The following is a 115,343-nucleotide window of genomic DNA, read 5'->3' as shown; positions in this document are numbered from 1 at the left end:
GACACCAGACACAGAGACACTCATCGACGATTTGGCCGAGGACGACGACCTCAGTGACCTTCTCGACGACGTGACCGAAGACTGAGTCAGGCGGGGCGGGTGGCGGGCGGTCTCGACCCGGACGAGCGACGTAATCGCTGACGTGCATTGACGTAATCGCCCCGGCGACTCCCGTCAGTCCCGACGAAGACACGCCACTGAAACGTGCATTGACGTTATTTCCGCGTCGATTGACGTGTCCTCGGGACGGCGTCGGCGTGGACGGGTCAGTGTCGAGGAGGGCGGGCGACGCCGAGAACGCCTCGACGCCCGTCGCCCACAGAATCGCCGTTTGGACGAGACCCCGCCGGTCGAGACCGCCGCGCTCGGCCCCCTTCGCCACCTCATGCAGGGCCTCGGCGTTGAGTTCCGTCACCCGACGACGGTCGTTGAGGGCCGCCGCGAGATAGCCGCGTATCGGCGTCCCCGATTCGACCCCCGCGTCGTCGTCGAGAGCGAGCCAACGCCGACCCTCACGAGTGGGTCGGCGGACGAGTCGAGTGTAGTTGACGAAACCGTGACCCTTTGTCCCCGCCCAGTAGTCCCCGAGACCCTCGTTTCGCAGGTGTTGAGGGGCCACGCCGAATACGACGACGTGAATGTGTAGGCGGCCCCGTCTCGTCGTCTCACGAATCACGAGCGTGAGGGGGCGACCCGGCCCCGGCGTGTGCCGGCCGAGCCACGATAGCAAGTCGTCTACGTCGTCGTTCACCGCGGCCGCCACGTCGACGAGGTCGCCATACGACCCCGGACTGTCGGGCGTCAGCGTGACGTGTGTGGCTACGTCCTCCGGCACGACACGCCGGTCGAGGGCGGCGTCCCACGCCCCGAAGTACGTCGCCTGTCGACGAGTGGCGCGGGCCGTCGAGGACACCGTGTCCGGCCGCATACCCTCAGTGTCGACGCCCTGCCGGTGAGCGGCCAGTGCATGGCCGAGTTTTGCCCTGACGCCATCCGACTGTTCGCCCGGCATGATTTGCGCTCGACCCCGAAGGACCGAGCGAGCCTCGGCGGCCGCCGTCCCACCGCCCGCGTGTCCCGAAAGCCACCCCGACGCAGTCGGGCGATTCGGGGTCTCGGGGTCTGGCCGCGAGGAGGTTTGCCTACTTACCTTCAAGTGCGACGGCCGGAGTGTAGGAGGGACCCACTCGGGATGGATGTAGAGGTCACCGTTCTCGCGGTCGCCCTTCTCGACGACGCCGTCGACGACCGAGTAATCGGGGATTCTCTCTCGCCGAACGATACCACGCTCGACGAGGTCCTCGACCGACCGCAATACCCGGTGATAGGCCGCCGTGGCCGCTATCCCGCCGTCTCGGCGCTCGAACGCCGGTTCGCCCGTGACGTTCTCGACGAGGACCGGGAACCGGACGCCGTAGGATACGCCACGGTCGTCGAGGGTATCGGCGACGCGGCGGACGATTCGGGTCGCCCGCTCGGCGTCGGGGACCGTGTCGGGCCACAAGTCGACTGAGGTGGACCCCACGCCGGGGGTTTTGTGCGAGTTGACGCCCTCGCCTCGCGCGCGTTGCCAGTCCGTATAGAAGGCGACGCTCGGCGTCCCGACACTCACGCCGACCACCTCCAGGCGAATCCTGGCCCGCCACAGGCCACGAGAGACGCCCGAGGACGGACCCGATGGGATGGGGCCGGGTCTCGGGAGAAACGCCTTGGTGGGCGTCCTGGGGCCGCCTGTGGAGTCGGGCGGTGCTGTCGGTCGGTTTGGTCGTTACGGGACCTACGGGACCGCCCGCGTCCCCGTCGACGGGACCCCGAACCCGATTGGTGCAGACCACGCCGATTCAAACTGGGCCATCGGCCAGATGAACCGCTGGGTCAACAGGATGAAGGTGACGAACGCACCGGTCTGGAGGGTGCCGGTAAACGGCCCCGGTGCGGTCCCGGAGAACACCCAGACGCCCCCGACGGCGAAGGTGATGACGAAGCCGATCCCCGCCAGCACCCGGAGCGCCGGGAAGAAGGTGATCCGCGTCCTGATGGCGTCCCAGTTCGTGTCGTAGTACTCCATCGAGGCGTCGTCGACGCGCCCCGATTCGTATGATTCGGTGTTCGACGCCTTGATGACCGCGATGCCGCCGAGGTTGTTCTCGAGTCTGGAGTTGAGACTGCCGACGGCCGCGCGCACGGCGGCGTACTTCGGCTGGATGCGCTCGACGAAGAGGTACGTGAACGCCCAGATGAGCGGGACCGGGACGAGCGCGACCAGCGCCAGTTGCCAGTTGATCGCGAAGAGCAGGACCGCGATGGCGACGACCATCACCGAGAGGCGAAACGCCCCGTTCATCCCCTCGTTGAGGAACCGCTCGAGGCGGTTGACGTCGTTCGAGAGGATAGACATCATCTCTCCCGTCTGCTTGTCCGCGAAAAAGCCCATGTTGAGTCGCTGCATCTCGTCGTAAGTGTCGGTGCGTACCCCGTGCTGGACGTTCTGGGCGAAGGCGTTCCACCCCCAGTTGCGCGCGTAGTGGAAGACCGCACCGCCGAAGAAGGAGGCCGCGATGGCGGCGATGGTGAACCAGAGCTGTGCCTCCTGGGTGGCCGGATACCAGCTCGCCGGGAACAACGAGAGTGGAAATCGACTGCCGAAGGCGACGTCGTCCCGGAAGACCGCGTCGATGGCGACGCCGAGTAGCACCGGTGGCATGAGATCGAGCACCCTGGCCACGACGCTCGCGAGGAGCCCGACGACGAAGTACCCCCAGTGGTCCCGGCCGTACTCGACGAAGAGTCGACCCATCGGATTGTCGGTTCGCTCCCGCTGGGTCTCGAACGGGTCGTCCTCGTCACCCGGGAGGGCCATAGTGAATGTGGGGTCGTGGTGGGGAAAAGGATTGGCGAGGAGGCGAGGTGTTCAGCTGGTAGGAGTGGGTTAGGTTGTGGAAATCCTGGCTCGGTTAGCGGGTTTGTAGAGGTGTACGGGAGGAAGACACCACTTCCGAAAGCCCCCGATTCTCAGCTCATCGCGCCACTGGCTCCGGGAACCGCCACGGAGCTACCCGGAGAACAACTACCCCCGAAAGCCCCCTCCCGCTCGGGTCGGTGCGGTCGCTGCGCTCCTCACTCGCTTCGCTCGTCGTGGTGCTTGCGTCCCGCGCCTTCCCCGACCGGTCGGCCCCTTTCGTATTCCCACCCTGGTGGGTGACCGTTCAACTGTTTTCGGGTGGTTACGTGGCTGTCGACCCGGTCGGTTGGTCGGTTTCGTTCGCGTGGTCGATGCGGATCTGGTCGCCGACCTCGACGTCGTGTTCGGTCGTCCAGTTGTATGGGACCTCGAGGACCCACTTCCCCTGGCCGCGGTAGCGGGTTAGTTGACCGTCGTCGTTTTCGACTGGGGCGTGGTGGACCGCGGTGATGGTGCGGTCGGCGTCGACGAAGACGATATCGATCGGGAAGGACATATTGCGCATCACGAAGGCGCGCTCTGCTTCTGAGTCGAAGACGAAGAGCATACCCTCGTTCGGGTCGAGGGACTCGGTGTCGCTGAGTCCGGTGTAGCGCTCGTCTGGGGTATCGGCGACCATGACGGTCACCGTTCCGAGTGGGTCGCCGGACTCGTCGAGGACCGTCACGGTGTCGGCCTCGGTGTTCTCGGTGCCGGGTTCCGGGCCGGCCGCAGGGATGGCGAGGAGGAGTGCCAGGGCCAGGAGAGCGGCGACGAGGATGGCGGTCCGTGACGGCATCGAGTGGGGGTTCGAGCCGGAAGGGCAAACGTTTTTGCCGGCCGCCGGTTGGTTTCGCGTGTGGGTTCGTGGTCTAGTTGGTTATGACGCGTCCCTTACAAGGACGAGGCCGCCAGTTCGAATCTGGCCGAACCCACTACTTCTGCCGCGAGCTATTCCGCAAGCGGCAGACGTACGTGTGAGGGCAGTTCGAGCCCTGCCAGTCGCGCGCAGCGAAGCGAGCACGTCTGGCTTCGGTTCGAATCTGGCCGAACCCACTTCTCACGTACTGAGCGACGAGCGCTGCCTGCGCTCGGCGCGGCACCGTGTGAGAATGGGTGAGCGGATTCGAACCCTGGAAGACGAGCGAAGCGAGTCTTCCTCTGGTTCGAATCTGGCCGAACCCATGCACCTTTTGCTTCGCTTCGCTCGCTAACACTCGCTCCGCCTGCAAAATCTGTCGCGCAGGAGCGAAGCTACTGCTGAATCCCACGAAGCTTCGCTTCGTGAGCACACGAAAAGGCTTCCTCACCCCCTTCGGGGGTTCGTCGCCCGCGAGACGCTCCGAAGGAGGGTCTCATTAGGGTGAACGGCGACGCCGTGACGCCCGAGCGCTTCGCGCTCGGTGGTCTCGCGAACACTGTGAGCGAGACGTCATCAGAGCTTGCTCTGATGGAAAACCGGCGACCCACCGGGTCCTTCGGACCACTCGGTCGCCGGATGCCCCACACTCAACCATATGGTTTCGAACATATGCTTCAGTGGGTCGCTTCTGGGTCTTTTCCTGATGTATCGGGAGCGTAAGTTTCAGCAAGTTCTCGCAGATGTCACCGTTTACTCGCCTCAATATTCCCTCAATCTTTCTCAACTCAGACCTCAAGAGAGCTCGAAAAGCTAGACGTCTCAGTATCACTCTAGACACCAACGCAATTCATACTGTGTCCTTCGAATTCCAAGTTAGAGTCAAGTAACGTATTAAGTGACACTTATAACCGCGGGACGATCCCTTCTGCATTGTCCGTCGCCATGTGGAGCCTGACCACCTCATCGAAATTCAGGAAATCGACACGGTCTCGAATGACCTCGAATCCACTCTGGCCCAGTCGCTTTTCGAACTGGTCCTTCCGCGTCTCGTCGGCGACGATGACGAAGTTCGCGTAGTAGTCCTGCAGGTCGAGAAACTTGTGAAGCGAGTTCTGGAAGTCCGTGGAGAATTCGACCTCCAGCAGGCTGTCCGGCATCCGACGGTGGTTGAAACAGACCACGTCGACCGTCCGGGCTCGACGAACCATCCCCTCGTACCCGAACTCTGGAATGCTATCTAGCGAGCGGACGTCAGCCAGGGTCTGATCAAGAAACGCCTGGTTCTTGTCCTGTGACGGGATCCAGGTCTCCGCAACCCGCATATTCCCGACCTCGGCTAGCAATCCCTGGTAATAGGTGTGATCGTACTGCTGTTCCTTCTCGGGAGAGACCGATTCGGTATTGAGGTGCTCGGGCAACTCCTCGCGGAATTCCTCCAGGCCCCACAGTCCGGGGCGAATCTTGAAGAACGGGTCACGTCGCTGGACAATCCGACGAATGCTGGCGTTCGGTGTCTTCGTCCCCCATTCGCTCCCTTCGACGTGTGGCGCGTGCTCGTACAGATGCTTTAGCGTCGCGTATCCACCGTTATCCTTCATCACCTGCTTCACGGCTTCGTATTGATACATATCCGGTCACACCGGTCCTACGCCCACGACTGGTGCAAGGGATGAAACTCTTTGCCTGGAACGACATTGAAAATAGAACACGGGTTGGGAATTCGAAAGGGGCCGACCGGTCGCCGAACCCCGGCGACGTAAGCACTGGAGCGACCGGAGGGAGCGAAGCGCGCAACGAGCCGCGGGAGGCGAGCGGGCGGGGGCTTTCGGAAGTGATCGAATAGTACCAACCCCTCCCGCTCTTCAGAACACCACAAATACCCGCCCCACATCTTTAACCAACCCACCCACCCAGTCCACCACGTGCCCATCCAACGCCTGCGCCCCCTCCAATCCATCTACGACGACGTCGCCGACCACGACCTCGTCATCGTCCCCAACAATCCACTCGCAGACGCCCTCAACCGCCGCCTCGACGCACCACACTTCGGCACCTTCGCCACCACACCTCGCCGCCTCGCGACGGGCCGACGCGAAGCAAGCGAGGATCGCACCGCGTTCCTCGAACTCGTCGACCGAACGGACCACCCCTGGAAAGCCATCGCCTACGCGGTGGGGAACGTCCTCCAGTGCTGGGAACACCAGGGGAGCGCCACCGCGATCGAAGCGTACCCGGCCTTCGTCGACGAGACGACCGAAGCGGTCATCGACGTCCTCCGCGACCTCCAGACCACCTCCGGGCAACTGCAGGAGTACGAGACCCCAGCAGACCAGTCGGTCGCCGTCGTGGGCTACGACCAGCTAACCCAACTCGAGCGGTCCATCCTCCCGCCGGACGCCGACCGCGTCGCCCTCTTTACCGAGGAGGCATTCTCACTGCCACCATTCCACGTCTTCGACGGCTCCAGCGACATCGTCGACGCCCTCCTGGACACCGTGACCCCGGAGAACGCCGACGACGTGGGGGTGGTCCTCGACCGATCGAGTCGCTACTCCTCGCTCGTGGAATCGGCCCTCGAAGCGGCCGACATCCCCTTCTACGGCGGCCCAGGGTTCGCCGACGACCCATACCACCGGACCTTCCTCCGGCTGCTCCGCGTAGCTCACCGGGGCTCCGACACCACGGTCGGCGACGTCACCCCGATCTGCACCCAACTGGGGATCGACGTCCCGGTCGAACACGACCAAAAGCGGATCAGCGAAGTCGACCATCCGGAACTGGACTGGTGTACCACCTTCACCGGCGGAGCGGCATCGGAAAGCTTCGAGGAGGCACTCGCTTCCTTCGAACGACAGGCCGGCAAGGAGCTCGATGCACTGCGAGCCGAACTCGACGAGCTCGGTCTCCTGGACGAGGAACCCACCGAGCAGCGCGTCCAGGATCTGGCGTACTATCTCCAGACCTACGACGTTCCGATCGATCGGGAGAACGAGGGAGTTCTGCTCGCCGACGCGACGTCGGCCGGATACGTCGATCGGCCCGTCGTGTTCTTCCTCGGCATGGACGACGGCTGGACGCATTCGGCACCGAATCGACCCTGGGTCGACGCCGAGGCCCAGTACGAGCGGTACATCCGACAGTTCCAGCTCCTCGTGCAGAGCGGCAGCGAGCAGTACTATCTCGTGCAGGATACCGCGGGCGGCCAGCCGGTAACGCCACCGCTGTACCTCGGCGAACTCCTCGAAGAGGAGTTCGAGCGCTTCAGCGACCTCGATTCGCTGGCTCACTCGCGGATCGAGAGGACGGAGGGAGCGGGGTTCAACCGGTCGCCGGTCGACGCCGACACGACGACCATCGAGACGATCAGCCAGTCGAGTCTGAACAGCTACGTCAACAGCCCCCGCGACTACTGCTTCAGTCGCTTACTCGAAACCCCCGACGAGGACCATTTCCAGGAGGGGAATCTGTTCCACGACTTCGCCGAGTTCTACGCGAACCATCCCGAGTGCGTCGGAACGGACGAGCTCGACGAAATCGTCGACGTGATGGTCGACACCGTCCAGCCCTTTTTCAGCGACACAGAGGAGCCGCTGCGGCGGAGCAAGTACCAGATTGGTCTCGAAACGATCGTCGAATACCTCGACGAATACGGCCCCGAGGATCACGATTTCCTCACCCCGAGTTCCGGGTGGGGGTCGAACTTCTTCGCGGAGTACTTCGACAAGCCGATCGACTCGCCACTGACCGAGCGCTGGTTCGAGGCGCTCGATATCGGCGTGAACGGGAAGATCGACCTGGTCCGCTCGCCCACGCATAACGTCGATTACAAGAGCGGGTCGAAGAAGTCGGCCTACCAGGTCGTCAAGCGGGCAGCAACGGATCCGCCGGCCGATACCCCAAACTTCCAGGCCGCGCTGTATCTCGCGTACTTCCGAACACAGCAACCGGACGAGCGCATCCAGTTCACCTTCTTCCACTTCCTCGAGACCCTGGACGACGCCGTCACAGGAGAGACAACCCTGGACGACGCGATGACGACCGTCACCTACTACCCCCAGACCTTCGACGAATTCGTCGGGTCTCGAGCGGCGTACGACGCCCTGCTCGATGGCTACAACGATTGCGTCGAGACGTTCTCGGACCTGGGGTTCGAGCAGTATCGCGAGATACTGTCCGACCGCCAATTCCCTGATACGACGGAGAAAGACGAGCTGCGGTCCTCGGATTTCGCCGAGACGTTCACCGCTGCGGTCGATGTGGCGACGAATGACGAGGTCGACACGGAGAAGGGGGCAGACCAGGCCATCCGAGCGCTGAACGGGATCAGGAGGCGGGCGTTTTTCGAAGAGGATCTGGATGCAGTCGAGGAGTTCGTTCAGGACAGAATCGAGGAGATCAACGCGTATCGATCCGGGGAAGGGCGATTCCCGATCGAGGGGCCGGGCGGAGAGCCCAACTACCGGCGGATCGATTATCGGGACCTGCTACTGGAGGGTGAACGATGAGCGACCTCGAACCGAACGAGCAGCAACGGCGGCTCATCGACGAGACCGAAGGGACCTACCTCGTCGATGCAGGGGCAGGCACGGGGAAGACGCTCGCGGTGACGCGGCGGTACGCCACTATCATCGACCAAGAGGATGTCGAACCGGACGACGTCCTCCTCGCCACGTTCACCAACAGTGCGGCCACCGAAATGCGAGAGCGGATCGTCGAGCACTCCGGGTACGGACTTCAGGAGCTCGCCGACGCCCCGATCCGGACCTTCCACTCACACGCACACCACGTACTCGACGAACACGGGTACGCCGCCCCGGTGCATCTCGGCATCGACGACCGCATCACCGGGTCGACCCGACTCATCGAAGACGAACTCGTCGAGAACGAACTGTTCCGGGAGTTCGTCGGGCGATTCCAGGACGACCACCCGGAGTACGCGGATCAGTTTCGTGCAATCGACGACCACCTCGATCTCCTCGATCTCGTCAAACAACTCGCTTCGAAGGGCGTCATCCCCACTCGGGAGGGGTGGTATCGTGACTCCGAAGCCCACCTGGAGGGCGCGTTCGAGGCGTTCGAGCGCCAGTTCGAAGCCGCCAACCAGCCCCGGAACGGGGGCCGGAAGCAATCGGAACTCCGCGAAAAGCTGGGACGCTTCGGGACGAACAAGACGTACCTCCCGGACGCCCCCGACACGGGAGAACTACGCGGAGGGCGCGGGACGAAGCAGATCGATTCGGCAGTCGCAAGGCGCGTGTTCGACGGGGATCGAGAGACGCTGAAAGCGTTCGTCCACGACGTCTATCTCGAATATCTGGAATTCACGCTCGGCCGAAATTACCTGAATTTCGGATTCCTGCAGGTGCTGGCGTACGTGTTGCTCCTGGAAGACCACGACCTCCGAGAGCGACTCGAGTTCGAATACGTCATGGTCGACGAGTTCCAGGACACCAGCGAAATCCAGTTCAAACTCGGGTTGTTGCTCGCCGGCACCGAGAACCTCGCCGTCGTCGGCGACTGGAAACAGAGCATCTACAGCTTTCAGTACGCGGACGTCGACAACATCAGACAGTTCGAGAAGCGATTGCAACGGTTCAGCGCTGCGTTGAACGACGACGCAAAGAGAGTGGGATTCGAGACCCCCGAGGTCACCCCACTCAGGTTGTCCGAGAATTACCGCTCCACCCAATCCATCCTCGACTTCTCGAAATACGCGCTCACGGTCCCCGCAACCGACACCGAAGACGTCGAAGATGTGGAGCTCGGTGATGCGGACGCCCTCTCGAGTACCGCCCCCTTCGACGAGACCCACATCGAAGCGATTCACCACGAGGACGAACACGAGTCAGTCCTCTCGAAGATCCAGACCATCGTCGGAAACGACGACTATCCGGTCGCCGACGACGATGGAAATCCACGGGCCCCGGAATACGGAGACATCGCTGTACTGACCCGGACCAGGGATTTCGGGAGAGAATTGCTCCAGGTGGCCGACCAGTACGACGTCCCGATTGCCTACGATGGCGGTGTCGAGCTATTCCGCACCGACCCGGCGAAAGTGCTGCTCGCCTGGCTCCGGATTCTCGAATCGGACGCCGATCGGGGCTGGGCGGTCGTCCTCGAAGCGGCCGGGTACACGCTCGACGAAATCGACCACATCCTCTCGACGGGGGACTACCCGACCGACATGGCGGCATTCCGATCGACGGTGGCGGAGATGGACACGGTGGCGTCGGTCGCCCGCCGTGTCTTCGATCGGTATGGGTACCACGGGGATTACGCGGACGTGATCCTGGACACCATCGAGTCCGTCCACCAGGCGACGACGTTGACCCGCGGGGATCTGATCCGCTTCATCACCCGAGCAATCGACACCGGGGCGACCCACGAGGTCCACACCAGTGCCGGCGACGACTCCGTCACCGTCCAGACGATCCACGCGGCGAAAGGACTCGAATATCCCATCGTCGTCATGGCCAACATGAACGAGGGTCGATTCCCGCCCTCGACCCGCGACTCGAAGGTCATCCGGTACGAGGAATCCGTGGGACTCAGGCAGCGCAAAGAGTACGCGGAGGTCGGCCAGTATCCCCACGTCTACGACAACTGGCGATACGACGTGCTCCGCCACTGTTTGCCGGACGAGTACGACGAAGAGCGGAGACTCCTCTACGTCGCCATCACCCGGGCGAAACAGCATCTCGTCTTCGCCGGTGGCGAGGACCCGAATAGCTTCCTCGAGTCACTCCCCGTCGCGCTGGAGGCGGGGAATCCCGACGTCGCCAACGTCACCAGGGAGCGGACGACCCAGGCGCAACTTCCCTTCACCGTCTCGCCCCCGGACGGCCCCGTCGGGCTGACGCCCCACGACCTGATGGACGATTCGGTGTTCGACGAATCGGGTGATGGCGAGACGTCCAATGGAGACGGTGGGGTCAATTTTGGTTCCCGAGTCCACGAGTTCGCCGAGCAATACGCCCTCGACGAAGCCGGCGAAGCTGAAAACGAGCACGAGCGACGAGTCCGGGATCTCATCGACTCGTTGGACGGGGAACTGTTCGTCGAAGAGCGAGCGACGGTACCCCTAACGGTTGACGACCAGCGAGTGACGATTTCGGGGATCGTCGACCTCGTCCACGTAACTTTGGATCGCGTGGAAATCATCGATTACAAGACCGATCGGACCCGCCGGGCCGTCGACGAATACAGGATCCAGTTGAGCGTCTACTATCACGTTCTCACGTCTACATATCCGGACCGGTCAGTCGACGCGAGCCTGTATTTCACTGCGGATGGGGAACGGGTATCAGTTGACCCGGTTTCCATATCACAGCTTCAAATGCGGGCCAGAGATCACATGCAACGCCCCGATTGATTGTCAAATTCGAGCGCCCACTATCCAGTTAACAGAGCCGTCGAGCCCTGGGTAAACGGCGTTCAAATGCATCCCCGGAGTGTGTCCGTCTTCGGAAATCGATTTTCTGGCATCGCGACGGATCTCTCGATTCGTTGGGCGTTCCGCGTTGGGGCGACTATGGTCGTTTGTTCTCTCAGCCAGCACACCCATCTGGTCTGAAGTAGCGTCCTCAGCCACTGCACTCATCGTTTGCTGGTACCCCTCGGGGGACAAGGGTGCCCCTGTCTCGATCCGACGACATCGTCATTTTACGTTCTCGATCTGGAAGAGTTCGCCCGATATTCGGAGTTTCAACCCGCGATCCCCGGATATCCCCATGTCGTGATGGGAAATGCCCTCGGACGGACAGCGTCCGGCCCTGGATGAAAATGGAGCTCGCAAAAATCGGATATTGGCTAGCCATCCAAGACATTGCCGACAACGAGAATGCGAGGGACTGCCATCGCCATGCAAATGTCAACTTCGGGCGGGAAAACCGAGTGACGGTTCACCTAGTTGGCGTCAAATTTTTCTCTGATTTATTTGTATACTCGTAATTTGATATATAGTCGTGGACCTGCGCGCTCCGCGTTCTATCGAGGGAGGGAGACCAACGGTTCGCACTCGGCATACCAGGCGAAAGCGAACAGACGTTCGAGCCCTATTAATTAGATTATGGTCATTAATTCGTGGATTTTTGCCTTTGTTTCGACTTTTGTAAATATATTGAGCTTGTTGAACAACCTCCGGTGTTGCTATAGGCCACTTTCAGCACGATCGGTTCTGACATTTGATCACTATTTGTAGCAATTGACCCACATAGGTAGCTAATAAATCGAAGTTTCCTAATATATCCACGATATTCGAGTGGATTGAACATTATCGAGTCAAAAGCCGCCACAAATTTGAGAAGTTCAACCCAGATCGATCTCGGTGGACCCCCCCCCCCCTGGGAAATGGAACCGCCCACTGTGTAGCCTTCGAATGAATCTAGAGACATCTTTTGATTACTTTATCTGATAGTTTTATATTTTTACCAGATTCAATACTATTTCGGGAACTTCGATTCGATATCGAAACGGATGAGGAGTGTAGATAATTCATCGGCTACTACTTGGCAGTCGGCAAGTCCACCCTGGGCCGTTCAGGGAAATGGGCCATACAGCTACTAGCGGATCGTCGAGAGGGACCCTGGCCAGCTACGAGTACACCGTATCAGACCCAAATGACGGCCTCGTCACGATGGGTCACGCAGGGAGTACATCGAAAATGAGTGCTGGTGCGGGACACGTGTACCGGGGGATCGGACGGTGCTGGTGATAGTACATTTTACAATTTAAGCATGGAAAGGGTTCCAGAAGAATCACACCGTTCAAACCCCCAATCTTGAACGAAGGCGTACGGTAGACTCGAAGCGCTCACCCCCAGTATCGAAATGCAGCATGTGGGTGATATCGAAGGGGCAACTGCGTGACTTCCACTCGATTCTCTAACGAAAACGGAGGAGACAGCCATCGGGATACTCTCGTGCGGGGAAAAGACACTGCGGGGATTGGCAAATCCATACGACCGCTGGAAGCGAAGCGAGAAGCCCTGCACACTCAGCACTGGTGAATGGAGACTGTCCGGACCCAACTCCCGGATCTGAACAAACGGGCGAACTCGTGGTAGGACGATCTCGCTGCCGTCCAGGAAAATCTCGCGGTGATACATCTGGAGGGTTACCTGAACCATTTCGGCAGCCAATCAGACGTAGCTTCGATTGTGACAGCCGTCGGAATACGATGATGTGTCGAATGATTTGCAGGTACTGTGATGTATGCTGCGGCGTCGAGCGGCTCTCGTCGCCACACCACAGATCGTCGTATCGCGCACGGACCACCCAGCCGCTACCGCTGGATGAAGTGCGGTCCCCGAAGGCGGAAACCTTTACATGCTAAGATTGGAAAGGTATTTCCTCGGACACGTAGCGGAGCTGAGTCAATAGTGAGAAAACGACCTGCTCAAAGTGAGTCCGCAACGGACGAATCATCCCGGTTGAGATTGATCTCGGTAACGTTTACAGCCTCAAGGACTAATTCGGGGAGTTCGTCTCGGAGATACGCACCGTGTAATCGTGACTTCGGACCGGAGACACTGATAGCCCCAGCGACGGAACCGTCTATGCGCATGATCGGTGCACCCACTGCTCGAATCCCGAGCATCTGCTCTTCATCAGCGATGGCAAATCCGCGCTCTTCGACTCTCTCGAGTTCCTCGAACAACGCTTCACGATCGTCAATGGTATTTGGGGTTTTCGTGACCAATCCCTGGGTCTCGAGTACTTCTTCGACGTATTCTGGGGGGAGCTTGGAGAGTAATGCCTTCCCCGAAGCTGTGCAGTGAAGGTGTCTGACGAGTCTCTCGCGTTTCTCCACGTGGTAATCGACCCCGATGGCACGCTCCCCGAAAACCTCGTAGACGGGAAGCACTCGCCCATCGATTTCGCGAATAAGGTGGGCGGCCTCGCCGGTTTCGCTGGCGAGGTCCTGGATGGCTTTCTTTCCCGCTTCATAGATTGGCTCCTGGCTCCGAGCGCGTTCCCCTAACGTGATGAGTTGGGGACTGAGAAAGAACTCACCGTCCCGTTTGACCACAAAATTGTGCGCCCGTAACGTTTCGAGATGCGTATGGGTCGTGCCGGGTGCAAGACCGACCGCTTCCGCGATCTCCGAAAGTGTAACGCCCCCTGGTTGTTGTAATTCTTCGAGAATTTTCACGCTGTGCACGACCGATTGAACGTGCCGGCGGTCCTTTGCTGGCGTCATTATCGATGTCTACTCAGTGAACCAGCATATAGTTTTGGCCCTTGCAAAACGCAGTAGTGGATTGAGCGTAGATCCATCGTGATACAGGCCGACAGGGAGGCACTCGAGCAAATCGACCGGAAACAGAGCACACTATAATAAATGAACAATGTGGCAGGGGGCTCTCACCGCATGTGAACTGGTGACGTGGAAAATTGGCCAATGCGATCCATCATTTATGTTGGGTTGGAGGAGTATTAATGGTCATGCAATTAGTAAAATTTGGTTTCAGTATTGTACGATGTTTGCGATACGAGTGTAACCTATTGGCGTATCCCTATTTTTGTTATGCCAAATGTTATATACAATACATGTTTGGGGCTGTGGCCGCCGCAGACGGCGGTAGATGTCTGTTACTACTATTTCAGCCGTCCGTCAGCGATATCGGGCGTATTGTTACTAGTAATACGTGAAAATCAATTTTGCGAGAGCAGAATCCGGCCCTACGAAAGAAGCGACGGTGGATTCTCCAGTCGTGTTTTCACGGTCTGGAGGAATTCGACCGCCGTAGCCCCTTCCACGACGCGATGATCGTATGTGAGACACAGATGCATCCGTTTTCTGGGTTCGACCTGGCCATCGACCACACCAGCATCGTCGAATATTTTACACACTCCGAGAATGGCCGTTTGTGGCGGGTTGATCTGCGGCGTGTTTATATAGGCACCCAGGCTCCCCGCATTCGAGATCGAAAACGTACCATTTTCGAGGTCGTGTGGATCGAGTTTCCGCTCCTGAACTTTCGTGGCAACGGATTCGATCGACCGGGATAGCTCTCGAACAGACTGCTGACCGGCGTCATATATGGTCGGTACGATCAACCCGTCGTCACTATTGACCGCGAGTCCGAGGTGAACGTCCTCGTAGATGCGTAGAGCGTTGGCATCTTCTACATACTCGGCATTCAGACGCGGGTATTTCGGGAGGGTCTGTGCGACTGCTCGTGCAACAAAGGCGGTCAAAGAAAGGGAGTCACCCTGCTGTGCTACCCAGCTCTCCTTCAATTCGCCATACAGGTCGAGTAAGTCGGTCACATCAACCCGGGCGGCAGTGGTCGTGCTCGCATAATTGTTCGCCACACGGCTCATCTGATCGAACATCACCTTCTCGCCGCCGGTGATTTCGATCTCCTCCTGGACGGTCGGCTCCAGGTCTTCATCGGGTCCTAGTGTAGATTCACCCGATTCAGGGGCTTGCTGGAGATATTGATGGATGTCGCGTTCACGTATACGGTCCTTGCCGAGAGCCCGACCAACCTGGGGGATCGTTACCCCCTTCTCGTCGGCGACGACTCTGGCCCAAGGGGTTCCAAGGATCTCTTCCCCCTCGCTGTCGGGTGGGAATTCTAGCTGCGCCGCACCAGATGTTCGGTCATCCTCGAGATATCGGTCGATGTCCGCAGGAGTGACGTGATTGACGTTCAGCGTTGTCCCAACTGTATCCACATCGACCCCCGCTTCACGGGCCTTCCGGCGTGCCGAAGGAGTCGCTCGCGTTATGCCCTCAGACCCGTCGACCGGTTGTTCAGCCGGTTTCGATGGTTGGATATCTTCAGATTCGGTGGGTTCGTCAGTAGCCCCTGCAGGTTCGCCTGGTACTGCCGCATCTGCGTCGTCACTTGGAGGAGTCTCACCTTCCTGGCCGATGTACCCCAACACTGTACCCACAGGAACGGTCTCTCCAGCCTCGACTCGCTTATCGAGGACGATTCCATCCTGATTAGCAGTGACTTCGCTAATCATCTTCTCCGTCTCGAAATCCAGAACGGGAGATCCCTCTGTGATGGCCTCCCCCGCCTCGACATGCCACTCGACAAGCGTCCCTTCCGTCATCGATTGACCGCTCTTAGGGAGTGTGAGTTTCTGCATGGAACTACCCCTCAAGAGCATCGATAACGGCTGCTTCAACGTCGTCGGCGTTGGGCAGATAACTCTGTTCGAGATTCTCGGCAAATGGCACCGGCGTGAATGGGGCCGCCACGCGTTTCACGGGAGCATCGAGATAGTACAACGCTTCATCAGCAGCCTCCGCGGCAATTTCGCCACCCATGCCGCCGAATTGAGCGGACTCGTGAACGATCGTCAATCCGTGGGTCTTTTTCACAGATTCCAGTATGGTCTCTTTGTCGAGGGGCATAACCGTTCGTGGATCGATTACTTCGCAGTCGTAGCCCTGCGCGTCGAGTTCGTCGGCTGCCTCCATGGCGACATCGACCATTCCGCCGATAGCCACGATCGTCATGTCCTCGCCACGTCGCTTGATGTCCGCTTCACCGATGGGGACCGTGTAGTCCTCGTCGGGCACGTCTCCCGACACCTCGTATCGCTGTTTGTTCTCGAAGAAGACGACGGGGTCATCGTCCCGAACAGCTGCCTTGAGAAGCCCCTTATAATCGTACGGAGTCGCGGGGGCGACCATCTTCAGCCCAGGAACATTCTGGAACCACGGCATGGGATCCTGGCTGTGATGGAGGCCGAACTGATCGCCGCCACCATACGTCGTTCGGACGACGAGGGGGACACTCGTACCATCACCGTAGTTGAAGTGCATCTTCGCGGCGTAATTGATGAGATGGTCCGCGATCACCGATAGAAAGTCACCGAACATTATCTCGACGATCGGTCGTGACCCGGTGAGAGCTGCGCCGACCACAGTGCCGCCGAGAGTGGTTTCCGAGAGAGGCGTGTCGAAGACGCGATCGTCGCCTAATTGCTCCTGGAGACCTTCGGTTACCTGATAGAGACCGCCGTAATCCCCGACGTCTTCACCGTATAGGAAGACGCGTTCGTCTCGTTCGATCTCCTCTGCAAGTGCCTGGTTGATACTTTCTCGAACGGTCAGTTCGGTCATCGAACGACACCTCCGTTTTCGTCGATCTCGGTGTCCTTATATACCTGATACATTACGTCCTCCGCTGGCATGGGGTCGTTCTTTGCAAATTCGAAGGCCGAATTTACTTCCTCCGTGATCTCTGCGCGTTTGGCTTCGATCCACTCCTCGTCCACGAGACCGTCGTCGAGGATCCGTTCCTCGTGTAGGTGGACCGGGTCCCGCTCTTTCCACTCCTCGATCTCTTTTTCATCTCGTCGTTCCGGGATGACCTCCGCGTGCGGACGATATCGGTATGTTTTGGCTTCAATGAGCGTCGGTCCTTCACCACTTCGTGCCCGTTCAACTGCCCCAGAAACGGACTCGAGCACCACATCGACGTCCTGGCCATCGATGACCTCCTTTGGGATGTCGTGGCCAGCCATCTCACTGATGTTTTCCTCGACAGCGATGACATCCATTGCGGGCGTCTCCTCGATCCATTGGTTGTTCTCCAGGATGAATACGACCGGGAGATCTTCGACAGCGGCGTAATTGATCGCGGTGTGGAATTCACCCCGCGTTGCCGCCCCGTCACCGAAGAAAACACCAGTCACACGATCTTCGTCGAGTTGTCGAGCCGAAAGTCCGGCGCCGACAGCGACGTTTAGATGGCTTCCGATGAGACCGGTGGTTCCCAAGATATGGTTCTCGGAAGACCCCAGATGATGCTGTGTCGTCCGTCCTTCCGTTGGACTGGATTTCGTTCCGTACATTCCAGTAACGACGTCACGCAATGACAACCGCATCAGCATGACCGCCCGGGTCCGGAGCGAGGGGGCGAGCCAATCGTCCGCCTCGAAGGCGAATGTTCCACCAACACCAACTGCTTCTTGCCCGATGCTCAAATGGGGTAGTTCCGGGATCCCGCTATCCTCGTATTCTTCCAGTACTTTCTCCTCGAATATTCGGTTCAACAACAAATACTCGTGAACCTCTTCACGTTCGCTATCACGTGCCATATTCTACCCATAGCAGGACAAACCTAATAACTTTCCACTCAAAAAAGAGCGAGGTCGTTCAATACCGCGCGATGCGCTCGTCTGCCGTTCTCAGGGCCGCGGCTGCGTCGGCGGGATCGACATCCACTGGTTCATTAGACATCGTCGTATTGTCCTTACAGGCGTACTCCGCAACCAACTCGACCAGCTCGTCGTCGACGTCGAAATCGGCAAGACGGCGATCGAGTCCAAGCGTGTGGTACAGATCGAGAGCCTCGGTAATCACGCCTGGTTCGCGATTTTCCAGCACGAGTTGTGCGATGGTGCTAAACGCGATAAGGAGACCATGAGGGGCATCCGTACCAGCCGTGGAGAACCCTTTTCCAAAGGCATGAGCGGCTGCAAGCCCCCCGGACTCGAAACCCATCCCGGAGAGAAGCGTGTTCGTTTCGACGATGGACTCGAAAGCAGGTGTGACTGCATTCCGTTCGCTCGACGCAAGCGCCAGTTCTCCGTTATTCGCCAGGTTCTCGAACGTTGTTTGGGCCAAAGTTACAGCTGCCCCGGTCGGTCGTCCACCGGCGTGTGTGCGTGCCCTCGACCGCTCAACCGCTTCCGCCTCGAAGCGCGTGGCGAAGGCATCCCCCATGCCATACTGCAAGAATCTGGTCGGTGCGTCGGCGATGATCGCAGTATCCACTACGACGAGATCCGGGTCGGTATCCCGATGAACGTACCCCGCGAAATCACCGCTCTCTTCGTACACTACAGCAACCGAACTACACGGTGCATCGGTGCTGGCAATGGTCGGAACAGTCGCCAGTGTGGCACCGATCTTCTCGGCGACTGCCTTGCTCGTATCCAGTGCGACGCCACCGCCAACTCCCACAATGAGGTCCGCGCCGACGGACTCGGCCTGTTCGGCAAGTTCGTCGATTACTGCGTGCGTACAACGATCCACCCCGGATTCTATCGCGGCGACCGTAATTCCGACGGCTTCCAGTGACGACACTAACGCCTCGCTCGCCGATTCGAGCGCCGTCGTGCCGCCGAGAATGACGGCCGTCTCAGCGGACAGCGTCCGGAACGATTGGGGGGCCGACAACACATCACGCCCCTGGACGTACGACGCCGGGGCGAGCAAGCGATTGCTCATACGCCGGATGGGTGAATAGTCGCCCGGTAAGCCTCACCACTCTTCTGTTTCTCGTATGCGGATTCGGCGTCGTCGAAGCCGACTTTGTAGTTGAAGAGTGTATCGAAGGGGATCTCGTCTTTGAGTTGATCGAGAAGAGAGATCGAGGTCTCGAACTGATTCGGTGGATACGCGAGACTCCCCCGAATATCCAGGTCCTTCTGTACGACCCGGGTCGGGTTGACCTCGGTCTCACCACTGTATGCGTAATGGCCGACTTCGACCAGAGTACCACCGTCACGTGGCAACTCGATGCCCTGCCTGAAGGCATCGGGGATCCCGGCGGCCTCGATCACTGCGTCAGGACCAACGTTACCGGGAGTGAGTTCTTTTACCCCACGAATGAGGTCGTCGTCGCCATCGAAGTCGGTGATATCGACGAGGTGGGTAGCACCGAAATCTTCGGCAAGCGATAACCGCTCTTCGATAGCGTCAACAGCAATCACCTGTCCGGCACCCGCGGCCTGTGCAGCGCTCATTGCGAGGAGTCCGACCGGTCCGGCACCCTGGATCGCGACGGACTTTCCAACCCCAATGCCTTCTCTCGCATCCGGGATACCTGGGCTGTAGGCCCGTTCGAACGCTCGAGTCGCGACCGAAAGAGGCTCGACCAGCGCACCGAGCTCGACGTCCATATCATCCGGCAGTTTGTAGAAACTCGAGCGACCATCCGCAATCATGTACTCACTGAACCCGCCGTGGATCCCTTGGCGATACTCGGTACTCATGAACCCGTAGACGTCCCGGTTTTTGCAGGTCGTCGGGCGGGTCGGAACGTTGTTGCAGTACCAGCATTCATTGCAAACGACCCCAGGCACCACAGTGACCTTATCACCCGGCTCGACGGGGCTTCCTCTCGAATCTGTTTCGACGTCCGACCCCACGTCTTCGATAACACCGGCGAATTCGTGCCCGGGAACGACGGGGAACTCGAGGTCCATTCCGCCCTCGTACATGTGGACGTCGGATCCACAAATCCCGCTGAGTTCGACCTTCACGAGGATGTCCTTTGGTTCGAGGTCGGGAACGTCGAGTTGACGGACCGCCAATTCCCCGGGTTCTTCCATCACTAACGCGTCCGATTTCTGTGGCATACAGTCGTTTGTTACAGTTTATCTTACTTGGTCTTTTCCTATTTTCTCGGTCTCCGAGTCAGTTGGGTGGATCGGTAGCTGACGAGAATCAGATCCCCCATAGGATTAATAATGATTACGTTGGAACTAGAGTGTATGCTGCACACACGAGGACCGCTACTGTCCATCGACGTGGGAGAACAAACGTCACACACCGAAGATATCGGCGACATACTCGAGGAATTCATCGGCGGTCGGGGGTTGAATACGAAATTGGCCCACGATCGAATTCCCTTCGATGCCGATCCACTCGGTCGGGATAATCGCCTGTTTTTCTCTACTGGCCCGCTACAGACCTCCACGATGAGTTTTACCGGGCGGATGAGTGCGACGGGGCTCTCACCACTGACGACCGGACTGTTGTCCTCGAATGCAGGCGGTTTTCTGTCGCGAAATTTTGCAGCGACGGGATATGCCGCCGTCGAGGTGACTGGAAAAAGCGACGAACTGGTCGCCATCCACATTACAGACGACGAAATTCGGTTCGAACCGGTCCCGCAACTCAGAGAGGCGAAAATCTCAGATGTAACGGACTACATGGAAAAGACCCATGGCGTGGGTCCGGACCAGATACTGGCGATCGGACCGGCAGGAGAGAATCAAGTCCGATTTGCGTCCATCATGACCTCGGAGAGTAGAGCGTTCGGTCGTGGTGGACTTGGTGCATTGATGGGGTCGAAAAACGTGAAGGCAGTTACATTCGACGGAGACTCGACCCCAACAGTCGAGCACCCTGCCCCGGATACACTGAAGAGCGTAACCCAGGATGCTGCGACCAGTGATAGCCTGATGAAGACCCAGGGCACGACCAGTCTTACCGATATGGCGAACGAGATGGGCTTTTTCCCCTCTCGATACTTCGAAAATACGTCCTTCGACGGATACGAGAAGATAAACGGAGACGTCGTCGAGTCGAAGAAATACAAAAAGGCGACCTGCTCACAATGTGCCTTCGCCTGCAAATTGCCGACTCGAGACGAGGAATCCGGGGTCGAGACGGAAGGGCCCGAGTTCGAAACGGTCATGTCGTTCGGTGGGAACCCCGAGGTAGACGATATCGTTTCCATCATGAAATCCAACGAGCTCTGTGACGAGCTCGGAATGGACACTATCAGTGCGGGCAATACCGTCTCAGCGTATATCGCCGCGGAAGACGAATGGGGCAATGGTGATCTCGTGAACGAGCTGACCGAGAAGATCGCGTACCGTGAAGAGGAAGGCGACCTGCTCGCAGAGGGAGTCCACCGTGTCCACGAAGAGCTCGGTGTCGACGATTGGACTGTCAAGGGCATGTCGTTCTCGGCACACGATGGCCGATTCGCGAATGGCCAGGGACTGTCCTTCGCGACCGCGAATCGTGGGGCCGATCACATGTATTCGACGTTCTATGCCTTCGAGTACCCATTAGTCGACAAGGAACTCGCAGTCGACAACGAGGGACTGGAAGGGAAACCCCCGCTCATCGTAGAACAGGAAGCACTTCGGGCGGTCGAGGACAGCGGTGTCGTCTGTCGGTTCTCCAGGGGAATCGTCACGATGCAAAAAGATCGCCTGGAGGCGATTTTCGACCGGGATTACGACCAACTCGTCGACATCGGCGAACAGATCGTGACCCTTGAGCGACACTTCAATAACGAACGTGGATTCGATCGAGAAGACGATCGCGTTCCCTACGACCTCCCGAAATTCGAGGCGGCCCTGGACGAGTACTACGAGGCCCACGGGTGGAACGACGACGGAACAGTGCCTGAAGAGTTAGTCGCCTGAGGACTCCCTGCGATCGTCTTGCGGATCGCTTTCTCACAGCAATCCATGGGCTCAAATCGACCGACCATAAGCAGTTAAGAAGGAGTCCCAGTCGAGTGGGTGCCCGTAAACGAGCGGCTCCGTAATGATCGTCGCTACGCTCGCTGAGGCCGCAGTGAACCGAAAAAATCGTTCCCTCGAGATCGCTGGACGTCGTTATTGGTTGTGGTACTCGGGCCGTGGGATATTCTTGATCTCGGCGAAGGGAAGACGTCCCTCGTCCGGCCAGAGCGTATACAGGTCGGCCGTCCCATCATCGCGGTCCGGGTGCCAGATGTCGTCAGTGTACACGTCTTCTTGCCACTGATGGCCAGTCACGGTCGTGCGAGTGTTCTGCATCGTCTCCTCGTCGAATTTCACACCCCACGAGGTTGCACTGGTACCGACTTCTTTCTCGTAGTTCAGCGCCGCCTCTTTCATCTCCTCGAGGGTGAAGTCACTCGGGCTGTCCAGACTGGAAATCACGTCAAGGAGAACGTTCGTTCCGAAGTAGTTCGACAGCGAATGACCCGACAGTGGCGGTTCTCCATACTTGTCGTTGTAGGTCTGGACGAACTCCTCGATCCCAGGCGCGTACTCGGGGTTCGTGTTGTACTGGGTGAAGTCCTGATTGATTACACCAAGTGCCGCAGGGTTTCCGACGTTCTCGACGAAGGACTGCAACGAATATCCGCCACCATTACCGATCGCGGCCGGGATGTAGTTGTTCAGGTCCGAACTCTGGTTCCATAGCAGGTGGATGTCCGCGTTGTAGCCAGTGTGATTGATGACGTCGATATCGGCACCTTTCAAATTCTGGATCGACGAGGACAGGTCACTCGTGCCGGCATCGTATTCGATGTCGGAAACGACGTTCATGCCCTCCTCTTCGGACAGCTCGATCACCGTCTCCGCGACGGAATTGCCGTACTCACCGCTCTCGTACATCACCGCGACGTTGAGGTCCTGGGGATCTTTGTCGAGCGCGGGGGCAACGATATCCTTTGCCGATTGGACCCCTGATACCCCAAAGGACGAGGCTGTCGCGTTCGTCCGGAACGTGTTCCCTGGATTGTCTGCAGTAATGCTATCAGCAACTGCACCCAGTTCCCAGTACGGCATATCGAAGCTGGCCGCACGTTGCGTGGACGCTCTCGAAATGGTACTCGAGTAGGAGCCGACGATCGCGTTCACCTCTTCGACGTTCGTCAGATTCTCGACGGTACTGACACCCGCGTCGGCATCGGGAGCGTCCTTTTCGACGAGCTCGATATCCTGGCCGTTTACACCTCCATTGTCGTTCCATTCCTCGACCGCGATCTCGACACCCCGGAAACTCTCCTCACCGAGTTGGGCGAGGCCGCCGCTGAGGGGATACAGCGCGCCGATTTTGACAGGCTGGTCCCCGTTGTTCGTATCGCCGTTACCCTGATTTGTCGAACATCCGGCAAGCCCCGTCGCCAGTGCCACACTCGAAGCGGACACCGCTTTGATGAATTGACGACGATTATGGCTCCCGAACCGGCCGGACTGTGTATCATCTACCATGGCGAACGATGCCACATTATTAGGGCACCAACATAAAAGTTCCTGTAGTTTCCCACACCGTCAGTTGTGGTTCTCGACATGAGTGAACCCAATCTGCCCCAACACGGTGGGGAACGACGAAACGAAGCGTATCGAGAGCGACAGTCGTGACACAGAGACGGCGGCCCCAGGGACGGATTCAGAGCACAAGCCGAATAGCGAATCCATCAGCCCACCATATACGGTCGCTGGGCCGACCACGACGTTACGCTCAGTTCACGTCAATGATCGGTTTAATCACGTCACCCTCGAGGAAATTCCGGAATGCGTCATCCACGGCTTCGACGTCGTACCGTCGAAGCAGTTCGGACATCTCCGATTCGACAGTACCCAGAATATCGATGGCCCGTTCGAAGTCGGCGATCGTTGCACCGTACGAGCCGCTAACCCGTCGCTCACCTCGTACGAACGATGGTGTGGGGATCCCCAGCCTTCCCGTGGGAATCCCAATGACCACTGCATCGCCGCCACGTCGAAGAACCTCGATATTTTCCTCGAGTGCGGCAGTTGATCCAGTTGCGTCGATTAGTATATCGAATGTCCCACCAGTTGCCTCCTCGGACACTGCTTCCAGTGAGGTAACTTCGAGATTTACCGTCTCGATACCGATGGCCGAGATGGTCTCGAACCGGGGTTCGTCGTTGGAGAGACCCCCAATGACGGCGTTACCGCCACTTGACTCGGCAATCAACGCACTGAACGTCCCCATCGGACCCGCTCCGAGCACGAATACGTCATCTCCCGGTGTGAACGAACTCCGTTCGAGGGTCGCCCGTGCCGCAACAGCCATCGGTTCAGTTACTGCAGCATGGTGATGCGGGAGGGATTCGGGAACGGGATGAAGCGATCCAGCCGGGGCAACCGTATAGTCGGCGAACGCCCCATCGAAATGGAATCCGGTAATCTCGACGTCCTCACAGACGTGTTCGTCGCCGTGCCGACACGCAGTACACGTTCCACAGGCGTGCAGTGGTCGCTCCACGACTCGATCACCCTGTGCAAACGAGACAACGTCGTCGCCGACGGCATCGACGACACCGACGTATTCGTGGCCCAAAACCCGTGGTGTCTCGAGAAAGTCATATGCCGGTTTTCGCTGCCATGCTCCGACATCACTCCCACAAACCCCTGCAGAGACCACCCGCAGTCGAACGTCCCCGGGCCCAGGTTCCGGACGCGGCGTTTCCTGCACCTCGAGCGTTCTCTCACTCCCGTTATCACGTAAGGCGATTGATTTCATTTGACGTCGGTGTCCGTCGTTATGAGACGGTCTCGAAACCGTGCTCGTTCCGTACTGAATTGATGTAGGAGACGATTCCACTCCGCAGATCGTATTCCGGGTCGTACCCGAGATCTGCTTTCGCCGCGCTCATGTCCATATGATGATTCCAGGGTGCAGGATCCCCGGCCTGTAACGATATGTCGGCATCGGGAAGATATTCCAAAACGATGTCGGCAATCTCCGCCACTGTAGCACGTTCACCGCACACGTTGTACACCGTTCGGGAGAGGTCCGATTCCGGTCTCATCGCCCCCAGATAAAACGCTTGGGCGGCATCGGCGACGTGTTGCCAGTCGAAGACGTGATCTTTTGGACCGACAGAGACGGGTTCGTTGAGTGCAGGGCCCTCGATCACTCTCGTGTAGGCCGACGCACTCCCCGACTGCCGATATGGTCCATAAACGAGAGTCGGTCGGAGTCCTATCAACGATACCGAATAGTTTTCGCGATAGATGGTTGCCTGATGTTCGTTGTACTCCTTGGCAGCACCGTACAGGGTCTCGGGGTACACGAGGTCTTCTTCGTCGACTTCGGGATCGGCATACCGGTCTGGAGGAGCATACACGGCAGAACTCGATGCCCACGCTACCCGATCGATCTGGTCGTCAAAGGTTTTCGCAGCCTCGAAGACCGTATTGGTTCCCTTGATATTGACGTCGATAGCGTGGCGAGGGTGTTCGTTCGAAAGGTCGGTCAAAAGCGATGCGAGATGGATGATTCGTGTCGCGCCCGACTGGTGAACCGCGTCGAAGACATCGGTCGGATCAGTGATATCACCGGTGATGACCTCCACGGATTCATCGATACCTACCTTTTCCAGAATGGTCGTGTCGTCGTTGATGTCGAATGCGACTGCTGTATTACCACGGTCAATCGCGTGAGCAGCGGTATATGCACCGATAAACCCGGTCCCACCGGTTATCAGGATCGTCTCATCACTCATGTAGAATGCTCAGAACCGGGCCAACTTAAAACCGACCCAAATACGCTACCGTTACTTCCCGGGCATCGCTTCGCTCGCCGGATAAAACTCCAGCGTCGTCCCGAGGTCTGCTCCGATCGCCTTTTCGTACAGCATACTTGCAGCCCCGATCGTTTCGATTCCGGTTCCGCCACTATCGAAGAGCGTGATTTCATCGGGGTCAGTACGACCTGAAGCGGTTCCCTGGACCACCTCGCCGAGTTCCGCGTGGATGTGATCCTCGTCGACGAGCCCGATGTCTTCGGCGTGGAGGAACGAGCCAGCGTCCTGATGGACCCGTTCTCGTAGATCCGGGACGTACTTCGACCGGGCGATCGTCTCCGGTTCGATCTCCTGTTTCGACGGGTCGTACTGTCCCATGGCCGTGATATGGGTGCCAGCTTCGATATTTTCGTCGGCAATCACTGGATCCGAAGCCGTTGTTGCCGTGATGACGATATCTGCACCGGTGATCGCGGCGTCGCTGCTCTCGACGGCACTGACCCTTGCGTCGAGGACTTCGTCGAGATCGGAAGCGAACGACTCCCGATTCTCGACCGTCGGGGAGTAGACACGGACGGTCTCGATATCACGGACGGTAGCGCTGGTGACGAGCTGGCCACGGGCTTGTGCACCAGTACCGATCACAGCAAGGTCAGTTGCATCACGCCGAGCCAATTCGTCCACGGCCACTGCGCCAGCAGCACCGGTTTTGAACGGATTCATGCTGGCCCCATCGATGAGAGCTTTCAATTCTCCGTGGGCGGCATCGAATACCGGCGTAACGAACCAGGCGTCTTCGCTCTCGAATCCTGCAGCGTACATGTACCCGCCCATGTACCCTTTTTCCGGGAGCATTGCGAGATATCCGGTCATCATACCCGGGATGTCATCACGACCCAGTTTCGTCCGGGGCCTGGCATCCGCCCCGGAACCTCGCTCAGCATACGCTTCGCGGACAGCATCGACATATTCTTCGGGAGTCGCGAGCCCAGCGACTTCGTTGCCATCGATGTATTTGACTGCGGTCATACTCCTCATACAGGCATCGACGGTAAAATCGTTATGCTAAATAATTTGCCAGAATCCGACCGCCTGAACTATCAGTGACCGAGATACGCAGACTCGACGACGTCGGTTTCGCGAAGCTCCTCCGTCGGGCCGGATGCAACGACTTCGCCTGTCTGAATGACGTACCCTCTGTCCGAGATATCCAGGGCCAGTTCGGCGTTCTGTTCGACGAGAAGGATCGTCTGTCCCGCGTCCCGGAGGTCCTCGACGATGCCACCGATCGTCGTGACCAACTGCGGAGCGAGGCCGAGGGACGGCTCATCGAGCAGTAGCAGGTCGGGATCCGACATCAGTGCCCGTCCGATGGTGAGCATCTGCTGTTGTCCACCGCTGAGATCGTTTGCCTTGTGGTCGAGGAGATCCGGCAGTTGTGGGAAGTACTCGTAGACTTCCTCGAGGTCCTCCTGAATCTCGTCTTCGTCGCTTCGGTGGTATGCACCTGCGCGGAGGTTCTCTTTGACGGTCAGTTCCGGAAACAGCATCCGACCTTCCGGAGATTGCGCGATTCCCAGCTTCACGATCTCGTCCGGCGCCTTATCAGAGATCACCGTATCCTCGAAGGTGATCGTCCCAGTCCGTGGGTTGATTAGCCCAGAAATCGTCCGCAATGTGGTGGTTTTTCCCGCGCCATTCCCACCAATCATCGTAACGAGTTCGCCCTCATATACGTCCAACGAGACGCCAAACAGGGCCTGCGTCTCCCCATAGAACACCTCGATCTCATCGACTTCCAGGATTGGATTGTTCTCGTTCATGGTTTCACGTCCCCAGGTAGACCTCGACGACTTCTTCGTTGTTCTGTACTTCCTCCGGTGTACCCTCCGTCAATACCCTTCCTTCGTTCAGGACGATGACCTTATCTGAGAGCCTCATCACCACGTCCATCACGTGTTCGACGAGGAAGATCGTGATCCCTTCGTCGTTGAGTTTGTCGATAACGTTCACCAATTTATTTCGTTCCTCGGGGTTGAGACCCGCCACGGCTTCGTCGAGCATCAGGAGGTCGGGGTCGGTCGCAACCGCTTTGGCGATTTCAAGCCGCTTGAGTTGGGCCACGTTCAGATTATCGGCCGTCATGGAGTAATCCCCCTGGAAGTTCACTCTGTCGAGGGTTTCGTGGGCCTGTGCCAACGCCGCTTCACGTCCCTTCCCCTCTCCGAAGGCACCCACAACCACGTTTTCGGTCACCGTCAGGTCATTCAGGGGTTTCGGTACCTGGAATGTCCTGACGATCCCCTTCTGTGTGATCTGATGGGGTTTCAGATTCGTAATGTCTTCATCGCGATAGGTGACGGTCCCATTACTCGGACGATGAAATCCAGTGATTACGTTGAACAGGGTCGTTTTGCCGGCCCCGTTCGGGCCGATCAACCCCACGATATCCCCGTCGGAGATTTCGATACTGACGTCATCTACCGCCACGACGCTGCCAAATCGCTTCGTGATATTGTTAGTCTTCAGCATCGAATGTCACCTCCGGGAAAATCTGGTTAATCTTCCGGCCAACGAACGAGAATCGATTGGCGATCCCTTCCGGGGCGTAGATAATCATCACGATGAGCAACGCCCCGTATCCCATATAGGAGAGCGCACCGATGCTCCCTCCCAGCGATGTCGTCACGTACTGCTGAATCGGCACCATGAGAAACGTCCCAACGATGGGACCCGCAATCGTCCCCATCCCGCCGATCAGCGCGATAAGCGCATAGAGGATCGACAAGTCGAGGGAAAACGCCCCACCCGGCGACAGGAAGGTCACGTAGACTGCGTGCATGCTCCCCGCGAACGCAGTCATCCCTGCGCTGAGTGCAAAGCCATACACCTTGTAGCGGCGAGTGTTGACACCCAACGCCGAGGCCGCATCTTGATCCTCACGGATGGCGAGGAGATAGTACCCCAGTTTGGAGTAGCGTACCCACACCGAGATCAGGATGGCGAGGACGAAGAACGTCAGGAAGAGGTAGAACGTCAGCGTCTTATCGATCATCAACTTCGACAGCCACGGAGGGGTTGTGACCGTGAATCCTTGTGATCCGCCGGTTATTCCGCCGAAATAGTCGGCGAGGAAGAACATTCCCTCGACGACCGCGATCGTTGCCAGGGCGAAATAGTGACCCGATAACGTGAACGTGGGCAGACCGACCAAAACTGCGGCGAGCATAGACAGGACGATTCCGACCCCAATCGCGAGGATTATGCTCATCCCGTGGTCGGTCACCAAAATTGCCGTCGTGTACGCACCGATACCGTAGAAGACGGCGTTTCCGAGTGAGAATTGGCCGCCATAGCCACCGATGATGTTCCAGGCAATCGCACCGATGCCCGTGATGAACACGAGCACGAAGATGTGGACGATATACGAGCTGAAGAGGAGGGGAACGGCCAATGCCAGTACCAGTGCCAGAAGCGACAGGTACACTGTCGGCGTTCCCAGCGTCTGTAGGAGCCGTGTTACGCGTCCCGATGTCGTGGATGCTGAAGTACTCATGTTATGCCTCCCTACTCGCTGAGCGCACGTTTAGCAGACGTTCCAGCAACGTACCATCGCTTCCACCGAGATATCCAGTCGCCCTGAGGACGAGGACGAGGATGAATATGGTGTAATAGACCGGGGCACTCAACGTTGGGTCCCAGTAGAACGAGACCAGGGCCTCGATAATTCCGATCAACACCCCGGCCCAGAGCACACCGAAAACGTTGCCGAGGCCTCCAAGGACGACCACAACGAAGGCGATGAGGACGAAGTTCGCGCCGACCGTCGGCGTCGTCGAGAACATCGACGCCACCACCGGACCGGCAACGCCGACGAGGGCGATGCCGAGTCCGAAGGTGATCATGTATACGAATTCACTACTCATCCCCATCAATTTCGCTGCTTCCTTATCCTGGGCCGTTGCCCGGATAGCGAGTCCAATTTTCGTCTTCTCGAGCAAGAGGTAGAGCCCGACCGCCGCAAGCATCGCGATGAGGAACCCGTAGACCCGAACTTCCGGGACGGGGATGCCGAAGAGGTCGATGCCGCCGTAGCCCGCTCTAATTCCCCTCGGACTCGTCCCCCAGAGGAAGTGAGCGGCGTTTTCGAACACCCAGATCAATCCGACCGTTGCAAAAATTTGTGCGAAGGCTGGCTTGTCGATGATCGGGTGGATGATCAACCGTTCACTGACCACGCCGAACACGAAGAACAGCGGGGCGATGATCAGAATTGAAATGAACGGGTCGAGGCCGAAGATTTCCCACGAGAAGAACGAACTGTACATCGCGAGCATGACGTACTCCCCGTGGGCGAAATTCACCACGTCCATCACGCCGAATATGAGCGACAACCCCATGGCAATCAGGGCGTACACTCCTCCTGTCAATATCCCGTACACGAGTATTTGTACGAGAATGTCTATCTGTACCATATAGTACGCTATCTAAGCTTATCATTAAATATTATTCTATTCAGGATCCGACACCCGCTGCCGTATCGGTGATATCCGACACCCGACAGCGTGGTACCACTGGTGTCAGATCGAGAACTCTACTGCAGAGGCGGTGAAAATCGGCGGCTAGTAATCGGGGAAAAATCTATCCCATCCGGTCGAGGAGGTGAACTATGGAGACTGGACTGGAATCCGCGCATGCGACGTACGATATTCGATCACCTGACCGGATCACGTACGGACTCGGCTCTGTGGGCTCGCTGGGCGAATTCGCCGAGAAGCAGGCGATCGAGACAGCACTGATCGTCACCGACGCCACACTCGTCGAAGTGGGGACCGTGGAGAAACCGATTGCCGCTCTCGAGTCGGCCGGCGTGACGACAGAGGTATTCGACGAAGTCCAGGCCGAACCAACGCTGAAGATGGCGAACGATGCTGCCGAGGCGGTAGTGATGGGGGATCACGATCTTGTCGTCGGGATCGGCGGTGGCTCGAGTATGGATACCGCAAAAGTAGCTGCCGGGATTGCCGACACGTCGAAGGGTGCAAGAGACGTACTCGGCATGGACAAGGTGTCGGACCGAACCCGAAAACTGGCGTTACTTCCAACGACAGCAGGAACAGGGAGCGAGACAACCCATATCGGGGTGTTCGCCGATGAAGATGACGGCGGGACGAAAAAGGTCATCTACGCCGACCCGCTGTTCGCTGACCTGGCCGTGGTCGATCCGGAACTGACAGCGACGCTTCCGGGACCGATTGCAGCACAAACAGGAGTTGATGCATTGACACACGCGATCGAGGCATACGTGTCGACGAAACGAACACCGTATACAGACACACTCGCCCGGAGCGCGATCGAACGCATCGGAGAAAACCTCCGACCGGCAGTCTTCCAGGGCGAAGAAAACGATGGCGCACGGTATCAGATGAGTCTTGCCGCGATGCAGGCAGGACAGGCATTCGTCAATAGCGGCCTGGGTGCGGTTCACGCGTTAACGTATCCGCTGAGTCGAGAGTATCATCTTGGTCACGGCTTGACGAATGGGTTGTTACTCCCGTATGTGATGGCGTACAACGTTCCCGCTGAGCGGAATCGTTTCAGTGATATCGCTCGCTGGTTGGAGCCAGACGACTCGATGGGACCCGAACCAATGGAAAGTGTCGAAGCCGTCTTCAGACTGCTCGATGATGTCGGTATTCCAACAGACATCGCGGGGTATGGCGACCTGGATTCAGACGATTTCGATCGATTCGCCGATATCGCCTTCGAACAGTCGAAACACAACATCGAGAGAAATCCCCGCACCCTCGATCGGTCGGACGTGATCGCCATTTTCGAGAACGCGTATACCGGGGAATACTAGCGACTGAGCCGCCAGTCGAGAACTATTTGCTGCGGTGGGTGATTGCGATCCGCTCGCGGTCCCCGTGCTACGGGGGAGAGACCAGTTCGATCAGATTGCCTTCCGGATCGCGCAAAAACAGGATAGTGGTCCCGCTCTCGGTCGTTACCGGTTCACTGATCGTTTCGACGGCGGCGTCCAGTGTCGAATAGAACGCAGCGACGTCGTCATACTCGAACGCGAGATGCACCGCGCCACGGTCAGTCACAGCGGGAGCAGCTCTGTTCTCACCGTGCGGATCGTATTCGACGAGTTCCAGAAGGACGTCGCCCATAGAGAGACGGGCGAACTGCCCAGTTGCGTCATCTGCTCCGATCCCTTTCTCGAAGGCCTCACCCGTTACCGTGAATTCCTCGACGAGTTCGAAGTCGAAGGTTTGTTCGTAGAACGCACGAACAGCATCGAGATTGGCGACGGCGATACCGACGTGGTGTGGAGTCCGGTCGACCATCACTGGTAACTCGTCGTCAATTGCCATTGTAGCTTTCGGCACCGTCGATCGATCGGTACCCAAACATCCATTACAGATACGGGTGAATATCTCACCCATGCGTGCAGCACGATTACACGAATACACGGACGACATGCACGACGCCTTCGAGATCGAGGAGATTCCTCGACCGGAGATCCAGAGTCCAAATGACGTGCTAGTCGAAATCGACGGGGCGGGTTGGTGTCAAACAGACAACCATATTGTCGAAGGGATGTGGACGAAATACGTCGACATCGACTTCCCACAGACCCTGGGACACGAAAATGCCGGGACCATCGCTGAGGTCGGGGAGGACGTAACCACTGTCGAACCCGGAGACACGGTTATTGTCCATCCGCTCGACACGTGTGGTGAATGTAGAGCGTGTCGGCAAGGCAAGGACACCTACTGCGAGAATTCGGCATTCCCTGGAATGAACAGAGATGGCGGATTCGCGGAGTACCTACGGACTTCGGCCCGTTCCGTCGTCCCACTTCCGGACGATGTCGATCCCACAACGGTCGCTCCGCACGCAGACGCAGGTATCACTGCCTATCACACGGTGAAAAAAGCGGTCGGTGGACTGAATCCCGGTGACTATGCGATCGTCCTTGGAATCGGGGGGTTGGGCCATATCGGCCTACAGGCACTGGACGCGATGAGTGCCGCGAAAATCATCGCCATCGATGTAAAAGAGGCTGCACTCGGCCTGGCCGAAACGTTGGGGGCCGATCACACGATCGATTCGTCCTCCACCGATGTCGGCACAGCTATCGAAGAGATCACGGACGGCGAAGGGGCCCAGCAGGCGATCGATTTCGTCGGTCGAGACGATACACTGGCACTCACGGAGGACATGCTCGCGCTCGGCGGCGACCACCACGTGGCAGGGTACGGCGGGCATCTGCATGAGACATCGCAGACGTTGGTACACGGAGAATGGGCCTACAGGGGTTCGCTCATCGGTCAGTATACCGAATTACAGGAACTCATGGCGTTAGTGGCCCAGGGTGACGTCGAGTTGCAGACCGAAACATACGATCTGGCGGAAATAAACGACGTCGCCGCGATGCTGGAGGCCGGAGAGATCGAAGGGAGAGCGGTACTCGTTCCGTAACGGTGAGTTCCGTTCAAAGACTCAGCGGTGGGACGGATAGAATGGCAATAGCGTCGGTCCCACTCGACAGTTAGTTGACTACCGTCACTGCCTGGTCCGCTTCGAGAATGACTGACTGAGTGACGCTACCCAGGATTGCCTTCTCCGTCGGACTCCGTTTGCGCCCGGAAATGACGATTTCGTCGAAGTTCCCCTCTGTTGCAAGAGAGACGATACCTTCAGCAGGCGGCGACGACACGTCTTGTGTCGCGACCGCGATATCAGCATCCTCTAGAATTTCCTTTGCCCGTCGGACTGACTCGACTCGATCCGGTTGTTGCATCTCCGCCGTGACCTGCTTTTCCCTTCCAGTACGTGCGTGGGTGATCGTTACTTCGATTGCTTCGCTTGCACAGGGAAGGTTCCTGACGTGTCTCGCCTGGCGCTTCGCCCGGTCGTTGTCATCGCCGACGGGGATGAGAATCTTGTACATTTGCGTGCTGATACCTATATGGGTCATCCACTTAAATTAGGTTGTTCGATGAGATGTCGTGTCGGGAGATACGCCTCGAAGCGACCCCTCCAGCGTGGTGCGACGGTTACAGTTCCTCGGCCGTGTCGGCGACCCGACGGCTTCCAGACGATTCGGGGCGTTCCCACGAGCACGATAGCTGTCCCTGTCCACTGATGAACTCGGACCGAGCCGGTAGCTCTCGCACCCACTGTGTCACAGTCCCATCTGCGTATCGAGGCTCTCGGTGTGCCTTCCGCTGCAACCCCCCCCCCCCTGCAGCTAATGTGCGATCATCAGTGCGCTTCATGGGTTGAATGTGCAATCGACGCCGACATCCGACCGCTTGAAGACTCCAGTGTACAGGCAACAGCTATATTGATCCCAGTTGTGGGTGTACCCGGGCGGCCAGTATCGTGAAGGAGAACACGATAGTGAGCCGCCCTGCGATACGACAGTCACGTGAGCCGCCCTGCGATACGACAGTCACTGGTCTCGCCGAGACGGCCCGCACCCCAACTCGAAGTGATGGTTGCCGATAGCGACGCTCACCGACACAACATATCAAATATCCCTAGAAAGAATTAATTCGACTGCGGTAGCATTGGTAACTGGTGTCAGTGCCACCTGCACCGATGGAAGACAAACGTCCCAGCGGGATAGTCCATTGTCAGCCGGTTCACGCCACCACATCCATCCCCCACTGGCACCACGGTTGAACTCCATCTCCCCCCATATCTCCCCGAATTTCCCACGGTCTCTCCCCTTTCCCTCATACCACAGACGCGGAGAGCGTCGGTTGGCGGACGAGTGGATACCTATCAGTACCGATTCGTTCGTTTCAAAGACCCTCGAACGCAGTAATTGGCCGTCGCCACGTTTCGGGGATGGGAACAGATCGACCAGTCTCCCGGTCAATAGCCACGAGAACGACTTCTGCCGTGGCAACCCGTCCATCGTCGGTCCGTATCTCGTAGGCGATGTCAAAACTGGTCGTGCCAATATCGGTTATTCGCTGGGCGACAGTCACGGAGTCCTCTAGTGTGACTGGCGCGATATACTCGATTTCTTGTCGTTTGACCGCGAGCGGCGCAAGATCATGTCGCTCGCCGACCACCTCGGCCCAATAATTCGTTCGTGCCTGTTCAAGCCAGCTAAAATACACCGCTTGATTGACGTGCCCTTGCGGGTCGAGATCTCGATATTGAGGATGTACCGTTGTGGCGTACGCGTCTTCGGCCATGCAGCGAATCCACTCGTCGATCGGCAAAATACCACCGGATAAATCAACAGTGGCACTGCCGTCCTGGACCGCCGTGTAAATCGGGCCCGGGAAAATTCGCCATCTATTTTTCATCCGGGGTCGAAGCACTCGCTATGTCCCGCGAACGCTCCCGTGCACTCTACGACCGGGCTCTCGACGTCCTCGCCGGCGGCGTCAACTCGTCCGTCCGCGCCACCAAGCCGTATCCCTTCTTCGTCAAACGCGGCGACGGCGCCCACGTCATCGACGCCGACGGCAACAAGTACCTCGACTACGTCATGGGTTACGGCCCGCTCCTCCTCGGCCACACCCTCCCCGACCGCGTCGTCGCCGCCATCCAGTCCCAGGTCAGCGACGGCACTATGTACGGCGCACCCACCGAAGTCGAAGTCGAACTCGCCGAGTTCATCGTGCGCCACGTTCCCTCGGTGGAGATGCTCCGGTTCGTCAACTCCGGTACCGAGGCCACCGTCTCCGCCATGCGACTGGCCCGCGGAATCACCGGCCGCGACAAAGTCGTCATCATGCAGGGCAGCTATCACGGCGCCCAGGAGGGGACCCTCGTCGACGGCGATCCCGACGGTGCCGAGCCATCCTCACCCGGCATTCCCGATTCGTTCGCCGAGCACACCATCCCCGTCCCCTTCAACGACGAGGAAGCCATCACTGCCGTCTTCGAGGATCAAGGCGAGGACATCGCCGCCGTCCTCACCGAACCCATCCTCGGCAACCACGGTATCGTCCACCCCATCGACGGCTACCACCAGACGCTCCGCTCGCTCACCGACGAGTACGGCGCCCTCCTCGTCTTCGACGAGGTCATCACTGGCTTTCGCGTCGGCGGTCTCCAGGGCGCCCAGGGCGTCTTCGACGTCGAACCCGATCTCACCACCTTCGGCAAGGTCATCGGCGGTGGCTTCCCCATCGGCGCTATCGGCGGCAAGACCGAATACGTAGAGCAGTTCACGCCCTCGGGCGACGTCTTCCAATCCGGCACATTCTCCGGCCATCCCGTCACCATGACCGCCGGCCTGGAGACGCTGCGCTACGCTGCCGAGGAGAACGTCTACGAGCACGTCGAGGAACTCGGGACCATGCTTCGCGAGGGCCTGGCCGACCTCGTCGCCGACCGCGCGCCCAGTTACACCGTCGCGGGCCGCGACAGCATGTTCAAGATCATCTTCACCCGACGGGGCGGTCCCCAGAGCGAAGGGTGTGCCGGTGGCTGTCGCCAGGACGAGGCCTGCGACCGCTACGAGTACTGCCCGAAGAACGGGGCGGACGTCGATGCCGCCGCCACCGATCGCTGGGAACGGCTCTTCTGGCAGGAGATGCTCGACGAAGGCGTCTTCCTCACCGCCAACCAGTTCGAATCCCAGTTCGTCAGTGCTGCCCACACCCAGGCGGACATCGAGGAAACCCTCGAAGCGTACAAGGCCGTCCTGTAGGGTGGAATAGATCGCGTGGCGGTCGGCGACGACTGCCAACACCGGCGACACGACGACCTTTTCGCCACCAGCCAGAAAAATTACTTCTTCGATAGGTTACCGGTAAGTCGTAGTTGAATTGACAGCATTCTTTTGATTGTCAGGAGACGTAAGATTGTTCGTTTGTATAATTATCTTGCCTAGTAGGTCAAAGATGGGTGTTTTTCTAAATTGCGGTATTATCTGAAAAAGCCCCATAGTATCTGTATTTTCTACAATATAATATAGTATCGACTGCAATCACACTTATTATTGCAGCTTTCGTAGAGGTTTTTGCCAGTAATCCATGTGTCATTAAATTGTATATTGTAAATTTGTAGTAGTGAAATTAAGTAACACGGAGACCGTTATACTGCTATCTGATACGCATTTATGCGGCGATAGTGACTGCCAACGATAGGACATATTCGCTCCAGATGGGGTTCCGGGATCGACCAGTTCCCGATGCCAGTAGTGGTCACTCGAAAAGGGCCAGACCACGCGAGTCCCAAATGACCGATACAAATCCGATGCCCGTGTCGACGGAAAACGAAGAGGATCCAAATCGTGAAAAGAACGGACGGGGTAGCACGGCGAACTCGCCAATTGACCGTACGGACAATGAGTCTGTGTCACCCACCTCCCACCCCACCAATCGTCAGACGCGACAAGTCGGGTTGGTCTGCACGGGTTGGATGGAAGGCCACCGAGGCACCCCACGACCTATTCAGCGTGCTACCCCGACGCATCAGATCACAGGCCAGTATCGACGGAACGCGTGTCGAACGGCTCGGGCGTCACCCCGTAGCCACGACCATTGCCGCCTCCCGATAGTTCGCCAGCGCCAGCACCGTGACACCGGCGACGAGTACGGCTATCTCGCCCCTGGAGATGCTCCAGTCGCCCGGTCCCCGCACCCGTTCGAACTCCTCGCGCCACCGTGGACCGGATTCCTGGTGCCAGAGCATCACTCCACGGGTCGCCACCGCGATGGCGACCAGTGCACTGAGTTCGTATACCCCACTCCGGCCCAAGATCACCGACAGCGAGGGTGCCAGTCGGCCGGTCTGGACGGTCAGCGAGTTCGTGCCCCAGATCACCGCTCCCTGCATCCACATCACGAGAACGACCAGATACCCGAGGGGCGTCCGAATCGACCGGAACGCGTTCGCGGCGACGACGAGCAGGCTGAATCCGAGATTCCAGGCGAATAAGGAGACGAACTCCCGGCCGACCGTCTCGGCGGTTCGCGACGTGGGTCCCGGGCCCCCCGTGCGGCGGAGCAACGCCTCCGGCAGGAACAAATACGAAACGGTCCAGGCCAGGAGGAACAGCACGAAACACAGCGTCCACAGCGAGAGAAAGCGGACGACGACGTGGTCGTGGTTGACGAGGCCGCCGATGCGGCGAGCGATCCGATTCGCCAGAGACGGTCGCGTTTCGCTCGAAGTGATCACGAGGGCCGACACCCCCTGTTCGGTGCAACGATCATGGGTCGTGGTTCGTTCCGTCGTTCGCGGTCCGAGCCGGCCTGGCCGAGGACGGTCGGTGGTCGACGACGTCCTCGTGGATCGATCCGCCGGCGGGTATCTCCCCGATCGATCCGACCACGGGCCACTCCACGATCGGTCCGACCACGGGTTGAGCCGCGAATCCTGCTCCAAGGACGACCACGTGCAGCATCGATGCCGACATTCCCGAGGGGAGGCCCTGGCACTATACGTATTGTTCGTGACACGTCAAGTTAAAGACGGCCCCACTGATCGACGTGGTCCCGACAGTGGATGACCGCGCCATCAGGGCGACCCCGACTCAGAGTACACCAACGAGGACCATGTTGAACAGGACGCCGACGGCGATGCCGATGGCGACGACGGTGGCCGCGTAGATGCCGAGCAGTCGACGGTCGAAGAGTTTGTTCAACAGGATCAGGTTCGGGATACTGATTCCGGCACCACCGATCACGAACGCCATAACGGTGCCGATGGGAATACCCTGTTCGGCCAACGAGTGAGCGATGGGGAGCATCCCGCTGATACTGACGTACAGCGGCGCACCCGCGAGCGCGGCGAGTGGCGTCGCGAGCGGATTCTCGGGTCCGGCGATCCGCAGGAGAACCGATTCGGGGACGGCGCCGTGGATGAGGGCACCGATCGCGATGCCGACGACGATGTAGGGAAGCGTGTCCCAGAAAAAGGAGAGCGCGCCACGGCCGGCAGCGGTGACCCGTTCCGCGTGAGTGCTGGCCGGTGAGCCAGAACAGGCACACTCCGTGGTGCCACCATCGGTCGTGATCTCCCGGCTGCCAGTCGTGATCCGGACGTCCTTGACGTACCGTTCGAGGTCGAGCGTGCCGATAACCAGCCCACCGACGACCGCCGCGAGCAGTGCGGTGAGGACGTAGACGAGGGTCACGGTCGGCCCGAACAGGCCGAACAGCAGGAACACCGCGATCCAGTTGACGATGGGCGAGGCGAGCAGGAACGAGAACGCCAGTCCGAGCGGAGCGCCAGCGCCCAGCAACCCGGCCAGGACGGGCACCGTCGAGCAGGAGCAGAACGGCGTCACGGCGCCGAGGCCCGCCGCGAGAACGTTCCCACTCCCGTGGTCCCGGGAGCGGAGCATCGCCTCGACGCGCTCCGGCGGGAGATACTCCTGGGCGAGGCCTACGAGGAACGAGGCGCCGATGAACAGCGGCGTGAGGATCACCGCCAGGTGGACGAAGTACGCCCAGGAATCCAGCAGCGCAGTCTCGTACCCCGACGGGATCATTCGCCGTCACCGAGTGCGGCGGCGAGATCGAGCATCTGGAGGGTCAACGTATCCGTGATGCGGTAGTGAGTCCACTTCCCGTCCTTTCGGGTACCGACGATACCCGCCTCCCTGAGCCGAGCGAGGTGGGAGGCCACCGTCGACTGGGGAACGTCCAGCACCGCCTCGAGGTCGCAGACACAGAGTTCGCCATCACGAAGCGCCTCGATGATGCGAAGTCGTTTCTCGTTCGCCAGCGCCTTGAACACCGTCTGTTCGGCCTCGATGATCTCGTCCGAGGCCACCCTGTTGGCCGGTAACTGACCCTCACAACAGGCCCCACCGGTCGCCCTGTCGAGTGTGCCACTGGCCGATTCGCTCTCGCTCCGATCGAGCGCGTCTGGAGTGTCGCCCATCGGAGGTCAATCCTCGGATTCGATTTCTTCGATCGTCATCTCACCACAGCAACTCGATTCCTCATTCTCCTCGGTATCCGTCCCGAGCAAGCGGTCGAGTAGTGACATATATATCGAATTATCCCGATATGACTTATGTGCATCGGTGACTCTCCAAACCGTGGAAACGGGGAGAAATCCCGGGGGAAACTCCACCCGAAATCGCTCTCGTGATAGGGCCCGTCCCTCGGGGATACCCGCGGCTCACCAGGGTTACCCGAAGACAGTCGCCCGTCGAGAGGCCTACGTACGGGGCATTTTGAGCGTGAAAACGATAATGAGGACCATCAGCGCGGCGAGAACGAGGTAGCCCTCGTCGAAGAAGCCGCGGTCGGCCAGGATGCCGAACAGGACCGGCCCAGCGGACCCGAGCGTCGCCGCCGTCGTCCTGACGACACCCAGGCCAGTACCCCGGATATCTGCCGGTATCGTATCGGCGAGATACGATTGGGTGATGGCCCCCGACCCGAGCATCGTGCTGACGAGTGCGGTGACGCCGACGATGATCCAGAACCCCTCGATGAACGGCAGCGCCCCCAGACCAAAGACCGGCCCGACGAGCACCGCGAGAAGCGAGCCACGCATCCCGATGCGGTCGTAGGCCGCCCCCGAGACGGGTTTCACCACGACGCCGACGCCGAAGAACAGCGCGAACACGGTCCCGGCGACGGAGGGCGAGAGCCCCTTCACCTCGACGAGGTAGGTCGGGTAGAACCCGGTGAACGACTGCCAGACGAGGATGTAGACGAAGAGGACGACAGTGACCAGTGCCATCGACGTCGTCCGGAGTTCGGCGAGGACCTGGCGGGCCGTCTCCACCGAGAACCCCGAGTCATCGGTCGACTCGCGGTCGGGAACGACGACCCAGATGACCGCGGCGAGGAACACGAACAGCGGGACGAACATCCCCAGACCGAGTTGCCAGGCGACGGCCGCTGCGAGCAGACCGACGAGGGGCGGGAAGACCGTCTGTCCGATGTCACCCGTCGCCATCGTTACCCCGAGTGCGCTCCCGATGTTCTCCGGGTAGATTTCCGTGAGGACCGTGATGCGTGCGATGGGATACAGCGAGAGACCGAGCCCGACCAGTCCGGTCGCCAGGAAGACGACGATGGGGCTTCCCGTCAGGACGACGATGGACAACGCGAGGGCGACGACCAGCAGCGCGACGGTCATGATGTACCGCTCGTTGTACCGATCCGCGAGGATGCCACCCGGCAACTGCCCCAGCGCGGACCCCAGCCAGATCGTGGTCACGAGCAAGCCCGCGATGGAGAGCGAGAGCCCGTAGGCCTCCCGAATGTACGGCAACAAGACGGGATAACTCATCCGCGTCCCGACGAGCAGTCCCCATCCCGACGCCACCGCGAGCAACACCCGGCCGCGTCCGTCACCACGGAGCGCGGACACCGACCGGCCGACGGAGTCGAGTGCGTTCATCGATTGAGTGCAGTTTGGTTCGAAGCGTGAAATACCGTGCCATTGCCGATTCCGATGCCACCCGGCACGGTCAGAAGCCGTCGACGATGGGAACCTCGTCGGGACCGAGATTCTCGGAGAGGACAATGTCGTCCACGATGGAGACGTCTTCGATCGTGAGCATCCGCATCCCGTCGCTAAGTTCCCGTGCATCGATTCGGTCGTCCCCGAGTACGGAATCGGCGAGGAGATAGAAAGTGCCGCTCGTGTCGACCGCATAGAAATTTCCGTCGTCGTCGGTGTAGTCGGGGTGCAACTGGAAGTGGCGTGGTTCGCTCATCGTCGACCCCTTCGGGCGAGGATACAAAAAGTACCAGCATTGCAACCAGCGGACACGGCTCGCCCACTCAGGCAGGATACGTTCTCTCGAGGTATGTGAGGATGTCATCGACGAGCGACGGGTCTTCGGTCCAGAAGCCCGAGAACACGTCGTCACCGACTGCCTGGGCGAGCAGGGCGGCCTTCATGAGGTCCTCGTCATCCCCATCGAAGACCACGAACCACGACGAACCGATCTCGTCCGTGGGACTCGCGTGGACGGTTCCGACCTGTACATCGGATACCGATCGGTCGGGCTGTCCGTAGACGTGGACGTCGATCCCGCTACTCGCGAGGCGACGATACGTCTCCGTCTGTGTCAGCACCGTGGAAAGCTGCTGGAAGCCCGCGTGCAGGCTCCCGGACTGCGTTCGCCACGCGCGATCCTCTATCTCCCGCGAGGCGATCATCATCCGCCGTTTCCCGTACCCGGTGAACGTGGTGTCGTCGACGTGTGTGAGGATGTCAGGGTACTCGATCTGGTCGAGGCGTTTCGTCTGCAACCCGGTCTCCGGCGAGAGGTATCCAGCGAGCGTCTCGATCCCTGCCGCCCCGAGGAACTCGGCGTCGTCGTGGAGGACGGCGAAGTTGCGGGGGAATCCGTCGTCGGTACTCGCCCGTCGGAGATCCACCAGTTGTGGCTCGAAGAAGGCGGCGATATCGCGGAGTATGCGGTCGTCCACGTCCACGTTGTACAGCTTGAGCGTCCGCTTGTTTCCGTCGACGCGGTCGATGATGTCCCCGAGCATTCGTCCCGTGCGAATTGCGTCGGCCCACATATGACGTTTGCCGTTGGAACTTCGACCAGTCGACCGCCGGACGACGGCTGCCTATCGGGGTCGTGGGAACCGCAAGCTACGTATTACCGGTCGTCCTTGAGTGGACTGAATGGACGATCCGGTTCTCCTGACCGGTGCTTCGGGCCGAGTTGGGCAGGCGATCCTCGCCGGCATCGGTGACGACTACGAGTGGCGGCTCCTCGATCGCGAGCCCCCGGTCGCGGAGCACGACCACGAGTTCGTCGTCGCGGACGTCACCGACGATGCGGCGATCCGCGAGGCCATGGAGGGTATCGGTGCGGTCATCCACCTCGCCGGCGACCCCCGCCCCGACGCGCCCTGGGACAGTGTGCTGACGAACAACATCGACGGAACGCAGACGATCTACGAGGCCGCGATCGAGGCCGGCGTCGAGAAACTCGCGTTCGCCTCCTCGAATCACGCCGTCCGTCACTACGAGACGGGCCGCCGGCCCGACCTCTACCGGCCCCACGACGATTTCCTGCTCGACGGCGAGGAGCTCCCACGGCCCGGGAACCTCTATGGCGTCAGCAAAGCCACCGGCGAGGTACTGGGGCGCTACTACCACGACGAGTACGGTATCTCCGTCGTAAACGTCCGCATCGGGAACCTGACAAAGGGACACCCCCCGAAAGACTACGAACGCGGCCAGGCGATGTGGCTGTCCCACCGAGACTGCGCACATCTCTTCGACCGAACGCTCGAGGCGGAGTACGACTACGAAATCGTCTACGGAATCTCCGACAACGACCGGAAGTACTACTCCATCGAGCGCGCCCGCGAGGTACTGGGCTACGACCCACAGGATAACTCCGCGGAGTTCGAGGGGTAGCGGTCCCGAATTCTCAGAACAATTTTGTAAGGGTGTCACATATCCGTAAGAGATGAGTGGCGAGCGTGCCCCGATCCGCGTCCTCCACGTGGACGACGATCAGGACGTCGCCGACCTGGTAGCATCCTATCTCGAACGCGAAGACGACCGAATCGAGGTGAAGACTGCCGGGAACGCGAGCGCGGGGTTGGATATCGTAGCTGAGGTCGACTGCGTCGTCTCCGACGTCGAGATGCCCGGTATGGGTGGGATCGAATTCCTCGAACGGGTGCGCGACGTTCACCCCGACCTCCCGTTCATCATATACACGGGGAAGGGTTCCGAAGACGTCGCGAGTGAGGCCATCGCGGCCGGGGTCACTGACTACCTCCAGAAGGAGACCGGGACCGGCCAGTACGCGCTGCTCGCCAACCGGATAACCAACGCCATCGGTCAGTATCGATCGACGAAGCGGGCGTACACCCTCGATCGGATCCGGCGGGTCATCAGGGATGTCAACCAGGCGTTGATTCGATCCCGGTCGAGACGAGAGCTCGAATCGAGCGTCGTCGATATCCTCAGCGAGGCCCGACCCTACGCGTTCGTCTGGATCGGTGAGCCTGACGACGATGCCGGGGTCGTGACCGCTCGCGTCAGTGCTGGCACCGGTGCTGGGTATCTGGAGGCGATCGATATCACCCTCGATGGCGGTACGGCAGCGGGGCCGACCGCACGGGCCATCGATGCGCGGGAGCTGGTGGTCACCCAGTCGATCCCGGACGATCCCTCCTTCGAACCCTGGCGCGACGCGGCACTGGAGCGGGGATTTCGGGCGAGTGCGGCGGTCCCGATCCACTTCGAGGATACAGTGTACGGCGTCCTGAACGTGTACACGAACGAGGAGGGCGCCTTCGATGCGGCGGAGCGGGACCTCCTCGTCGAGCTGGGCGACGACATCGGGCATGCCATCCATCGGATCGAGAGCGAACTGCAGTACAAACAGCTGTTCGATCGATTCCCGGAGCCCACCGTCGCCGTGACTTTCGACGAGGGGGAGCCGATACTCGAGGCGGTGAATCCCGCTTTCGAGACCGTCTTCGGGTACGACGCCGCGACGGTCCGTGGCCGGTCCGCGAACGAGGTGATCGTCCCGGTCGACAGACAGGACGAGGCACGCGACATCGACGAGCGGTCCCGCCGAGACGAACTGATCGACCAGAAGATCCAGCGAGTGACCGCAGACGGCATCCAGGATTTCCAGCTCCGGAACATCCCGATACCCGGCGCAACCGGCCCGGACCTCTACTGGGTCTACGAGGACATCACCGAACAACGAGAACGAACCAGGGCACTGCAGCGGGAACGCGAACGCTTCGCCTCGCTGTTCGAGTCCTTCCCCGCGTCGGTCGTCGCCTTGAGCTACGTGGACGACGAACCCATCGTCCAGGACGTCAACTCGACGTTCGAGACCGTCTTCGGGTACGACCAGACCGAGGTCGTGGGCCAGTCGCTCAACCATCTCATCGTCCCCGCCGAGCAACGCGAGGAGGCGAGTTCCCTCGACCGGCGGCTACGGGAGCGCGACCTGATCGATCGGGAGGTACAGCGGCTGGCGACCGACGGACTGCGAGATTTCGTGTTGCGGACGATCAGACTCTCCGACGAACACGAACTGGACACGTACTCCGTCTACATCGACGTCTCGGACCGGGTGAACCGGGAACGAGCGATGGCGGCCCTGCACGAGGCGGCGACCGAGCTCGAGAGCGCCGAGACAACCGGCGAGGTGTACGAAGCCACCATCGACGCCGCCGAGGACATCCTCGATTTCGCACTGATCGCCATCGACGTCCACGAAGATGGCGCACTGGTCCAGCGTGCCTGGTCGCTCGACCGAGAAACCGATGGCTACTACTCCCGAACGCCGCTGGAGGAGGACACGCTCGCGACCCGGGCGTACAAACTGGGAGAGACGATACTGGTGGCCGATCTCTCCGAGAGTGACCTCACCCCCGCCGACAGCGACTACCGCTCGGCACTGACCGTCCCCATGGGCGACGTCGGGACCTTCCAGACCGTCTCCAGAAGCGCCGGGGCGTTCGACGAGACGGACCGCGAACTCGCGGAGTTACTCGTCGGGCACGCCATGGAGGCCCTCCGGCGACTGAACCACGCCGAATCGTTACGATCCCAGCGCGAACGACTTCGACACGAGAACGAACGACTCGACACCGTCGTGAACGTCCTCTCGCACGACATTCGGAACCCGATCACCGTCGCGGAAGGGCGTGTCGACCTCGCCAGAGAGGAGTACGAGAGCGACGACCTCGCCGTGGCGGCAGACGCACTCGACCGGATGACGGAGATGGTAGAGGACGTCCTCACGTGGGCCAAAGAGGGCCAGCACGTCGCCGAAGAAGAGCGAGGTCCCGTCGCGTTGGCCAGCCTCACGGAAGCGTGCTGGCAGAACGTGGAGACCAGCAACGCCACCCTGGACCTGCGGACCGACCGGACCATCTTCGCCGACGAGAGTCGTCTCCAGCACGTCTTCGAGAACCTGTTCAGAAATTCGGTCGAACATTCCTCGGGCGAGTTGCGAATCGTGGTCGGCGAGACACCCGATGGGTTCTACGTGGCAGATGACGGCCCCGGGATTCCATCGTCGGACCACGATGACGTGTTCGAGTACGGGTACTCCACCAGCGACGGGGGGAGCGGCCTCGGTTTGAGCATCGTCCGGGAGATAGCCGGGGCCCACGGCTGGTCGGTCAGCGTGACCGAGAGCGACTGGGGTGGTGCCCGCTTCGAGTTCTCCGGCGTCGAGTTCGTGGACTGAGGGGACGGTCGTCGGAGAAGGATTCGGTTCGAAAGATGGTTTTCCAGATTTGAGCAAAACGTCCTGACGGAGTCCCCAGGAGCGAAGCGACTGGGGGCACGTCAGGACGGCATTCGACCACGCGGCGAGCGCGTGGCAGCCGCTCGCCGCGTGACGCTGAGAGAATGACGTCCTGACGGAGATTTGAACTCGCCAAGACGGTCCGGGTCGCTCCCTTCGGTCGCTTCCCGGGCTGCGACTTGTCTGCTCAAATCTCTCGACGCTTCCTTTCAGCGACACTCCTCGCTTCGCTCGTCGTGTTGTGGCTGAAAGGAAGCGTCCTGACGGAGATTTGAACTCCGGTCCCTGGCTCCGCAAGCCAAGAGGATAGTCCACTACCCTATCAGGACTCACTTTCGCTACTCCGCGCCGATGTAAAGCGGTTACGATTGGCGCCGATATCTCAAAGAGCGATGGTACTCTACAGAACCACTATCGGGATGGCCACCGTAGGATGGATATGCAGCGCAGACAGGTCCTCGCGACCGTCACCGCCCTCCTTCCACTCGCAGGATGTGCCAGCCCCGGTTCCCCGACCGACGAGACCACGACGACGGAGCCCACCACGACCAGCGAACGACCACCGAATGGGCCGAAGTACGAGGGGGCCGAAATCGACGTCCTCGACGTGCAGTGTGCGAGTGGCGACGAGACCGCCGCGACGGCGTCGATCGTCGACGCGACCGTGGTCGTCGAGGAGACCATCATCGGGAATAACGGCTGCTACGTGGCCAAACTGGACACCATCGTCCACGACGAAGCCGAGAGCGAACTCCACGTCACGGTCCGATCGGTCGAGGAGCGAGCCGAAGACGAGGCCTGCATCGAGTGCATCACCGCCATCGACTACGAGGTGACCGCCCGGTTCCGTGGCGGGCATCCGGACCGGGTCGTCGTCGCACACGGACGTGACGGTGGAGACGTCAGGGAAGTCGCCTCGATACCGCTGGAGACGACCACGAGCTAACCGGGGTCGGTCCGCCGATACCGGGGAACGAGATTCCCGGGTGAACGACAAGGTTCAAGACCGATACCGGGTCAGTGTAGGCATATACAGATGGGCGATATCGAGGATATCTACGAGGACCTCGACGCCGACGTCTCCCTCGAGGAGTTCCGGGAGGCCGTCGAGTCGAAAGTCGAACAGATGGGTGGGCTGGCCGACGAGGAGACCGCAGCGATGCTCATCGCCCACGAACTGGACGAGGGCGAGGTCGAAGGGGTCGCCGACGTGGACGCGGGCATGGAGGAGGTGAAGTTCGTCGCGAAGGTGACCGGCATCGGCGACCTCCGGACCTTCGACCGCGACGACGAGGAGGACCCCGAGGGACGAGTGGTCAACGTGGAGGTCGCCGACGAGACGGGACAGATCAGGGCCACGTTCTGGGACGAACAGGCCCAGGCCGCAGTCGACGAACTCGAGGTCGGCGACGTCCTCCGAGTCAAGGGCCATCCCCGCTCGGGGTACAGCGGCGTGGAGGTCAGCGTCTCACAGGTCGAGGTCGACGAGGACACCGACGTCGACGTGGCGATACAGGACGAGTACCAGATCGACGATCTGTCGCTCGGCATCTCCGACGTGACACTCGTCGCGGAGGTGCTCGGGACGGAACCGGTCCGCACCTTCGATCGAGACGACGGCTCCGAAGGGCGGGTCGCGAACCTCCTGATCGGCGACGGAACCGGGCGGGTCCGGGTCACGCTCTGGGACGAGCAGGCGGACCTGGTCGAGACGTTCGACGTTCACGACGTCGTCGAGATCGTCGATGGATACGTGCGGGAACGCGACGGCTCGCTCGAACTCCACGTCGGCGAGCACGGTGACATCACGGCGACGGACGAGGACGTCCGTTTCGAACCCGAAGCGACCCCCATCGAGACGCTCGAGATCGACGACACGGCCGACATCGCGGGCGTCGTCCGCTCGGCCGACCCGAAACGGACCTTCGACCGGGACGACGGCTCGGAGGGACAGGTGCGGAACGTCCGTCTGCAGGACGAGACGGGCGACATCCGGGTCGCGCTGTGGGGCGAGAAGGCGGACATCGACCTGGGGCCCGGCGACGAGGTCCTCTTCGTCGACGTCCAGATCCAGGACGGCTGGCAGGACGACATCGAGGCCTCGGCCAACTGGCGGTCGACGGTCATCCCCCTCGAAGACGGTGCCACGACCGACGAAGAATCGAGCAGTGACGGGGGCGGACTCGATGCCTTCGCCGATTCGGACGGCGGTGGCGGCGATGCCGGGCAGAGCGACGATGCCGGTGGCGCCGGTGCGCGGTCGACATCCGACGGGGACGAATCCGCCAAGAGTAGCCCACCGAGCGATATCGGCAACGAGGGGGAGACCGTGGAATTCACCGGCGTCGTCGTCCAGGCAGGCGATCCGATCATCCTCGACGATGGCGAACGTACCGTCACGGTCGAGTCGCCAGTCGACGTCGAACTCGGTGAGGAGGTCACGGTGACGGGGACGCTCGACGGTGGGCGCATCGCGGACGCCTCCTTCGAGTAGGTGCGTACACCCCCCCCCCCACCCAGTCCTGCCAGCGCAACGGAAACAATTAAGCGTGCAACCGTCCCGCATTTGGGTATGAGTGTCGAGCTTCCTGTCGCTCCGGTCGATACGCTCATTCGACGACAAGCAGGAGACCTGCGGGTGAGCAAGGACGCAGCGGAGGAGCTCGCACGGCGGATACAGGAACGGGGAGCGTCGCTGGCGGCCGAGGCGGCCGAAGGGGCACGGGCCGACGGTCGGAAGACGCTGATGGTCGAGGACTTCTCGTCGAGCGCGACGGGCGACGAATCGGTCACCCTCCCAGTGGCACCGGTCGACCGGATCGCGAGACTCGACATCCCACCGGAGTTCCGCGTCGCCGCGGACGCCCGGGTAGCGCTGGCCGCCATCCTCGAGGAGTGGGCGGCCGACGTCGCCGATGGTGCCCGAGTGCTCGCGGAACACGCCGGTCGTCGGACCATCCAGGCAGAAGATATCCAGACCTATCTCCGACTCGTGGAATGAGATTCGGCTTCAGCGAAACCTGCCTCGAACACGACCCAGGGCCCCGTCATCCCGAGAACCCGGATCGCCTTCGAGCGATCCGTGAACACCTCGACGGGCTCGAGAGCGTCGAGTACGTGGCTCCGGAACCGGCACCCGTAGAGCACGTCGAAGCCGTCCACACACACGACTACGTCGACGAACTGCGGGCCTTCATCGAAGGTGGGGGAGGCAACTGGGACCCCGACACGGCCGCGACCGAGACGACCTGGGACGCCGCACTGGCGAGTGCCGGTATCGCTATCTGGGCGGCAGCGGTCGCCCTCGAGGGCGCGAGCGGCCACGAAACCCCTTTCGCCCTCGGCCGACCGCCAGGCCACCACGCGACGCCCGACGACGCGATGGGGTTCTGTTTCTTCAACAACGCCGGTATCGCAGCCCAGTACGCCATCGATACCCGAGGGGCAGACCGCGTCGCGATCCTCGACTGGGACGTCCACCACGGCAACGGAACCCAGGACATGTTCTACGAGCGTGACGACGTGTTCTACGCGTCGATCCACGAGGATGGCCTCTACCCGGGCACCGGCGACATCGACGAGATGGGCGAGGGAGACGGCGCTGGAACGACGCTCAACGTCCCCCTGCCTGCTGGCTCCGGGAACCCGGAGTACGACGCGACCCTCACTGACGTCGTCGGTCCGGCCATCGAATCCTTCGATCCGGATCTGTTACTCGTGAGCGCCGGGTTCGACGCCCATCGACACGATCCGATCTCCCGGATGCACGTGACCACCGGCGGCTTCAGACTGCTCACCAGACGGGTGCGCGAAACCGCCAATGCCACCGATTCGGACCTCGGGTTCATCCTCGAGGGCGGATACGGTCTCGATACCCTGGCAGAAGGCGTCGGAGCGGTTCACGAGGTGTTCGAAGGCCGGAGTGCGTCGACACCGGAGGAGCCAATCCAGTCGGACGTCGAGTCACTGTTCGAAGATGTCCAGGCCGAACGTCAGGGCATCGGCTCGAAGTAACGAGCGAGCGCGCCGCCGAATTCCGGTACGAGCGCCGTCACCGCCGCCCCCTCCAGAACGTCGTAGCCGTCCTCCAGCGCCGTCTCGACCTGTGCACCGAGGGCGACGTCCAGCAATCCCGTCTCGACGAACTCCCGAGCAGCGGTGATCGACCGTTCGCGTTCGACGACGTAGCGGTCGCCGTCGATGAACGGTCCATAGACGGCCGAATCGGCGTATTTCTCCAGGAATCCCCGTGCGTGTTCTTCCACGTGTACCGGCGGCCCCTCGTGACGTTCCACGTCGGGACGAGTGGCGACCGTGAGTTCGAGGAACAGGACCGCCGTTCGATCGGCGAAGACTGTACTCCGGAGGATCTCGAAACCCTGCTGTTCGAGCCCCGTTCTGAGACCCTGAAGCGACCGACGAAGCTGGGGGTAGAGCTGGTCGTCCACGACGTCCGGCGGATCGAAGCGAATGGCGAGTGGCGTCGTAGCCCGACGTTCGAGATGGTTTCGAATGTCCGCCTCGGTGAGCGGATCGAAATCGTCCGGGAAGCACCGATCCACCGACGGTTCCGCGAGGAACTCGCGAGCGTAATGCTGGAGCCGCGCGACGTTCTTCGCGTCGACGACGGCAGCGACGTTCCGGTCGGGGTCGGTCGGATCGATGACGACGAGCGGGTCGTCGAAGGTCGTCGACCCGTGCTCTTCGGGATCGAGTCGAACGGGTGGCTGCCAGGCCGACGCGGCGTCGAGAACGGCCTCGAAGCCACCGTATTCGAGTACGAGTAGCTCAGTCAGGTAGCCCGAGAACCCACGGGTCTTGAGGTCAGAGCCGTACGCCCGGATTCCCTTGAGGAACTGCTTGAACAGGCGAACGTCGCCGGCCGTTTTCGGGGTGAGCCGTGCGCTGAGATACCGATCGTGGAACGGCGTCCTGTCGACGGACGAGCGGATCTCAGTGGCGGCGTCGACCCGATAACAGGGGACGAGGTCGACGTCGAATCCGTCTCGCTGGCCGGAGACGTACGGATGTTCGGCGTACTCCTCGCGACCGTCGGGCAGGACGCGATTGCCCACCTGTAGTCCGTACCGCTCGAGTTCGGCCCTCGTGAGGGACGTGTCGAATCGCACGAAGATGTCGATGTCGCGGTCGCCGCTCACCCACGTCTCGCGGGCGGTCGATCCGACCTGGAGGACGTCGGCGTCGACGTCGAGGTCGTCGATCACCGCCTCGGCCTCGGCGACGAGGGTCGCCGCGGTGCGCTGGAGTCGACGGCGCTCCTCCTCGGCGGGGTCCACCCGTTCGCGGACCGCCGAGACGACCTCGTCGAATCGGTCCCCACCAGTCATATCCCGCTATTTCGGTGGCGGCGTGGAAAACATGTCGATGAGCGGGCCGGCCGGATCAGATCAACGCGAGTGGAGCCATCAACAGCACACCGATCACGACGCCGCCAGTGAGCTCTCGTTTCCCACCCATCGGGAGGTTCTCCCCTGCCTCGAGGGCCTCCGGGAGGAACTCGGTCACGACCAGATAGACCATGGCTCCGGCGGCGAACCCGAACCCGAACGGGAGGAACTCCCGGGCGTACCGGACGAAGGCGAACGCCAGCACCGCCCCGATCGGCTGGGGGAGACTGGAGAAGACGGACCACCACACCATACGCCACTTCGAGACGCCCATCGCCCGGAGGGGAATGGAAATAGCGGTCCCCTCCGGAACGTTGTGGATGGAGATAGCGACGGTCATGAAGATAGCGAGGATCGGGACGGTGAACCCGAGAACGGAGGGACCCATCCCGAGGTTGAGGTCCGCGAAGGAGACGCCGACTGCGACCCCCTCCGGAAAACTGTGGACGGTCAGGATGCCGAGGATCAATACGAGTTTCTTGTAGTCGGCCGCCGCGTACTGCTTCGGGTCGAAATCGTGGCCGTCGATGACGCGATGGCTGACGACGACCAACAGCACGCCCACCACGACCCCCGGAGCGATATCCATCGGCGTGCCGACGGCGAGTCCCTCCTTGACGAGGCCGAAGACCGACGCCGAAACCATAATTCCCGAAGCCAGCCCCCAGAGGACGACGTTCCATCGGTCGCTGATGTCGTCGGTGAAGAAAAAGGGCAGGGCACCGAGACCGGTCGCGATAGCCGTCACCAGCCCGGCGAGGAAGACGAGCGTCAGATTGGCGATGAGCCCCATCGATACACACGCTTCTGGCCCAAGTACTTTAGCACTTGCGAATATTTCTTCGCCATGGCTAAATTAGTCTTGTCTAATGCTAAACTGATGGCCGGGATCGTGTATCCTGTCGAGTCGAAGCGATAGGTCTCGGGTGGGAAACCGATCACGGGTGGTGATCTGGACCCACGGCCAAAACGAAAGCCATATCAAAATCTCCCAAGTACTGAAAGATGCGAGCCGCCTTAGCTCAGTTGGTAGAGCATCACGCTGTTAACGTGAGGGTCCCAGGTTCGAGCCCTGGAGGCGGCGCATTCTCCCCTATCTACGTTTGCAGAACCATCCGTGGATTCGGTCGGTTGCTAACACGTGAAGGTAAGTCTCAAGAGAGGGGCGCGGGTAAGGAGACGTGAGGGCCCTTAGCTCAGTCTGGTGAGAGCGCGCGGCTCATAACCGCGTGGTCGATGGTTCGAATCCGTCAGGGCCCATACACTTACTGCCCGTTTCTGGGCCGTCCCCGATTTCCGGTTCTTAACCCATCGAGAGACCTGAGATCAGCCCTTTTAGGGTTCCCTAAAACCACCCAGTTTGACCATATTCGAACCACCGACTCGGCGGCCCCCCTCGCCCTCTGGCGAAATTGGGAGTCGAAATCGGAGGTTCCTTCATGAGCGCCGACAAATCCCGTCGGGGCTCCGTCGAGATCGCGACCTACGAGCGATCCGAGAAACACTTTCGACTGATCGCCTGCCCGTTCTGCGGCCACGAGTTCGACGCCTTCGAGCAGCGATGGTTGCACTTTCTCGACGAACACGGCCCCGAAGACGCCGGGCTCTCCCCGAGAGGCGTCCGCGGTGACTCCGGAGAACCGCTGTTCGACGATCCCGCCGTCGAGGCAGGTGGTCTTCGATGAGCACCCCGGCCGCCGTCCAGGAAGACGGAGCACTCGAGCTCGTCGACGTCGGCGATCCCTTCGTCGATCTCGATCTCGACGACCAGGTGGCCGTCGAGTTCGTCACCACCGCCCGGCAGCTGCTCACCGGGCGCGTTCGCGAGCTCCGGGCCACCCGATCCGATCACTCGGTCGTTATCGAAGACGCCACCGGCACCACCTATCGGATCGCCGATCACGGCGACGTCTTTCGCGGCGACGAGCACATCGGCGATCGGGCCGACGTCCAGGTGGTTCGGGAGATCGTCGCCGACGGCGGCACCGTTCCCTGCCGTGAATGCGGTGCGGACACCCACATCGAGGGCCTGAACCCCGTGGGAAGACCGATACGAGCCTGTCCCAACGACCACACACAGGTCGGTCCCTTCGGCTCGAAGCCCGAGCTCGCTGCTGACGGTGGTGAGTGAACGTGCGGTCGAGCAGCGGCAGCGCTCCCCTGGAGTTCCCCGATCTAGAAGACAAGTTCGGCCAGGAGCTCGTCAGTAACGTCGCCCACGTCCTGAATCGAGAGCTCATCCAGTCAGGCGAGGTCAAAGACCTGCTGATCCCCGCCCGGATCCGCGGGATCGACCGGCCCGCAGTGCTCGCCGTGTTTCGCGCGATCGAGACGCGCACTCGGAACCGGGATGCCGTCCACGATCTCCTGAACGATCGCGCCGACCAGCTCAAAGAAATCGGGTTTCGTCCCGACGATCTCGACGGCGACGATCTCCCCGAACGGTTCCGGCCTCGACGCGATCCCGAACCTACCTCGACCGAGGTTATCTGGTCCGATCGTGACGGCGGAGTTCGCGATACCGTCTACTACAATTCGGATCTGACCGTCAGCCCATCGCTCGCCGCCGACGGGGGCGATCGCGAATGAAGGCTATCGTGCCCGTTTGCCACGAGTTCCATGCGAATTATCTCTTCAACGAGCACCAGCTAAAACCGTTCTTCGCGGCCGATGCACGGGTGAAGGCCGGCGACGGGAAGGTCGTCGAGCAGTTCTCGTACGACGGCGATGAATGGATCGCGACGCTGTACTACCAGGACTCCGGGATCGTCCATCCCGACGATCACCGCCAGCACCTTCCCGCCGCGATCGACTGGAATCTCGATACCGTCCGCGAGTTCCGCATCGCCGTCGAGCGACACCCCGACCAGGATCCGATCGGCGAGCAGAAGGCGAACTTCCACATCGCCCCCCGGTGGCCGGAGATGGTCGCCGAGAAAAAGAACGGATCTGTAAAGAAAATCAGCGTCCCCGAGCACTTCGGGATCGGCGTGAACGTCAGTGCGAAAGGGGCGAACATCGACTTTCACCGCTACGAACCCCTGCTTCGCGCCGCTGCTGGAGCGGTTGGAATCAATCGCCACTACTTCCAGGACCCGCACGACTTCTCGAACGTCCAGGACGCCGAGCGATACGTCCGACTCGACAAAGACGAGAGCGGGCCAGTCCACGCCCGCGACGGCCCGATCGCCCGTATGAGCCACCTCCTGGAGAACGATCGTGCCGGGTATCGAAAGATAGTCCAGCAGGATCGGACCTTCGAGGGCGACGAGCTGCCGGGATTCTATCACACTGTGACCCTCGATCAGCGCCGCGTCCAGGAGATGTTTCCCGATCACCAGCTGCCCGTCGAGGTTAAACACTACTACGTCCGACACCCGTTTTCCTTCGAGGATGACCACCCGCTTCGGCATCCGAAGCTCGGCGCGTCCTTCCAGGTCTCGCAGTTCGACGGCAAGATCGGTGTCTCCGACGAGGATCTGACTCAGCTGAAACGAGAGCTCGACCGCATCGTCCGGTCGGTCCTCGCGAACGCCGGCCTCGACGTCGCCCCGGAACGTGGAAACGGCCCCTACTTCGAGGATCCGTATTTCCCCATCGACGTCGCCGAACGTGGCCCCGATCCCGTCTCGCTCGATCTCACCAGGATCCGCCAGGAGAGCGAAAGCATCGTCGTGAAACACCTGGCTGATGGGCTCTCGCCCGTTCAGTGGGAGACTCTGGAGACAGCCGTAACCGACGGCGGCCAGCTCTCTCCGGCCGACGTCGCGGAGGAAAACGACCGGCACCTGAACAGCGTCTATCGAGCGCTCCGCGGCATGGACGATCTCCTGGAGCGGGCGTACGGAAAAGTCTCGCTGAAAAACTCCCACGTCGCCGAGCTCGTCCTGGACGCAGTAGAACGAGCCCGCGAGTCTCACCGACGGGCCGTCGAGACAGTCGCGAAGGCCGAGGAAGCCACCGAGCGCGGGATCGACGAGACTACCAGCGCCTTCGTCGCCTGGTGTGCGAAACACGGGATCGACGTCGACGACCGATCCGAGGCCCGCATGAAGATCCGGCTCTCGGACGAGCCCAAGCGAGTCACTCGCCAGCGGATGAAGCGGGCGTACAACCTGTGGGTGGCCTCGAACCGTGATCCAGCCCGCTTCCGACAGGCACAGGTGGTCTTTGACAGGGGACCGAAGGCCACAGCCTCCCAGTACCTCCGGCGATAGCGGGGGGTTGGACAGCGGCAGCGCTATTCTACGACCCGTCTAATACAAGTGAAATGGGGCACTCCCCCGAGTAACACAAGTTGGCTTGTTCTTCGTCAAGCTTCCGATCGTCGAGCCGTCGATCGGCCGATCGTGAATCCGAACGGCGGGGGTTCACTTCCCCGTTAAGGGTGTGGCTAAGGCCACTGTCTCAAAACACTCCGCACCGCCGCGCGAAAAACTCCACCCGAAGCACACGAAACGGAGGTTGGACAGACGGAATTCCCTCGATTTAGACAGGAGTTCGTTGCTGAATACAACGCGCATATTCAGCACGCCTTGAACGGTTGGCGAGCCAAGGTATTCAGACCCTTCAAATTCGCCGAGTCCGAATCGGTCGTTCCGCCATCCTGTTATCTGGCTTCGTCCGCGAACGCCAGGTCGAGGTACGGTCTCACGGCCGCCAGCGAATCCGATCCAGTAACCGTCCCGCGGTTATGGTCGAAATACACCACCGCGGCATCGACCAATGCCGGGAGCTGGGAATGATAGAGGCCGATAAGGATGCGTTCGAGTTGGTCCGGCGACTCTTCGTCCTCCGTGGGCGCCAGGTGGGCGGCAAGTTCCTCGATAGGCACCTCGCCCACCTGATGTGAGAGGTACTGTAAGATATGCCGGCGGTTCGAGTCGGCCAGAAGCGAGAAAATGTCCGTGGGGGTGAGTGTGTGTGTGTGTTCGTTCCTTCCGGTGCGGTGTCGATGGGTGTCGGTTGTCATTTTTGGGGTTATACTCGACTGAGTCGCACTTTCGACGTGCTCATTTCAACCTACCTGTGTGGAGTATGTCTCCTACTAAAAGTAGGATAGTTATATCTGTGGTGACCAGTTGCTCACCTGATGAGAGTCGGCACTTTTTGCCCCTTCTGGCCGACGGGCTCCTCGTTCAAGGGCTGGCGTTCGCGGTCTATCTCTGGCCAGGGAGGTAGTCTTCCTCAAGGGAGTCTGATTGCGGGAACGCAGACCGTCAACCTGTATCGATTTGCTGTATACATCGTCTGTATTCAGCAGTCGCTTTTCAACCCAAATAGAATCTAAAACCTTCGAGAAGGCAACTTCACTCAATCCCAGTTCTGAAAGCCCTGCTCGATCCGCTCCAGCTTCTTGCGCCACACGATCACGTCCTGGAGCCGGTCCTGGATCTCGATAATATCGTCGCCCGTCTCGTCCCGGATCTCCTCGTCGACGAGCCGATGCATCCCCAGCTCCGGGTAGTCCTCGGCTTCGAGCTCCGCGGTCGCCTCCCGGAGCGCTTCGACCGCCTCGACGTAGCCCGATCGCGCCCACTCGTCGAGGTCGTACAGATACCGCTCGTATCCGTGATCCTGCTCGTCGTAGTCGTTGCGCTCCGGTGCGCCAGGTTCGTCGATCAGAATCTCGTCGTAGACCGCCTCGAACACCTTATTCACGCCCTTCGTAGCGCGGCCAGGGATCTGATCGAGACGCGATTCCTCCGCTTCCTCCAGTTTGTCGCTAAACTTCATGCTCGATGGCCTCCAAGATCGGCGGCACCGTCTCCGAGTTCGATTCGCGGGCGTCGAGGATCTTGTCGAGTGCCCGGCGTCTGTTTCGGCCGACGGCTTGCATCCCCGTGATGCGGGAGATCTCCTGATGAGTCAGGTCCGACAGGTACAGGTATCCCACTGCTTCGCTCTGCCTGGTCGAAAGGATCGTCTCGCCCTCCAGGAGCTCGACGAAGCACTCGGCACACCGGACGCCCTCGCTCCCATCGGCGAGGGGTACACGCCCGACGAAGCGATCTTCTTCTGCGTTCGCCGTCGCCCCGCAGGCCTCGCAGACCTGCGGGTTCTCCGCTCCCTCCTGGAGGTCTTCGACGACCGCCCGCACAGTATCGCGCGAGAGGTCGTGAGCCTCCGCAATTGCGGCGATTCTATCTCCGTTGGATTCCATTTGTTCGATCATTGTCTCGGGGGTACTTCTATCATCGCGCCCCTCGGCGCTCGAAGCCCCGCCGCGGAGTCGAACCGCGGGCAGCCCGATCGGGGTCAGAACCATGCCCTACGCAGTCAGGCGCTCATGTCCGAACATTGCCCCCGTCGGCGTCGAAGACGATTGCACACCGGTCGCAGGTGAACGTCTCGCCGGCCTCGTCCATCTGGAAGACGTCGTATTCCCGGTCGCACCCCGGACAGGTCGGGTCTCTCATTGCCCGCCCTCCGTCCCGGCGGAGCAGTACGGGCACGCCCCACGACGCACGTACATCGTGGATTCGACCGCCCGGCAGTAGTGCGAATCTGTCTTCCTTGATGTCGTCTCAGGCTCGTCGACGCCCCAGGTCGGAACGCTCATTCGGCACCACCGTCCCGATCGCTGCCCAGGATGGGGTCGAGGCACCCGCAGGACAGGTCGAACTCGTCGGAATAGAGGCCATCGTCGGCCTTCTGGACGCCCGCCGCCGTCAGGTCGCCAGTGTAGTCCCTGTCTGGCCGCTCCGGGCAGTGACGCTCATGCACCGGGATTGGACCGTCGACGTCGTTCCACTCGTACCATCCGCGGGCTACGTCGCTCATTGACTCACCTCCGCGTCGACGAGCGGGGTAGGCTCGAACACCTCTCTGGTGTTCTCGACGCGATCGATCCAGGAGCTCCCGGCCAGGCAGTCCAGACACACCGGCACGCCGTAGCGCTCGTTCACCAGCTTGTAGGCCCTGCCGTCGGCGTCCCCGCACATCTCGCAGTGGTCTTCTCCCGGGATGTGCTCCTCCTCGACGACCACCGTTCCCCGGATCGGCTCGCCGTATTGTGCGTAGGCCTCGCCCGTCGGACACTCGGTATCGACGGCCAGGAATATCCGCTCGGGAGTGTCCTGGGGCATCATCGTGAACGACTTCATTGTGAGCCCTCCTCGTCTGCCTCTCCCTCGTCTTCATCTGGGTAGACCGTTACGCCGCAGTGCTCGCACCGCGGCTTTCCAACGTCGTGCCAGGGGCCGACGGCCCCACACTCGGGGCACTCGTCCGGCGCGTCGTCAACCTCATCGCCCTCCGGCCAGTGCGTCGGCTTCGAGAGGTCGTCGACTTCACTGACCTCGTTCGCGCCGGTCTGGGGACCAGGGCCGTAGTTCGATCGCTGCTTGTTACGGTAGCGGCCAGGCGTATACAGCTCGTAGCCGGACGAATCGCGGTACTCTGATTCGCCGGAAAATATCGTCTCAGCGTCCAGTCGACGCGATCCGTGGATACTGTCGGCGTCCTCGGGGACCATAACGGATTTACCGCTGCTCGAAACCTCAGCTTCGAGGATATTTGGCGACGTGTTGAGTCCGACCGCGACGTTTTCAATCAATTTCACCGTATCCCCCGATTCGTAGCTCCCCCACTCCTCAACGATCTCGCCGCCGTCGGTGACGGCTCGCTTTTTGCCTCCCGTGTCTGGGGATTGAGTGAGTCCTTCCAGCTCGGCAATCTTTTTGGCCTCCGCTTCGCGACGATCGGGACGGTCTCGCTCCCGATTGATGTATGGCCAGTCCGTGATGTCAGAAAGGGATAATCCCGAGTGGGGAATCTCCCGCTCGTCGACGAGCTCCCCGCCGGATTCGTGTAGCGCTTCGACTTCTGCCGGTGCGATCCATTCGATCGGTTCGTCGGTCGTCGGCCCGTAGTCGTCGAACTCGAAGGGATCGGCCGCTTCGTAGCCTTCGCGAACCAGCGGCACCATCGCCTCGAACCGGGCCGCTTTGTCCGGCCCGATCCCATGAATCTCCTCGAAATCGCCCGACTCCGCAAATTTCAGGAATGCGCCCACCGTCTCGCCGATCGTTTCCCTGACGTGGTGCATGATCGACGGCCCGCTGATTCCAGCCGATCGGATCATGGTCTCGAACCGGCCATGTTCGACGTGATGCCTGACGCGGCCCCGTTCTTCGCCGTTCAGGATCCCGGTTTCGTCCGATTGCTCCGGTTCGGTCGCCGGTTCCGGTTCCTCGACGTCGGCGATCCTCTCCTGGACGGGTTCCGTAGATTCCTGCTCGAAGCGATCTAGTCCGGCCTGGGTGCTCATTGCGAACCCTCCGGGAGTAGACGGTCCTGGACCCGATGCGCAGCGTCTTCGGCATTTGCAGGGGATTGATCCGAGACGCGAATCTCCAGCCAGCCGTCGGCGTAGGTGCCGGCCATCACCAGCGCACCCAGCAGTTTCGTCGATTCGACCGTTTCCGGGCCGATTGCCGTTCCGTCGCTGTGCTCCGCCGGATCCTCGTCGCTTCGCGTGTACATTTTAGTACCCTCCAAGAGTCCGCTGTTCGGTCGTTTGCGCCGTGCTATCCATCGATTCGCGCTTTCCCTGGCGGTAATTCGCCGTGATCGCGTCGATCACCAGCCGGCCAAGTCCCAGGATCCCCGAGTAATCCCGTCGGTCGGCCGTCGCTGGTTCCGGTTCGGCCGTCGGTTCCGCAGTCGTCGGTTCCGGTTCGGTCGTCGGTTCCGCAGTCGTCGGTTCCGGTTCGGTCGCCGGTTCCGCAGTCGTCGGTTCCGGTTCGGTCGCCGGTTCCGGTCCGGTCGCCGGTTCCGGTGCACCGACGTCGCCGGTCGGCGCTTCGAACCCAGCCATCACGTCGGCGAAGACTGTTTCGTCGAAGTCTTCGCGAATGTCTTCAATAGCGGGCGTCAATTCCTCATGATCGGTCTCTCCCTCGACGATCGGGCGGAAAAACTCGGCCGGATCGGCGTCTTCGCCCGCTAACTCAGTCACTTTCTCGGATAACCATTCCCGAGCATGGCGCCGGGATTTTTCGTCGGCCGTCGCTTCGCGGTCTTTTTGCTGTTTTCGGGCGTATGTCTCGAAAGTTACACCATACTCATCCTGGATCTTTGCGACGTTTGCATCGTAGCTGATGAAGGGATCGATGAGCGCATCCCCATCTAATTCGCCCTGGAGCCCAGCACTCGTATCGTAGGCTTTGTTTTCCGCCCGGGATAGCAGGGTTGTGAGATTCCCGAGTAGCACATCCTGAGCTACTTTGGCCTGGGTGGCGATCGGATCGTCGCCCGATCCCCGCTTTCCGTTCGTAAACCGATTACGAGCTCGTTTGATCGTCCGGTCGTCGAAAGTCTGGAGCTCACTCATCGAACCACTCAGGGCCGGCACGGCCCCCGTCCAGGGTCTTTTGATTGAAATCGCCCGTTAGTGCCGACTGGTCGCCCGGATCCTCGTTTTCATCGACGTCGATCCGGTCGTCGGCGAATTGTTCTGAACCCCCGCGGTCGATCCGGGATTCCTTTTCCGGCCGTTCCGGTTCTTTGATGAGTGATTCCTGTTTCGGCCGCTGGTCGACGAAACGCTTTTGCGCGTCAGGTTCGTTTTCTGTCATGCTTCTTGCTTTCCTAAGAAGCGCCGGTCGGGTGCACCAACACCCGGCCGATCACTGCTAACCGGCGAGCGCTTCTTACCCCACCCAATGGTAGGGTAGTACTTAAGTCTTGTTATCAGTATAGTAAGTGAGATACAATGAACGGGCGTGCAGCAGCGCATAATACGCCGCCGGGCAAGCGCTCCCGGTCGCGGGCCAGCCCGGCAGCGTCCGCGGATGTGTGCGCCCGGCCACAGGTACAGTCGTGTGCCTCAGCCGCGGGCGTCGATGTGTGCGTACACGAGTGAATACCAGTAGTACATAGAGACGGTAGGGCTTCGAGATCTCTCAGATATTTTGTGATCCTATTCGGCTTCGAGCGATCCGCTATACCCGGGATATGTGAGTTTCGAGCAAATCGCGCGAATGGAGAAATCTCAGCGAGTTACGCTCGGCGTCGAGGGTCCTGATCGGCGACCGCCGCGAGGGAGAGCTGGGTGCTAGTCATCCACCGAACACTCCCGAGACCACCGACTCGACGCGAGCGATTCCCTCGTCGAGCAGCCAGGAGCCCGCTGCATGGACGTCGGCGAGGAACGCCCCCGGCGAGAGATCGGCGTATCCGAGTGCCGCCGCAGCGCCGAAGCTCACCAGGATCAGCACCGAGTAGGTGACGGCTCGTCCCAGGACCGATGTAGCCCTTCGACCCGCCTGCGCACCGCGGAACAGATACCACGCGATCACGAACAGGAACAGCCACGTCCCCGGATTGACGCCGACCGACTCCAGGAGCTCGGCGATCACCGCCGATCACCTAAGTCGAGTGTGACCGTCGTATCCGGCGCACGTTTTGCCTGGATGTAGCCGTACACGAAGTAGGATCCGCCGCCGAGCAGCACCAACCAGAACAGCGGCGAGATCGTTTCGAAGCCTTCCGAGGCTGGTCCCAGGAGCACGCCCGGCTGGATCGTTTCCAGCATGTAGACCACCGTGACGACTGCGGCCACGCCCATCAGCCAGCGCGGGATCGACTCGGCCGTCCGCTGGTCCAGGAGCCAGATTCCCAGCAGCGCACCCACACCCATCGCGATCGTAAGGAGCTCCTGGAGGGCCGACGCCGACATGGCCGCCGCCGTGAGTGCCGTCTGATACAGCGAGTCGGGCGTCGCCAGCTCCAGAGCGACGATCCCGATGATGACCATGCCACCGATCACGACCAGTCGCGACGTCTGTTCCGTCCGGCTCGACGTCGGCAGCGACGGGAGCGACGGCAGCGACAGCGAGTAGCCACGGAAGGACAGCGACCGGCTCGACGATCTTCCCGTCCGGCTCGACCCTCCGAGACCGCGGGCGATCAACAGCAGGCCACCGAGTGCACCGACGATCCCGACCAGCAGCAGGATCGGCGACGGCGATCCCGAGTCGGATTCGATCGGGCCGATGGGCTGTGTCGCACCACCGTCGAGGGTCGTTTCCACGATCTCGTAGGTGGCGAGCGAGTCGATCGTCGAGAAGTAGACCGGGCTTTCCGCCGTGTCCACCGCCGTCGGATCGCTCGCGTCCGGTTTCTGGAGCGCGTACGCCTGCCCGCTCACCGTGTCGCGGTACTCGATCTCGACGGCATCGCCCTCAGTGCTGCCGGGGCGCACCTCGAAACGGGGAACCGAACCGTCCTCGATCGAGATCTCGACGTCGTTCTCGGTCGTCGCCCACATCGGCAGGTCTCGGATGTGCGTCGTCGAGCCCGGCCCAGCCTCCGGGAGTCGGAGTTTCTGGTTGCCGTTCGCGTCGATCAGGACGTGGGAGTCGGGTTCGCCCCAGGACTGATCGGCCGCGTAGACCATCCGCTCGTCGTCGATGCCGGAGACGTCGAGCGAGAAGTCCGGGCGGTGTTCGGTGATCTCGATCTTCGAGTCCAGCGAGTCAGCCGTCGCCGTCGCTTCCAGCACGCGAATGGCGCCGTTATCGACGGCCACCTTCGAGGCGTTCGCCCGTACCTCGTAGGTGTCGCCCGCAGCTGCGTCCGGCAGGTGGATCGTTCCCGTCGTGTTCGAGACGACCCAGTTATCCGTCGTTTGCCAATCGCCGCCGTTGATCCGGTACTCGGCCTGGCGGATCGAGACAGCTTCATCGGCGAACGGTAGCGTCAGCGTCGGGTCCCCGCGATCGCTCGCGTACGTTTTCGATACCTCGTAGCGCTCGCTGAACTTCTCGGCCTCGTAGGAGACGTTCTGGTCGTCCATCGCGTCGTGGGAGTAATCGACGCCCACCTGCATCGCTGGAGCATCAGCGGAGAGCGACGGCATCGAGACGTTGACCGTGTTCGTCCCCTCCTGGAGGGCCGACTGATTCAGCGTGAGCGTAGTGGTCTCTCCATCCGCGAGCGTCCCCGAGTGCGAGACCGTCTGCCCGTTAAGTTCCACGCCGGGGTCTTGCGTTTGTGTCTTCTCGGTCCCTTCAATATTCACATCGACACTCCCGCCATTTGAGGATGAAGCATCTATCGAGTGATCGCCCGTGGAGACCCCCGAGACCGTCGTATTCCACGTCTCACCGACCGAGAGGGTGGGACTACTGTATGCCTCGCCAGCGATAGAACCCGACACCTCGCCCGATGGGTTTGTGACCGTGTAATTACTCGGGCCGACCTTCGCCTTTCCCCAATTATAGTCGTCTCCACCGTCGCCGTAATAGACCTCAGACTTCCCCTCAACCCGATCGCCCGCGTCGAGATCTAGGGAGGTCGTGTACGTCCCGCTCCTTGAGCCCCCGGCGTCTAAAGTATTGTCGCTAAGGTGTTTTATTTCCGTCCATGACGAGTAAGAATCCGCAGAGGCGTCGTAGGTCCGATAATAGACCTTTGCGTCAATGAATGTATCCCCTTGGCCGGATTGTTCAATAGATATATACCAATCAATCGCCGCTTCATAGGTCTCCGACTCGGTAGCCTCATACATCACGCCAGTTTTTGTCTCGTCTACTAAACTGTCATACATGTCGTGATTGACATACATCCCTGTGCTGTTTTCCTCCGTCCGACTGTATTCTGTCCCGGTCAATTCCAGCGTTAGGTCGGTTGGCTGATTGCCTCCGACCGTGAACGATTGACTCCCCCCATCTAAGAGCGAATAGGTCTTCGAGAGTTGCTCGGTGTTTGTTTTGCCCGTCAACTGTATCGTTGGATCACTCGCGGCGTCGAGGGAGTTCAGATCATAGCTGATCGTCGAGCCATCGACCATCGTATCCCCGATCTGCACCGTTCCCGAGAACGTGACTGTGTTCGTCGAGAAGTGCGGGATCTCGAAGGTGGCATAGCCGTCTGACTGCTCGATCTCCGCAGTCCAGCGCTCGCCCGACTCGTGAACGCCACGAGCCGTCAGCGGCACGCCGCCCATCGTCTCCTCGAAGGCTTCGACCGGGATAGCGACCTCGCCCGATTCGCTCACCTGGTCGTCAGTCACGACCAGTGCCGGGCTCCCGCTCGACGTCGATCCCCACTGAATCTCCATCGTCGAACGAGAGGCCATCACGTTCTCGCGAGCGTGATCCGGCATCTTCTCCAGGGCGTGTGCTGGCGGACCGCCCTGGCCGGAGTTGCCTGGCGGACCGGTCTGGCCCGGCGGACCAGTATCGCCGGTATCGCCGCCGGGATTGCCCTGCGCCTGTTCGGGCAGCTTGTCTTTCGGCGGGTTCGACGGATCGACCGTTTCGTCCGAGACGCCCGAGCCAGTCGTGACGAATCCGGGTGGCCCAGCTGCGGCCGTTCCCGAGATCGCCACCACGCCGCCGATCATCGACAGCACCAGCAGCGCCGACAGCGTGATCGCTCGACCCTTCATCGACGAACCTCCTGGATCTCGCTCGCTCCTGGCCGCGCTCTCGCGTACGCAGGGGGGCACCCCCGCATGTAGTATCTGAGGTTACGCGCGCGTGGAGCCGTCGATCCGATCGCTCCGAAACCGCTGTTTCGCCGGTCTGAACCCGACCCTCGATGCAACTGATCGCCGTTCGATTTTTTTCTTTTTCGAGCTCTCATGTGATCGTCGTTGTTTCGTCTCATGCGACCTCCCCCGTCGCGCGTTGCCAATCGAGAAAGTCGATCGAGACCTCTGCGTCGAGGGTCACGTTTCGTTTCAGGTTCGGCCACCTGATCTCTGCAAAGTACGGTGCCTTCCACACCACCGCCTGACCAGCCTGCATGTTGCTCGTCAGGTCCGTCTCGATCGGGCACCGCCGGTCGCCCGGCAGCTTCCGACCGATCGGCGGGGAGTTGCCCGGCATCGTCACTCGCCAGCGAATTTTTTGTCGAGCGAATTTGTGCACCTCCGAGAGGGCGTGCGCCTGATACCCGAAGGAAACGCCCTTCTTCCGGGCGTCGGCGTACTTGTCCCTGAACCAGCGGATCTTCTCGTAGTGCTGATGGGCGTCTTTCGCCGCGTCCGCGTCGAGGATGTTTCCCGTCTCGTCCAGGTTGATGAACGTCGGGTGGACGAAGACGTCGCCCGAGATTCGATGCGCCGTGAAGGCGAACCACCACTGATCGGCGTCCGTCGGCTCGTCCGGGCCGTCCTCGCCCTTCGGCGTCACCTCACGGTAGTTGTAGTAGTTGAACTTCGAAACCGCCTCAGCGCCGCGGTGAAGCGGATCTGGGTACACCACGTAGAACTGGCCCGGCAGCAGCTTCGACATGAGATCCTGGATCGACTCGTACCGGATCACGTCCCGGGCGACGTCCTCCAGCTCGACGTCGAAGCTATCCACCGAGACGTCCTCGGGGACGATCCGAACCCGGGTGTCCATGCCTTCGGGAACGGCGACCGTCGCGAACGGGGCGAACGCCAGCCATTCAGTCCGCTCGTTCGTCCCTGACTCGTCGACGGACTCTGCCCAGATCACCGTCTCGTTGTTCGCCTGCATCCGCCACAGCGCCACCGAGAGACCGAGTGTCGTCTTCCCGCCGCCCGGCTCGCCGTGCATGAACAGGTCCGTCCCTTTGACGGCACGCACCTCTCGAAGCCGTGCGGGGTCGTCAGCGATCCACTCCAGGATCTTCGCTCTCGGCTGCGTGTACCGCTCCAGCGCCTCGTGTGAGGGGTGGGGATCCCGGAAATCGTAGTCGACGTCGCCGACCAGCTGTTCGAGCAACTGGAGATCGCGATCAGTCGTGTAGACGATCGGATCCACGAACGCTCGCGGGAACCGGGCGACCGCCGATTCGTGGCGGTCGGCCTTCGCGAGGTACTTGTGCAGCGGCGGGATCGAGAAGTGTTTGTGCAGGTACTCGCCGTCGTTGTGGTTCTGCGCCGTCGGATCGCCGAGTGCCTGCGCCGACGTCGTGTGCGGCTCCGTGATCTTTCGGAGCTGCTGGCGGATCTCCTCCTGGGTATCCGCCCGCGACGCGATCACGCTCATGCTGAACCCCCCCAGGTCGGCGGTGCGCCCGTCCCCGAGCTCATCACATCCGCTTCCTCGGCCGTCCGCCCGGCCAGGTCGCGAACCCCGCGGTTGAACGCCGGGAGCAACAGCTTCGCCGCCAGCCACTCCCGAGCCCGTGTGTGCGTCGGGTCATCGCGAGTCAGCAGCGCCGTGTTCGACGTTTCCGGCAGTCGGTCGGTGATGACTCCCTCCGTGTACAGCCGCGTCGCGAACCCACCAGGCAAATCCGGCTGGACCGGCTCGCCGTGGGTCGCCAACTGCAAGCGCTCACCCCACCCGAGCACGTCCGCCGGTTCCTCGAAGCCGTCGAGGAACTGATCGAGTACCGCCGACTGATCCGTATCGAGTTCGTCGATCGCCGGCCGCATCGCGATATACCGCATCTGCGAGACCTCCTGGCTCTCCTTCGACTCGCCGATATACTCACCCGCGTCCTTCCGGAGCTCGCGGAGCGCCCGGTGGAACGCCGGCAGCACCGACCAGGCCCAGAAGTATCGGCGAACGTCGAGGGAGTCGTGATCCGTCTCCGTCTCGTCACCCAGGAGCGCCATCAGGAAGGATCCGGTATCGTGGCCGGGCGTCGGTGGAAACTCCGCGGCGATCTGGTGATACCGGCGCTGGGGGATCTCGCCCCGGGTGCGAACCGTCAGCGACTGCAACCACCGGAGTACCGCCGACCGGGAAGCAAAGCCAGCCTCCAGGTCTTCGCGCATCTCCTGGACATCGACGCGGAGCTTTCGGAGGGCCGGCCGTCGCGACTGGTGTACCTCGTCGTCACTCATCGCGATCATCCTCCTGGTCGTCGTCGATCGGCTCGACGAGGGATTCCCCGCTCCGGTCGACGTCCTCGGAAAACATCTCCTCGATCAGCGTGGAATCCTGTTCCTGGAGCGCTTCCTGGACGTCTTTCTCCGAGCGGGCCTGGAGGGACACGATCGTATCCCGGGCGTCCTCGATCGTGTCCGCGTCCTCCGCTTCGATGTTGAGATACAGCATCCCGGCCCAGGCCGATCGCAAGTGGGCCGGTGCCGGCTCGACGCGGGCGTGCCCGTCTCGGGGTCTGACGACCGCCACGCCCATCGCGAACAGGAACGCCAGGAAGCCCACACCGCCGCCGTAGGCTCCCGAGACCAGTTGAGTGAACGCCAGAATAGTTGCCCCGCCGATCGCGAGGCCGATCCAGTCGCTTCGCGTCTCCGCCGTCGGGATCGAGAGCGTCCACCCCTCCGGCTCGTAGTCCAGGATCTCGTCAGCATCCGGGTGAACCCAGATCATCTCGTCGATCGGCGAGTCCGTCACCTCCAGTTTGGTTTTCAGCTCCTCGGAGCGCTCAAGTCGAGCCGCCCCGCCGAAGATCCGCGACAGGAACGGGATCAGGCCATCTCGGACCACTGCCGTCGATCCATCCGGCATCTGCACCGTCTTCTCCTCGCGTTCCTCCAGGTCGATGATGTCCACCGCATCCTCGCCACTCGGCGACGTTGCAGCGCCCAGCACCGGCCGGAAGAACGCCGTGTGCGAGACGTTCGTGGTGTAGGTCTCCAGCATCACGATCGCGACGATCGCGACCACCAGGACCGCCAGGATCCGCGGTGCGTTCACCAGCAAATCCGTCGTATCCGAGAACTGCGTTCCCAGGATCAGCGCCGAGCTGATCGTGAGCACGAACGCCCACTTTAGGTAGCCCCAGCCCGGTCCCTTGCCGGCGCGGCGGAGTGCCCAGGCCACCAGCCCGCCGAGGAGGAAGACGCCGATCACGACCGGCAGCACGAAGTCGAGCGACGCCTGTAACAGGTAGTCGCCTTTCGTGTTGATCCCCGCCGTCTGACTCGTTGCGACTGATTCGTGCTCGAACGTCCATCGAAGCGTGTCCTCGTGGCCCTCAACCCACATCGTCACCTTTCTGGGTTCGTCCGAGCGCCGAAGGTCGATCTCCTGCATCGCCCACCCTGTCTGAAAGGTCAGGTCGTGGGAATCGACGACCAGATCGTCCACGTAGGACTCTGTGACCGTCGAGTTCGCCCGTTCGACCTGCCGGGTTCCCTCCCGGTAGTACGCCACCTTTACCGTCACGTCCTCGGCGGCCTCGTCGAGCAGGATGGTCCGCAGATACACCGAGTTCCGCTGGACCGTCTCCCCACTGGACAGGAATGTCCAGTCGTCATCGTTGGGATCGCCGGGGTTCGCCAGCATCTTATCCGCCGGCCAGTGGATCGCCCAGTACATCCGCCCGTCAAGTGTCCGCACCGAATCGGGGCTGTTCGGGGCCGTGGTGCCCCCGCGTCGAAGTTCCTCCAGCGTGTAGTCCCCATCGGTCGTGTTCGACGCCTCGGGTTCCTCAGCGGTGTCCTGCGCCGCCACTGGCACCGCCAGCAGCGACGTCACTACCACGGCCGCGAGGATCGCTTTGATGAACGTTCCTGTCCTCATGCCTGAGATTGAATGTACAGCGCCGTGCCCCCGAGGAACAGCGTCACGCCGACCCACTGGACCGGCGTGAACGATGGCACGATGGCAGCTATCTGACCGCCCCATTCACCGCCGAGGCTCACGTAGCCCAGGAACACCGTTCCCAGGTAGCTGAGTTCGCCCGCGAAGGGCGCGAAGGCGTCGAGCACGCCCGAGATTACCGCGAATCCCGCTGTCAAGAACAGCACACCGACGCCCGTGATGAGTTCGGCCCAGCTCGATACCGTCCGGTTAGCCGTCCGCTGGGTGCGATTGATCGCCGTCGACGAGGACGCTACCTGCCGGCGGTGCTGGACGTACCAGTACGTGAACAGCCCGATTACCGCCAGCGGGAAGATCCACCACTTCGACGTCACCAGCTCGATCGGGTTCTCAACGTAGGCGTAGATCGCCCACGCCCCGAGTACGACGCCCGCTGCCTGGATGAGACTCGCCGTCGAGCCCGCGTAGCCCGTCGGGTTGACGTCTTCGCGTCGAGCGGCGGAGTCCGCCAGCAGCGCCACCACCGCGAGCACCGCCGCGATCGGGATCAGCAGCGTCAGTCCCAGGCCGATCGTCGACGATCCAACCAGGATCGTCCCGACGAACACCAGCGCACTCAGTGACCACCGGCTTACCATCGCACACCTCCATGTCTTGCTGCCGGCTTCGAGAGCCGGAGTCCATTCGTACCGTCCGTTTTAGCGTCTCTCATTCGTGTATCTCCGTTTGAGTCGTAGTGTCAGGTGCAGCAGGTACAGCGACGCTACCACCAACATCAGGTCGGTCATCAGCGATTCGTCCAGCCAGTCCAGAGCGGGTGCGATCCGACTCCCGACGATCACCATCGGATACAGCAGATCGACACTTCCGAGGAGCAGATCGAAGCTCCCCAGGAGCAGGTCGAAACTGTTCAGCGTCGCATCGAGCAGTAGCCCAACCGCACCACCGCCCAGCAGCGTGTCTTTCTGGTTCATCGTCTCCCTCCGGTGCCCGGCAGCGCACTCAGCGGCAGGTAGGTGTCCAGGACGCCCCACAGGAAGTACAGCACCGTCGCTCCCAGGATCGCCGGGATCAGCCAGATGCCGACCACGACGATCGGGGCGAACACCCCAGCTGGTTCGGCGACGTCAGCCGCGATCGTCCCCACCTCGATCCAGGCGTCTTGGATGGCCGTTCCTGGCGCTCCGAAGGCCGCCGTTATCGGGTCGTAGATGGCTACCTTCGGGATCGTCGAGAGGGTCGCATAGCCCGCGTCGACGTAGCCCAGGATCGATCCCCACAGGTCCAGGACCCAGCCGACCACCACCGTCGCCAGCCAGGAGCGCGGATCTTTGAGGAACTCCATCGCTCCCGACGAGATCGTGATCGAGTCATCGTCACCGCCGGTCAGCGGAGAGGCATCCTCACGACCCATCACAGCCCCTCCCTCACCCGGCCGAACAGCCAGTTCACCGCGATGAAGAACACCGCGACCACGGCGACGCCGATCGCGTAGTCGAACGGGCCGGCGATCGGGAACGTCTCCGCCGCGATCGTCCAGGCCGTCTCGATCGAGTGCTCTGGAGCACTGAACGCCAGACCGAACATCCCGGCGATCCAGGTCAGCAGGTCCTCGAGCAGTCTGCCGGGGATCGACAGCAGCGCCCACAGCAGGTCGGCGAGCCCGTTGAACACCGCCAGCAGGTACGAGGATACCAGTGTCGCGGCGAGTGCGCCCCACTTGATCGTCGAACCGTCGACGTACTGTTCAGTATCGACCACCGCGAATCACCTCCCGATCGGTGCCATCGCTCACGCGAGTTACCTCCACGGAAGCAGTTTGTCGATGAACGGTATCTTCGGGTCCAGCAGCGTCCAGACCCAGAATCCCAGCGCGATCGATGCGACTCCCACTGCCCAGGTGCCCGGCCCGAAAAACGCCCAGTCGCCGACCGTCAGCGAGTCGGCTGAATACTGGGCCGTCTGGGTCAGGATCACCTCGGGCGACGTGAAGAACGTCGCGACCAGATCGCGAAAGTCCGATAGGACGCCCAGGACCTTCGCGAGCCCGTCGGCGAAGGACTCGCCCAGCGAGATAACGATCCCGAAAAACGCCAGGATCAGCGCCGAGATGCCCTGTTTGGTGGCTCCCGACGGGCTCTTATCTGACGCGCGGGCGATCCAGTCATCTTCGGCCATCGACGATCACCTCGTCGCCCCGATCACGCCAGCTTTCACCAGACCCAGGTAGCCGACGACCGCGCTGATCGCCATGCCCGGGAGGCTGAACAGGTAGTCCGTCCAGCCACCGGAGGAACCGCCGATCGGGCCGGCTGCCGCAGCCGTCGACTCGGCCGCCGACTGCTCGTCTTCCGTGTACAGAATGTCGACGAACACCGAGTCGAAATCGCCGGCCTGAATCGCCGTCGCCAGCTCGACCTCCTCGTCGATCGCTGCGTTTGCGTACGTGTCCGTCCGGCTGGTCAGCGTCACCTCGTCGTCCTGGACGTCGGCGAGGGCGACTGCCTCACTCTGTCCGGTGACGATCCCCGCCTCGACGAACCGCGTCGACGGGAACAGCACTTCGTCGTAGAGACCGGCGAGCGTCCAGGAGAGATCGTAGGCCGTGATCGCCTCGAAGTTGTAGACTGCCTGGAAGCGGTAGGGGTGATCGTAGCGCTCGGCTTCCTTCCACTCGTACTCCAGCATGTCCTCGGGCAGCTTGCTCGCGACCAGCTCGACGTCGTACTCGACGTCGGCGATCTTCGCGGCGTCGAGCGGTGACGCGATCGTATCGAGGCCCGTGATCGAGAAGGAACCGCTTGGCTCCGTGATCTCCTGAGTGTCCAGCTCGTCGTCGCTGTTGGTGTACTCCTCGACGCCGTACACCCACTCGCTCTCCCGTTCGAGGTTCAGGCCGTAGATCGAGACGTCCGCATTCGCGTCGGCGATCTCGATTTCGAGCTCCTGGAGGTTGTTGAACGTGCCGTCGCCGTTCGCCGTGATCGGGAGCTCGCCCATCGGCACCTGATAGACCAGCCCGCTCGCCGTCGCCGTCGCGATGACATCGGCGTTCGTATCGTCGCCCGCCGGGTCGATCACTGCCTCACGAGTGTCGCCGTCCTCGTCGGTAACTCGGAATGCGACGGTCACGCCCGCCTCAACCGTATTCGCGTCGAGCACCAATTGGAGCAACTTTCGATCTTCGCCGCTCGTGATCTCCAGGTAAGAGCTGTCGAAAGACGCGATCGCGACGTCGCCCGACGTCTGACTCGACGTGGACACCTGGAGGCCAGGGCCGTCCGCCGGGCTCGTGGTCTCCGCGACGGTCATGGTGCCGGCCGATCCCGACTCGTCGACCGTCCAGTGAGTCGGGTCGAGCGCCGTTACGTCCGTCTCGGCGTCGCCATCCCCGCTCTCGTCGTACTGTTCCTCGCGGGGGAAGGCGTAGTAGTCCGCCGCGTCGAAGTGAGCGGCAGTCAGTGTAACCGGGTTGTGCGGCGTCTCGTCGTCCTCGCGGGGTGCGATTTCCGCACCGTAGTCCGCCAGGGACGACGGTTCGCCGCTGTCGTTGACGAACTGGAGCGGGTTGAACTCCGGTTCGTGGGTCGCCACCGTGACGGATCCGCGGAGAAACGGAGCCTGGACGTACTCGCCGTCGACGTCGAGGGCACTCGATGCGCCGACCGTGCCGGCCCCCACGCCGATCGTCGCTGCCGTCGCGACCGCGGTTGCCCCGGTCTTCATCGCCGCACGCCGGGTCATCATGGTGGTTTCGCTGTCGGTGCTGTCGCTCGTCGAGTTCGTGGACATAGTAGGTTCTTCGGATTCCTCGTTTTCCGGCCGAGAATCACCGTAGTCAGAGCGCGGTTTCCAGGTCTGGCGGAGCTCGAAAACGTACCTGCGAAATTCATCGCTCGCGTCGATCCCTTCGAGCTCCGGGAGCTCGTCGGGCTCGCTCACAAACAGACCACTCCAGGACCGTCAGCCGCCGAAAGAGTGTTCGGGTACATGGCGGGTTCCGGCCGTCGTAGACGGCCGACACCTCGGGAAATGGACCGGTCGCGGTTGAATGGCGGAAAAAACTAGTCTTTCCGTTGGGTGAGACTCCCGTTCATATCGGTTTTGTATCGATTTCGAGTTGGTGGGAGCATGGCGCAGGCGCAATCCGCCGAACGAGAAGTCATGTACGCTCATCACCGGGATCTCCGTGATCTCGGCCACGACGATCCGGGGCTGTCCCTTCCCCGTCGCACCATGCGGGATCTCGGTCTCCTCGACGAGCAGGGCGTCGCCGATCACCAGGTCTTCGTCACGATCTACTCGGACGGGCGGGTCATCCTCGATCTCCAGGTGGATCGATGAGCGGTAAATCCGATGGGGAAGTCTCGGAGAGATGGAATTGCGACGAGTGCGGCGGCAATGTCGAGCTCGTAGAACATGTCTCGACTGACGCGAGCGCGGTGGAAGGTTACAAATGCATATCCTGTGGTGCTGAGGGGGACGTTCTATTCAGCACTCACCCCGACTCACCCCGATGGTTTGGGAGTGTGGTGCCTCAATGATCGACGAACAACTCGCCCGCGGGGAAAATCACCTGGATCAGGGATCTCGACGTGAGAGCTCGGGGGTGTGGCGCGAGAGAATCGGTTTCCCGAATATGCACACGAGCACTCGAACGACTGTGTGTACGAGCGGGGGGTCACCGGCCCGATCGGGCCGCTGCCGATCCGGGGTCGCCGCCGGTTCCTATATGAATGGTATAAAGAAAACCTCAGTTGAGATTGTCGAGAATCGGCCCGTTTCGGGGGTCGTGTGAACGATGCGGATCAGAACCGACGGCGATTACGCTCATCGAAAGGACATTATCGAGGATGCTGCCGACCGGCTCGACGTGAACAAGACTCGGGCCGTGTTGTTGAGTGCAGATGCAATCGGGTCACTTCTGAACGAACTCGAAGATGCACTCTCGCACGAAGACATTCCTCCTCGTGTAGCCCGCGAAATCGCCGAGCAGGTCGAATCGCGGAAGTGGTCTCTGGAGTACCAGCCGCACGAATTCAGGTTTCGAAAGAAGTAGTCATCTGATAATAGAGAGATCTTCCCAAACTTCGACCGATACAATTCCTTGCAGTCAGCTATCCGAATTGCACAACCCTGACGCTAAGGGTCGGTATTTTTCGTCTAAAAAATGGGTAGCCGTCGTTATTCGCGGCCGAACGCCAGGTAGAGGGCCGCTATCAACGCCAGTACGACCACGAGAACACCGCCGATGAGGAGGGTACCTGGGCCTTCGTCACCGGGGGCTTCGGTCGTGGTCGGTGGTTGTTCAGTGGTCGGTGCTGCTGTCGTGGTCGGCGCTTCGGTGGTCGGTGCTGCCGTCGTGGTCGTCACGTCCTCGTCCTCCTGTGCGAAGACCGCGTAGGTCGAGAAGCCCGCGGAGGGGGCCTCGAGGACGACTTCGAAGTTGTCCTCGCTCACGACCTCGGTCTCGAGTGTCTCCCACTCGCCGTCTTCGTTCAGGTGGTGGAGCACCAGCTGCTCGGCGGAGACGCCGAGGTCGTCGAGGGTGGACTGCTGGACACCCATCTGGACCGTGTCGACGTCCTCGCCGTTCGTCGAGCTGAAGGTGATCTCCGCACCGGTGACGAAGGTCGCACCCTGCGGTGCCGGGGATGGCGTCTCGGTGACCTCGGTGATCGAGGCCGTGTCGTCGAGTTCGACCTCGCTACCGAAGCCGATCATCGAGATCGACTCGCCAGCGTCGATGCGCACCGTCGGGTTGGTGCCAGCGAGGGCGACTGCCTTGGAGGCCGGTTCATCGACGTCCTCGTCGTCATCGTCGTCAGCTGGCTGACCGCCGCCTCCGCCAGTACCGCCGGTGCCGGCGTCATCTCCGTCGTCGCCGTCATCTGTGTCGTCACCGTCGTCTGCGTCATCTTCATCGTCCGGCGGAGCCTCGGCCACCTGGATGTTGACGCGGTCGGAACTCCCCGAGGACCACTCGACGGTCTCGGAGCCGTCCTCCGCGTCGACGACCTCGATGGTGAAGGTATCACCGTCGGGTTCCTCGACGTTCACGTCGTAGTAGCCGTCACTGTTCGTCGTCGTCTCGACGAGCACGTCTCCTGTGTCGTCGTCGACCGCCTGGACGGTCGCGTTCGCGACGGCCTCGCCGTCCGCGTCGGTCACGTCACCGTAGACGCGATGTGGCGGCTGTGGCGGGTCGTCTTGCGCAGCGACCGTCATGGGGGCGGCCACCATGCCAATCGTCACACCGAGCACTACCGCGATGAGCAGTAGGACTCGGGCGCGCGATCTGTGCTGTTCTCCGTGTGTCATCGTGTGTTACCGTGTATCCATTTTGGGAAGTGGGTTTCGTTAACTCGGTGTGGTTTGTGGAGTGTGTCCACCGGGCCCCGTGTTACCCCCGAAAGGCGGGGACCCGTGGAGGCGAATTCACCCTATGTGTGCCAGATTAGGCGACGTTGTTCGTGACCGATTCGTCAGTGAACGTCTGAGCGGCGGAGCCGTCGACGCTACTTGTCACGTCACCGGATCCGTCGTAACTCGCGGTGATCGTCTCGCCGTTCACAACAGAGCGGTCGAGGTTGAGGACGACAGTGTCGCTGTTTTCAACGGCACTGAATCCGTTAACATTCACAGCGTCACCATCGGAGGTGACACTGAAGCCAGTCGCCTGGCTCGCACTCACATCAGCGTCAAAGGTGACACGGAGTTGATCCGCGTTCGCGTCCGTCACTTCGGCTGAACTGAACGCCGGCTCGATCGGAGCGACGTTGTTCGTGACCGATTCGTCAGTGAACGTCTGAGCGGCGGAGCCGTCGACGCTACTTGTCACGTCACCGGATCCGTCGTAACTCGCGGTGATCGTCTCGCCGTTCACAACAGAGCGGTCGAGGTTGAGGACGACAGTGTCGCTGTTTTCAACGGCACTGAATCCGTTAACATTCACAGCGTCACCATCGGAGGTGACACTGAAGCCAGTCGCCTGGCTCGCACTCACATCAGCGTCAAAGGTGACACGGAGTTGATCCGCGTTCGCGTCCGTCACTTCGGCTGAACTGAACGCCGGCTCGATCGGAGCGACGTTGTTCGTGACCGATTCGTCAGTGAACGTCTGAGCGGCGGAGCCGTCGACGCTACTTGTCACGTCACCGGATCCGTCGTAACTCGCGGTGATCGTCTCGCCGTTCACAACAGAGCGGTCGAGGTTGAGGACGACAGTGTCGCTGTTTTCAACGGCACTGAATCCGTTAACATTCACAGCGTCACCATCGGAGGTGACACTGAAGCCAGTCGCCTGGCTCGCACTCACATCAGCGTCAAAGGTGACACGGAGTTGATCCGCGTTCGCGTCCGTCACTTCGGCTGAATCGAACGCCGGCTCGAGCAGATCGACTTCAACTGAATTACTTCGGATATCGAAGTTGTTGGCTGTATCGAATGCCGACACTTGCAGATTGGCAGGGCCCTCAAGGGTGTCTACATCGGCGGTCACTGTAGCATCGAAGGTAATGCCCTGAGAGTCAACGCTAGTGTTCTCTGTCAATTCGAGCCCATCTATTCCGAGCTCCGTAGACCGGACAACAACGCTATCGACCGGCTCCTCATCGGGGTCAACTTGGACGGAGATAGTGATTTCGTCGCTATCAGCAACGGGCTGGCCCGATACGTCAACGTTGAAGATCTCTGGGCCACGGTCACCAAGTTGCGTCGGTGAGTAGCCGTCCTGCTGGTCCGCGTGGACCCACAGCGCATCACCGGGCAAGACGTATGCCGGCTTGTCACCAGTGTATCCGAGCTGGTAGGTGTCGGTGTTCTCGTCGATGGAACTCAGCGCTTCACTGGCAGTCTGGTTGCCAAGCTGGTAGTGACCGACGAGGTTCCAGCCCTCGACGACGGTCTTCTGGTTCAGCACCTGTGGACCGTTATCAGTAGATTTGGGAAGGTTCTCCGCGTTCAGATCAACGTAGCCACCATCTTCACTGACCTTGACGACGTATCCCTCGCCACCTTTGAGGCTCTCCAGATCGTTGTCGTCGGCGTCAGGCGACCAGCCATTCCACTCTTCGTTTTCAGCGTCGTACTCCCAGACGTCCTCGACACCGCTCATACGACCTTCTTCGTACGCCATGTCAAGGTCAACGCTCCCTGTCACAGCCGGAACAGACAAGACAGTAGTTCCGGGCTCAAGACCGAGGGAGAGGGTGAAGATACCTACACTAGTATCATCTTCGTTCAGGTTGCCGTTGAATCCCTCAACTTGGTCTTCAGCGAATGTTATCTCTGGCGTGTCTGCTGTCTGGAATTCTTTGTCGAATTGGATGTCGTATATCCCTTCCACATCTCCGGGGGAAGTGATCCCAATGACCTTGGCGTCAGTGCCTTCAACGGAAATCCCCGCCGGCTTCTCATCTAGAGGCTCATCGAACATCACTCGGACGGTCATCGAGTTGACGTCGTTTTCAGCGCTTGTGGGAATCACGGCCGCGTAGTCGACCGAGGGATCACTCTCTTCATCGACGTCGAAGGTAGCATCGGCCGTGGCTTCGATATCCCCGAGTGAAGCCGTAGCGGTGGCTTTGTAGTCACCGTCACGAGGCAGTTCATCTACCTTGTAGGTGTATTCGTAACCGTCATCGGTCTTCTCTGGGGACAGATCCTCGACGGTATTCGAATAACCATCCCAGTGTTTATCGTCAGTCTCGACTGTGAGACTGAGTGAGTCGAGCTTTTCGTTGGATTCGACGACGATCTCGCTCGGGTTGTCCTCTGCCGTCACACTGAGGCCGGTGTCCACTGCTTCAACCTCAACCCTGACGATGTTCTCCCCGTCGTCTGCGATCAGCGTCGCATCACCGTGGACTTCAGGATCGTAATCAGTTGTCTCTTCGACAGTGCCGTTATCAACCTCGAACGTGGTACCTTCGGGATATTCGTCGAAGACATCTTCACTGAGGTTGATTTCGCCCGTTACGGGCTTCTTTTCGACTCTATCAGCGTCAACTGTTCTGTTGAAGGCAGAGAGGTAATTCTGCTGGACGGTGATTGAGTCATCGTTGTCGAGCGTGAACGCCCCTTTGGCGTAATACTCGTTGTTGTTCTCGTCCTCAACAAGGATGTTCAGAACGTGGTTGCCATCAGCGAATTGCGTGGTGTCGACATCACGTGCGTCATCGTAGGCAGTGCCCCCACTGGAAATTTCGAAGTAGGGGTAGCTGTCGAGCGGGCTCTCAGCCGTTTCGACATCTTCCGCGCCAACGATGATCTGGAAGTCGGTGTACGTATCGACGTCCTCGGTGTTCTCGATGAACGCCGTGAAGTTCACGAGACCCGAGAGCGCGTCTTTATCTTCTTCTGGTGGGATCGGATCGTCGAGTTCAACACTCGGCCGGATTGTGTCGATGTCGAACGTGGTGTTACTCGCGTCCGCATCCGGGTTTGTCAGCTCATTCCCAGCTTTGTCCTGGGCTGCGGTTACGTTGACTTCAACTTCCTCTTCTTCGGCACTAACTTCGCTCAGGTCGAGCTCTGCACCATATTCTCCGGCACCGAGGTCAGTAAACTCGCCAACCTGTGCATCAGCTAGACCCACATCAACGGCTATTGTGGAGGGGGCGACGTCAGAGTTGTTGAATGTGACGTTGACCGTTTGAGTGTATTTCCGAGCGTCGTCATTATTGAAGGTCCCGTAATCACCCGTTGGTGCAGAACCATTTGCGCCACCGAGTATTTCGACTGAGTTGACCTTCTGTGGTGTTCGATCGACCTCGAAATCGAAGCTGTTGTCAGCTTCAATAGTATTCCCGGCGGTGTCGTCTGCCACGCTAACGGTCACCGTGTATTCGCCTTCCGCATAGGCATCAACGTTGTCGTTGTTGGCAGGGTCAACGGTGAACGTATCTGTCGTATGATCGTACGCGTCCGTCGAATTGTCGTACGTGGTTCCGCCGATGTCCAATTCGACTGAATCGTCGTCGATTTCAGCCGCAGAACTACTGAGCGAGACTGAAACCGTAGCATTCTCATCATTCGTTATCTGGCTGGAATCAGCATCAACAGACTGGCCCTGGAATTCGAAGTCAGCTGTCACGTCCGTCTTGTCGAAATCGAAGGACCAACTGGTGCTGTTGAGGTTACCCGCTTCGTCTTCGGCATCTACAGTAACATCAACTGTACCTTCTTCTAGTAAGGGAACCTCGCCGGTACCAGGCGTGATCTTCAATTCACCACTACCTTCGTCGTATTGGATACCGTTATTCACGTCTGACGACGGGTCAATTTCATAGGAATTGATTTCCCCATTGTTATCGACCCAAACCGTCATGAAGAGATCGTCATTTGCCGTTACATCGTCAGTGATGTCGACAGTGATTTCTTGCGTTTGACTGTTTACGACATCACCATCGGTCGGGGCGTTCGGCGTAACTGTGGGTGCATCATCGTCGATTTCAATTGAACCGACGTCATTGTTGTTGAGAGTCTCTTTGTCCGAATCTACTTCTCGAATAATGATGTCGGCGGTGTCACCATTTTCGAGAGTGGTATCATCGTTGATGTTAAAGGATACATCCCACACCTCGTCGTCATCTGTCGTTGAGTCATCAATATTAATTATATCTTCAGACCCATCCCCATCAGTCGTGTTTTCCACGACTATCTGGAGTGAATTCCCAGTTTCTGTTTCATTATACGCATCAACTTCTTCGATAGTCACCGTTGCGTCGGACTGAACTACGGTGTCACTCAGTCCCGTTGCGTTAGGTGCTGCCGCCGCCGCACTCCCTGCAAACGCTACGGTCATCCCGAAGACGGAGACGACCATCAGCGCTGCCAGGAAGACGGCGCGCAATTGTTCTGATTTGCTTGTCATAGTTTGTCTTGGGTTCGGTGCGGAGTTCCGAGGTATCCCACCGGGATTCTCCGTTGCAACCTCCCTTCGCCATATACCATCGGCATACTCCGCTTGCAGTCCAACTATCTAAGTAGATTCATATAAGTGTTAGGGAGATACTACCGGCGTTACTAATTTCCTAATCTGGCGACGGAGGCACTCAAATTGCCCTCAATACAGTCTATACCGACGGTATTCAAGCATGGAATGTCGTAACGCTAGATTCTGTCGCGAATTAGCGCTTCGAAGTCCACATTGGTGTCTTCGTTCTCGCGCCAGTACTCAAGGGCGACCTCCCCCCGCTCGGTGATTTCGTAGAGCCCACTGTTTTGTGCGGGACCCACTCTTCGAACTAACCCATTCGAAGCGAGTTTCGCCATCTCAGAATTGATGTAAGAGCGATTGCGATCGAGAATGAGGCTGATATTCTTTCCCGTGTTGCGCCCTCGCTCCTCGAGGGTCTCCAGGATTTCGAAATCTGTGGGAGCGACGAGCTTCATCGGTTATCGGTTATTTTCTATTGGCGTATACCAACCCTATAATATTTCGGTCGGTGAATCAAGCGCACAGATTCGGTCAATCGTCGCCTACTCGACTCTCGAACTCCTCCAGCGAAAGCTCACCTTTGACGAATTGTCCGAACTCGAATCCAATCCCGTGCTCGTACTTGTCCTGGTAGCGCAGCGCTCGATGTCCAACTTCTGTGATCTCGTAGAGTCCTGAATTCTCTGCGGGACCCACCCGCTCGAGAAGCCCATCCCCTTCGAGTTGCACGACTCGATTGTTGACGTAATTGTTGTCTCGGTCGAGAATGGCAGAGAGGTTCTTCGCCGTCTGGCGTCGACCGTCAGCCATCTCACGGAGGATCTGGAGATCGACGGGGAGATTCAGTCGCATTGGTCTGATTATATCGGTTCGCAATCAGTCGATATGTAATCTACGGGTGTGACACGATCGTCTGAGTGGTACGGAAACCAGATAATCGCTGTACTGCGAGGTGATACTCCGGGTCCGGAAGGTCCGAAAGGGGCGCTACCGAGTATAATTACTACCACCAATTCCTTCCACCATGGGCAGAACGAATCCCACGTATCGAACAGTCCTTGACAATATGGAGAACGGAGAGTGGGAAGACTACCGCCGCACCCTGCGTCGTAGAAACCAACCACTCTACGACGAGCTCTGGAAGATGGCTCGTCGACACGCTGACGCTGCGAACGCAGCGAATCCACGACCAATCGAAGGAGCGATTTTTTCGATGCTCCTGGAGCAGTTGCGCTACATCAAAGACCTGGAAGAAGAGATAGAAGAGCTACAATCAGACGTCGAGACAATGGCTGGGCAGGTTGACGAAGCAAGTAGTCCAAGTGATGATTACTGACGCACGCGCACTCCGCCCGGAGTACCTCCCTCGTGAATTGCACCACCGAGAAGGCCCGATTCAGCACCTCACCGCCGTCCTAAAACCACTGTCGCAGGGGTACAGTGCAGAAAACATCCTCCTGACTGGTCCTTCTGGGGCCGGGAAGACCACACTCGCACGATACGTGGTCGAAAGACTCGAGGCCCAAACGCTCGCCGTCCGGTCTGGCTACGTGAATGCCATGAGTGAGTCGACGGCAGTCTCCCTTCTGTACCGGCTACTCCGAGAAACCGGCCTCGGTGCCGATCTCCGTCCGGAGGGAATTCCACAGGGCGAATATCTGTCGCGTGTGCGTGCATCCGACGATGAACTCGTCTGGATTATCGACGAGGTAGACGTCGTGACCGAGCCTGCACTCCTGGAGGCGCTCTATGAGCAGCCGAATCTAACACTCCTGATGGTCACAGTCGATCACAACGACTTGCTCTCTTCTGTCGACCAGCGGGTCGCCAGTCGGCTACGGTCAGCAGAGCACGTCCGTCTCGAGAAATACACCCATGACGAGCTCGTCGATATCCTCTCCCATCGGGCGGATGCTGGGCTCAAGCCCGGTTCCGTGCCCGAGGATCTCCTCTCACAAATCGCCGAGACTGCTGCAGGTGATGCGAGATTGGGCATCGCCCTACTTCGGCAGGCTGCTCGACATGCTGATCGCGAGGGAGGGAAGCGCCTTTCAACAGGATTACTCAGAGAAATTGAATCCGAAGCACGGGACGACGTGGAAAACCTCCAGGTCGCCCATCTCTCCACCCACCAGCGTCACCTGTTCGACTTGATTCGCGAGCATAGAAATCTCAGTGCGGGGGATCTGCACGAATTGTACGAGGGGCGTGTTCGAGCTCCCAAATCGAAACGGACCCGGCGACGATATCTCGACAGCTTGGAGCGCTATGACCTCATCGAAAAGCGAGGGGCCAAGCGCTCGACTCGCTACGTTTACGAGAGATAATCGACAGCCAAGAGATCTAGAAAATCCCTTTCAGACACTTTCGGACACAATCGGACACTCGACGAGAGTCCGCCTACTGTCTCTAATCGGCCGAAATAGCCCGTTTGTGCCTTCTTTCGGACACGGGGGCTCCCTAATCGTTTATCCGCGGTCGGGGTACCTCAGCGTATGTCGTCTCGACATCGCGACCACAAACATGGTGAGAAGCGCGTCGTTGCGCTTGATCAAAACCGGACTGTCGTGGTGAGGATCGTCAAACAGTTCGGGGATACCATTCGAATCGACATCGAGGAATCACGTCGCTGGCGGATTGACGTCAAGCAGTATGGCGGAATCGAGCTGATCGCATCCTGGAACAGCGATGGGAAACTCGATGATGTGCCGCTCCCGGTCTGGCTGCCCGATCTGCTCCACCGCCTCGGCCTCCAGGGAGTAGTGGTCGAGTGATTGGACAGCGATTTTCCCCTTCACTCGTCGGAGGGGTCGGGAAGATCACCAGCGTCGAGGTCACCGTCCAAGAACGCCTCACCCTGCTCGGTGATAGAATAGGTTCCCCCACCGACGTTCACAAGGAGTCCAGACTTCGCGAGCTTTCGACACCGATTACCAACGTAGACCGGATTGTAATCCAGTTCTGGACTGATCTCGAAGAGGTTCTCGGCGATAGCGCTCGGAGGGTGGTTCCCCATTTCTCGCAAGAACTCCAGTATTCTCTCATCTGCCTGGGTGATCCAGGATGCGTGCTTTCTCATATAGAAATTGCAGTCCCAGTGAATGATATTTCTGGCTTAAAATATACTATTTCTGGTGTTAGTATACTATTTTATTTTGTATTTGATTGTAACAATTGCTCTAGAATAGTTTTATCTATGTATGGGCTATTATCTGCTATTGGAACCACTTGCGGGTCGGCACGACCCGCCACACGCGACGCTCTTCGGGGTGCTGTTCTCCGGAGAAGTTGCGAGCCGGTGCTAGGGACACCGGCCCGCGGCGGTTCCGCTGGAGTAAGCAGCGAAACCATGTACGAAAACGAATCCGCGGGACTTGAATCCCGCGACGCGACCGACGAGTCGGACGAATCAGATATCATCGTGGCCGGGGACGGCGCCGAGATCATCGCCGACGGCGGGCTTCTCGAATGCCCAGATTGTGAGAAAACCTTCGTCAGAGAGTCCTCGCTGAAACAGCATCAGTTTCTCGCAGACCACGGGGGCGACGACGAATGACCGGGCTCTCGATGGCCGATCTGACCGGCTTCCAGCGCGACGTCCTCGTGGCTACCCGCCACGCGCAGGCGTCAAACGGTGCTCCAAACGGCCAGGCCATCATCCCGATCCTCGAGGCCAATGGATACGAGAACATCCAGAGCGGTCGGTTCTATCCGACCCTCGACGATCTCGTCCGCCTCGGCCTCCTCGAGAAGCGCCAGAACCCCGAGGACAAACGGGCGAACCACTACGAAATCACCGAACAGGGCGAAGAGCTCCTGGAGGCACGGCGTCAGTTCCTCGATCGGAGCAGCACCACCGTCCAGGAGGGATCGGCGTGAGTCTCGATTGGCCGACCGGGTTCGACCGGACGCCACCCGTCGAACGCAACCCTAACCGACATTTCAGGGCGTCGATCGCGAACACGACCGAAGAACTCGAGACGGAACTATACCGCCTCGATCCCGATGAATGGCGGGCGGATATCGGAAACCAGCACACCAAATCGAACGGCCTCCCCCAGCACAACGCGAACCCCGACGACCCGGGATTCGTCCTCCGGTGGCGCAAAGACGGCGAGGAGTTCGCGGTCGCCTGTGACGCCTATACCCGCCTTCGAGACAATCTCCGGACGGTCTACTTCTGGGTTCACGAGACGCGGATGCGCAACCAGCGGCCCGTCGAAACTGGGGAAGACGAATTCGCGGCTGCTCGGCTTCCACCTGGAGACGAGGAGGCTATCGCCGTCGCCCCCACCCCGGAGCCACACGAGATTCTGGAGGTCGCCCCCGACGCGCCCGAGGCTGTCGTGCGGGGTGCAGCGCGCTCGTTGAAGGCCGAACACCATCCGGACCGGGGAGGCGACGTGGAACAGTTCAAACGGATCGTCGAGGCCGAGGAGGCGCTGCTCGATGACTGAGCAATACAACTGGAAGGTGACGACCCAACGATGACCGATCCGGTCTTTCACCAACTGATCGATCTCCCTATCGACAAAAAGCTAAATCGCGAGGAAGTCCGGCTTGTCACTGAGGCCGGCGACTATCAGGATCTCCGGAGGTCGAGGTCATGAGCGCCTTCGAGCCGATCGCGACGACCTGGTCCCCGGAGTGCCAACGTGAACGCCTCTCGTGTAGCCAAACCACGGCGACCGAGGAGGTGAGCGCGTAATGGGGGACGGGCTCGAACCGCTCGCTCCCGAGACCGGCCTGAGGATGTACATCGAAGGCCGTCGCGACGAGTTAAGTCCTGAGACCCTGCAGTCTCACGAGTACCGGCTCGAGGCATTCGTTCAGTGGTGCGAGGAGTACGGGATAGAGAGCCTGGACGACCTCTCAGGACGCGACCTCTACGAATACCGGATATGGCGCCGCGAAGGTGACGGCGAGGGACGCGACCCCATCAAGACCGTCACACTGCGGGGTCAACTCGCGACGCTCCGGTCGTTCCTCCGGTTCGCCGCCGACATAAACGCCGTTCCCGAGGCACTCCGCGAGAAGGTCCCGCTCCCGACCGTCAGCGCGGCCGAGGATGTCAGCGATAGCACGCTCGACCCGGCGCGGGCGAACAAGATTCTCGACTACCTCGAGCGCTACGAGTACGCGAGTTTCCGGCACACTCTGATGCTCCTCATGTTCCACACCGGAGCGAGAGCCGGCGCCCTGCGCGGGCTCGACCTCCGCGACCTGGATCTCGACGAGGAGCAGCCGGGCGTCCAGTTCGTTCACCGGCCCGAACTCGACCAGCCGCTGAAGAACAAGGTGAAGAGCGAGCGGTGGAACGCGATCAGTCCACGGGTCGCCCGCATCGTCCAGGACTACATCGACGGCCCCCGGAACGATCACGTCGACGAGCACGGGCACGAGCCGCTTTTTACAACGTCGGTCGGCCGGCCCGTCGTCTCGACGATACGCGATCGTCTCTACTCCATCACCCGACCCTGTTGGATGGGCAAGGAGTGTCCCCACGATCGGGACCCGGACGAGTGTGAGGCCACCTACTACAAAAGCGCCTCAACGTGCCCGAGTTCCCGGTCTCCTCACGACGTCCGCAGCGGTCGAGTGACCGCGTACCGGCGCGATGACGTCCCTCGAAGAATCGTTTCCGACCGACTCGACGCGAGCGGCGATATCCTCGACCGGCACTACGACCGCCGCAGTGCGCGTGAGAAGTCCGAGCAACGCCGCGACTACCTTCCCGACGAATGATGTCACCAACTTCCCCCGACAGTGCACAGAGTCCCGACCACCGACCGAGCGGCAAGCGCAAAGTGCTGTCCCGTCAGGGCCCATACAGGAAGTGCCCGTTTCTGGGCCGTCCCCGATTTATTCCGTTAGACCCGCCCAAGACCAAGGAAATCACGCATTTGTGGGTGCGCGAAATCGGCCATTTTGAGCTAAGTCGAACCACCGACTCGGTGGCTCCGGCATCATGTCGTGGCATAATACAGGTTAATAGCCACAAATCGGCTACTTAGCTAAAGGCTTATTTCAGGGTAGAAGCTGGTTTGACCGCTACGCGGGAATCTCTGCTCATTTCGAACGATTATGCTCGAATACAACAGCTGAGACCTCCAACTCGGAGGTGCCCGTTAGCCGATTTACTCGCAATCACTATAACAACGAGCACGGTCAAGAGGAGGCGTTTCGGGAGAATTCAAGTTCAGTTGGCTACAAGAAGAATCAATATATGCACCAACCGCCCGCCAGGAGTTTTCTACACCAGTATTTCGGCGGGTAAGTGGGCGATTTCACTGTTCAGAAAGGGGCCTAACAAGGATAACGTACCTAATTTATGCCATATATTCAGCAGATATTTCATCACCCGCCTAAATGATTAATAGTATGTCTAACTCTGAAGAAAATCAATCAACGAATCAGGGGCAACCGTCGAGTTCTGAAGGTTCTGGTGAGATATCCCAGAGGAAAAGTGAAGTATTACTTACCGAATATCAGGAGTTACAAGAAAACCTCCGGGGACACAAAAAACGGTGGAGCCGGAGAATTACTCGAGGACTTTTTGGAAGCATACTTTTGATCGGTTATGCATTTCAAACAGAAAACCGCCCACTGTTTGTTTTACTGCCAATCTTGATGACTCCACTCCTAATCGCTCATGTAATCGAGGAAAACACTGTTGTCGATATCATATCGAAATTAGAAGATATTGAGGGTGAATTCCCCGCTGACAATTTCGATTATTTCACCGAGTATGAAACACTTTCAAGAGACAAGCAATCAGAAAAAGAACGCCGGGTTATCTGGTCCATGAATAGTATTATCGGCCTCACCTATATCGGATTCATGGCTGCAGGTCTGGTATACTTTTATCGGACATATAGCATAAAATATACCCTCGCCCTTGGGGTATTAGACATGTTCTTGATTGTTCTAATGGTAGGATTATTCTTGGCAAATGAAGAAAAGTACCACGCTCGTTACAGTGGGTAATAACCGGGCGAAGGCGGAGGTGATCCGCCACTTAGTTCGGAACGTAGAGTTTTGAAACACTACCCGCGTAAAGTCAGTTGATTTGGGTTCGAGCTTTAGAATGACTGGGAGCAGACTCCGCTATCCTACAGAGACTCCCGGAAGGCGACGAGCCTTCGCTTTCAATTTAGTCTTCGAAATACCTCCTGCATCCGCTTGCCGATGGTGGTTTGGACAAAGGACAATCAGGTTGCTCGGTTCGTTTGAGCCACCTTCACTCCGTGGTTCGATGTGGTGCACTTCGAGATGATCGGAACGCTCCCCGCACCATTCACACCGCTGCTCAGCACGTTCGAAGATGAGGGTGTTCTTGGTTTTCTCCGAAGCTGGTGGAGTAGTCTCCACGCCGGAATTTGAACCCGATTTTCGAGATGATGAACCGCTTTCTTCTGACTCAAAGAGTTGCTCCTTTGCTGCCTTCCACCCATTAGATCTACCGACTGCAACACCCCAACCAAGGATCAATAGACCACCGATCCCCATGATCACACCGGCCTGGAATACTGTCTCGCTTGGCTGCCAACCTTGTGTGGAGAGAGTTGCCCCGCCAACGATGACGAGCGCAATCGCGATCACTCCAGGCGGAGCATCGATATCCTCAAGATCGTCACCGTCAGCAGAGACATCTAGTTCTCCATTTTGTCCGAGGTCCGTTGAGATTGACTCCATCTGATTCCCTCCGCCAAGCCCAAAGCCGCCGGGAGCACCACCGTGCGCCTTCTCTTCGAACAACCCTTCGACTTCCGCATAGGAACCAACCTCTCGAACAGGGATGGTATCCATCACTGGATTCTCGAAGTCTCTCGATTTGTATTCAGGAGTCACCACCTTCATTTGGGCGTCGTTTTGGTAGGTAATCACGTAGAGACCGTTGTCCTGTTTCTCGAGGCGCCAGTCTCCCTCGCGTCGAACTACGCCCATGTAACTGACTGACAAACTTTAGTGGTAAATATATTACCGTTTCTGGGTTCTAGTGGAGCCCACGGCCACATGTTCCCTAAAAATGAATAGCATTCGAGAAAAATCGTGCTCAAAATGCCACCTAATTTCACACCTAATAGAAGCATTAGTGTTGGGGATGTCGTGAAAGTCCTCCCCATTAGAATAACAAATGGTGACGACCTTTGGTGTCCAGTCCCGGTAGAAGTGCTAAAAGACAACATTCGAATTGATGTGGACGAGTTCGAAAATCCACAAAATATCATAAATACAGAAGTGACTGTAAAGATTATAAAAATTGGTAGAGACTCAACGAGAGCGATACCTGTATCGGATTCTGATATTAATGATTCCTATGTTACCAGATTTACATCCCATGATGAAACAAGTAAGGAAAGAGGATCTGCTGACGATATACCCGGTGGGGGTGGAGAAGGCGGAAAACGACAATCCACCTAACCTGACTGAATCTAATCCATCACACCCAGAATCCTCCCCCATTGGGAATGATAGAGGTGGACAAAAAACGAAAAACCGGGATTCGAGCGAAGAGAATGGAAATAGACAGAGTGATCTTTCTAAACTACGGCAAAAAGCAAAGAATGAGGAAACTTTGGTGGTTTCAAGTGAGAAAAGAACGAGCCAAAAGGCCTCTCAAGAATATTCTCGGTCTGAAGCTATCAAGGATTATGTAAAAGTGCGCGCCGATGGTCAGTGCGAAGGGTGTGGAGAACACGCACCTTTCGTTAGCAAAACTGGCAAACCCTACCTACACGCACATCACGTTTTCGAACTGAGTGAAGGGGGAAAGATACCATAGACAGTGTTATCGCTCTCTGCCCGAACTGCCATTATCGAGTTCATCATGGATTAGATGGAGAGGAATATAATCAAGAGTTGCGAGAGAAATTACATCAAATCGAGTGAATTATCGGCTGATGTAATTTTGTCTTTATTTCAACTCTTCCAGTAGCAGGGCTCTTACTTGATGCTGTGTGAGATATGCGCCTTGTATTCAGCACGAAATAGAAACCACCTGAATTTCACGTCCGACTTTTCATAGAGAAGTCGGACATTCTGCGGGAGATTCGGCGTCGATCCACGCCCTGGGTAGACCAAATGCATCGGTTTTTGTCCGGGTTGTCGAAGTGCCGGACGTAGATGCAACTCGAAAACTACCGCGACCTCGAGGGGCGACGCGTCCGATTGAACGATGGCGAGCGCGACCAGCTGCTGGAAGTCGTAGAGGACGACACTCGGAAAACACTCGCGTTTGGTTTGATGGCACAATCCGGTCTGCGGTCCCAGGAGGTCGTCGACGCTCGATGGGAGCATCTGTATCAGAGTGAAACGGGGCAGTGGTTCGTTCGTGTTCCTGCAGGGAAGGGGGAAAAAGGAGCGGTCGACCCCGACGAGTGCCACCCTCGCCGGCATGATCCGCGCCTAGGAGCCTGACCTACTCGTCGACGTCGCGACCAGAACGCTTCGTCGGTGGGTTGACGCCGCTGCGGAAGAGCTCAACGAACAGGACAATGACGAACGATGGCTGTATCTCGCTCCGCACGATCTCCGTCGTAGCTAAGGGCACCTCACCCTTGAGGCCGGTGTGCTACCGAGCGTGGTGATGCAGTGGGGAGGCTGGGAAGACTATCCAACGTTCCAGCGGCACTATCTCGGGAAAAACGGTGAGACGGTGCAGAGTCGAGAGGCTGAGAAAGTCGGTTGGCTGTGAGAGCTAGGAATCGGCCTTCGCTGATTTTGGGGTTTGTCGCTCGTTGGATTTTCTCTGATCTAACAAGTTCGGATACCCATCATAGTTTCATCAGGGCATTCAATCATCGATTTCCGGCGAGAATAATGGAGGCTAGGCCACCCTAGAAACCGGAATTCGAGTGAATAACAGAATTGGGATAACGGATGGCTTTTTATGATGGGAGATAGTATACGGTATTGAACAATATAGGCCAACGACATCATCCGACGAAAGAAAGCTCCGAACCTGCCCTAAACAGGTTCGGTCACAGTCCCCTGCGTGTAGCGAGGGAATTGGGACATCCGTATCTACGGGTGTCCCATTGTAAATCTTACTCCACGCAGGTGAGCCAGTAGTCTCAACTACACAAACCGTGAGACTCCAAGAACTCATAAAAGACGTACGAGAACAGCATTCCCATCACCCAAGCCTCGAGGACCAGATTATGGTCTACATGGTCCATCACTGGGTTGGAACAGTACCCGGTGAAGCAGGGCCAGATCTGGGAAAGATGGAAATGGACCAGGCGCTCGATAGTTTGGACCTCGAGCTCGACCACAGCCTTGACACCGCTGTGAGCAATTTGGAGAAGGCTGGCCTATTGGGGAAATATGAACCCGATGGGCCAGACTGGTGGCTCATCCGCCAGAGAGATGGCGAGTTCGTGATGGGCGAAGATTTCCCTCCGGCGGTCCAGGATGAGTGCCAACGAGCAATTAAGCACATCCGTGGGATGGATCCGTCTGACGAGGGCGGAACTCCTGCGGTAGCCGATGGAGGGCATTCTCCCAAAACCAATGACGAGGGCGAGACTCTCCGTCAGGAGGTGAGTCGGAAGTTGGACGTGAAATCCGGAGAGTTAGAAGGTTGGCTCTCTGCAGGAGATGCAAAGACTCGAAGGCAGAAGTTGGAAAATCTTGTCGGGGTGATTTCGGGGAGCGACTACTTCGAGGCCCCCGATTCCTTTGACGAGATCAGCCTCATCCCAAAGGGGTACCGGTACCATCGATCCGAGTTCGCCGTTAATCACTGACCTCCGTCGGCCCGGTTGAAGAGCCTGCACAATGCCGGATTACAAATCCGGTTTTGATTGATGGAGATTGTTTCGGGACGTGAGATGGTTTCCTCCGGAAATGCCAATTCACCAGTAATCCAGGATTTCGACTGATTTTGCGGGGTACAGATATTCCTCGGAAAGTCCGGAAGGGGCGCTACCCAACCCAAGCCACTACGCCCCAATCTCAGAAGTATGCCTCAAGACACACTCTCGAGCCGAGTTCACCGACGATCTCGTCGACGAGCTGGCCGACGTCTTCGTCCAGGAGCGCAGCGTCGACCGAAAGGTGGGCGAGAACTTCGCCGAGAAGTTACTCCGTCGCGATCGGAAGATGCGCAAATGGCTGGTCGGGCTGCGAGCGAACGGAGTCGAGGCCGTCTACCTCAGCCTCTCACGGCAACAGTACGAGTCGTTTCGCGTCCACTCCGTAGAGTACTCGCCGAAGGACCAGAACCGCCGCATTCGCGCGGGTCGCCGCCGTCACCCCTTCGCCAATATCCGACTTGTGCGTCCGAAACGATCAGCCGGAACTGTAAACAGAATACAATCGATGGGGTGTTTACTTACCTTTATTATTAATCAAATGGTTTATTTTTTGAATTATGGTAGATCCACCCATCGACTATGGAGCGCTCGACGAGGGACGGCACGTCAATTACTGGGACGTAAACCCCGTTCTACAGGAGGAAGCAAAACGGCGCTACCCGGACGACGAATTCGAGTGGGCAGAAGAGAAACTCCAGGAATTCGGTCGGCTCGTCGGACATACCATCGCAGATAACGCAGACCGCATCGACAGCCACGGGCCGACACTCCAAACACACGACAAATACGGGGAGTTGCTGAATCGGGTGGAATACCACCCCGACCAGTTCGAGAACGAACGGCTCATCTACGAGCACGGAATCGTCGCCGATGCGTTCGAAGCGCCGGACGGACGAGATGAACCGGTTGGATTGCTCCACACGCTGACCGAGCAACTCCTCCTGTCGTACGCCGATACGGGGCTCGTCTGCGCACAGTCCATGACGTCGGGAGCCGCGCTGACGTTGCGAAACCACGACCACACGGGAGAGTACACCGAGTATCTGAACCGGCTTACGTCCAGAGACTACGAGTCCGCTATCGAAGGGGCGATGTTCCTTACCGAGGAGCAGGGCGGGAGTGATGTCGGATCTGCCGAAACGGTCTCCGAGCCTGCGATGGCGCCGCGTCAGGCAACAGAGTCGTCAGCTCCCCAGGCCAAAGCCACGCAGGACGGTGGTGAGTTGCAAACGCGCGAGTACGAATTGACTGGAGAGAAGTGGTTCTGTTCGAATATCGACGCCCAGGCGACCCTCGCCCTCGGTCGACGTCCCGGAGCCCCGGACGGTACGAAGGGGCTTTCGCTGTTTCTTGTGCCACACGAATTGCCGTCGGGGGAGTTGAACGACCAGCGGTATCGCCGGCTCAAAGACAAACTCGGGACAGAGAGCGTTCCGACGGGTGAAGTCGAATTCGACGGCACCACGGGCTATCTCGTCGGCGAACCCGAGCGCGGGTTCAAGTACATGACGACGATGTTGAACTGGGAACGCGTGACGAACGCCGTCGGCGCCGTCGGAATCATTGGCCGACTATTGCTCGAGAGTACGGTCAAGGCGGCGAATCGTGACGCGTTTGGACAGGCCATTCAGGACTTCCCGCTGATGCAACGTGACCTGGTAGAGATGGCGGTCGACCACGAAGCCACGCTGACATTCGCCATGGAGGCTGCTCATTGGCTGGACCGATACGAGCGTGATCACGATGACGACGACGCATTCCAGTTGATGCGACTGCTGGTCCCGGTCTCCAAGCACGTCACGACGCGGACGGCCGTCGATACCGCGTCGTATGCCATGGAGATTCAAGGCGGAAACGGGTACGTCGAGGATTTCGTCACCCACCGCCTCTACCGCGATGCCCAGGCCCTTCCGATATGGGAGGGGACCGCGAACATCCTCTCACTCGACGTGCTGCGGGCCATGGAGAAAGAGGCCGCACACGAGGCATTGCTCCCGCTCGTCTCGGGGTATCTGGACGACGTCGAACATCCGTATCTCCAGGCGCTCGCAACGACGGTTCAAGGGGAGTTCGAACGATTGCAAGAAGCTCTGCTCGGACTGGCCACAGCAGACGATGCGTCTGCACAATACGCTGCAAAGGAAGTCACCGAGTACATCTACGAGGTCACCACGGCCAGCATCCTCCTGAGTCGGGCACAGGACCACCTGGACGACGGTGACGCTCGCAAAGCGATCGTTGCGAACCTGTTCGTCGAGCGTGAGCTCGCGTCCGATTCGTCTGGAGTACGAACCGATGGGACGCCCGCGATGGAGTACTTCGACGCGATCGTCCGGTATGCCAGTCTCGACGCTACGGAACTTCCCGACCAACCAGTGACGACGTAACCATGCACACCATACCCTCAGTGCTCGACAGAGCGCGCACGCTGTTCCCCAACGGTACTGTCTCCGACGGGGCCACCGTGACGACGTACGAACAGGCACACGAGAATGCCCAGAAACTGGCTGGAGGACTCGCAGATCGAGGAGTGGATGCCGGGACAGTCGTCGCAGTCGCCGACTGGAATACGCCCAAATTCTTCGAACTGCTGTACGCTATCACCGGGATGGACGCCGTTATCTATCCGGTGAACCTGAATCTTCCGCCCGAACAGATCGGCTACACGCTGGAGAAATCGACTTCGACCTATCTGCTTTACTCCGATGACTTCGAAGCGCTCGCCCAACAATTCCCGGGGGAGACACTACATATCGATCGCCTCGAAGACGGCGATCCGGTATCACTCGACGTCGAGGAAGAGAGTCCGGCAGTCACGCTATTTACCTCGGGGACGACTGGGAAACCCAAACCGGTCAGATACACACACGAACAGTTCGTCCACGGCGGATTGAGTATCGCCCACCAACTGGCCGAATACGACACGCCAGCCTCCGTGTCAGGAGAGGACACCCTGTTGCCCAGCATTCCCATGTTCCATCTGCTGGCCTGGGGTTCTCCGGTCATCGCCCCCTATCTCGGCGCAGACCTTCTGATGACCGGCCAGTACGACCCGGAGACAGTCGGGTCGCTGGTCGAAGACGGCGAGGCGACCTGGACGAACATGGTGCCGACGATGGCGCGCCAGTTGCTGGAAACGGATCACTCACTCGACGGGCTCAAAGTATTGACCGGCGGCAGCACGATTCAGCGTGATCTGGTCGCCCAGTTCCGCGACCACGATATCGAATTCTCGACGATCTACGGCGGGACGGACATGCTCGCCGCCTCGATTTCGATCTGGACTGACGAGGCTCGGGAAGAAGGCGGGTACGAGTACCTGCGTCGGGTGACTCACCCGGTGCCATTCGGCGAATTCCAACTGGTACACCGAGAGGGCATGGACGAGGATATGGGTGAAATCAAATTCCGGGCCCCGTGGCTTCCCGACGGGTACTACGACCTCCCAGAGAAAAGTGCGGAAGCCTTCGTCGACGGCTGGTTCAATACGGGCGATATCGGGAGACGGATGCCGGATGGGGGAATTCGGATTCTCGATCGCATCGACGACACCATAAAAAGCGGTGGCGAATGGATCCCGTCGAGCATACTCGAATCGATCATCGTGGAGACACCATCAGTCGCCAACGCAGCCGTGCTCGGCAAACCCGACGAGGAATGGGGAGAACGGCCAGTTGGGGCTGTAACGCCCGTCGACGACGACGTCGAGACGGAAGCGGTATACGACCAACTGGGGGAGGCAGTCGAAAACGGACAGATCAACGACTGGTGGATCCCCGACGAGATCTACACAGTCGAGGAGCTCCCATTGACGAGCACGGGGAAGATCCAGAAGGGAGAGCTTCGAGAACGGTTGGATTTACAACACTCCTGACGCTCACAGGAGGACAACCCTGGCGCCCGACGTACTCCGCTATGACTTCCTCCCGCCCCCAGGAGGGACCGAAGGGAACGAAGTATGTCTGGATCGACGCCGTCTGGGCTATCGCCGCCGGTAACGGACGGCGGTACTGCTACTGTGGACGGACCGACACGCCCGATTGCGTGTCGATTCAGTACCCGCCCCACTTGTACTCCCGCACGGGATCGAGATCACTCCCGCGAGAACACTCGACGCAACCCGGGGACCTGGGAAACAGCGACGTTCGTTCGAACTGCGTTCAGGCCATCTCGGACGAAGGGACCGGGGTCGTCGAGACTGAGGTAGTCGAAGTGGGGGTGCTCGGCCACGGACGACAGGATGTCCCAGACGGTGTCCTGTACGGAGGGCCGTTCGACGAGCGGGTAGTCTTCGGTGAGGACGCTGTGGAGATGGACGAGTTCTCCGCGGAGCAGGTGTGAGGTGGTTCCGACCCTGTACTCCGGGTCGAAACGCTCACCGACTCCCGTCGCCAGCGCCCAGTAGTAGTACGGATGGTCGACGCCGGCGTGGATGTCCATCGGAAGGCTGGCCCAGAAGCGCGGGTTCACCTCCATGAGTTTCGCCTCGCCGGTCTCTTCGTCACGGATGAACCCGACGGAGGCGAGGCCGTGCCAGTCGAGATGGTCGAGCAGTTTCAGGGCAGACGCCTCGAGATCGGGGTCGGAGGCCGCCCGGTGACAGATGCTCGGGCCTCGGGGATACTTGATACCGCGGACGAGTTCCTTGAGGGTCGTCGCCACCGGTTCGCCGTGGTCGAAGACGCCCCTGAACGTGTACTCGGTGCCACGAACGTACTCCTGGACGATGGGGTCGTGATGCATCGCCTCGCGAATCGTGTCCAGCTCCGGCCGCTCACCCGATTCGAGAAATATGGTCTTCGGGAGGGAGACCGTTCCCGCCGTCGACACCGAATCCTCGTGGTCCCCCGTGAGGATCGCATACCGAGACTTGACGATGCGCTGGCGATCCCAGTCGGTGACCGCCTCGAGGAGTGCCGTCTCGGGCATCGGGACGCCGATCTCGTCGGCGATAGCGAACAGACGCGTCCGGTCCTGGACGGCCGTCAACTGGTCGAGCGTCGGCCAGAGTGGCGTCACGTGCTCGGCGAAACGTTCGCGGTACTTCGCCAGGACGTAGACGTCCGCCTCCCGCATCGGGATGATCGCCTTGACCGACTCCCGCTGGGCGAGCGACAGCAGTGCGTCCCGGTACGCGGACACGTCTTCGGTCGGCGAGGGGGCGCGAACCGACTCGTCGCAGTACTTCGAAGCGAACGCCGGTGGATTCCGGTGCTCGGAGACGGCAATGGTGTGTATGCCGCGCTGACCGAGCGACCGGAGGACTGTCGTTGAACTCGCCGACCCCACCGCCGGGACCACGACCGCCGGCGTTTTCCTGGAAGCCATAGAGGAATAGCGCAAGGAGTCGGATAAAGTAACAGAGGTATTACTACTAAGTAGCATTGGCATGTCGAGTGGTGACTCCGCGTGACTGGCAGACGCCGGCCCGTTTCGGGGCGTCAGCGTCGGACGAAACAGACGGCAGCCTAAACGACGTGAAACGACAACCGTCCCACAACTTAATACGGGCCCGGATGGACTCTGCAATAGATGGTCGTCCCCGTCACCGATCCGCTACTCTCTATCGCCGTCCAGCTGTTCATCGCGGTCGGTATCGGGGCACTCGTCGGCCTCGAACGCGAACAGGCAGAGTCCGGCGGTTCGTTCGCCGGGAGCCGAACGTTTCCACTGATCGCACTCTACGGGGCGGTGGTTCAGGCGTTCTTTCCAGCGGTACTCCCTGTCGCACTGGCCGCCATCTCGCTGCCACTGACGGTCGCGTACGCGGGAAAGATCTGGATCGAAGGCGACATCGGCCTGACCACGCTGACCGCCGCCCTGTTGACCGTCCTGCTCGGTGCCCTGACGACCTACTCGTCGCTGGGGACCGTCATCGCGATTATCGTCGCGGGAATCGTGACCGTCCTCCTCTCCGCGAAGGGGGAGATTCACGGGTTCGTCGACCAGATCGAACCGGAGGAGCGGCGGGCCACGATCAAGTTCGTCCTCGTCGCGATGGTCGTCTTCCCACTGCTGCCGAATCGGGAACTGGAGGGTCTGCTGGGGCTCAACCCGCAGTTCGTCTGGCTGATGGTCGTCTTCGTCAGCGGTCTGAGTTTCGCCGCGTACGTGCTGAGTCGGGCCGTCGGCGCAGAGCGCGGCATCGCCCTGACGGGCCTTCTCGGCGGATTCGTCTCCTCGACGGCGACGACGGTCTCGATGGCCAATCGGACGTCGGGAACGCCCGCGCTTTACCAGATCTGTGCCTTCTCGACGGTCCTGGCAGCGATCGTGATGTTCCCGCGGGCCTTGATAGAGGTCGCGGTGGTCAATCCCGCACTGCTCCCCCACGTCCTCGTTCCGCTCGGAGCGATGACCGTGGTCGGGCTGGTCGTCGCTGGCGTGGTCTACTGGCGATCCACCGTCGAACGGGGCATCGAGTCCGACATCGAGAATCCGTTTCGCCTCCGTCCGGCGCTGGTGTTCGGGGCCCTGTTCGCACTCGTATTACTCGTCTCGGAGTACGCGAACGACTGGCTGGGATCGTCGGGCGTCTACGCGACGGCGTTCGTCTCGGGGCTGGCCGACGTCGACGCCATCACCCTCACGTTGAGCAAACTCGCTGCCGATGGGACGATCACGCCCGAGGTCGCGACGACGGGGATCGTTCTGGCCGCAATCGCGAACACCGCCGTGAAGGCCGGATTGGCGTGGATTCTCGGGACGCGAGCGCTCGGACGCCTGGTGACCGCCGTCCTCGGCGTCGTGGCCCTCGCCGGCGTCGTACTGCTTTTCGTATAGTGGCCGGCGACCGGAGCGATAGCCGCTCACCCCAGAGAGATGTCGAGGTAGAGCATGACGATGATCCCGATGATGGTCCCGAGGGTTGCGATCCGTTCGTTGCCATGAGTGTGTGTTTCGGGGACGATCTCGTCGCTAATGACGAACAGCATCGCCCCCGCGGCGAAGCCCATGGCGTACGGAAGCAGCATGGTCATCGTCAGGACGGCGTACGCGCCGATCACGGCGACCGGTATCTCGACGATGCCGGAACGGATGCCCGCGAAGACGGCGTAGAACCGTCGATTCAGGCCGGCGTTGATCGCGGCGACCGAGACGGCGAGTCCCTCCGGGACGTTCTGGATGCCGATGGCGAGCATCAGGGGGATGGCACTCGAGACGTCGCCGGCGCCGAAGGCGACCCCGACGGCCAGTCCCTCGGGCATGTTGTGGATCGTGATGGCCAGGACGAACAAGACCACCCCGGCGAACCGATCGTCGCTCACCGGGAGGGATTCGCTCGGGTTCGCCGCGTCGGTACGTTTCCGACCGGTGACCAGGTAGTGTGCGTGCGGGACCAGGACGTCCGAACGGTCGAGAAAGAGCGCGCCGATGGCCACCCCCACGAGGACCGGGACGGGATTGCCACCCGAATACGTCTCGATTCCCGGGATGATGAGACTGGTGAAACTCGCGGCGAGCATGATCCCCGCCGCGAACCCCAGTGCCCCGTCGAGGGCCCGCTCAGAGGGGTCTCGCCAGACGAAGACGAGGCTGGCACCGACGAGGTTGAACGTCGCGATGACGATGCCGCCGACGAGTGCATTTCGCACCGGATCGTCACCGAATAGCCGGACGAGTGGCTCCCCGATGGCGGCGAGGGTCATTCCCGCAAACACATCACTATCCCTGAACGACGTCCCCCCTGGTAAAAAAGGTACAGTCCGCACGGTCCACCCGACTGCTTCCAGACGGCTGGCCTAGGACCGGTCCGTATCACTCGATATCGTCCAGGACTGTCCACCCCCCTCCACGGTCGAGGATTCGACCGCGTCGGCCGCCGCCGTCAAGGCAGCCGCGAGGTCCCGGGCGTCTTCGGTCGACAGGTTACCGAGGAACACGTCGACTGACCCATCGCGAGCGTCGATCCCGAGATTGATCTTGTCTTTGAACGCACCGACGACGATGTCGGGTTCGAGGCCGTCGGCGACGAACTTCGAGTACTGGTCTTCCAGGAGGACGTCGAGGTGCATTCCCGCCCCGGAGTGCTCGTCGCTCATGTCCGCCCCTGCGGGCACCAGCAGCGTCAACGTTGCGGTGATTACCGTTCGGCGTCCGGGTGTCGCCCGAGCGAGATCAAGATGACACCCACGGCGCCGTACAGGACCATCCAGAGGGCCGTTACCAGGTAGCCGACGCTCGTGGCGAGCCACCAGCCGACGACGAGAGACACGAGGATGAGCGTCACACCCATGATGGTGTACGAACGATTCGAGTCCGCGACGGGCTCGGTGGAGTGGGTCGGGTTCATTTATAGACCCCCAATATCGTGGACCATACTATACCCTGTGTCACCAACCATCATGATTGTTTCCCCCAGTTATCGGATGAAGACACACTGCGGTCGGACGTCCGTACAGGCCGCCCGTACCGTTCGGTTCCCGGACCAGTCGCGTAATTCTCAGAAATCGATATCTGGACCGAATGTTTATGTAGGGTTGCATGGACCGAATACGTGGAGGGTCGCACCCCTCCGTGGGTAAACGGCGGGCTTTCCATCTTCCCCTTCCCCCCATCCCCCCTCCCGTTGATGGCCCTCGTTTACCCCGTTTTCCGCCCCAGAGTGTGGGCGATGTCGATTCGCCATCCGAAACAGCGGTCGGGGCACCGGAATACTAATCATTAATATCGAATGGGCAGTGAGTTAATACATGACCGTCGTCAGCGTCTCGATGCCGGAAGAGCTCGTCGAACGGATCGACGCGTTCGCCGAGGAACACGGCTACACCGGTCGCAGCGAAGTCATCCGCGAAGCGAGTCGCAATCTCATGGGCGAGTTCGACGACCCGAGACTCGAGGATCACGAACTGATGGCCGTCGTCACGGTCCTCTTCGACTACCACGGGACGACCGTCGAAGAGCGAATGATCGGCCTGCGACACGAGTACGAAGGGGTGGTCTCCTCGAACGTTCACAGTCACGTCGGCGACCACCACTGCATGGAACTGTTCGTCCTCGAGGGATGTCTCGAGGAGATATCGGCCTTCGTGGGTCGGATTCGGGCGACCAACGATATCCTCTCGGTCGATTACTCGGTGCGGCCGGTCGACGAGATCGACCCGATCACCTGATCACCGGGGATCGAGACGTTCGATCGGGTGTGTCGGTTTCCGATCGAGCAGGTGGTCGAGCTGGTCCCCGCAGGACGTGCCGCTCGCCAGGACGTCGCGATCCGCGGTCTCCTCGGTCGAGAACTGGTCGGCGAGCGTCTCGCCGACGTCGACGCTAAGCTCGTAGTACTCCCGTTTGTAGCCAAAGGACCCCGCCAGCCCACAGCACTCCACGTCCGAGGTGACGATGTCGTAGCCCAGCGCCTCGAGGATGTCTTCGGTGTAGCCGTCGAAGCCGTACGAGCGCTGCTGGCAATGGCTGTGGTAGGCGATCTCCTCGCCGTCGCCGTCCGGCAGCGCGTCGAGGTCGGCACCGTTCTGGACGAGCCCGGAGACGTACTCGAAGACCTCGTAGCTGGCGTCATCGAGGCGACGATAGTCGTCCTCGGGGAGCAGTCGCCGGTAGTCGTCGCGGAACATCGCCAGGTCGCTGGGCTCGATGGCGACGACGTCTACGCCCTCTTCCATGTAGGATTTGAGCTCGTTGAACACGGCAGTCGCTTGCTGTTGAGCAGTCGCGACCATGCCCTGGGAAAGCGGTGCCCGACCGCTCTCAATGGGTTTCGGTACGCGCACGTGGACGTCCAACGCCTCGAGAACCCGGACCGCAGCCTTCCCGCGATCGGGATCGATGTAGTTGGTATAGACGTCCAGGTACAGTACGGCTTCGCGGTCAGCGTTCTCCGGGTCGACGTGTGACCCGCCGCGGCCGTCGAACCACTTCTCGAAGGTGTGTCGAGTGAACTCCGGCATCGGGCGGCGGCTGTCGACGCCCACGTACTCCTCGAGGAGAGTGCGCGAGACGTCGGCGCCGGCGATCCAGTTCGAGAGGGGCGCGAACGCCGAGCCGAGTTTCGCGAGCGTCCCGAAGTTCCCGAACATCCGTTTGACCAGATCGAGACCTCCCGGTTCGGCGTCCGGCGTCAGCCCCTCGTATACCCAGTCGAGGTCGCTTTCCTTTCCACGGTTGATCCGGTCGCGCACGGCCGTGTTGATCCATGGAATGTCGATTTTGACGGGGCAGGCCTCCGTACATCGCGAACAGCCGGTACAGAGGTCGTTGAACTCGCCGGCGGTGTCGTAGCCGTGTACACCGGCCTCCCAGCCGGTGGCAATACCGCCCGAGTAGGTCTCGCCGCCGAAGCCGTGGCCGCCGACGTGCTGGAAGTTCGCACAGACGTTCGAACAGGCCGAGCAACGAATGCAGTACAGCGTCTCCCGGAGGACTTCGTCCTCGCGCATTTCCATCCGACCGTTGTCGACGAGCACGAGGTGGAAATCGCGGTCGGCGTCGCCGTCGAGCAGTGTGTCGCCGTCGAACGTCGGGTTGTCCGTCGGCGGCGTCAGAAGCGAGATGTACGAGGTGATGTCCTGACCGGTCCCGGAGCGGCCGATGAGCTCGATGAACGGTGCGAGATCCTCGACGGTCGGGATGACCTTCTCCACCCCGGCCACGGCGATGTGGGTGTCCGTCGCCTGCATCGTCTTCCGGGCGTTGCCCTCGCTGGTCACGAGCGCCATGGTCCCGCTGTCGGCGGCCAGGAAGTTCGCCCCGGTCATGCCGATGTCGGCCTCCTTGATGCGTTCGCCCAGGTACTCCCGGGCGAACATCGTCAACTCCTCGGCGGTCTCGAGCGGCGGGTCCGGCGCGAACTGTTCGTTGAACAGGTCCGCGATGCCCTCGCGGGACTTGTGGATCGCCGGGGCGACGATGTGCGAGGGGGCCTCGTCGGCGACCTGGAGGACGAACTCGCCGAGGTCCGTCTCCCAGACGTCCACGCCGGCCGACTCGAGCGCGTCGTTGACCTCGAGTTCCTCGGAGGTCATAGACTTCGATTTCACGAGGCTGTCGGCGTCCGACTCCTCGGCCACCTCCCGGATGTACCGGTTCGCGTCGGCGGCATCCTCGGCGACGTAGACGGTCCCACCGTTCGCCTCGACGGACTCGGTCAACTCGTCGATAAGTTCGGGGAGGCGGTCGATGGCGTCCTCTTTGATCTGCCGGGCTTCCTCACGGAGCGCCTGGTAGTCGTCGAGTTCGCCGGTGGAGTCGTAGCGCCCCTGGTTGAATCCCGTGACGTTCTCGAAGACGCTGTCGCCCTCCTCGTCGAGGAGGCGTCGAATCGCGGCCGCCTTCTGCTCGCGAGCGCTGCTCATCGGTCGGTCACCACCAGTATCTCGACGGCTTTCGGTCCGTGGGCCCCCTTCACGAGTTCGCCCATATCGGCGGTGGCACTCGGACCCGTGGCGATGATGTGACTGTGATTACCGGCGCGGACGTGCTCGGCGATCCCGCCGATGGCCGAGGCCATATCCTGATGGATGGTGCTCTCCGCGACGACGGCGACGTGTGTCTCCGGATAGAGACTGAGCGGTTCCTCACCGTCCCCGGTGCCCTGCAACACGACCGAGCCGTAATCGGCGATGGCCGAGACGGCGGGGGTGATGCCGGTGTTCGCAGCGAAAAGTTCCTCGAGGGTCGGGTCGGTGGTCACGTCCACGGGCAGTTCGGAGAGTGAGAGACCGACCACGTCCAGCGGTGCACCGACCACCGGTGGTTCGAGTACCGATTCGAGCACCGCAGGGGCGTCCGCGGCGGGCGCCTCCATGCAGTCGATGTCGTGGTCGGAAAGCGACGACGCGAAATCTGATACCACAGCGTCCATGGCATCAAGCTACGATGAGCTCCGTTATGAATCTACATATCTACCGGCGATAATTGCGGTGATCTTGCAGGATCAACGAAAGAGCGATTGGACGGACTCGGCACCGGGGACCGTCCCGGCCGTACCGCGTTTGCCGCGGATACTGAAGACCATCGTCGCGACCTGCGCCAGGCCGAACCCGGCCCAGAGCAACGCGCCACCGACGCCAATGGTGGCACCCTCGAGACCCACCTGGAACGTCGAGAGGCCGATGCGAACGAGCGTATCACCGATAAGCAAGGTGCTGAAGAAGCCAAAGAAGGCGGTCGCCCACCACATAATGACGACCCGGGCCCATCCGGGCGTCAGGTGTTCGGGGAGGCGGTTCGTGTTGATAACGAGGGTCAGGGCGATGTACGGCCACATCATGATCCCGGACATGGCCGCCGAACGGACCAGCAGCCCGAACGGGTGGTTGAACGGCATCGCGATGATGACGATGCCCCACGCGATGAACGCGGTCAACAGCCACCAGAATATCTGCGGGAGACTCCAGCCGCGGTCGCGACCGACGAGTTCGAAGAGAATATCCGAACTATTGCGAACGAACGACTCGACGATGGCGTATTCGGTCGTGAACAGGGCCACGAAGAGCACGAGGTAGACGAGGATCCGCGCACCGTCCCCGAGCAGCGGGACGATCTCCTGGAGCCACATCGCGACCGCTCCTGCGGTCGTGCCGGGTGCGTAGGCCGCGGAGACGGTCATCATCGCCGTTGCCACGACGAACAGCCCGAGCGCGAAGGTGACGAGGTGTTCGAGTTGGGCGAGTCGCCACCACGCCTTCCAGCGTTCGAGGTTGATCCGCGTCGGTGGGAAGGCGAAGCCGTCCCGATGGACCGGTTCGGGTTCGTCACCGAGCAGCGGATTCCGGATACGCCCCTGGAAGATGCTCATCGCGTAGCCCTTCTCCCGGACCCAGAGGCTCTGGGAGAGGTTCAGGTACCCGCCCGCGCCCGCGTATGCGAGGGCCCCGAGGAACACGGCGAGGTCCATGTGTTCGGGAAGGGTTCCGATACTGACCGCACCCCGGGGAACGTTGACGAACTCGGTGTACGATCCCACCACTGCGACGAGCAAGAGCGCGAGCACGACCGCGACCACGACCATGGCCGTCTGGGCGGTCTCGACCGCCCGATACATCACACTCGAGAGGTGATAGCTCAACCAGATCAGGAGGAGCAAGGAGATGGCGATGATCTTCCAGACGGGGACGGTGACCCCGGCTACCGACACCACGCCCTCCCCGATACCCAGGCCGACAGCGCCGACCTGCGCGGCACTCGCCGCCCACCCGGGCCAGCCGAGGCTGATGAACCCGCCGACGAGGAACGCCCATGTCCAGCGCTCGCTCACACGTTCGAAGGCGCGAAAGACGCTTTCGCCGGTGGCGAGCGTCCATCGCTGGATCTCCGTGTTCACGAAGTACTGGGTGATGACCCCCACGACGAACGCCCAGTAGAGCGCCCAGCCATTCTGAGCGATGATATACGGCCAGAACAGGGATTCGCCACTGCCCAGGGACGCGCCGAGCATGATGGCACTCGGCCCGACGACGTGGCGGAGTTTGGGTGCCTTGGGGAGGTCGAGGATGCGATACCGCCCCTCGTCGCGACCCCGGTCTGGGTACTCGACTGACGCCGGAGCGACCTCAAGCTCGTCGTACGGACTGGGGATGAACGCAGTCGTGCGATATCGCTGGCCGTCGGTGTCCGAGGCGTAGACCTCCTCGTCTGGCGGTGAGCCGTTCTCGCTGTGGGTGGGTGGTGACATTGCACCGGATTCGGTACTCGGCCGAACGGGCCGATCTCCGTCCATTCGGCCGTCCTCGAAGTGTTTGACCGGTTGCACTCCCGGCTCTTAATTCGACCGGTAGCGGTGGCCACCCCATGAAAACGGGCGTCTCACCCGCCCAGGAAGTGCCAGATGTGGCCGCGTTCTTTCGGCGGATCGACCTGGGGTAGTTCCTTGAGCGCCGGCTGGATGACGTTCCACCAGCCCTCGGCGGTCGAGAAGCCCGCCGGGTGATCCGGATAGACGTCTTCGAGAAAGTCGGATTTCTTCGCCGATGGGTGAGCCCGGAGATAGTCGTAGGCAGCTAGGATGGCGGCCTGACGGTCCAGCAGTCGAGGACCGCTGCCCGGGAGTTCCATGTCGCGAACCCGCTGTTCCACCGCGAGGGGTCGCTGGACCTCCTCCTGATCGGAACTCGTGGACTCCGACCCCCTCGACCCCCCGCCGATCGGGATCCACCAGACTCGACAGCGGGCCCCGATCTTTCGCGTTTCGAGGATTCCCTCTTCGACGAGTTCGTTGAGTTTGTCGTGGGCCGTCCGCCGGGAACAGTCCAGTGCGTCGATCAGGTCGTTCGCAGTGAGGGGACGCGCCCGATCATCTCGCTGTTCGAAGACCGAGAGGACCCTCTCCGGAGGCATCCGATCGGCGAATTGCCCGTGCTGGTTGCGCTCGCGGTCGCCGGAGGCCATGGAATACCCTTCTCACTCGACTGTATAAGCCTTTACACTCGTATAGCAGACCGTACAATTCGTGTGTAGAGGCCTCCTCAGTCGAATGTATAGGACCCCAAACGGCACGGTAGCGTGGTCCGGAACCAGTCTACGGAAGAATTCCTCAACGACCGTAATCGACGTTCTATCCCAAGAAATAGCCTTCACACACGAATGATCCGGGCGACATTTACGTGACGAGAAAAAAGCGCCCTACCGACAAGGGATGTGTGCTCCCCGACCACCCCACCAGTGAGTGCGACGACACGAACCGGCAGAATTCGCGATTACCACGATTTTTTAGCAACCTTTATGAGAGTAGACCGGCGTTAACCGGATGCCAGAATGGGCCTGGCATGATTTCAGTATGAACTACCGTCCGACACCGGATCGATATTCGAGACCGTCTGAGGCGCAGCGGCGTTCAAATCCAAGTAATCCAGCGGAGGTGACAGGCAACGATGGCGTATAGTGTCGCGTCGCTCGCGATCGCGGGGGCGATCCCGATCGCTGCCGCGTTCGCACTGATGGTCGGGCTTCGCTGGTCTGCCGTCAGGGCGATGGGGGTCGGTTGGGTACTGGCAACCGTCCTCGGCTTCGGGATCTGGCAGATGGAGCCGACATGGTGGGCTGCTTCGGCCATCTTCGGTGGGCTCCAGGCGATCAACATCACGCTCATCGTCTTCGGCGCCATTCTCCTGATGAACTACCTCGACGGAAGTGGCGCCATTTCCACGATCAGGTGGCACTTCACCCAGATAGAGGGCGACCGGCGCGTGCAGTTGCTCCTCATCGGTCTCGGGTTCGAGACCATCATCGAGGGGGCGGCCGGCTTCGGCACCCCAGGTGCGCTCGCCGCACCGCTGTTCATCGGCCTCGGTTTCCCGCCGCTGGGTGCGGCGGTTTTCGGACTCTTCTTCAACGCGCCGAACCCGCCGTTCGGGGCGGCCGGAACGCCGGTCATCGGCGGTATCGGTGCCGTCGTGACCGACGGCATGCTGCCTGGTGAGATGACGGTTTCCGCCTTCGAGGTGCTTTCGGGCGCCTGGACCGGGCTCATTACCGGACTCACGTTCGTTTTCTGGGGCTTCCTCGGCGTCGTCCTGCTCGTCTACTGGTTCGGTAGCGAAGACGAGCGGTCGATCGGAGCGGCCCTCCGTACCTCGCTCCCCATCGCCCCCTTCGCCTTCACTCTCGGTATCGTCGCCGGCGTCGTTCAGTGGGGCGTCGCCTGGTTCCTCGGGCCGGCCCTGCCCGACATCGCGGCCGGGTTCGTCGTCCTCGGCGTCGGGATGGTCATGGCGAATCAGGACATTTTGATTCCCTCCGGGACCTGGGACTTCCCCGACAGCTCGAAGTGGAACGATACCTGGCGTGGCGGACTGGATCTCGACGAGATCGCGGGCGACAAGCCGAGCAAGGAGATGTCCGTGCTGATGGCGTGGACGCCGTACCTGCTCGTCGGGCTCTTGCTGTTGGTCACTCGCTGGCCGACGCTGATCATCGACGGTCAGCAGATCGTCAGCATCGTCAGTTCGTACTCGTTCGGCTTCAACGTCCTCGGTTACGAGGACCTCGGCTGGTCGATCCGCTACCTCTACCTGCCAGGCACCTTCCCCTTCCTGCCCATCGCCATCCTGACCGGATTCCTCCACGGCATGGACACCGACGGCATGGTCACCGCCTGGAAGGATTCCGTCGAACAGACCATCCCTGCGGCACTGACCCTCATCGTGGCCGTTTCGATGACCCAGGTCATGATCCAGTCGCAGGTCAACACGGCCGACCTCATCGGAATGATGGACGCCCTCTCACAGGCCCTCGCCGCCATCGCCGGTGGCCTGCTTCCGATGGTCGCCCCGTGGATCGGTGCCCTCGGGTCGTTCATGACCGGGTCGAACACCTCGTCGAACATCCTGTTCAGCGTACTGCAGTTCAACGCTGCGGGTGACGTCGGTCTCTCCCAGACGATCATGGTCGCCCTGCAGAACACCGGTGGCGGCCTCGGGAACATGATCTCCGTGCTCAACCTCGCCGCGATCGGTGGGGTCGCCGGCATCGCCGGCCGCGAAGGTGACATGCTCCGCAAGACGATCGTTCCGACCACCATCTTCGCGCTGTGGGCCGGCTTCCTCGGAATGATTTTCGTCTACGTGTTGCCCAACGCGCCGTTCTAGATCGGGCACCACACCTCCCCGTTTCGGCGTTCGCACCCGACTACCGGATACGCCGTTTTCACTGTTTTTGAGTGCTCTACTACGGTTTTTCAGGAGTTTTATGGTGGTGGCGATACTCCACAGGAGTATGGCATCTCAGTTCGGCGACGTGCCCGAGCCGCACCTCGACACGCGAGCCGATTACGATCACGTAGGCGGAGAGACGGCCGATCCCGACCTCGCGGCCGCCATCGACGAGCGGATCGACGGGGACGTGCAGTTCGACGAGTACTCACGACAGCTATTCGCGACGGACGCGAGCATCTACGAGAAGAAGCCGATCGGCGTCGCCCGACCCAAGACGACGGCGGACGTGGCGGCGATCGTCTCGTACTGCAACGAACGCGACATCCCCGTCCTGCCGCGGGGCGGCGGGACGAGCCTAGCGGGTCAGACCGTCAACGAGGCCGTCGTTCTCGATTTCAAGCGATTCATGGACGGCTTCGTCGACTTCGACCCCGAAGCGAAAACGGCGTCGGCCCAGCCCGGAATCACCATCGCCGGACTCAACGCCGAACTCGAATCGGAAGGGCTCAAGTACGCTCCCGACCCCGCCTGGGGCGATAAATCCGTCCTCGGTGGCTGTATCGGCAACAACTCGACCGGCGCGCACTCGTTGAAATACGACAAGGCCGACGGGTATGTCGAATCGATAACGGCGGTCCTGGCCGACGGGACCGTCACCGAATTCGGCTGGATGGACCTCGACGAGCTCTCGGCGGCCGCCGATCCCGACGGTGACCTCGAGGCGCAGATCTACGACGCCGTCGAGACGATCATCGAGGAGGACGCCGAGGAGGTTCACGAGCGCTATCCCGATCTCAAGCGGAACGTCTCCGGGTACAACCTGGACGTCATCGTCGAGGACGCGGAGGAACGCGGCGAAATCAACATGGGCCGACTGCTCGCCGGCAGCGAGGGGACGCTGGCGGTCATCACCGAGGCGACGGTCTCCCTGGAACCGATCCCGGAGACCACTGCGGTCGCGATGCTCACCTACGACGACGTGCTCGACGCGATGCGCGACGTCGCCCCCATCCTGGAACACGACCCCTCGGCCGTCGAGGTCATGGACGACGTCTTCCTCGAGATGGCCCGAGAGACACCAGAGTTCTCGGACGTCGTCGCGATGCTGCCCGACGGGACCGATTCGACGTTGCTGGTGGAGTTCTACGCCGAATCCGAAGCCGAGGGCCAACAGAAGGTCGCCGATCTTATCGCCGATCGGGTCCCTGACGCGGAGTCAACCGTCGAACCCAGCGACGGGGCTGCGAGCATCACGGACGCCGACCGGAACGCCGTCGACGTCATGGAAGCCTACGACGAGGATCGCAAGGCGGACTTCTGGAAGATGCGCAAGGCCGGCCTGCCGATCCTGCTGTCGAACACCGGCGACGACAAACACTGGCCGTACATCGAGGACACCGCCATCCCCGCGGAGAACCTCGCCGAGTACGTCGCGGAGTTCCAGGAGATGCTGGACGAACTCGACACCTTCGCCTCGTACTACGCCCATGCCGGCCCAGGGGTCCTCCACATCCGGCCGCTGTTGAACCTCAAGACCCAGGAGGGCGTCGACACGATGCTCGAGATCGCCGACGACGTCACCGATCTCGTGATGAAATACGACGGGTCTGTCTCCGGGGAACACGGCGACGGCCGCGCGCGCACCCAGTGGAACCGCAAGTTCTACGGGGAGCACCTCTGGGAGACCTTCCGCGATCTCAAGGAGACCTTCGACCCGAACTGGATCCTCAACCCCGGCCAGGTCAGCGGCGACGAAGCCGGCATCTCGGATATGACCCAGGACCTCCGGTACGATCCGGACTACGACTTCGAGGTCCCCTTCGAGCCGGAACTCAACTGGAACAACGAGAACGGGTTCCAGGGCATGACGGAGCTCTGTCACGGCTGTGCCGGCTGTACCGGATACACCGACACGACCGGCGGCGTGATGTGTCCGACCTATCGGGCTGCAGATGAGGAGATCACGAGCACCCGCGGCCGGGCGAACATGCTCCGGTCGGCGATGAACGGCGAACTCCCCGACGAGATCGTCTCCGAAGAGTTCGTCTCCGAGGTACTTGACCTGTGTATCTCCTGTAAGGGCTGCAAGGTCGACTGCCCGAGCGGGGTCGACATGGCCAAACTCAAAGCCGAGGTGGTCAACGAGTACCACAACCGCCACGGCTCGAGCCTGCGCGATAAGCTCTTCAAGAACGTCGATTCGCTCGCCAGTCTGGCCTCGACGTTCGCGCCACTGGCCAACAACGCGACGAAGATCCCCGGTTCCCGGACCCTCCTCGAGAAGACCATCGGCATCGCCGAGGAGCGGTCGCTGCCGAAGTTCACCCGGAATACCCTCGAAGGGTGGTGGGAGAGCCGCGGCGGCGCGCAGGTCCCCGAGTCGGCTGCCGAGCGGAAGGCCATCGTCTTCGCCGACACCTACACGAACTACAGCCGCGTCGACGTGGGCAAGGCGACCATCCGCGTGCTCGAGGCGGCGGGCGTGCACGTGGAACTGTCCGAGAAGACCGACAGCGGCCGGCCGGCCTATTCGAAGTCCTTCATCGACGCCGCCCGCGAGACCGCACGAGAGAACGTCCACACCCTCACCCCACGAGTGCGCAGGGGCTGGGACGTCGTGTTCGTCGAGCCGTCAGACGCGGTCATGGCCCAGTCGGACTACCTGGACCTCCTCGAGGGGTCGGACGTCCACGAGCTCGCCGAGAACGCCTACGGTGTCACGGAGTACGTGAACGTCTTCGATCTCGACGAGAACGTCGACTGGGACGCACCCGAGAAGACCCTGACCTATCACGGCCACTGCCACCAGAAGGGCACGAACAAGGACCACCACGCCGCGGAGGTCATGGAACGAGTCGGCTACGAGGTCGACGAACTCGACTCCGGGTGCTGTGGGATGGCCGGATCCTTCGGCTACGAGGCCGAACACCACTCCATGAGCAAGGCCGTCGGCCAGGAGGTCTTCGATCTCGTCGAGGAAAGCGACGGCGACGAAGTGTGCGCTCCCGGCGCCTCCTGTCGCACCCAGTTCGAGGACAGTGACGTGGCGGACGGGCAGCCACCACACCCCGCCGAGGAACTCGAAGCCGCGCTTCCCTGAACGAGCCGAATCGCCGCCATTTTTTCCCGCGTTCTACCGGTCTCGGACAGCGACGCCGCCGTGGCAGTCACGTGTCACACAAACGCACAAATACACCCGGGCCGTGACTGTGAACCATGGCCACGGGAAGGACTGGCACGACTGCCGACGGTCACGAGAGCCACGCCGCGGGTGGGAACGAGACAGAGAGCTATCCCGGACTCGCTGCTGCACTCGAGGATGGGGTCAGCGGCGCCGTCCGCTTCGACGAGTACACACAGATCCTGTACGCGACCGACGGAAGTATCTACCAGTCACGGCCGGCAGGGGTGGTCTATCCACGGGACGAAGCCGACGTCCGTGCGGTCCATCGGATCGCCGCCAGACACGACGTGCCCATCGTCCCGAGGGGTGCGGGGTCGTCGCTGGCGGGACAGACGGTCGGAAAAGGCGCGATAGTGCTCGATCTGAGCCGGCATATGGATTCGATACTGGCCGTCGATGCCGAGGAACAGCGCGTCACCGTCGAACCGGGCGTCGTCCTGGCCGACCTCAACGGGCGCCTCGAGCAGGAGGGACTGAAGTACGCACCTGATCCAGCCTCCGAGAACCGGGCCACGATCGGTGGCATCATCGGTAACAACTCCACGGGCGCCCACTCGGTCCGGTACGGGATCACTCAAGACTACGTGGAATCGGTCCGGGCGATTCTCGTGGACGGGTCGACCATCGAGGCGCGCGAAGTCGTCCTGGACAGCGACGAATGGACCCACCTCTCGACTGGCGACTCGCTCGAGGCGGCCCTCTACCGAACGGTTCGGGAGGTGGTCGAGTCGAACGAAGCGGCAATCGAAGACCGGTATCCGGACCTCAAACGCGTCGTCTCGGGGTACAACCTCGACGCGGTCGTCTACACCAACGAGGACGACGAGCGCTGTATCAACCTCGCGACCCTCTTCGTGGGGGCCGAGGGGAGTCTCGGGACGGTCGTCGCCGCGACGCTCGACCTGGTTTCGAGACCCGAGCGGACCGCCCTCGCCCTCTACGCCTTCGACGACCTGCTCGCCGCGATGCGGGCGGTCCCGGTCGCCCTGGAGTACGACGTGAGCGCGGTCGAACTGATGGACGAGACGTTGTTCGACATGGCCGCCGATTCGAACGAGTTCGATCGATACGTGGAACCGATCCCGGACGGCACCACCGCTGCCCTCATGGTCGAATTCGACGACGAACTGGTCTCGGACTTCGAGGCGGCCATCGAACGGGTCGACGATAGACTGCTCGAGCGGGGAGCGGCCTTCGATCGCATCGTGGCCCTCGAACCCGCAGAACAGGCTGCGCTCTGGAAGCTCAGGAAGGCAGCCATCCCCCTGTTGATGAGCCTCCCGGGCGATCCGAAGCCGTACCCCTTCATCGAGGACGCCACCGTCCCGCCGGCAGAGCTGGCGACGTACGTCGCCGAGTTCCAGGACGTCCTCGCAGAGCACGGGACGAGCGCGGCCTACTTCGCCCACGCTGGCGCCGGAACCCTCCACATCCGCCCGATACTGAACCTCAAGGCGGAAGCGGGCGTGGAGACGATGCGCGCCATCAGCCAGGACGTCACCGACCTGGTCCGGGAGCATCACGGGTCGTTCTCCGGCGAACACGGCGATGGGCTCGCTCGGACGGAGTTCAACCCGAAGATGTACGGCCCGGCGCTCTGGGAAGGGTTCAAGGCCATCAAGTCGGCCGCCGACCCCGACTGGCGCATGAACCCGGGGGTCGTCGTGTTCAGGGACGACGACCCGGCGGACATGCGCGAGGACCTCCGATACGGCCCGGCATACGAGTCCATCGAACCAGCGACCGTCCAGTCCTTCGAAGCTGAGGGGGGCTTCGACCACTTGGTCGAACTCTGCAACGGCTGTGGGACCTGCCGACAGACGAACCAGGACGTGATGTGTCCCACCTACCGGGCGACCGAGGAAGAGATACAGTCGACGCGGGGGCGCGCGAACCTGCTCCGGGCCGCAATCAGTGGCGAGTTGCCAGCCGACGAACTGTACACGGAGCAATTCTCGTCGGAAGTCCTCGACGTGTGTCTGGGCTGTAAGGGCTGCACGTCGGATTGCCCGACCGGCGTCGACCTGGCGAAACTGAAGGTGGAGGTGAAACACGAATACCACGAGCGAAACGGCATCACGGTTCGCGAGCGACTCTTCGGCAACATCGAGACCGTCTCCCGGATCGGATCGCTGACCGCCCCGGTCAGCAACTGGGTGACGGAGATACCGGGAGCCAGAAGCGTTCTCGAGTCGACCCTCGGTATCGCGGCGGAACGGTCCCTCCCGGAGTTCACGAGGGACACCCTGGAGCGCTGGGACGAGGGGCGGTCCGCACCGCCCACGGATGCCGATGCCGAGCGGCAGGTGTGCCTCGTTCCAGACCCGACGACGAACTACGTGGACCCGGGGCCAGGAAAGGCAGCAATCGAGGTCCTCGAGGCGGCCGGTTGTCAGGTCGAACTCGCCCCGAACGCAGGGGACACCGGCCGGGCGGCGTACTCGAACGGCCTCCTCGACCGGGCGAGCGAGCAGGCCCGCGACACCGTCGAGACGCTGACGCCGAAGGTGGCGGCGGGATGGGACGTGGTCTACGTCGAGCCTTCCGATGCGGTCATGGTGCAAGACGAGTACGCCGACCTGCTCCCCGACCACGACGACGTCTCCGCACTGCGGACGAACACTTACGGGATCATGGAGTACGTCGACGCGTTCGACCTCGACGATGCCATCGAGTGGGACGCCCCGGACATCTCGCTCACCTACCACGGCCACTGCCACCAGAAGAGCGTCGGCACCGACCACCACGCGGCCCGCGTGCTGGAGCGAGTGGGCTATGCGGTCGACGAACTCGACTCGAGTTGCTGCGGGATGGCGGGTACGTTCGGCTACGAGGCAGACCACTACGAGTTGAGCACTACCGTCGGTGACATCGTCTTCCAGCAGGTCGAGGAAAGCCAGGGCGAGCGCGTGACGACGCCGGGTGCCTCGTGTCGAACCCAGTTCGGGGATAGCGACGTCGTCGAGGAGTCGCCACCGCATCCCGTCGAGGAACTGGCGGCCGCGCTCCCCTGAGCCCACTCAGTGCTGGTTTCGGCGGCGGAACCACCGTTTCACTCGGGTACCGATGCCGAGGTTCCGCTTCGTCATGATGACGGTGCTCTGTGCGCGTTCGGCGACCGTCTCCGGCAGAGCACCGAACAGCAACTGCTGGAACAGCCCCTCCCTGGTCGCGCCGATGAGGGTCAGGTCGTACTCCGCGGTCTTCTCGACGATGGTGCCCACCACGTCGTCGCCCTCGACGACGACCCCGTCGACCGGTACCGTCTCGTCGAATTCGCCGACGGTCTCGTCGATCATCTCCCGGGCGTCGTCACGCGCTGCGCTCGTCGCGCTAGGGTCGACCACGTGAAGGACCCGGATGGAGGCGCCCGTTGCATGGGCGACCGCCTGCGCCACCTCCGCGGCGAGATCCGCGTGGGGCCCGCCCGCCGTTGGCACCAGGATCGATTCGACCGGTTGCGACCCCGATTCGATCCGTTCGACGAGGACGTCACAGCGTGCTCGCGTGACCACGGGGTCGACGTTGCTGCCGAGGACGAAGTCACGCCGTCTCGGCCTGCTTCGCCACCCCATGAGGACGACGTCGACGTCCAGGTGATCGATGGTGTTGAGGATGGCCTGTGAGACGTCGTGACCGATGCGGATGGTTCCACTCGTGGGCACGTCGGCGTCCGCACCGATTGCCATGGCACGATCGAGGACCACTCGCTCTTCGTCGACGAACTGGCGCCCCTCCGAGAGCGGCGTCTGCTGTGGGACGGTAACGACATTCATGACCTGAATCTCTCCGTCGTTCTCCCGAGCGACGTCGATGGCGGTCCGCATCAACTGCTCGACCGTGTCCGGGTTCGCGACGGGGACGAGGACCCGATAGTCCGTCTCGGCCGGGGTGCGCTCGGAGACGACGGCTGGCGAATCCCGTTCGAGTTTCTCAGTCTCCTTCTGCTTCGAGTATCCGAAGTAGACCGTGAGACCGAGACCCATCCACAGCGCCGTCGTGACGAGGGCGACCAACCCGTGGTTCCCGGACCCGACGCCGATGGCCTCCAGTCCCAGCGCCCGGATGAGAAACGGCGTGAGGAGCAACTGGAGCCCGATGCCGATGAGCGGTGGCCACGGCATGTACGGGACCGTGTAGGTGCGCGGGAGATCCGGGTGAGTCTGGCGCATCCGTATCAGCGTCCAGTTCACCTGGACGAACAGGAGGATGAACATGATGTCCGCCGAGGCGGCGACGGCCTCGATCGGGAGCAGGACGGCCATCCCGGAGATGAGCACCGCGGAGAGGAAGATGGCCCAGTGTGGCGTGCGGGTACCCTGGTGGATCCGGTCGAAGAACCCGGGTAACGAGCGGTCCCGCCCCATGGCGAAGGAGACCCGCGAGGAGGAGTAGATGGTCGCGTTCAGCGCACTCATCGTGGCGGTCAACCCGGCCACGAGCAGGAGCGGGATGCCGTAGGGCACGAACTGTCCGGCCGCACGGATGATCCCCAGTTCACCCATCTCCCCGAGCAGTTGCCAGGTGTACTCCGGCGGTGCGCCGGCGAAGGGCTGGGCCAGTTCGAGTGCTTCCGCCGTGACGTCGATGCCGCCGATGGCCGCGAACGCGACCAGGACGTAGATGGGGACGACGATCGCTAACGAGTAGAAGACGGCTTTGGGGATGTTCTCACCGGGGTCGACGACCTCCTCACCCGACTGGACGATGATCTCGTACCCCTCGAAGGCGATGTACGTGAATCCCATCGCCCCGATGATGCCGATGGCGCCCGCCGGGGCGAAACTGGGGTTCGTGAGGAACTTCTGGGGCCAGGTCGGGTTCGCGAGCGTGGCCCTGAAGCCGAAGACGACGAAGACGGCGAGGATGACGACCTTGATCACCGTGACCACGATACCGGCCTTCCCGGTCTCT

Annotated in this window: 102 protein-coding genes, 4 tRNA genes and 2 pseudogenes (3 of these 108 running past the window's edge); 40 read left to right on the top strand and 68 right to left on the bottom strand. The window is 60.6% G+C overall.

What is annotated here, in order from left to right; all coding sequences use genetic code 11:
* Positions 1 to 85, top strand: partial view of a hypothetical protein gene (locus HSRCO_RS04070; RefSeq protein WP_259519133.1) — the 3' portion only. 320 nt of this gene lie to the left of the window's left edge; only the last 85 of its 405 coding nucleotides appear in the window; its start codon lies off the left edge, out of view; it ends in the stop codon at positions 83 to 85.
* On the opposite strand, the gene HSRCO_RS04065 is transcribed toward HSRCO_RS04070, so the two are convergent.
* From HSRCO_RS04065 to HSRCO_RS04055, 3 genes and pseudogenes are all read right to left on the bottom strand, one after another.
* Positions 1 to 1,612: the 5' portion of a hypothetical protein gene (locus tag HSRCO_RS04065; RefSeq protein ID WP_259519131.1), read on the bottom strand. The gene continues 29 nt to the left of window position 1, outside the view; the window shows 1,612 of its 1,641 coding nt (coding positions 1–1,612); its start codon is at positions 1,610 to 1,612; the stop codon falls past the left edge of the window. The two genes, HSRCO_RS04070 and HSRCO_RS04065, sit on opposite strands and share 114 nt — an antisense overlap.
* Before the next feature lie 231 nt (positions 1,613 to 1,843).
* Positions 1,844 to 2,860: pseudogene (locus tag HSRCO_RS04060) on the bottom strand (ABC transporter ATP-binding protein); the annotation flags it as partial.
* A gap of 364 nt (positions 2,861 to 3,224) precedes the next feature.
* Positions 3,225 to 3,740: a DUF192 domain-containing protein gene (locus HSRCO_RS04055; protein ID WP_259519130.1), complete on the bottom strand. Its 516-nt coding sequence runs from the start codon at positions 3,738 to 3,740 to the stop codon at positions 3,225 to 3,227.
* Between the two features lie 62 nt (positions 3,741 to 3,802).
* On the opposite strand from HSRCO_RS04055, the gene HSRCO_RS04050 reads away from it, so the two are divergent.
* Positions 3,803 to 3,876 (top strand) — tRNA-Val (locus tag HSRCO_RS04050).
* An 829-nt stretch (positions 3,877 to 4,705) separates the two neighbouring features.
* On the opposite strand, the gene HSRCO_RS04045 is transcribed toward HSRCO_RS04050, so the two are convergent.
* Positions 4,706 to 5,431 (bottom strand): hypothetical protein, encoded by a 726-nt coding sequence (locus tag HSRCO_RS04045; RefSeq protein WP_259519129.1) that lies wholly within the window; start codon positions 5,429 to 5,431, stop codon positions 4,706 to 4,708.
* A gap of 294 nt (positions 5,432 to 5,725) precedes the next feature.
* On the opposite strand from HSRCO_RS04045, the gene HSRCO_RS04040 reads away from it, so the two are divergent.
* Positions 5,726 to 8,308, top strand: coding sequence for a PD-(D/E)XK nuclease family protein (locus HSRCO_RS04040; RefSeq protein WP_259519128.1), 2,583 nt, complete (start codon positions 5,726 to 5,728; stop codon positions 8,306 to 8,308).
* Entirely contained in the window at positions 8,305 to 11,178 is a 2,874-nt protein-coding gene (locus HSRCO_RS04035; protein ID WP_259519127.1) for an exodeoxyribonuclease V subunit beta, read from the top strand. Before HSRCO_RS04040 ends, HSRCO_RS04035 begins: the two co-directional genes overlap by 4 nt.
* Before the next feature lie 2,024 nt (positions 11,179 to 13,202).
* On the opposite strand, the gene HSRCO_RS04030 is transcribed toward HSRCO_RS04035, so the two are convergent.
* From HSRCO_RS04030 to HSRCO_RS04005, 6 genes are all read right to left on the bottom strand, one after another.
* Entirely contained in the window at positions 13,203 to 14,006 is an 804-nt protein-coding gene (locus HSRCO_RS04030) for an IclR family transcriptional regulator (RefSeq protein WP_259519126.1), read from the bottom strand.
* A gap of 482 nt (positions 14,007 to 14,488) precedes the next feature.
* Positions 14,489 to 15,913, bottom strand: coding sequence for a dihydrolipoamide acetyltransferase family protein (locus HSRCO_RS04025; protein WP_259519125.1), 1,425 nt, complete (start codon positions 15,911 to 15,913; stop codon positions 14,489 to 14,491).
* A 4-nt stretch (positions 15,914 to 15,917) separates the two neighbouring features.
* Positions 15,918 to 16,895, bottom strand: a complete 978-nt coding sequence (locus HSRCO_RS04020; protein ID WP_259519124.1) for an alpha-ketoacid dehydrogenase subunit beta — start codon at positions 16,893 to 16,895, stop codon at positions 15,918 to 15,920.
* Positions 16,892 to 17,875 (bottom strand): thiamine pyrophosphate-dependent dehydrogenase E1 component subunit alpha, encoded by a 984-nt coding sequence (locus HSRCO_RS04015; RefSeq protein WP_259519123.1) that lies wholly within the window; start codon positions 17,873 to 17,875, stop codon positions 16,892 to 16,894. The genes HSRCO_RS04020 and HSRCO_RS04015 overlap by 4 nt, the downstream gene beginning before the upstream one ends.
* A 58-nt stretch (positions 17,876 to 17,933) precedes the next feature.
* Complete coding sequence (locus tag HSRCO_RS04010; RefSeq protein ID WP_259519122.1) at positions 17,934 to 19,010, bottom strand: glycerol dehydrogenase; 1,077 nt, start codon at positions 19,008 to 19,010, stop codon at positions 17,934 to 17,936.
* Positions 19,007 to 20,143 (bottom strand): zinc-binding dehydrogenase, encoded by a 1,137-nt coding sequence (locus HSRCO_RS04005; RefSeq protein WP_259519121.1) that lies wholly within the window; start codon positions 20,141 to 20,143, stop codon positions 19,007 to 19,009. The genes HSRCO_RS04010 and HSRCO_RS04005 overlap by 4 nt, the downstream gene beginning before the upstream one ends.
* Positions 20,144 to 20,278: 135 nt before the next feature.
* On the opposite strand from HSRCO_RS04005, the gene HSRCO_RS04000 reads away from it, so the two are divergent.
* Entirely contained in the window at positions 20,279 to 21,949 is a 1,671-nt protein-coding gene (locus HSRCO_RS04000) for an aldehyde ferredoxin oxidoreductase family protein (RefSeq protein ID WP_259519120.1), read from the top strand.
* Positions 21,950 to 22,144: 195 nt separating this feature from the next.
* On the opposite strand, the gene HSRCO_RS03995 is transcribed toward HSRCO_RS04000, so the two are convergent.
* The 9 genes and pseudogenes from HSRCO_RS03995 to HSRCO_RS03955 form a co-directional block, all read right to left on the bottom strand.
* Complete coding sequence (locus HSRCO_RS03995) at positions 22,145 to 23,452, bottom strand: ABC transporter substrate-binding protein (protein ID WP_259519119.1); 1,308 nt, start codon at positions 23,450 to 23,452, stop codon at positions 22,145 to 22,147.
* Between the two features lie 313 nt (positions 23,453 to 23,765).
* Positions 23,766 to 24,344: a zinc-binding dehydrogenase gene (locus HSRCO_RS03990; RefSeq protein WP_259519118.1), complete on the bottom strand. Its 579-nt coding sequence runs from the start codon at positions 24,342 to 24,344 to the stop codon at positions 23,766 to 23,768.
* A gap of 96 nt (positions 24,345 to 24,440) precedes the next feature.
* Positions 24,441 to 24,794 (bottom strand): annotated as a pseudogene (locus HSRCO_RS14570) (alcohol dehydrogenase catalytic domain-containing protein); the annotation flags it as partial.
* A 19-nt stretch (positions 24,795 to 24,813) separates the two neighbouring features.
* Positions 24,814 to 25,779 carry an NAD(P)-dependent oxidoreductase gene (locus HSRCO_RS03980; protein ID WP_259519116.1) on the bottom strand — a complete coding sequence of 322 codons (966 nt, stop codon included), beginning with the start codon at positions 25,777 to 25,779 and terminating at the stop codon, positions 24,814 to 24,816.
* 51 nt (positions 25,780 to 25,830) lie between these two features.
* Positions 25,831 to 26,829 carry an ornithine cyclodeaminase family protein gene (locus tag HSRCO_RS03975; RefSeq protein ID WP_259519115.1) on the bottom strand — a complete coding sequence of 333 codons (999 nt, stop codon included), beginning with the start codon at positions 26,827 to 26,829 and terminating at the stop codon, positions 25,831 to 25,833.
* Between the two features lie 71 nt (positions 26,830 to 26,900).
* A complete protein-coding gene (locus HSRCO_RS03970; protein WP_259519114.1) occupies positions 26,901 to 27,623 on the bottom strand; it encodes an ABC transporter ATP-binding protein in 723 nt (240 codons plus the stop codon).
* Positions 27,624 to 27,627: 4 nt separating this feature from the next.
* On the bottom strand, positions 27,628 to 28,332 hold the full coding sequence (locus HSRCO_RS03965; RefSeq protein WP_259519113.1) for an ABC transporter ATP-binding protein: 705 nt from the start codon (positions 28,330 to 28,332) through the stop codon (positions 27,628 to 27,630).
* Entirely contained in the window at positions 28,319 to 29,356 is a 1,038-nt protein-coding gene (locus HSRCO_RS03960) for a branched-chain amino acid ABC transporter permease (protein WP_259519112.1), read from the bottom strand. The genes HSRCO_RS03965 and HSRCO_RS03960 overlap by 14 nt, the downstream gene beginning before the upstream one ends.
* A gap of 1 nt (position 29,357) precedes the next feature.
* The gene (locus tag HSRCO_RS03955; RefSeq protein WP_259519111.1) at positions 29,358 to 30,275 is read right to left on the bottom strand and encodes a branched-chain amino acid ABC transporter permease; all 918 of its coding nucleotides are present in this window, start codon (positions 30,273 to 30,275) and stop codon (positions 29,358 to 29,360) included.
* Between the two features lie 194 nt (positions 30,276 to 30,469).
* Here HSRCO_RS03955 and HSRCO_RS03950 point away from each other — a divergent pair, with 194 nt between their 5' ends.
* The gene (locus HSRCO_RS03950; RefSeq protein WP_259519110.1) at positions 30,470 to 31,663 is read left to right on the top strand and encodes an iron-containing alcohol dehydrogenase family protein; all 1,194 of its coding nucleotides are present in this window, start codon (positions 30,470 to 30,472) and stop codon (positions 31,661 to 31,663) included.
* A 67-nt stretch (positions 31,664 to 31,730) separates the two neighbouring features.
* Here HSRCO_RS03950 and HSRCO_RS03945 read toward each other — a convergent pair whose 3' ends face one another.
* The gene (locus tag HSRCO_RS03945) at positions 31,731 to 32,180 is read right to left on the bottom strand and encodes a VOC family protein (protein ID WP_259519109.1); all 450 of its coding nucleotides are present in this window, start codon (positions 32,178 to 32,180) and stop codon (positions 31,731 to 31,733) included.
* Positions 32,181 to 32,250: 70 nt separating this feature from the next.
* On the opposite strand from HSRCO_RS03945, the gene HSRCO_RS03940 reads away from it, so the two are divergent.
* Positions 32,251 to 33,291: an NAD(P)-dependent alcohol dehydrogenase gene (locus tag HSRCO_RS03940; protein WP_259519108.1), complete on the top strand. Its 1,041-nt coding sequence runs from the start codon at positions 32,251 to 32,253 to the stop codon at positions 33,289 to 33,291.
* 70 nt (positions 33,292 to 33,361) lie between these two features.
* On the opposite strand, the gene HSRCO_RS03935 is transcribed toward HSRCO_RS03940, so the two are convergent.
* Together HSRCO_RS03935 and HSRCO_RS03930 are read right to left on the bottom strand one after the other, a co-directional pair.
* Entirely contained in the window at positions 33,362 to 33,763 is a 402-nt protein-coding gene (locus tag HSRCO_RS03935; RefSeq protein WP_259519107.1) for a universal stress protein, read from the bottom strand.
* Positions 33,764 to 34,622: 859 nt separating this feature from the next.
* Entirely contained in the window at positions 34,623 to 35,024 is a 402-nt protein-coding gene (locus HSRCO_RS03930; protein WP_259519106.1) for a thioesterase family protein, read from the bottom strand.
* Between the two features lie 134 nt (positions 35,025 to 35,158).
* On the opposite strand from HSRCO_RS03930, the gene HSRCO_RS03925 reads away from it, so the two are divergent.
* Positions 35,159 to 36,493: a glutamate-1-semialdehyde 2,1-aminomutase gene (locus HSRCO_RS03925; RefSeq protein WP_259519105.1), complete on the top strand. Its 1,335-nt coding sequence runs from the start codon at positions 35,159 to 35,161 to the stop codon at positions 36,491 to 36,493.
* A gap of 815 nt (positions 36,494 to 37,308) precedes the next feature.
* Here the strand turns inward: HSRCO_RS03925 and HSRCO_RS03920 are convergent.
* The 7 genes from HSRCO_RS03920 to HSRCO_RS03890 form a co-directional block, all read right to left on the bottom strand.
* Positions 37,309 to 37,968, bottom strand: a complete 660-nt coding sequence (locus HSRCO_RS03920) for a hypothetical protein (RefSeq protein ID WP_259519104.1) — start codon at positions 37,966 to 37,968, stop codon at positions 37,309 to 37,311.
* A 31-nt stretch (positions 37,969 to 37,999) separates the two neighbouring features.
* Positions 38,000 to 38,134, bottom strand: a complete 135-nt coding sequence (locus tag HSRCO_RS03915; protein ID WP_259519103.1) for a hypothetical protein — start codon at positions 38,132 to 38,134, stop codon at positions 38,000 to 38,002.
* 189 nt (positions 38,135 to 38,323) lie between these two features.
* Entirely contained in the window at positions 38,324 to 39,283 is a 960-nt protein-coding gene (locus HSRCO_RS03910) for a permease (RefSeq protein ID WP_259519102.1), read from the bottom strand.
* Positions 39,280 to 39,678 carry a helix-turn-helix transcriptional regulator gene (locus tag HSRCO_RS03905; protein WP_259519101.1) on the bottom strand — a complete coding sequence of 133 codons (399 nt, stop codon included), beginning with the start codon at positions 39,676 to 39,678 and terminating at the stop codon, positions 39,280 to 39,282. Before HSRCO_RS03905 ends, HSRCO_RS03910 begins: the two co-directional genes overlap by 4 nt.
* Before the next feature lie 282 nt (positions 39,679 to 39,960).
* On the bottom strand, positions 39,961 to 41,157 hold the full coding sequence (locus tag HSRCO_RS03900; protein WP_259519100.1) for a nitrate/nitrite transporter: 1,197 nt from the start codon (positions 41,155 to 41,157) through the stop codon (positions 39,961 to 39,963).
* 70 nt (positions 41,158 to 41,227) lie between these two features.
* Positions 41,228 to 41,476 carry a hypothetical protein gene (locus HSRCO_RS03895; RefSeq protein WP_259519099.1) on the bottom strand — a complete coding sequence of 83 codons (249 nt, stop codon included), beginning with the start codon at positions 41,474 to 41,476 and terminating at the stop codon, positions 41,228 to 41,230.
* 67 nt (positions 41,477 to 41,543) lie between these two features.
* Positions 41,544 to 42,263 (bottom strand): DICT sensory domain-containing protein, encoded by a 720-nt coding sequence (locus tag HSRCO_RS03890; RefSeq protein ID WP_259519098.1) that lies wholly within the window; start codon positions 42,261 to 42,263, stop codon positions 41,544 to 41,546.
* A 139-nt stretch (positions 42,264 to 42,402) separates the two neighbouring features.
* Between HSRCO_RS03890 and azf the strand changes: the two genes are divergently transcribed.
* Together azf and HSRCO_RS03880 are read left to right on the top strand one after the other, a co-directional pair.
* The gene (gene azf / locus HSRCO_RS03885; RefSeq protein WP_259519097.1) at positions 42,403 to 43,146 is read left to right on the top strand and encodes an NAD-dependent glucose-6-phosphate dehydrogenase Azf; all 744 of its coding nucleotides are present in this window, start codon (positions 42,403 to 42,405) and stop codon (positions 43,144 to 43,146) included.
* Positions 43,147 to 43,198: 52 nt separating this feature from the next.
* Entirely contained in the window at positions 43,199 to 45,961 is a 2,763-nt protein-coding gene (locus HSRCO_RS03880; RefSeq protein WP_259519096.1) for a GAF domain-containing protein, read from the top strand.
* A gap of 316 nt (positions 45,962 to 46,277) precedes the next feature.
* On the opposite strand, the gene HSRCO_RS03875 is transcribed toward HSRCO_RS03880, so the two are convergent.
* A tRNA-Arg gene (locus HSRCO_RS03875) sits at positions 46,278 to 46,350 on the bottom strand.
* Positions 46,351 to 46,460: 110 nt separating this feature from the next.
* Here HSRCO_RS03875 and HSRCO_RS03870 point away from each other — a divergent pair.
* The 4 genes from HSRCO_RS03870 to HSRCO_RS03855 all read left to right on the top strand — a co-directional run bounded on the left by HSRCO_RS03870 (position 46,461) and on the right by HSRCO_RS03855 (position 50,035).
* Positions 46,461 to 46,967 (top strand): hypothetical protein, encoded by a 507-nt coding sequence (locus tag HSRCO_RS03870; protein WP_259519095.1) that lies wholly within the window; start codon positions 46,461 to 46,463, stop codon positions 46,965 to 46,967.
* Positions 46,968 to 47,057: 90 nt separating this feature from the next.
* Positions 47,058 to 48,515: a single-stranded DNA binding protein gene (locus HSRCO_RS03865; RefSeq protein WP_259519094.1), complete on the top strand. Its 1,458-nt coding sequence runs from the start codon at positions 47,058 to 47,060 to the stop codon at positions 48,513 to 48,515.
* A gap of 78 nt (positions 48,516 to 48,593) precedes the next feature.
* Positions 48,594 to 49,022, top strand: coding sequence for a histone (locus tag HSRCO_RS03860; protein ID WP_259519093.1), 429 nt, complete (start codon positions 48,594 to 48,596; stop codon positions 49,020 to 49,022).
* Positions 49,019 to 50,035, top strand: coding sequence for a histone deacetylase (locus HSRCO_RS03855; protein WP_259519092.1), 1,017 nt, complete (start codon positions 49,019 to 49,021; stop codon positions 50,033 to 50,035). Before HSRCO_RS03860 ends, HSRCO_RS03855 begins: the two co-directional genes overlap by 4 nt.
* Here the strand turns inward: HSRCO_RS03855 and cca are convergent.
* On the bottom strand, positions 50,014 to 51,369 hold the full coding sequence (cca, locus tag HSRCO_RS03850; RefSeq protein ID WP_259519091.1) for a CCA tRNA nucleotidyltransferase: 1,356 nt from the start codon (positions 51,367 to 51,369) through the stop codon (positions 50,014 to 50,016). The genes HSRCO_RS03855 and cca overlap by 22 nt on opposite strands.
* Positions 51,370 to 51,424: 55 nt before the next feature.
* Entirely contained in the window at positions 51,425 to 52,222 is a 798-nt protein-coding gene (locus tag HSRCO_RS03845; RefSeq protein ID WP_259519090.1) for a ZIP family metal transporter, read from the bottom strand.
* Between the two features lie 218 nt (positions 52,223 to 52,440).
* On the opposite strand from HSRCO_RS03845, the gene HSRCO_RS03840 reads away from it, so the two are divergent.
* From HSRCO_RS03840 to HSRCO_RS03815, 6 genes are all read left to right on the top strand, one after another.
* Positions 52,441 to 52,513, top strand: a tRNA-Asn gene (locus HSRCO_RS03840).
* A gap of 101 nt (positions 52,514 to 52,614) precedes the next feature.
* A tRNA-Ile gene (locus tag HSRCO_RS03835) sits at positions 52,615 to 52,689 on the top strand.
* 179 nt (positions 52,690 to 52,868) lie between these two features.
* Entirely contained in the window at positions 52,869 to 53,114 is a 246-nt protein-coding gene (locus tag HSRCO_RS03830; protein ID WP_259519089.1) for a hypothetical protein, read from the top strand.
* On the top strand, positions 53,111 to 53,560 hold the full coding sequence (locus tag HSRCO_RS03825; RefSeq protein ID WP_259519088.1) for a hypothetical protein: 450 nt from the start codon (positions 53,111 to 53,113) through the stop codon (positions 53,558 to 53,560). The genes HSRCO_RS03830 and HSRCO_RS03825 overlap by 4 nt, the downstream gene beginning before the upstream one ends.
* 2 nt (positions 53,561 to 53,562) lie before the next feature.
* On the top strand, positions 53,563 to 54,018 hold the full coding sequence (locus HSRCO_RS03820; protein WP_259519087.1) for a hypothetical protein: 456 nt from the start codon (positions 53,563 to 53,565) through the stop codon (positions 54,016 to 54,018).
* Positions 54,015 to 55,646 (top strand): MarR family transcriptional regulator, encoded by a 1,632-nt coding sequence (locus HSRCO_RS03815; RefSeq protein WP_259519086.1) that lies wholly within the window; start codon positions 54,015 to 54,017, stop codon positions 55,644 to 55,646. The genes HSRCO_RS03820 and HSRCO_RS03815 overlap by 4 nt, the downstream gene beginning before the upstream one ends.
* Positions 55,647 to 56,038: 392 nt before the next feature.
* On the opposite strand, the gene HSRCO_RS03810 is transcribed toward HSRCO_RS03815, so the two are convergent.
* From HSRCO_RS03810 to HSRCO_RS03710, 21 genes are all read right to left on the bottom strand, one after another.
* Positions 56,039 to 56,401 (bottom strand): hypothetical protein, encoded by a 363-nt coding sequence (locus tag HSRCO_RS03810; protein ID WP_259519085.1) that lies wholly within the window; start codon positions 56,399 to 56,401, stop codon positions 56,039 to 56,041.
* A 341-nt stretch (positions 56,402 to 56,742) separates the two neighbouring features.
* Positions 56,743 to 57,165, bottom strand: coding sequence for a hypothetical protein (locus HSRCO_RS03805; RefSeq protein WP_259519084.1), 423 nt, complete (start codon positions 57,163 to 57,165; stop codon positions 56,743 to 56,745).
* The gene (locus HSRCO_RS03800; RefSeq protein ID WP_259519083.1) at positions 57,155 to 57,592 is read right to left on the bottom strand and encodes a hypothetical protein; all 438 of its coding nucleotides are present in this window, start codon (positions 57,590 to 57,592) and stop codon (positions 57,155 to 57,157) included. The genes HSRCO_RS03805 and HSRCO_RS03800 overlap by 11 nt, the downstream gene beginning before the upstream one ends.
* 124 nt (positions 57,593 to 57,716) lie before the next feature.
* A complete protein-coding gene (locus tag HSRCO_RS03795) occupies positions 57,717 to 57,848 on the bottom strand; it encodes a hypothetical protein (protein WP_259519082.1) in 132 nt (43 codons plus the stop codon).
* Between the two features lie 139 nt (positions 57,849 to 57,987).
* Positions 57,988 to 58,212 carry a hypothetical protein gene (locus HSRCO_RS03790; protein WP_259519081.1) on the bottom strand — a complete coding sequence of 75 codons (225 nt, stop codon included), beginning with the start codon at positions 58,210 to 58,212 and terminating at the stop codon, positions 57,988 to 57,990.
* On the bottom strand, positions 58,209 to 58,535 hold the full coding sequence (locus HSRCO_RS03785) for a hypothetical protein (RefSeq protein ID WP_259519080.1): 327 nt from the start codon (positions 58,533 to 58,535) through the stop codon (positions 58,209 to 58,211). The genes HSRCO_RS03790 and HSRCO_RS03785 overlap by 4 nt, the downstream gene beginning before the upstream one ends.
* Entirely contained in the window at positions 58,532 to 59,701 is a 1,170-nt protein-coding gene (locus HSRCO_RS03780) for a hypothetical protein (RefSeq protein WP_259519079.1), read from the bottom strand. Before HSRCO_RS03780 ends, HSRCO_RS03785 begins: the two co-directional genes overlap by 4 nt.
* Positions 59,698 to 59,916, bottom strand: a complete 219-nt coding sequence (locus tag HSRCO_RS03775) for a hypothetical protein (protein ID WP_259519078.1) — start codon at positions 59,914 to 59,916, stop codon at positions 59,698 to 59,700. Before HSRCO_RS03775 ends, HSRCO_RS03780 begins: the two co-directional genes overlap by 4 nt.
* 1 nt (position 59,917) lies before the next feature.
* Entirely contained in the window at positions 59,918 to 60,766 is an 849-nt protein-coding gene (locus HSRCO_RS03770; protein WP_259519077.1) for a hypothetical protein, read from the bottom strand.
* Positions 60,759 to 61,010 (bottom strand): hypothetical protein, encoded by a 252-nt coding sequence (locus tag HSRCO_RS03765; protein ID WP_259519076.1) that lies wholly within the window; start codon positions 61,008 to 61,010, stop codon positions 60,759 to 60,761. The genes HSRCO_RS03770 and HSRCO_RS03765 overlap by 8 nt, the downstream gene beginning before the upstream one ends.
* A gap of 483 nt (positions 61,011 to 61,493) precedes the next feature.
* Positions 61,494 to 61,793, bottom strand: coding sequence for a hypothetical protein (locus HSRCO_RS03760; protein WP_259519074.1), 300 nt, complete (start codon positions 61,791 to 61,793; stop codon positions 61,494 to 61,496).
* On the bottom strand, positions 61,790 to 64,828 hold the full coding sequence (locus HSRCO_RS03755; protein ID WP_259519073.1) for a surface glycoprotein: 3,039 nt from the start codon (positions 64,826 to 64,828) through the stop codon (positions 61,790 to 61,792). The genes HSRCO_RS03760 and HSRCO_RS03755 overlap by 4 nt, the downstream gene beginning before the upstream one ends.
* A 217-nt stretch (positions 64,829 to 65,045) precedes the next feature.
* Entirely contained in the window at positions 65,046 to 66,401 is a 1,356-nt protein-coding gene (locus HSRCO_RS03750) for a hypothetical protein (protein WP_259519071.1), read from the bottom strand.
* Positions 66,398 to 67,207: a hypothetical protein gene (locus HSRCO_RS03745; RefSeq protein WP_259519070.1), complete on the bottom strand. Its 810-nt coding sequence runs from the start codon at positions 67,205 to 67,207 to the stop codon at positions 66,398 to 66,400. Before HSRCO_RS03745 ends, HSRCO_RS03750 begins: the two co-directional genes overlap by 4 nt.
* Positions 67,200 to 68,855: a hypothetical protein gene (locus tag HSRCO_RS03740; RefSeq protein WP_259519069.1), complete on the bottom strand. Its 1,656-nt coding sequence runs from the start codon at positions 68,853 to 68,855 to the stop codon at positions 67,200 to 67,202. The genes HSRCO_RS03745 and HSRCO_RS03740 overlap by 8 nt, the downstream gene beginning before the upstream one ends.
* A complete protein-coding gene (locus tag HSRCO_RS03735; RefSeq protein ID WP_259519068.1) occupies positions 68,852 to 69,514 on the bottom strand; it encodes a hypothetical protein in 663 nt (220 codons plus the stop codon). The genes HSRCO_RS03740 and HSRCO_RS03735 overlap by 4 nt, the downstream gene beginning before the upstream one ends.
* 60 nt (positions 69,515 to 69,574) lie before the next feature.
* On the bottom strand, positions 69,575 to 69,850 hold the full coding sequence (locus HSRCO_RS03730; protein WP_259519067.1) for a hypothetical protein: 276 nt from the start codon (positions 69,848 to 69,850) through the stop codon (positions 69,575 to 69,577).
* Positions 69,847 to 70,290 (bottom strand): hypothetical protein, encoded by a 444-nt coding sequence (locus HSRCO_RS03725; RefSeq protein ID WP_259519065.1) that lies wholly within the window; start codon positions 70,288 to 70,290, stop codon positions 69,847 to 69,849. Before HSRCO_RS03725 ends, HSRCO_RS03730 begins: the two co-directional genes overlap by 4 nt.
* Positions 70,290 to 70,637, bottom strand: a complete 348-nt coding sequence (locus HSRCO_RS03720) for a hypothetical protein (RefSeq protein WP_259519063.1) — start codon at positions 70,635 to 70,637, stop codon at positions 70,290 to 70,292. Before HSRCO_RS03720 ends, HSRCO_RS03725 begins: the two co-directional genes overlap by 1 nt.
* A gap of 39 nt (positions 70,638 to 70,676) precedes the next feature.
* On the bottom strand, positions 70,677 to 71,054 hold the full coding sequence (locus tag HSRCO_RS03715) for a hypothetical protein (protein ID WP_259519062.1): 378 nt from the start codon (positions 71,052 to 71,054) through the stop codon (positions 70,677 to 70,679).
* A gap of 6 nt (positions 71,055 to 71,060) precedes the next feature.
* A complete protein-coding gene (locus HSRCO_RS03710) occupies positions 71,061 to 72,818 on the bottom strand; it encodes a hypothetical protein (protein WP_259519061.1) in 1,758 nt (585 codons plus the stop codon).
* Between the two features lie 189 nt (positions 72,819 to 73,007).
* Between HSRCO_RS03710 and HSRCO_RS03705 the strand changes: the two genes are divergently transcribed.
* Together HSRCO_RS03705 and HSRCO_RS03700 are read left to right on the top strand one after the other, a co-directional pair.
* Complete coding sequence (locus tag HSRCO_RS03705) at positions 73,008 to 73,220, top strand: hypothetical protein (protein WP_259519060.1); 213 nt, start codon at positions 73,008 to 73,010, stop codon at positions 73,218 to 73,220.
* A gap of 457 nt (positions 73,221 to 73,677) precedes the next feature.
* The gene (locus HSRCO_RS03700; RefSeq protein WP_259519058.1) at positions 73,678 to 73,935 is read left to right on the top strand and encodes a hypothetical protein; all 258 of its coding nucleotides are present in this window, start codon (positions 73,678 to 73,680) and stop codon (positions 73,933 to 73,935) included.
* A 125-nt stretch (positions 73,936 to 74,060) separates the two neighbouring features.
* Here the strand turns inward: HSRCO_RS03700 and HSRCO_RS03695 are convergent, their stop codons facing one another.
* The 4 genes from HSRCO_RS03695 to HSRCO_RS03680 form a co-directional block, all read right to left on the bottom strand.
* A complete protein-coding gene (locus HSRCO_RS03695) occupies positions 74,061 to 75,197 on the bottom strand; it encodes a PGF-pre-PGF domain-containing protein (protein ID WP_259519057.1) in 1,137 nt (378 codons plus the stop codon).
* A 136-nt stretch (positions 75,198 to 75,333) separates the two neighbouring features.
* On the bottom strand, positions 75,334 to 79,752 hold the full coding sequence (locus HSRCO_RS03690; protein ID WP_259519056.1) for a SwmB domain-containing protein: 4,419 nt from the start codon (positions 79,750 to 79,752) through the stop codon (positions 75,334 to 75,336).
* 239 nt (positions 79,753 to 79,991) lie between these two features.
* Complete coding sequence (locus tag HSRCO_RS03685; RefSeq protein ID WP_259519055.1) at positions 79,992 to 80,273, bottom strand: ArsR family transcriptional regulator; 282 nt, start codon at positions 80,271 to 80,273, stop codon at positions 79,992 to 79,994.
* Positions 80,274 to 80,349: 76 nt separating this feature from the next.
* Positions 80,350 to 80,670 carry a helix-turn-helix domain-containing protein gene (locus HSRCO_RS03680; RefSeq protein WP_259519053.1) on the bottom strand — a complete coding sequence of 107 codons (321 nt, stop codon included), beginning with the start codon at positions 80,668 to 80,670 and terminating at the stop codon, positions 80,350 to 80,352.
* A gap of 214 nt (positions 80,671 to 80,884) precedes the next feature.
* On the opposite strand from HSRCO_RS03680, the gene HSRCO_RS03675 reads away from it, so the two are divergent.
* The 3 genes from HSRCO_RS03675 to HSRCO_RS03665 all read left to right on the top strand — a co-directional run bounded on the left by HSRCO_RS03675 (position 80,885) and on the right by HSRCO_RS03665 (position 82,592).
* Complete coding sequence (locus tag HSRCO_RS03675; protein ID WP_259519052.1) at positions 80,885 to 81,154, top strand: hypothetical protein; 270 nt, start codon at positions 80,885 to 80,887, stop codon at positions 81,152 to 81,154.
* Positions 81,144 to 82,145, top strand: coding sequence for a Cdc6/Cdc18 family protein (locus tag HSRCO_RS03670; RefSeq protein WP_259519051.1), 1,002 nt, complete (start codon positions 81,144 to 81,146; stop codon positions 82,143 to 82,145). The genes HSRCO_RS03675 and HSRCO_RS03670 overlap by 11 nt, the downstream gene beginning before the upstream one ends.
* Before the next feature lie 168 nt (positions 82,146 to 82,313).
* Positions 82,314 to 82,592: a hypothetical protein gene (locus HSRCO_RS03665; protein ID WP_259519050.1), complete on the top strand. Its 279-nt coding sequence runs from the start codon at positions 82,314 to 82,316 to the stop codon at positions 82,590 to 82,592.
* A 20-nt stretch (positions 82,593 to 82,612) separates the two neighbouring features.
* Here the strand turns inward: HSRCO_RS03665 and HSRCO_RS03660 are convergent, their stop codons facing one another.
* Positions 82,613 to 82,897 (bottom strand): winged helix-turn-helix domain-containing protein, encoded by a 285-nt coding sequence (locus HSRCO_RS03660; RefSeq protein WP_259519049.1) that lies wholly within the window; start codon positions 82,895 to 82,897, stop codon positions 82,613 to 82,615.
* Between the two features lie 270 nt (positions 82,898 to 83,167).
* Here HSRCO_RS03660 and HSRCO_RS03655 point away from each other — a divergent pair, with 270 nt between their 5' ends.
* From HSRCO_RS03655 to HSRCO_RS03635, 5 genes are all read left to right on the top strand, one after another.
* Complete coding sequence (locus tag HSRCO_RS03655; protein ID WP_259519048.1) at positions 83,168 to 83,374, top strand: C2H2-type zinc finger protein; 207 nt, start codon at positions 83,168 to 83,170, stop codon at positions 83,372 to 83,374.
* Entirely contained in the window at positions 83,371 to 83,697 is a 327-nt protein-coding gene (locus tag HSRCO_RS03650; protein ID WP_259519047.1) for a PadR family transcriptional regulator, read from the top strand. The genes HSRCO_RS03655 and HSRCO_RS03650 overlap by 4 nt, the downstream gene beginning before the upstream one ends.
* Positions 83,694 to 84,275, top strand: a complete 582-nt coding sequence (locus tag HSRCO_RS03645) for a DnaJ domain-containing protein (protein WP_259519046.1) — start codon at positions 83,694 to 83,696, stop codon at positions 84,273 to 84,275. The genes HSRCO_RS03650 and HSRCO_RS03645 overlap by 4 nt, the downstream gene beginning before the upstream one ends.
* Before the next feature lie 250 nt (positions 84,276 to 84,525).
* A complete protein-coding gene (locus HSRCO_RS03640) occupies positions 84,526 to 85,563 on the top strand; it encodes a site-specific integrase (protein ID WP_259519045.1) in 1,038 nt (345 codons plus the stop codon).
* A 636-nt stretch (positions 85,564 to 86,199) separates the two neighbouring features.
* Positions 86,200 to 86,805 carry a hypothetical protein gene (locus tag HSRCO_RS03635; protein ID WP_259519044.1) on the top strand — a complete coding sequence of 202 codons (606 nt, stop codon included), beginning with the start codon at positions 86,200 to 86,202 and terminating at the stop codon, positions 86,803 to 86,805.
* Positions 86,806 to 86,925: 120 nt separating this feature from the next.
* Here the strand turns inward: HSRCO_RS03635 and HSRCO_RS03630 are convergent, their stop codons facing one another.
* On the bottom strand, positions 86,926 to 87,765 hold the full coding sequence (locus tag HSRCO_RS03630) for an HNH endonuclease (RefSeq protein ID WP_259519043.1): 840 nt from the start codon (positions 87,763 to 87,765) through the stop codon (positions 86,926 to 86,928).
* Positions 87,766 to 87,927: 162 nt separating this feature from the next.
* On the opposite strand from HSRCO_RS03630, the gene HSRCO_RS03625 reads away from it, so the two are divergent.
* The 5 genes from HSRCO_RS03625 (at position 87,928) to HSRCO_RS03605 (ending at position 94,512) form a co-directional block, all read left to right on the top strand.
* Entirely contained in the window at positions 87,928 to 88,242 is a 315-nt protein-coding gene (locus HSRCO_RS03625) for a hypothetical protein (protein ID WP_259519042.1), read from the top strand.
* A 702-nt stretch (positions 88,243 to 88,944) separates the two neighbouring features.
* Positions 88,945 to 89,238, top strand: a complete 294-nt coding sequence (locus HSRCO_RS03620; protein ID WP_259519041.1) for a hypothetical protein — start codon at positions 88,945 to 88,947, stop codon at positions 89,236 to 89,238.
* 743 nt (positions 89,239 to 89,981) lie between these two features.
* The gene (locus HSRCO_RS03615; RefSeq protein ID WP_259519040.1) at positions 89,982 to 90,569 is read left to right on the top strand and encodes a hypothetical protein; all 588 of its coding nucleotides are present in this window, start codon (positions 89,982 to 89,984) and stop codon (positions 90,567 to 90,569) included.
* A 626-nt stretch (positions 90,570 to 91,195) separates the two neighbouring features.
* Entirely contained in the window at positions 91,196 to 93,025 is a 1,830-nt protein-coding gene (locus tag HSRCO_RS03610; RefSeq protein WP_259519039.1) for an acyl-CoA dehydrogenase family protein, read from the top strand.
* Between the two features lie 2 nt (positions 93,026 to 93,027).
* Positions 93,028 to 94,512, top strand: a complete 1,485-nt coding sequence (locus tag HSRCO_RS03605) for an AMP-binding protein (RefSeq protein ID WP_259519038.1) — start codon at positions 93,028 to 93,030, stop codon at positions 94,510 to 94,512.
* Between the two features lie 218 nt (positions 94,513 to 94,730).
* Here HSRCO_RS03605 and HSRCO_RS03600 read toward each other — a convergent pair whose 3' ends face one another.
* Positions 94,731 to 95,966 (bottom strand): ATP-grasp domain-containing protein, encoded by a 1,236-nt coding sequence (locus HSRCO_RS03600; RefSeq protein ID WP_259519037.1) that lies wholly within the window; start codon positions 95,964 to 95,966, stop codon positions 94,731 to 94,733.
* 204 nt (positions 95,967 to 96,170) lie between these two features.
* On the opposite strand from HSRCO_RS03600, the gene HSRCO_RS03595 reads away from it, so the two are divergent.
* On the top strand, positions 96,171 to 97,421 hold the full coding sequence (locus tag HSRCO_RS03595; protein ID WP_259519036.1) for an MgtC/SapB family protein: 1,251 nt from the start codon (positions 96,171 to 96,173) through the stop codon (positions 97,419 to 97,421).
* Positions 97,422 to 97,447: 26 nt separating this feature from the next.
* Here the strand turns inward: HSRCO_RS03595 and HSRCO_RS03590 are convergent, their stop codons facing one another.
* The 3 genes from HSRCO_RS03590 to HSRCO_RS03580 all read right to left on the bottom strand — a co-directional run bounded on the left by HSRCO_RS03590 (position 97,448) and on the right by HSRCO_RS03580 (position 98,931).
* The gene (locus tag HSRCO_RS03590) at positions 97,448 to 98,287 is read right to left on the bottom strand and encodes a ZIP family metal transporter (protein WP_259519035.1); all 840 of its coding nucleotides are present in this window, start codon (positions 98,285 to 98,287) and stop codon (positions 97,448 to 97,450) included.
* Positions 98,288 to 98,380: 93 nt separating this feature from the next.
* Complete coding sequence (locus tag HSRCO_RS03585) at positions 98,381 to 98,680, bottom strand: hypothetical protein (RefSeq protein ID WP_259519034.1); 300 nt, start codon at positions 98,678 to 98,680, stop codon at positions 98,381 to 98,383.
* Positions 98,681 to 98,721: 41 nt separating this feature from the next.
* Complete coding sequence (locus tag HSRCO_RS03580; protein ID WP_259519033.1) at positions 98,722 to 98,931, bottom strand: hypothetical protein; 210 nt, start codon at positions 98,929 to 98,931, stop codon at positions 98,722 to 98,724.
* A gap of 400 nt (positions 98,932 to 99,331) precedes the next feature.
* Here HSRCO_RS03580 and HSRCO_RS03575 point away from each other — a divergent pair, with 400 nt between their 5' ends.
* On the top strand, positions 99,332 to 99,751 hold the full coding sequence (locus HSRCO_RS03575; RefSeq protein WP_259519032.1) for a CopG family ribbon-helix-helix protein: 420 nt from the start codon (positions 99,332 to 99,334) through the stop codon (positions 99,749 to 99,751).
* Here the strand turns inward: HSRCO_RS03575 and HSRCO_RS03570 are convergent, their stop codons facing one another.
* From HSRCO_RS03570 to HSRCO_RS03555, 4 genes are all read right to left on the bottom strand, one after another.
* A complete protein-coding gene (locus HSRCO_RS03570; RefSeq protein WP_259519031.1) occupies positions 99,752 to 101,947 on the bottom strand; it encodes an LUD domain-containing protein in 2,196 nt (731 codons plus the stop codon). It abuts the gene before it with no gap.
* Entirely contained in the window at positions 101,944 to 102,456 is a 513-nt protein-coding gene (locus tag HSRCO_RS03565; RefSeq protein WP_259519030.1) for an LUD domain-containing protein, read from the bottom strand. Before HSRCO_RS03565 ends, HSRCO_RS03570 begins: the two co-directional genes overlap by 4 nt.
* A gap of 72 nt (positions 102,457 to 102,528) precedes the next feature.
* Complete coding sequence (locus HSRCO_RS03560; protein ID WP_259519029.1) at positions 102,529 to 104,313, bottom strand: Nramp family divalent metal transporter; 1,785 nt, start codon at positions 104,311 to 104,313, stop codon at positions 102,529 to 102,531.
* Positions 104,314 to 104,399: 86 nt separating this feature from the next.
* Positions 104,400 to 104,981 (bottom strand): helix-turn-helix domain-containing protein, encoded by a 582-nt coding sequence (locus HSRCO_RS03555; RefSeq protein ID WP_259519028.1) that lies wholly within the window; start codon positions 104,979 to 104,981, stop codon positions 104,400 to 104,402.
* 482 nt (positions 104,982 to 105,463) lie between these two features.
* Here HSRCO_RS03555 and HSRCO_RS03550 point away from each other — a divergent pair, with 482 nt between their 5' ends.
* The 3 genes from HSRCO_RS03550 to HSRCO_RS03540 all read left to right on the top strand — a co-directional run bounded on the left by HSRCO_RS03550 (position 105,464) and on the right by HSRCO_RS03540 (position 113,443).
* On the top strand, positions 105,464 to 107,179 hold the full coding sequence (locus tag HSRCO_RS03550) for an L-lactate permease (protein ID WP_259519027.1): 1,716 nt from the start codon (positions 105,464 to 105,466) through the stop codon (positions 107,177 to 107,179).
* A 127-nt stretch (positions 107,180 to 107,306) separates the two neighbouring features.
* Positions 107,307 to 110,345: an FAD-binding and (Fe-S)-binding domain-containing protein gene (locus HSRCO_RS03545; RefSeq protein WP_259519026.1), complete on the top strand. Its 3,039-nt coding sequence runs from the start codon at positions 107,307 to 107,309 to the stop codon at positions 110,343 to 110,345.
* Positions 110,346 to 110,461: 116 nt separating this feature from the next.
* Positions 110,462 to 113,443, top strand: coding sequence for an FAD-binding and (Fe-S)-binding domain-containing protein (locus tag HSRCO_RS03540; protein ID WP_259519025.1), 2,982 nt, complete (start codon positions 110,462 to 110,464; stop codon positions 113,441 to 113,443).
* A gap of 6 nt (positions 113,444 to 113,449) precedes the next feature.
* Here the strand turns inward: HSRCO_RS03540 and HSRCO_RS03535 are convergent, their stop codons facing one another.
* Positions 113,450 to 115,343 carry the 3' portion of an amino acid permease gene (locus HSRCO_RS03535; protein ID WP_259519769.1) on the bottom strand. 449 nt of this gene lie beyond the right edge of the window, so the window shows 1,894 of its 2,343 coding nt (coding positions 450–2,343); its start codon lies beyond the right edge, outside the window; the stop codon is at positions 113,450 to 113,452.

The organism is Halanaeroarchaeum sp. HSR-CO (assembly GCF_024972755.1).
Classification (GTDB): Archaea; Halobacteriota; Halobacteria; order Halobacteriales; family Halobacteriaceae; genus Halanaeroarchaeum.
The sequence above is the reverse complement of the archived record's forward strand: the minus strand, read 5'-3'. Positions and strand labels throughout refer to the sequence as shown.

Bases quoted from the DNA above. Each gene is read 5' to 3' on its own strand.
- cca (WP_259519091.1), bottom strand. From the start codon at position 51,369: ATGACTGGTGGGGACCGATTCGACGAGGTCGTCTCGGCGGTCCGCGAA.
- HSRCO_RS03890 (WP_259519098.1), bottom strand. From the start codon at position 42,263: ATGCTCGGGGACATCATCGACCGCGTCGACGGAAACAAGCGGACGCTC.
- HSRCO_RS04025 (WP_259519125.1), bottom strand. From the start codon at position 15,913: ATGCAGAAACTCACACTCCCTAAGAGCGGTCAATCGATGACGGAAGGG.
- HSRCO_RS03960 (WP_259519112.1), bottom strand. From the start codon at position 29,356: ATGAGTACTTCAGCATCCACGACATCGGGACGCGTAACACGGCTCCTA.
- HSRCO_RS03785 (WP_259519080.1), bottom strand. From the start codon at position 58,535: ATGAAGTCGTTCACGATGATGCCCCAGGACACTCCCGAGCGGATATTC.
- HSRCO_RS03580 (WP_259519033.1), bottom strand. From the start codon at position 98,931: ATGAACCCGACCCACTCCACCGAGCCCGTCGCGGACTCGAATCGTTCG.
- HSRCO_RS03675 (WP_259519052.1), top strand. From the start codon at position 80,885: ATGGAGAACGGAGAGTGGGAAGACTACCGCCGCACCCTGCGTCGTAGA.
- HSRCO_RS03730 (WP_259519067.1), bottom strand. From the start codon at position 69,850: ATGAACCAGAAAGACACGCTGCTGGGCGGTGGTGCGGTTGGGCTACTG.
- HSRCO_RS03555 (WP_259519028.1), bottom strand. From the start codon at position 104,981: ATGGCCTCCGGCGACCGCGAGCGCAACCAGCACGGGCAATTCGCCGAT.
- HSRCO_RS03870 (WP_259519095.1), top strand. From the start codon at position 46,461: ATGCAGCGCAGACAGGTCCTCGCGACCGTCACCGCCCTCCTTCCACTC.
- HSRCO_RS03775 (WP_259519078.1), bottom strand. From the start codon at position 59,916: ATGTACACGCGAAGCGACGAGGATCCGGCGGAGCACAGCGACGGAACG.
- HSRCO_RS03650 (WP_259519047.1), top strand. From the start codon at position 83,371: ATGACCGGGCTCTCGATGGCCGATCTGACCGGCTTCCAGCGCGACGTC.
- HSRCO_RS03615 (WP_259519040.1), top strand. From the start codon at position 89,982: ATGGTCTACATGGTCCATCACTGGGTTGGAACAGTACCCGGTGAAGCA.
- HSRCO_RS03595 (WP_259519036.1), top strand. From the start codon at position 96,171: ATGGTCGTCCCCGTCACCGATCCGCTACTCTCTATCGCCGTCCAGCTG.
- HSRCO_RS04020 (WP_259519124.1), bottom strand. From the start codon at position 16,895: ATGACCGAACTGACCGTTCGAGAAAGTATCAACCAGGCACTTGCAGAG.
- HSRCO_RS03810 (WP_259519085.1), bottom strand. From the start codon at position 56,401: ATGACAACCGACACCCATCGACACCGCACCGGAAGGAACGAACACACA.
- HSRCO_RS03575 (WP_259519032.1), top strand. From the start codon at position 99,332: ATGACCGTCGTCAGCGTCTCGATGCCGGAAGAGCTCGTCGAACGGATC.
- HSRCO_RS03910 (WP_259519102.1), bottom strand. From the start codon at position 39,283: ATGATCCCGTCGGGGTACGAGACTGCGCTGCTGGATTCCTGGGCGTAC.
- HSRCO_RS03765 (WP_259519076.1), bottom strand. From the start codon at position 61,010: ATGACAGAAAACGAACCTGACGCGCAAAAGCGTTTCGTCGACCAGCGG.
- HSRCO_RS03845 (WP_259519090.1), bottom strand. From the start codon at position 52,222: ATGGGGCTCATCGCCAATCTGACGCTCGTCTTCCTCGCCGGGCTGGTG.
- HSRCO_RS03570 (WP_259519031.1), bottom strand. From the start codon at position 101,947: ATGAGCAGCGCTCGCGAGCAGAAGGCGGCCGCGATTCGACGCCTCCTC.
- HSRCO_RS03610 (WP_259519039.1), top strand. From the start codon at position 91,196: ATGGTAGATCCACCCATCGACTATGGAGCGCTCGACGAGGGACGGCAC.
- HSRCO_RS03940 (WP_259519108.1), top strand. From the start codon at position 32,251: ATGCGTGCAGCACGATTACACGAATACACGGACGACATGCACGACGCC.
- HSRCO_RS04035 (WP_259519127.1), top strand. From the start codon at position 8,305: ATGAGCGACCTCGAACCGAACGAGCAGCAACGGCGGCTCATCGACGAG.
- HSRCO_RS03950 (WP_259519110.1), top strand. From the start codon at position 30,470: ATGGAGACTGGACTGGAATCCGCGCATGCGACGTACGATATTCGATCA.
- HSRCO_RS03725 (WP_259519065.1), bottom strand. From the start codon at position 70,290: ATGGGTCGTGAGGATGCCTCTCCGCTGACCGGCGGTGACGATGACTCG.
- HSRCO_RS03925 (WP_259519105.1), top strand. From the start codon at position 35,159: ATGTCCCGCGAACGCTCCCGTGCACTCTACGACCGGGCTCTCGACGTC.
- HSRCO_RS03640 (WP_259519045.1), top strand. From the start codon at position 84,526: ATGGGGGACGGGCTCGAACCGCTCGCTCCCGAGACCGGCCTGAGGATG.
- HSRCO_RS03590 (WP_259519035.1), bottom strand. From the start codon at position 98,287: ATGACCCTCGCCGCCATCGGGGAGCCACTCGTCCGGCTATTCGGTGAC.
- HSRCO_RS03715 (WP_259519062.1), bottom strand. From the start codon at position 71,054: ATGGCCGAAGATGACTGGATCGCCCGCGCGTCAGATAAGAGCCCGTCG.
- HSRCO_RS03815 (WP_259519086.1), top strand. From the start codon at position 54,015: ATGAAGGCTATCGTGCCCGTTTGCCACGAGTTCCATGCGAATTATCTC.
- HSRCO_RS03955 (WP_259519111.1), bottom strand. From the start codon at position 30,275: ATGGTACAGATAGACATTCTCGTACAAATACTCGTGTACGGGATATTG.
- HSRCO_RS03795 (WP_259519082.1), bottom strand. From the start codon at position 57,848: ATGAGAGACCCGACCTGTCCGGGGTGCGACCGGGAATACGACGTCTTC.
- HSRCO_RS04005 (WP_259519121.1), bottom strand. From the start codon at position 20,143: ATGCCACAGAAATCGGACGCGTTAGTGATGGAAGAACCCGGGGAATTG.
- HSRCO_RS03990 (WP_259519118.1), bottom strand. From the start codon at position 24,344: ATGGCTGTTGCGGCACGGGCGACCCTCGAACGGAGTTCGTTCACACCG.
- HSRCO_RS03965 (WP_259519113.1), bottom strand. From the start codon at position 28,332: ATGCTGAAGACTAACAATATCACGAAGCGATTTGGCAGCGTCGTGGCG.
- HSRCO_RS03655 (WP_259519048.1), top strand. From the start codon at position 83,168: ATGTACGAAAACGAATCCGCGGGACTTGAATCCCGCGACGCGACCGAC.
- HSRCO_RS04030 (WP_259519126.1), bottom strand. From the start codon at position 14,006: ATGACGCCAGCAAAGGACCGCCGGCACGTTCAATCGGTCGTGCACAGC.
- HSRCO_RS04055 (WP_259519130.1), bottom strand. From the start codon at position 3,740: ATGCCGTCACGGACCGCCATCCTCGTCGCCGCTCTCCTGGCCCTGGCA.
- HSRCO_RS03800 (WP_259519083.1), bottom strand. From the start codon at position 57,592: ATGGAATCCAACGGAGATAGAATCGCCGCAATTGCGGAGGCTCACGAC.
- HSRCO_RS03860 (WP_259519093.1), top strand. From the start codon at position 48,594: ATGAGTGTCGAGCTTCCTGTCGCTCCGGTCGATACGCTCATTCGACGA.
- HSRCO_RS03665 (WP_259519050.1), top strand. From the start codon at position 82,314: ATGTCGTCTCGACATCGCGACCACAAACATGGTGAGAAGCGCGTCGTT.
- HSRCO_RS03895 (WP_259519099.1), bottom strand. From the start codon at position 41,476: ATGAGCGAACCACGCCACTTCCAGTTGCACCCCGACTACACCGACGAC.
- HSRCO_RS03970 (WP_259519114.1), bottom strand. From the start codon at position 27,623: ATGAACGAGAACAATCCAATCCTGGAAGTCGATGAGATCGAGGTGTTC.
- HSRCO_RS03540 (WP_259519025.1), top strand. From the start codon at position 110,462: ATGGCCACGGGAAGGACTGGCACGACTGCCGACGGTCACGAGAGCCAC.
- HSRCO_RS03660 (WP_259519049.1), bottom strand. From the start codon at position 82,897: ATGAGAAAGCACGCATCCTGGATCACCCAGGCAGATGAGAGAATACTG.
- HSRCO_RS03865 (WP_259519094.1), top strand. From the start codon at position 47,058: ATGGGCGATATCGAGGATATCTACGAGGACCTCGACGCCGACGTCTCC.
- HSRCO_RS03600 (WP_259519037.1), bottom strand. From the start codon at position 95,966: ATGGCTTCCAGGAAAACGCCGGCGGTCGTGGTCCCGGCGGTGGGGTCG.
- HSRCO_RS03565 (WP_259519030.1), bottom strand. From the start codon at position 102,456: ATGGACGCTGTGGTATCAGATTTCGCGTCGTCGCTTTCCGACCACGAC.
- HSRCO_RS03770 (WP_259519077.1), bottom strand. From the start codon at position 60,766: ATGAGTGAGCTCCAGACTTTCGACGACCGGACGATCAAACGAGCTCGT.
- HSRCO_RS04000 (WP_259519120.1), top strand. From the start codon at position 20,279: ATGCTGCACACACGAGGACCGCTACTGTCCATCGACGTGGGAGAACAA.
- HSRCO_RS03690 (WP_259519056.1), bottom strand. From the start codon at position 79,752: ATGACAAGCAAATCAGAACAATTGCGCGCCGTCTTCCTGGCAGCGCTG.
- HSRCO_RS03695 (WP_259519057.1), bottom strand. From the start codon at position 75,197: ATGACACACGGAGAACAGCACAGATCGCGCGCCCGAGTCCTACTGCTC.
- HSRCO_RS03585 (WP_259519034.1), bottom strand. From the start codon at position 98,680: ATGAGCGACGAGCACTCCGGGGCGGGAATGCACCTCGACGTCCTCCTG.
- HSRCO_RS03905 (WP_259519101.1), bottom strand. From the start codon at position 39,678: ATGGGCGACACTCCAGACGCGCTCGATCGGAGCGAGAGCGAATCGGCC.
- HSRCO_RS03670 (WP_259519051.1), top strand. From the start codon at position 81,144: ATGATTACTGACGCACGCGCACTCCGCCCGGAGTACCTCCCTCGTGAA.
- HSRCO_RS03745 (WP_259519070.1), bottom strand. From the start codon at position 67,207: ATGAGTGACGACGAGGTACACCAGTCGCGACGGCCGGCCCTCCGAAAG.
- HSRCO_RS03750 (WP_259519071.1), bottom strand. From the start codon at position 66,401: ATGAGCGTGATCGCGTCGCGGGCGGATACCCAGGAGGAGATCCGCCAG.
- HSRCO_RS03945 (WP_259519109.1), bottom strand. From the start codon at position 32,180: ATGGCAATTGACGACGAGTTACCAGTGATGGTCGACCGGACTCCACAC.
- HSRCO_RS03930 (WP_259519106.1), bottom strand. From the start codon at position 35,024: ATGGCCGAAGACGCGTACGCCACAACGGTACATCCTCAATATCGAGAT.
- HSRCO_RS03700 (WP_259519058.1), top strand. From the start codon at position 73,678: ATGCGGATCAGAACCGACGGCGATTACGCTCATCGAAAGGACATTATC.
- HSRCO_RS03545 (WP_259519026.1), top strand. From the start codon at position 107,307: ATGGCATCTCAGTTCGGCGACGTGCCCGAGCCGCACCTCGACACGCGA.
- HSRCO_RS03705 (WP_259519060.1), top strand. From the start codon at position 73,008: ATGGCGCAGGCGCAATCCGCCGAACGAGAAGTCATGTACGCTCATCAC.
- HSRCO_RS03740 (WP_259519069.1), bottom strand. From the start codon at position 68,855: ATGAGGACAGGAACGTTCATCAAAGCGATCCTCGCGGCCGTGGTAGTG.
- HSRCO_RS04010 (WP_259519122.1), bottom strand. From the start codon at position 19,010: ATGAGCAATCGCTTGCTCGCCCCGGCGTCGTACGTCCAGGGGCGTGAT.
- HSRCO_RS03980 (WP_259519116.1), bottom strand. From the start codon at position 25,779: ATGAGTGATGAGACGATCCTGATAACCGGTGGGACCGGGTTTATCGGT.
- HSRCO_RS03560 (WP_259519029.1), bottom strand. From the start codon at position 104,313: ATGGACGGAGATCGGCCCGTTCGGCCGAGTACCGAATCCGGTGCAATG.
- HSRCO_RS03830 (WP_259519089.1), top strand. From the start codon at position 52,869: ATGAGCGCCGACAAATCCCGTCGGGGCTCCGTCGAGATCGCGACCTAC.
- HSRCO_RS03855 (WP_259519092.1), top strand. From the start codon at position 49,019: ATGAGATTCGGCTTCAGCGAAACCTGCCTCGAACACGACCCAGGGCCC.
- HSRCO_RS03735 (WP_259519068.1), bottom strand. From the start codon at position 69,514: ATGGTAAGCCGGTGGTCACTGAGTGCGCTGGTGTTCGTCGGGACGATC.
- HSRCO_RS03825 (WP_259519088.1), top strand. From the start codon at position 53,111: ATGAGCACCCCGGCCGCCGTCCAGGAAGACGGAGCACTCGAGCTCGTC.
- HSRCO_RS03790 (WP_259519081.1), bottom strand. From the start codon at position 58,212: ATGAGCGACGTAGCCCGCGGATGGTACGAGTGGAACGACGTCGACGGT.
- HSRCO_RS03900 (WP_259519100.1), bottom strand. From the start codon at position 41,157: ATGAACGCACTCGACTCCGTCGGCCGGTCGGTGTCCGCGCTCCGTGGT.
- HSRCO_RS03635 (WP_259519044.1), top strand. From the start codon at position 86,200: ATGTCTAACTCTGAAGAAAATCAATCAACGAATCAGGGGCAACCGTCG.
- HSRCO_RS03680 (WP_259519053.1), bottom strand. From the start codon at position 80,670: ATGCGACTGAATCTCCCCGTCGATCTCCAGATCCTCCGTGAGATGGCT.
- HSRCO_RS03550 (WP_259519027.1), top strand. From the start codon at position 105,464: ATGGCGTATAGTGTCGCGTCGCTCGCGATCGCGGGGGCGATCCCGATC.
- HSRCO_RS03880 (WP_259519096.1), top strand. From the start codon at position 43,199: ATGAGTGGCGAGCGTGCCCCGATCCGCGTCCTCCACGTGGACGACGAT.
- HSRCO_RS03935 (WP_259519107.1), bottom strand. From the start codon at position 33,763: ATGTACAAGATTCTCATCCCCGTCGGCGATGACAACGACCGGGCGAAG.
- HSRCO_RS03780 (WP_259519079.1), bottom strand. From the start codon at position 59,701: ATGAGCACCCAGGCCGGACTAGATCGCTTCGAGCAGGAATCTACGGAA.
- HSRCO_RS03755 (WP_259519073.1), bottom strand. From the start codon at position 64,828: ATGAAGGGTCGAGCGATCACGCTGTCGGCGCTGCTGGTGCTGTCGATG.
- HSRCO_RS04045 (WP_259519129.1), bottom strand. From the start codon at position 5,431: ATGTATCAATACGAAGCCGTGAAGCAGGTGATGAAGGATAACGGTGGA.
- azf (WP_259519097.1), top strand. From the start codon at position 42,403: ATGGACGATCCGGTTCTCCTGACCGGTGCTTCGGGCCGAGTTGGGCAG.
- HSRCO_RS03630 (WP_259519043.1), bottom strand. From the start codon at position 87,765: ATGGGCGTAGTTCGACGCGAGGGAGACTGGCGCCTCGAGAAACAGGAC.
- HSRCO_RS03620 (WP_259519041.1), top strand. From the start codon at position 88,945: ATGCAACTCGAAAACTACCGCGACCTCGAGGGGCGACGCGTCCGATTG.
- HSRCO_RS03975 (WP_259519115.1), bottom strand. From the start codon at position 26,829: ATGACCGCAGTCAAATACATCGATGGCAACGAAGTCGCTGGGCTCGCG.
- HSRCO_RS03685 (WP_259519055.1), bottom strand. From the start codon at position 80,273: ATGAAGCTCGTCGCTCCCACAGATTTCGAAATCCTGGAGACCCTCGAG.
- HSRCO_RS03805 (WP_259519084.1), bottom strand. From the start codon at position 57,165: ATGAAGTTTAGCGACAAACTGGAGGAAGCGGAGGAATCGCGTCTCGAT.
- HSRCO_RS04015 (WP_259519123.1), bottom strand. From the start codon at position 17,875: ATGGCACGTGATAGCGAACGTGAAGAGGTTCACGAGTATTTGTTGTTG.
- HSRCO_RS03605 (WP_259519038.1), top strand. From the start codon at position 93,028: ATGCACACCATACCCTCAGTGCTCGACAGAGCGCGCACGCTGTTCCCC.